Source organism: Xanthomonas sp. CPBF 426 (assembly GCF_903989465.1).
Lineage (GTDB): Bacteria > Pseudomonadota > Gammaproteobacteria > Xanthomonadales > Xanthomonadaceae > Xanthomonas > Xanthomonas euroxanthea.
In genome coordinates this window covers 401,648-515,683 of sequence record NZ_LR861805.1, presented here as the reverse complement: position 1 = coordinate 515,683, position 114,036 = coordinate 401,648, and the positions used below count along the sequence as shown (strand labels likewise).

Below are 114,036 nucleotides of genomic sequence, written 5' to 3'. Positions count from 1 at the left end.
GGATATTGCCGACACCATCCTGTTCGCAGCGCAGGCACCGGCGAACGTCAATATTGCCGAAGTGTATGTGGTGCCCACCGACCAGGTGTAACGGATGCTCGACCACTCCATGCAGCCGGCTCCCCGGCGGCATGGGGCACGCGACGCTTCGGAGCAGCTAGCAAACCCCCTGTGCGCACCGCCACCCGGGCGAGGTCGGTGCTCGAAATCGGTGCGTTGGTCATCGCTCGGCACGCGGTTGACCTAGCCGCCGCTGCCAAGCGTTGAGGGGTCGCCTCACATGGGTGGGGCGACACACGCAAGGCCGGCGATGGACAGGCAGTGCGTGGCGATTGCAGGCACCACCCGCATCTGCCCGGCGACGCGCAGTGCTTGTCGACGCGCAAGGTGTCACGCATCCACCCGCAGGCGCGCTAGGTGCGTCAGCTCAGCCCAAGCTGCTTGCGCAAACTGCCATCCACCGCACTGGCGGGCATGAACCGGCGCAATTTGCTCAGCAGCGATGCCTGGCCGGGCGGGGTGCGACGCATGCGCCACTTGCCCAGTGCGGCCTCCACCACGGTGGTGGCCACGTCCTGCGGTCCCGGCGCATTGTCGATGTAGCCGGTGACCGCACGGCCAACCATGTCACGTTCGCGGTCGTACTCGGCGATGGTGCTCTGCGCCACCGGCGAATTGCTGCCCAGGCTGGTCTTGGTGTACGCCGGCTCCACCAGCGTCACCCGGATGCCGAACTGGCGCAGCTCATGGTCCAGCGTTTCCGACAAGCCTTCCACCGCGTGCTTGGAAGCGGCATACACCCCCATGTACGGTGCCGGCAGGAAACCCAGCACCGAGCTGACATTGACGATGCGCCCCCGGCGCTTGTCACGCATGTGCGGTGCCACCGCCTGGACCGTGCGCAGGATGCCCAGCACGTTGGTATCGAACAGCACAGCAGCTTCTTCGGGGCTGGTTTCCTCCACTGCGCCGACAAGGCTGCTGCCTGCGTTGTTGACCAGCACATCGATGCGGCCGCTGCGGCCGACGATACCGTCGACGGCGCGCCGCACCGAGGCAGCGTCGCGGATATCCATCTCGACCAATTCCACATTGGCCAGCGGCGCGGCGCCGGAAAGCGCGCGCACGCTGCCGTAGACGGTGCAGCCGCGCTGGGCGAAGCGCTCTGCGGCAACGCGGCCGATGCCGGAGGACACACCGGTGATCAGCACAACGGACTGCTGTTGCATGGTAATTCCTTTATCTATGAGGGAAGAGCGCCGGCCAGGTGCGCAGCCGTTGGCGGCGCGCGGATCGAACGCGAGGATGACAAGCGCCCTATAGCCAAAGGCGACGGCAGCATGGCCGCCGTCGCCCATGGCACTCAGGCGTGCTGCGCAACCGCCGCGGTGCTGCTGCTGCCGTTGCCGTTGCCGGTATCGGGGCGGATCTTGAACCAGATCGAATACATCGCCGGCAGGAACACCAGCGTCAGGATCGTGCCGGCCAGGGTGCCGCCGATCAGCGTGTAGGCCAGCGTGCCCCAGAACACCGAGTGCGTGAGCGGGATGAACGCCAGGATCGCCGCCAGCGCGGTCAGGATCACCGGCCGGGCGCGCTGCACGGTGGCTTCCACCAGGGCTTGGAACGGGTCCAGACCCTCGGTCTCGTTGTGGTGGATCTGCCCGATCAGGATCAGCGTGTTGCGCATCAGGATGCCCGACAACGCGATCAGGCCCACCAGCGCATTGATGCCGAAGGGTTGCTGGAACAGGATCAAGGTCGGCACCACACCGATCAGGCCCAGCGGGCTGGTCAGGAACACCATCACCATCGCCGAGATCGAGCGTACCTGCAGGATGATGATCAGCAAGGTGGCCGCCAGCATGATCGGGAACAGCGGCAGCATCGCGGTGGTCGCCTTGCCGGATTCCTCGATGGAACCCGCCTCCTTGATCTGATACCCGCTGGGCAGTTTTTCGATGATCGGCTGCAATTGCTTGGTGATCACGGCCGAGACATCCGGCGGCTGCAGCTGGTCGTCGACATCGCCGCCCACCGTGATCGTCGGCACGCGATCGCGGCGCCGCATGATCGGCTCTTCCATCCGCACATCCACCTTGCCCACCTGCGCCAACGGCACGCGCTGGCCATTGGCGCCGGCCAGGGTGAAGTCGGCGATGCGCGCCGGATCGAAGCGCGTGTCGCCGGCCGAACGCGCCATCACCTGCACGCTGCGGATATCTTCGCGCACCAGCGTGACCGGCACGCCACTGAGCAGGAACTGCAGTTGCTGGGCCACGGCGGTCGAGGTCAGCCCCACTGCCTGCAGGCGGTCCTGGTCCAGGGTGAAATGCAGCGTGGGGGTGCGCGTGCCCCAGTCGGTGTTGACGGTGCGCAGCATCGGGCTGTCCTGCATCACCTGCCTGACCTGCGCAGCGATGCCACGCAACACCTGCGGGTCCGGCCCGCTGACCCGGTACGCCACCGGGAACTGCGAGTACGGGCCGAAGGTGAGCTGGGTGACACGCACGCGTGCTTCGGATGCGAGGCCTTCGGAAATGGCCTTGCGCAAACGCAGCTTCAATGCATCGCGCTGGTGCTGGTCATCGGTGCGGATCACGATCTTGGCAAACGAGGGGTCCGGCAACTCCGGGCCCATGGCCAGGAAGAAGCGCGGCGCGCCCTGCCCGATGTAGGCGGTGACGATCTTGGCTTCGTCCTGCCTGGCGAGCCAGGCTTCGACCTTGGCGGTGGCCGCGCTGGTCTGGTTGATCGAGGTTCCGTACGGCATCTGCACTTCGACCAGGACTTCGGGGCGATCGGAGATCGGGAAGAATTGCTTCTTGACGATGCCCATGCCAACGATCGCGAGCACGAACAGCCCCACCACCGAGCCGGCCACCAGCCATTTGCGCGCGATGACGCGCCCCAGCGCAGCGCGGAAGCGGTTGTAGCGCGGCGTGTCGTACATCGCGGCGTGGCCGCCTTCGATCTTCTTCAGGTCCGGCAGCATCTTGACGCCCAGATAGGGCGTGAACACCACCGCCACCACCCACGACACGATCAACGCAATGCCCACGATCCAGAACATGTTGCTGGTGTATTCGCCGGCGGTGGAGGCGGCAAAGCCGTTCGGCATGAAGCCGACCGCGGTCACCAGCGTGCCGGACAGCATCGGCGCGGCGGTATGGCTCCACGCATACGCCGATGCGGCGACGCGGCTGTAGCCTTCCTCCATCTTCACCACCATCATCTCGATGGCGATGATGGCATCGTCCACCAACAGGCCCAGCGCCAGGATCAACGACCCCAGCGTGATGCGGTCGAAGTTCTTGCCGGTGGCCAGCATCACCACGAACACCGCCGCCAGCGTCAACGGCACCGCCGCCGCCACCACGATCCCCACGCGCCAGCCCATACTGACGAAGCACACCAGCATCACCACCAGCAATGCGACGAAGAACTTGGTCATGAACTCGCCGACCGATGCGTCGATGTTGACCGCCTGGTCGGTGACCTTGCTCAGGGTCATGCCCAGCGGCAGCTCGGCATTGATCGCGCTGACTTCGCTGTCCAGCGACTTGCCCAGATCCAGCCCGTTCCAGCCATCGCGCATGATGATGCCCAGCAACAACGCCGGCTCGCCGCCGCTGCGGATCATGAAGGTGGACGGATCCTCGTAGCCGCGCTTGACCGTGGCGATATCCGACAGCTTCAGGGTGCGGCCCTGCACCACCAACGGGGTGTCGCGAATCTTCTGCAGGCTGTCGAGCGCACCATCCAGGCGGATGAACACCTGCGGCCCGCGCGTTTCCACCGAACCAGCCGCATTCAAGGCGTTCTGCGCATTGAGCGCGGCAAACACGTCCTGCGGGCTGATGCCCAACGTGGCCAGGCGCTCGTGCGAGAACTCGACAAAGATGCGCTCGGGCTGTTCGCCGATGATGTTGACCTTCTTGACGCCCGGCACGTGCAACATGCGTTGGCGCAGGGTCTCGGCATCGCGCGCGAGCAGGCGTTGCGGCTCGCCCTTGGCCTTGAGGGCGAACAACGCGAAGGTGACGTCCGCATATTCGTCGTTGACCATCGGCCCGATCACGCCGGCCGGCAGGTTGCCGACTTCGTCGCCCACCTTCTTGCGTGCCTGGTAGAACTGCTCCTGCACCTGGCTGGGCGGCGTGCTGTCCAGCAAGGTCAAGGTGGTGAACGCAAGGCCGGGGCGCGTATAGGTTTCGCTGCGGTCGTACCAGCGCAGTTCCTGCAGGCGCTTTTCGAGTTTCTCGGCCACCTGGTCCTGCATTTCCTGCGGCGTGGCACCCGGCCAGGCAGTCACGATGGTCATCACCTTGACGGTGAAGGCCGGGTCTTCGGCGCGGCCCAGCTTGAGAAATGCGACCAGGCCGGCCAACGAAATCAGGAAGATCAAAAACAGCGTGATCGAGCGCTCGCGTACCGCCAGTGCCGAGAGATTGAATCGGCCCTCGCTCACGGCTGCGCTCCTGCCGCGGACGCGGTTTTGGCGCCGGTCGCGCTGCCATTGGCAGGCGCGATCGTGTTGGCGACCCGCACCCGCTCGCCGTCGCGCAACAGGTGCGCGCCCAGCGCGACGATGCGCTCGCCACGCCCCAGCTTGCCGGCGACATTGGCATGGTCATCGTCCAGGCCCAGCACGGTCACCGGCCGCCAGCTCACCCGGGTCGGGTTGCCGGCGATGACCCACACGCCCGGCCCCTTGCCGGCATCGAACACCGCGGCCAGCGGCACCTGCAGGCCGGCCTGGGTTCCGGTGGCGGTGCCGGCAGGCACGCGGACGCTGACGGTGGTGCCCAGCGGCGCCTGCGCCAGCGCGCCGTTGAGCACGTACCGCGCCTCGAAGGTGCGGGTGAGCCGGTCTGCGCTCTCGGAGAGCTGGCGTAAGGTGGCCGGCACGCTGACCGCGGCGTTGCCGAACAAGGTGGCCTGGGCCACCGAGCCAACCTGCGGGCGCAGGGTTTCCGGCAACTGGATCACCGCCTCGCGCGGCCCGGCATGCGCCAGGCGCACCACCGGCTGCCCGGCAGCAACCACCTGGCCCGGCTCGACCAGGGTCTCCATCACCACGCCGTCGGCATCGGCCAGCAGGTCGGTGTAGCGATTGGCATTGCGCGCGACATCGGCCTGGGCCTGGGCGGCGCTCAGCTGCGCCCTGGCCGCATCGGCGGCCGCCTTGATCTGGTCGTAGGCCGAGGCGGAGATGGCGCCGGTGCCGCGCAGGTCGCGATAACGGGCTTCATCTTCGGCGGTCTGCAGGGCACGGGCGCGGGCAGCGGCCACCGCGTCCTGCTGCGCACGCGCGGCCAGTTGCAGGTCCACCGGGTCGATGCGCATCAGCGGCTGCCCACGCTTGACGCGCTGGCCGGCATCGACCAGCCGCTCGGACACCTTGCCGGCGACGCGGAAGCCCAGATCGCTCTGCACCCGCGCGGCGACGGTGCCGGAGAAACTGCGCGTGCCTGCGTCGGCGTACGCGACGCTGGCCACCCGGACCAGCGGCGCGGCGGTCCGCGGGTCAGCAGGAGCATTGCCTCCGCAGGCGCTCAGCGCCAGCGGCAGAACACACAGTAGGGCGAAGGGAATCGGGAGGCGCGGCAGCATGGTCGTCTCAAAGCGAGCTGTTGATGGCTCGCATCTTGAGACTTGTGACCAAATCAGTCAATAGTCACAAACGAACTATGGCGCCAGACTGCGCAGTACCAGACTCGACAACAGCGCCGGGACCTCTTCGGCGTACTCCAAGCTGTGCTGCAGTAGCAGCGGATTGATGTATGGCCGCATCACCAGGTAGATCGCCCGGCTCGCCTCGTCCAGCGGCGTCTTTCGCTCGAAGTCACCACTCAGACGCCCCTCCACCAGGATCTCCTGCAGCAGCGCCTGCAGCTGCGCTTCGTAGACGAGGACCGTGGGCCACCGCTCGATCGAGGCAGACGTGGCAATCTCGTACAGCTTCGGTCCGCGTGCGTGCAGGCGCAGGCTTTCGTTGACTACCACCTTGAAAAGACTGCGTAATTTTTCCTGCGGCGTCGTTGCCTGGGCAACGGCCGCGGCCGTCTCGAGCTTGATTTCCTGCAGGCACTGGCCACAGATGACTTCGCCGATGGCCTGCTTTGAGGCGAAGAACTTGTAGATGTAGGCCTTGGAGAATCCAATCTCCTTTGCCAGATCGGACACGGCGGTCTTTTCGTAGCCATAGCGACTGAAGTGGTCGGCTGCTGCGGCCACGATCTGGTCGCGCACGTCGTGATCGACCGGGCCCCGGCCCGCAACTGGGTAACTGGATGCTTTGTTCATTTGGACAGCTTAGCGCTGTCGTCCCCGACTTACAAAAGTGACCATTTCGTATTACAGTCACTCACCGTTTCGCCATTTTGGTCTCCTCATGCCACTCCGCACCCTTGCAGCGCTTATTGCCGCCAGCCTCGCCGCAGGTTGTGCGGTCGGCCCCGACTACGCCCGCCCGGACGCGCCCGTGCCGGATCGCTACCTTGGCCAGGCCGCCGTGGCTGAACGCCAGGCCACCGTGCAGGCCGACCTGGCCACCTGGTGGACCGGCTTCAACGACCCGGACCTGAGCCGCTACGTCACCCAGGCGCTGGCGCAGAACCTGGACCTGGCCCAGGCCACCGCACGCGTCACCCAGGCCCGCGCCGGGCTGACTGCCGCCACCGCCGCGCTGCTGCCGTCGGGCAACATCAGCGGCAACGCGGCCCGCGCCTACCAGTCGCTGGAAACGCCGCTTGGCCAGGTGCTCAGCAGCACGCCCAACTTCGACCGCTATGCCAGCACCTACGAAGCCAACCTGGGCGCGAGCTGGGAACTGGATCTGTTCGGCGGCCTGCGTCGCGGGCGCCAGGCCGCCCTGGCCGACTACCAGGCCAGCGAAGCCGGTGCCGCCGCCACCCGCCTGGCGGTGGCGGCGCAGACCGCCGATATCTACATCAGCATCCGCGGCCTGCAGGCCCGGCTGGAGGTGGCCCAGCGCCAGGTCGCCACCCAGCAGGGGCTGGTGTCGATGGTGACGCTGCTGCATGGCAAGGGACTGGCGCCCGAGCTGCAACTCCACCAGGCGCAAGGCGCGCTTGCGCAGGCGCAGGCGTCGGTGCCCGGCATCGAAAGTGGCCTGGTCGCGGCGATGAACGCCCTGGACGTGATGCTGGGTGTGCCGCCCGGCACGCACCGCGCGGAACTGGCCGCCACCAAGCCGATTCCGCTTGCACCGCAGATCGCCGACACAGGCACGCCCGGCGACCTGCTGCGCCGCCGCCCCGATCTGATCGCCGCCGAACGCAGGCTGGCAGCGTCGAACGCGCGCATCGGCGTGGCGATGAGCGAGTACTACCCCAAGTTCTCGCTCAGCGGCCTGCTCGGCAGCGCCACGGCCATCTCCGGCGGCAACCTGTTCACCGGCGATGCCGCGCAGTCGTCCGGTGTGCTGGGGCTGCGCTGGCGGCTGTTCGACTTCGGCCGCATCAATGCGCAGATCGCCCAGGCCAAGGGTCAGGAAGCCGAGCAACTGGCGGCGTATCGCCTGGCGGTCCTGCGCGCCACCGAGGACGTCGAAAATGCATTCACCGCGCTGGTCAAGCGCGAGCAGCAGGCCGCGGTGCTGTCGCAGGGAATGGAGGCGCTCGGCAAGGCGCGTGGCGCCTCGGCCCTGGCCTATGAGAAAGGCGCGGTCAGCCTGATCGAAGTGCTGAATGCCGACGACACGCTGCTGCGCGCGTCCGATGCGCAGGTGCAGGCGCGCACGGATGCAGCGCGCAGCGCAGTGGCCACCTTCAGGGCGCTGGGCGGAGGCTGGCAATCCAGCGCCGCCGAGGCGGTGGCAGTACAGCAGTCGTCACCGCGGTGACGTGACCCAGGCAAGACCCGAGCATGCAATCGCCAGCCGCGGCGATTGCATGGCATCGGCACGCGGCCCGACCGCTGCAGGCAGCAGGGCAACGCGATGGCGCTGCACTGCAGCCTGCAGCCGTCACGGTGCAGCGCGCTCAATCGGCGTGGAAGCGGATGCCTTGATTGATCGTGCATTGATACGCCAGCACCGGCCCACGTTGCTGCAGGCCCGGCAGGTCGTACATGTAGGTGGTGAAACGCACACTGCCATCCGGGCGCAGTTGGTAGCGCATGAACTGCTGGATCGGCTTGCCGTCGTTGGCCACGGTGAAGTGCGAGCCGGAGAACGCGGCGGTGCCGTCTTCGGTGATGCGGTACGCCTCGATATGGCGGCCGCCACGGGTCTGCGTGACGGGCGTGCCTTCTTCGGGTGTGCAGCGGCCAAGGTCGGTGGTCAGGCTGACGTCGTAGCCGGATTCCAGGGCTGCGAGCACTTCAGCACGGGTATTGAGCGATTCGCTGGCCCAGGCGGGCAGCGCACAGGCGCACAGCGTGGCGAGCAAGGTGGCGGGAGCAAGACGGGGCATGGCGAACTCCAGGCGGACGGGGGAATCAAACGCCCTGGACGGTCATCGGCCCAGGGCGATCACCATGACCTAGTCCTGTCTGCACCGTTGCGCTGCGCTACGCATCACGCGGCATGATTGCGCTGTTTGGCGAAGTGCGCACGCGATTGCCGGATGCGGGCTATGCCCGTGCGCGCAGAGGCTGCTTGCAGTGTGATCGGGCGTCTTCCGCGCCAGAAAAAATGACAGGGGAAAGACGGCACACGGCAGACGGTATGTGCATCACGCAAGTGTCCGATGCACGCGTAACGCGCTGCGCGGGGTGCCGGTCACGCCCCAGTCGCGGCCAGGTCCGCTCCTACGGCTGGCGCGTCGACCGGAATGACCGTTTTCAGAGAATCCTCTAACCACACGAGGCTGCGCGCGTACCCTCATCCGGCGCGGGCGCGTCACCTTCTCCCGATGGGAGAAGGGCTGGAACCCGCGATCGTCGAAGCTTCAACGCCCGGCCGTCCGTAAAAACGTCGGAATGAACGCACATCTCGCTACAAACGCCCATTGACCTCGCGCGGCACCTGTTCCGGCTCTGGCTGTAACGCCGGCATCGCCCCCAGCAACAGACGTTCTGCCAGGGCGCGCGTGGCCACGCGCAACTCCGGCACGGCGGTGATTTCCCAGTAACGCCCGCGCAACAGCGGGCCCACGCAATACAGCCCCGGCACGATCTGCCCGGCACCGTCGCGCACGCGCAGTTGCGCATCGGTGTCCACGCCCAGGCCCAGCGGCTCGGCACGCAGCAGCCCGGCTTCGCGCATGCCGGCGATCAGCGGGTCACTGGTGCGGTCGATATCGGTATCCAACCCTGTGGCGCGGATCACCGCATCGTAATGAGCGGTCTGCGCGTCGGCCGATCCACGCGGGCGGATCACCGCTTCCACGCCGTCGGGCACCCAACGCGCACGCAGCAGCCGCGCTGCAACGATCTGCAGCTGCCCCGATTCCTGCAATTGCGCCAGCTGTTCCGCCGCGCCCGGCGCAACCCGATGCCGCGCCACTTCCCAATACGGGCGCAGATGGCGCAGGAAGCGCGCACGCTGCGACAATTCCAGCCGCTGCCACAGCGGTTGCAGATGCGGGCGCAAGGCATCCACCACGCGTCGCCAGTCGTCGACCACGGCGCTCAGCTGGCGCACGCCGCGCAGCAGGCCGCGCAGGTCGGCATCCTTGAGTGCGCGCTGCAGATGCGGCGGCAACTCCAGCGCCGCGCCCGGCTGGCGCAGATGCGCCTGCGGCGCCAGGCCGCGCCGCGAAATCGCCAGCAGGCGACCGCGATGCCCGCGCGTGTGCAGGGTCAATGCCACGTCCACCATGGTCAGCCCGGTGCCGACGATCAGCACGTCGTCGTCCGGCGCCAGGCGCGCCAGGGCATCGCCCTGCCACGGCCAGCCGATATAGCGCGGATGCACGCTCAGCCGCGGGCCGATGCCGGCCAGCGCCTGCGGCTGCAATGCGCCCACCGCCAGCACCACCCGGTCGCTGTGGAAGGCGTCACCATTGGCCAGGAATACGCGGAAGCCCTGGCGCGCACGCTCCACTGCCACCGCTTCCTGCGACAGCCGCACGATCGACGCCTGCGCGCCACTGACCGCGGTATCCAGCTCGCTGCGCAGATAATCGCCATAGGCAAGCCGCGGCAGGAATTCCAGCCGCCCGCTGTCGCCCAGGTGCAAGGTATCGGCGAAGGCGCCTGGCGCCTGCGCGTCGATTCCCAGGTCCTTGGCGCGTACATTGAGCAAGTGCTCCGGCCGTGCGGCGCCATAGGCGATGCCGCTGCCGAAGGTGTCGGCCACGCCGACCAGGGTGATGCGCACCTGCGCATCGGCCGTCTGCGCCAGTGCACGGACCAGCGCGGTGCCGCAAAAGCCGGCACCGATGACGGTGATATGGGTTTCCATGTGCAACTCCCACTGAATGACCCGCACGTTTTGCCCGCAGCGCGATGCAAGCGTGTAAACAAATGGTTAGTAGCGAACAACCGAAAACGCATGAGCTGATCATGCTTGGTGATGAGGCTTGCGTCGCAAGCTGCACGCACCTCGTGTTGCACGCAGATGACAGCGCACGCGACCGCAGACAGGTGCCGGTGCATGGCTTCCAAGCTGGCGCGTAGCGCAGTGCTGCGCACCACCATTAGGGTGACTGACAAAACGTAGCGAGCAATCGCTCGGGACGTGTGGACGGCGCGCTCAGAACCTGAGTCCACGCGTGGCACATGGCAATTCCGGGCACCGGCCGCGCGCGCCTGGGGATGAGCGCAGTAGATCGCCAGCCCGCTACGCGCGCTGGCCAGCGCCTCGTTGGCAGAAGCGGTGGAAGAGTGGAACGGACAGCAGACATTGCAATGATGCGCTCAACACTGCAACGGCGGCACCGGGCACCGCGCCATGACCGAGCTGCTCGATAATGTCGGTTTCCGATCGAGTGTCCGCCATGTCCATTTCCGCAGCACCCACGCAAATCTCGCCGCGCAATCAACGCGTGCTGATCGCAGGCGGCAGCCGTGGCATCGGCCTGGCCATTGCCGACGCGTTCGTGCGCAACGGCGCGCAAGTCTCGCTGTGCGCACGCAATGCCGATGGCCTGGCACAGGCCGCACAGGTGTTGGCACCACATGGCAGGCCGGTCCATACCTTCGCCTGCGACCTGTCGGATGCTGCGCAGATCGAGGCCTATGTGCAGGCTGCAGCACAGGCGCTAGATGGCCTGGATGTGGTGATCAACAACGCCTCCGGCTATGGACACGGCAACGACGATGCCAGCTGGCAGGCCGGCCTGGATGTCGATCTGATGGCGGCCGTGCGTTGTAATCGCGCCGCGCTGCCGCATCTGCGCAACAGCGCCGCGGCGGTGATCCTCAATATCAGCTCGATCAATGCGCAACGCCCCACACCACGTGCGATCGCCTATTCCACCGCCAAGGCGGCGCTCAATTACTACACCACCACGCTGGCCGCCGAGCTCGCACGCGAGCGCATCCGCGTCAACGCGATCGCACCGGGTTCGATCGAGTTTCCCGACGGGCTATGGGCCCGGCGCCGCGATGAAGAACCGGAGCTGTATGCACGCATCCGCGACAGCATCCCGTTCGGGGGATTCGGTCAAGTGCAGCACATCGCCGATGCGGCGTTGTTTCTCGCATCGCCGCAGGCGCGCTGGATCACCGGGCAGGTGCTGGCGGTGGATGGCGGGCAGTCGCTGGGGGTGTGAGTGGGGATGTTTGCGCTGGCGAAGATGCCGATCCGCCGCGTGGACCCGTAGGAACGTGCCTGCGCGCAACGGAGCTTTATCGGTAACGCCGCGTCGCGCGCAGGCACGCTCCTACGACACAGCTGGCAGCCAGTCCTATTTCCGCGGCACCCTCGCAGCTATGGGCGAGCCCTGGCGGTGGACGGTTTGGCAGTCGCTGGGGTGTAGGCAAGGTATTTGTAATGGCGAAAACGCCGATCCGCTACGCGCGCATTTGTAGGAGCGCGGCGCGCAATGAGGCTTTACCGGTAACGCCTCATCGCACGCCAGCGCGCTCCTACCACACGGCGGACAGCCAGTCCTATGTCTCGGCACCCTCGCGACTATAGGCAGGTGCTGGCGGTGGATGGCGGGCAGTCATTGAGGGTGTGAGTGGGGATGTTCGCTGGCGAAGATGCCGATCCGCTGCATGGACCCGTAGGAGCGTGCCCGCGCGCGACGGAGCTTTATCGGTAATGCCCCGTCGCGCGCCAGCGCGCTCCTACGACACGGCGGCTTCTCACATCTATCCGACCGACTGCCTCGCGACGAGGCGTTGAGACAGCGTTAGTCAGCCAGCTCCGCCGCCTCGACACTGTGCTCCCCACGCGCCGGTGCCAGCGCGGCGCCCACCATGGCGGCGGCGATGCGTTCGGCCGGGTTGAGGCGGAAGCGGCGTGGCAGCAGCGGACCGAGCGCGCCCAGCACGAGGCTGCCGATGTGTTCGCCGGTGCGACGCTGCTCGCGTTCGCCGCCGATCAGCCCCGGGCGTACGAAGGTGAGCGAGGGGAAGCCGACCGCGCGCAGGTCGCGTTCCAGCTCGCCCTTGACGCGGTTGTAGAAGATGCGCGAGTGCGCATCGGCACCGGCGGCTGAATTCAGCACGAATACCGAGGTGCCCTGCGCGCAGACCGCGCGTGCCAGCGCCATCGGATAATCGTGGTCGATGCGGTAGAACGCCTCGCGCGAGCCGGCCTGTTTCATCGTGCTGCCCAGGGCGCAGATGGCCGCTTCCATGCGCGGTGCGGTCCAGTGGTCCAGGCGATCGAAATCGATCACCTGGTTGCGCAGCTTGGGGTGGATCTGGGACAACGGCCGGCGCGTGATCGCCACCACGCCGGTACAGCGCGCATCGGCCAGGAGTTGTTGCAGGACATGTCTACCGACCAGACCGGTGGCCCCTGCCAGCAACACATCCATCAGATCACCCCCGCCATCAGCGCGCGCCCTCGGAGACGATGCGCGCGCTGCTGGCGATGCGATCGCGCTCCACTGCGAGCAAGGTCAGCGAGTGCGCCGGGGCCTTCCATTCGCTGCCGCCGGCCACCACGCGGCCGCCGTGGCGCGCGGTGTCGACCAGCACGCGCCAGTGCTCGTCATGCATCGCCGGCAGCGTGAACGACACGCTGGTGGAGGCGGCATTGATCAGCATCAGCAAGGTCACGTTGGCGGCGATCTCGCGCAGGCCGGTGGTCGGCGAGCGGCCATCCAGCCGCAGCATCAGCGCACGCGCTTCCGGGTCGTGCCAGCTGGCTTCGTCCATCTCGTGGCCGTCCGGTGCCAGCCAGGTGAGATCCTTCAAGCCCAGCGCTTCGTCGAACTTGCCGTCGAAGAAGCGGGCGCGATGCAGCAGCGGATAACGCTGGCGGATACGGATCAACCGCCGCACGAATGCAGCCTGATCGGCAGCAGCGGCCTTGGTGGCAGCAGTCCAGTCGATCCAGGTCAGTTCGTTGTCCTGGCAATACGCGTTGTTGTTGCCGTTCTGGCTATGGCCGAACTCATCGCCGGCCAGCAGCATCGGCGTGCCTTGCGAAAGCAGCAACGTGGCCAGCAGGTTGCGCATCTGCTGACGGCGCAGCTGCTTGATGGCCGGGTCGTTGGTGTCGCCCTCGACACCGTAATTGGCCGAGATATTGTGGTCGCTGCCGTCCCTGCCCTCTTCGCCGTTGGCGAAGTTGTGCTTGCCTTCGTAGCTGACCAGATCGCGCAGGGTGAAGCCATCGTGCGCGGTGACGAAATTGACCGATGCAGTGGGGCGACGACCGCTGTGGTTGAACAGGTCCGCCGATCCGGTCAAGCGCGTGGCCAGTTCGGCCAGCTGGCCGCCGTCGCCACGCCAGAACGCGCGCACGTTGTCGCGGAACTTGTCGTTCCACTCCACCCAGCCCGGCGGGAAATTGCCCACCTGGTAACCGCCTGGACCGATATCCCAGGGCTCGGCGATCAGCTTGGTCTGGCTCAGCACCGGATCCTGGCGCACCGCATCGAGAAAGCTGCCCGATGGATCGAAGCCGTAGCGCTCGCGCCCAAGAATGGTGGCCAGGTCGAAGCGGAAACCATCGACATGCATTTCCTGCACCCAGTAACGCAGCGAGTCCATCACCATGCGCAGCGCGCCGACATTGGTCAGGTCGAAGGTGTTCCCGGTGCCGGTGTCGTTGATGTAGAAGCGGCGATCGTCGGCCAGGCGGTAGTAGCTGGCGTTGTCGATGCCCTTGAACGACAGCGTCGGCCCCAGCTCGTTGCCTTCGGCGGTGTGGTTGTAGACCACGTCCAGCAGCACTTCCAGCCCGGCGTGATGCAGCCGCGCCACCATCTGCTTGAACTCGGCCACGGTGCGCGTGGACATGTAGCGCGCCTGTGGGGCGAAGAACCCCAGGGTGTTGTAGCCCCAGTAGTTGCGCAGGCCTTTTTCCAGCAGGTATTGATCGTCGACGAAGGCGTGCACGGGCAGCAGTTCCACTGCGGTGACGCCGAGTGAGCTGATGTGGTCGATCAGCTCGTCGGTCTTCAGGGCCGAGAACGTGCCGCGATTTTCCGGCGGCACCGACGGGTGCAACATGCTCAGCCCACGCACGTGCGCCTCGTAGATCACCGTGCGGTTCCACGGCGTCTGCGGCGGGCGGTCCTGGCCCCAGGTGAAGGCCGGGTCGATCACCGCGGACTTGGGCATGAACGCGGCACTGTCGCGGCGATCGAAGCTCAGATCCTTGTCGCGGTGGCCAATGGTGTAGCCGAACAGGTGCGGCGCCCATTTGAGCTCGCCGACGATCTGCTTGGCATACGGGTCCAGCAGCAGCTTGTTGTGGTTGAAGCGATGCCCGGCATCGGGCGCATAGGGTCCATGCACGCGATAGCCGTACAGCTGGCCGGGGCGTGCGTCGGGCAGATAGCCGTGCCAGACCTCGTCGGTATATTCGGGCAGCGCCAGGCGCTCCTGCTCGCGGCCACGCTCGTCGAACAGGCACAGCTCCACCCGGGTGGCGTTGCGCGAATACAGCGCGAAATTGACCCCCAGGCCATCCCAGGTGGCGCCGAGCGGGTTGGGACGGCCTTCGCGGATGCGCGAGCGCTGAGTGAACTTGCGGGTGGCCATCGGTAACTCCTGAGAACGGTGAACTCAAAACGCTGAGCGAATGCGGCTGCCTGCGTGCGTGTGCACGCTCACCCTGACATGGCGCAGCCTGCAGGGTGAACCATGCAGGGTGACAGAGTGACCGTTACTGGCGTGCACTCGCCGGCGGGCCGGCCTGCTCGGCGGCGCGCTCTTCGGCATCCACCAGGCGCTCGGCCATGGCCCAGTGCCGATCTGCGTGGCCGTCCGGGCGGCCTTCGGCCTCCCAGATCTCCTGTGCCAACTGGCGAAGCCGCGCCTGCCGTTCCGTGTCGTTCATTGCGTACGTTCTCTTAGGGGGTCAACAACACTGCCACTGGCGCACGTGCAAACAGCGTGGATATCGTCACGCGGCCGCCTTGCGGCTGCACCGTGCTGCCATCGAGCACATTACGGTAACTGGCCTGCGGCAATGCCAACGCCGCCTGACCCCAGCTGGCCGGCGGCACCAGCAGCGGCAGATCGCCATCGCCCACGTCGCCGGCACCCAGCCGCGTGACTGCCACCACCAGCGACTGCCCGCGGTACTGGCGGCGGAACGCCAGCACCTGCGCATCGCCGCTGCCGGTCACGGTCAGGGGCTGGTAGTCGCCCTTGGCGAACAGCGCCGGATGTTCGGCCCGCAACTGCAGCAGCAGTGCGGTCAGACGTGCCTTGACCGCACCATCGCGCCAGCTGCGCAGCAGCGTGTTCCAGTCGCGTGCCTGCGCCAGCCACTGCTGGCGCTGCGCGTAGTCGACCGGGCGGCGGTTGTCCGGGTCCACCAGCGACAGATCCCAGCCTTCGGTGCCCTGGTACAGGTCGGGCACGCCCGGCACGGTCAGGCGCAACGTGGTCTGCACCAGCGCGTTGCGCGCACCGGCCGCGGCGATGTGGTTGCTGGCGCGCAGCAGCGCCCGCCGCAGCGGCAACCCGGCGCGGCTGCACAGCACCTGCTCCACGGTGGCCTGCACGGCCTGTTCGTAGGCCGGCGAGCCATCGGTCCAGCTGGTGTGCAGCTTGGCCTCGCGCACGGCCTTGAGCAGCCACTGCGCAATGCGCTCGGCGTACTCGGCCAGCGGCTCGGTCTGGTCGGCACCCAGGCCGATCGGCCAGGCGGCCACCAGGGTCTGCCAGAGCATCTGCTGGTCGCCGCCGGCCAGTGCCGGTGCCTCGAGCGTCTCTGCCAAGGCATCGAACCGGGTGCTCTGCTCGATCCACCAGCGCGGTTGCTCGGACAGCACCGCCAGCCGCATGCGCAGGTCTTCGCCGCGCTTGTGGTCGTGCGTGGCGGTGGCCAGCAACGCCCGCGGGAAGTGCTTGGCGCGTTCGAGATTCTGCGCGTGGAAGTCGGCCGCCTCGTTGGCGAAGTGGGTCGGATGGCTGCCGACCTCGTTGCGCGACAACAGCACGCCGTGCCGGTAGAACGCGGTGTCTTCCACCGACTTGGCATTGAGCGGTGCGGACAACTGCTCCACGCGACGACGCAGGATGCGCCGCAGGGCGACCTGCGCGCGGTCGGCGCCGGCATCGTCGAGCAGCCAGCGCTCGATCGCATCGACGGCCGCGACGATGGACTCCGGCATGCCCTCGCGCGCACGCGCGGCGGTGGCGCGCAGGCGCTCGGCTTCGCTGCCGGTCACGCCCTTGGCACCGGCATAGGTGCGGTACACCGGGAACCAGCGCAGCAACACGCACAGGCCGCGCGCCAGCATCTGCGGGCTGAACTCGCGCGTGGGCGGGTCCAGCCGCGCCAATGCCGACAACGCACCGACGGCGCGATTGAATTCGGTCTGCAGCGGGCCACGCAAGATCTCGTCGCGGGCGGCGCGTTCTTCCTGTGCGAAGTCGCCACTGCGCCCGCTCACCTTCTGCCAGGCACGCGCCAGCGGCTTGAAGCCGCCCGCGTCATGCAGCACGCCGCCGACCTGGTCCATGAAGTCGTAGCCGGTGGTGCCATCGCAGGGCCAGTCGGCCGGCAGGTGCTCGCCGGGCGCCAGGATCTTTTCCAGATACAGGCCCAGCGTGCCGGGCTTGAGGCCACGGGTGCGGCCAGCCGCATCCAGCCGGCTGCGCAGCTTGCGCACATAGCCGGTGGGATCGGTCAGCCCGTCCACATGGTCGATGCGCAGGCCGTCCAGATGGCCCTCGGCCACCAGCCGCAGCGGCAGGGCATGCACCGCGTCGAACACCGCCGGTAGCTCCACCCGCAATGCCACCAGCGAGGTGATGTCGAAGAAGCGACGGTAGTTGAGCATGTCGTTGCCCACGCGCCACCAGTTCAGGCGGTACGGCTGGCGCTCGATCAGCTTGTGCAGACGGCCATCGCCGCGCTTGGCGCCGTCGTTGTAGTCGCGCAGCCATTGCGCACGCGCGGCCTTTTCCGGCACCTCCAGCGTCTGCGGACGGATCGGGTACCGCTGGTCGTAGTGCGCCAGTGCCGCGCTGCCGTCGTCCTCGACCACCAGGGTGATCAGGCCTTCGGCCAGTGCGGTGGCATACGGGCGGTCCAGCACCGCCAGCCACAACTTGCCGTCGCGCCCGGGCGCGCGCCAGTCGATGTCGAACCAGTCGGCATGCTTGGCACTGCGGCCGTTGCGCAGCACATCCCACCACCACGCGTTGTCCGCATGCGTGGCCATGTGGTTGGGCACGATGTCGGCGATCAGGCCCATGCCGTGCTCGCGCGCGGCCTGCGACAGGGCGATGAGCGCGTCTTCGCCGCCGAGCTCGGGATTGACCACGGTCGGGTCGATATTGTCGTAGCCGTGCGTGGAGCCGGGCACTGCGGTGCCGATCGGCGACAGGTACAGATGGCTGATGCCCAGCCCGGCGTAGTACGGCACCTGGGCGAGCGCATCGTGCAGGGTGAAGCCGACATGCAGCTGCAGGCGGGCGGTGGCGCGAAGCTCGATCATGGATGCGGTTCCGAAACGGCCGCGACGCGACGCGCCTCGGCAAAGCCCTGCAGCGCCGTACTCAGGCGCGCATGCGGCAAGGGATCGGGCAGGCGTCGACGCCAGTTGGGATGGACCTCGACGGTACCCGGCAGATTGGGTTGTTCTTCCAGCGCCAGCGCATCTTCCACCGGCAGCAGGGCCAGTGGCGACACGCTGGTGGCGGTGAAGCGCAGCGCGCCCAGCAGCGGGTCGTCCGTAGCGCTGAGCCCGGTGTATTCGACCGCCGCATCCAGGCGTGCCACATCCTGGATGCGGGCCGCGGCATCGTCCTTGGCCTGCGCGGGCTGGATCAGGTCCAGCCTGCGCCGCCAGTCGATATCACGGCCTTCGCGCCAGCCGGTCAGCGTCGGCAGGTCGTGCGTGGTGGTGGTGGCCAACGCATCCGGCCGCCACAACGCCGGCGAGACGAAGGCGCCGTCGTCGTCGCGGGTGAACATCAACACATCGATGCCCATCACCCCGCGCCGCGACAGTTCCTCGCGGATGCCGGGCGGCACCACGCCGAGGTCTTCGCCGATCACGATCGCCCGGTGCCGCCAAGATTCCAGCGCGAGCAGATTGAGCAGGTCGTGCAGCGGATAGGCCAGATACGCGCCTTCGTTGGAGCTGGCCCCTTCGGGCACCACCCACAGCCGCATCAAGCCCAGAATATGGTCGATACGGATGCCGCCGCGATCGCGCAGCACCGCGCGCAGCAGCGCGATGTATGGCGCATAGCCGCTGCGCCGCAACGCGGTGGGCGAATATGCGCCGATGCCCCAGTGCTGGCCGTCGGCATTGAAGGCGTCCGGCGGCGCGCCCAGCACCAGGCCACGCAGCACGGTGTCGGCGGCCGCCGCGGCTTCGGCGCCATTGGGATCGAAGCCGACCGCCAGATCGGCGATCAACCCGATCTTCATGCCGCGCTCGTGTGCCTCGCGTTGCGCATCGGACCAGCTGCGCGCCGCCAACCATTGCATGAACACGTGCAGTTGCGGATCGCCATCGCCGAAATCCTGCGCGGCAAACCGCGCAAAGCCTTCCAGCGCCGCGCCGCCCTCGCTGCGGAAGGCGAGCAGATCGGGGTGATCGGCGGGCACGCGGGTGTACAGATGACGCAGCAACTGCCACTTGGCCTGCGCGGAGGCCGGCCAGTCGATCAGGGCGCCGTGGTGCAGCGTATCGAAGCGCTCGCGCAGGCCGGGCACCTCGTTGATGGCCTCCAGCGCGCGCTCGCCCAGCACGCGCACCGGCGCGGCATGCAGCGGATCCAGGAAGCGCCGGTCGCTGGGCGAATACGGGCTGTAGCCGCCAGTGACCGGGCGCGCGGCATGCACCGGGCTCAGCGCCAGCGCATCGGCACCGGCCAGTGCGGCATGCCGCACCCATTCCACCGTGCCCGCAGCATCGCCAATGCCGGCATCGTCGATGCTGCGCGCCGAATACACCTGCAACGCCATGCCCCAGGCACGCGGTGCCGGCAGGCCACAGGCATCGGCCACGCTGAAACAGCGTTGCGGGGCAACCGCGACCTGCTGGGTCAGGTTGCCGATCTGCAGCGTCCAATAACCGAAACGCTGCGGCGCACGCACCTGGCCCTGCGCATCGGCACGCGCCGGCTCGCTGGCGCCGCTGTCGTCAACCCAACGGCCGCTGGCGTTGGCGGCAACCGACACCGGCAACAGCTCGGCCACCTGCACGGTCAGCAGCGGCGCCGGCTCGGTGGCTTGCGCCTTGCAGCGACGCAGGCTGTCTTCGCGTTGCGTGGCGGTGCCGGCAGGCAATTCCAGCGCGGTGAGCACCGCATGCAGCGATGGCTCGGCCACCTGCCGCGGCTGGTCGCTGGCATCCACCCAGTCCACCATCACCCCGGCCGCGCCGGCCAGCGCATGCAGATCGCTTCTGCTCAGATCGCGCGTACTCATGCGCGCGCCTCATGCCAGGCGATGAAGCCATCGACCGGCAACTGCTGCGCGTCGGCGGCGACGTTTTCGGCATGCGCCACGCGTCCGCGCAGCGGCGGCATTGGCACCGCCGCGGCACCCACGTTGAAGGCGACATGCCACAGCCCGTCGGGCAATTCCCAGCTGGCGGTCACTGCACCGTCGGCCAGCACCTCGGCGCCCACCGCGCGCGCCTGTGCCAGCCCCGGGACCAGCCACTGGCGGCGTACGCCCAGCAGCGCGGTGAACCAGGCTGTCCACTGCACGCCATCGCCGCGGGCGGCGTCTTCGATCGGCGCGCGCGAGGCAGCAAAGGTGTCGTGGCTGTTCGGATCGGGAATGGTGGCGCGCTGCGCTTCGTCGGCGAATGCGGCGAAGTGCGCAAATTCACGGCGCCGCCCTTCGCGCACCGCATCGTCCAGCGGCGGGCCGAAATCGGTGAAGAACAGAAATGGCTGTTCGGCGCCCCACGGCTCGCCCATGAAGAACAGCGGAATCATCGGCGTCAGCGTCGTCAGCGCCAGCGCAGCGCGCAGGCGCTGCGGCGAGACCAGCACGCTCAGCCGCTCGCCGCGCGCCCGGTTGCCGATCTGGTCGTGGTTCTGCGCGAAGACCACGAACTTGTGCGGCGGCAGCGCCCCGCTCGGCTCGCCACGCACATGCCCGCGCGGGTCCGGCTCGCCCTGGTAGGCGAAGCCTTCGCCAAGCACGCGCGCCAGGTGCTCGGTGGGCTTGTCGGCGAAGGCGGCGTAATAGCCTTCGGCTTCGCCGGTCAGCAGCACATGCAGGGCGTTGTGGAAATCGTCGTCCCATTGCGCGGTGTAGCCGCGTTGCAGCTGCGAGGCCTGGTTGGCCTCGTTTTCCAGCACCAGGTGCACGTGGCGGCCGGCAGGCAGGCTGGCCTGCACGGTCTGCCGCAGGGTATCCAGGAACGCGTTCGGCGTGATCGCATGCACCGCGTCCAGGCGCAGGCCGTCAAAGCCGTATTCGTGCAGCCACATCAGCGCATTGTCGAGAAAGTAACGCTGCACCTGCGGCTTGCGGAAATCGATCGCCGCGCCCCACGGAGTGGGCTTGTCCTCGTTGAAGAACGGGGCGGCATAGCTGTGCAGATAATTGCCGTCCGGGCCGAAGTGGTTGTAGACCACATCCAGCAACACCATCAGGCCGTGTCCGTGCGCGGCGTCGATCAGCGCCTTCAACTGGTCCGGCGTGCCATAGGCTTCCACCGGCGCGTACGGCAACACGCCGTCGTAGCCCCAGTTGTGCGCGCCCGGGAATGCGCTCAGCGGCATCAGCTCGATCGCGGTGATGCCCATCGCCGCCAGCTGCGGCAATTGCGCCTGCACACCGGCATAGCCGCCGCAGGTGCCGACATGCAGTTCGTAGATCACCGCCTCGTCCCACGGCCGTCCCTGCCACTGGGTGTTCTGCCAGGCGTAGCCGTCGGTTGGCTGCACGGCGCTGGGGCCATGCACGCCCTCGGGCTGCCAGCGCGAGGCCGGATCCGGCACCGGTTCGCCACCATCGACGCTGTAGCGATAGCGCGCATCCGCCGCGCAGTCGATCGCCGCACTGAAGAAGCCGTCCTGCGCGGCCTGCAACGCGACGCGCGCGCCGTCGTCGAAGACCACCTCCACGCTCCTGGCATCCGGTGCCCAGAGCGTGAAGCGCACCTGTCCCTCACCCGCTGGCCATGCGCCCCATGCCGGCGTGGTGTCATTGCGCTCGTTCATTGCTATTTCTCCGCTTGCAGATAGATCGTGGCCAGCGGCGGTAGGGTCAGGCGCAGGCGTTGTGCGTGCCCGTGCATGCCCATCGGCTCGGTCGCCAGGCGACCGCTGTTGCCGAGGTTGCTGCCACCGTAATGGGCACTGTCGGTGTTGAGGATTTCGCGCCAGCCGCCGGCACGCGGCACGCCGACGCAATAGTCGTGGTGCGGTTGCGGAGTGAGGTTGCTCACCGCCAGCAAGGGTGCGCCGCCCTCGGGATCGTGGCGGATGAACGCCAGCACGCTGTTGCGCGCGTCGTCGGCCACGCTCCAGTCGAAGCCGTCGGCACGATGCGTGCCGCGATACAGCGCCGGCACCCGTCGCAATGCGGCATTAAGATCGCCGACCAGTTGCTGCACGCCGCGATGCGCGGCCCCGTCGAGCAGATGCCAGTCCAGCGACTGATCGTGATTCCAGTCGTTCCACTGGCCGAATTCGGCGCCCATGAACAGCAGTTTGTCGCCCGGATGCGCCCACATCATCGCCAGATACGCGCGCAGGTTGGCAAAGCGCCGCCAGTCGTCGCCGGGCATCTGCCCGAGCAGGCCACCGGTGCCGTGCACCACTTCGTCGTGCGAGATCGGCAGCACGAAACGCTCGGAGAACGCGTACACCAGACCGAAGGTGAGCTGGCTATGGTGCTGCGCGCGCTCGGCCGGATCGCGCTGCATATAGTGCAGCGTGTCGTGCATCCAGCCCATGTTCCATTTGTGGGTGAAGCCCAGCCCACCCTCGCTGATCGGCGCGGTCACGCCTGGCCAGGCGGTGGACTCTTCGGCGATGGTCAGTACACCGGGAAAGCGCGTGGCAATCTCGCTGTTGAGCTGGCGCAGGAAGGCAACGGCTTCCAGATTCTCGCGGCCGCCATGCGCGTTGGGCACCCACTCGCCTTCGGCACGGCCATAGTCGCGATACAGCATCGAGGCCACTGCATCCACGCGCAGGCCGTCCAGATGGTAGTGGTCGATCCACTCCAGCGCGCTGCCCAGCAGGTAGGCGGTCACTTCGGGCCGGCCGTAGTTGTAGATCAGCGTGTTCCAGTCGCGATGCATGCCCTCGCGCGGGTCGGCATGCTCGTACACCGCCGCGCCGTCGAACTGCGCCAGGCCGTGCGCGTCATCGGGAAAGTGCGCGCTGACCCAGTCCAGGATCACGCCGATGCCGGCGCGATGACAGGCGTCGACGAACTGGGCAAACCCGTCCGGGCTGCCGTGGCGGGCCGTCGGCGCATACAGCCCCAGCGGTTGGTAGCCCCAGGAGCCGCCGAATGGATGTTCGGTGATCGGCAGCAACTCGATATGGGTGAAGCCGAGCTGCTGCACATAGGGAATCAGCTGTGCGGCCAGCCCCGGCCAGTCCAGCGGCTGGTTGTGCCCATCGCGTCGCCAGGACGCGGCGTGCACTTCATAGATGGACAGCGGCGCCGGCGCGGCACTGGCATCGCGCGCAGCCATCCAGGCGGCATCGGTCCAGCCGAACGCTGCCGCGCCCGGCACCACCGAGGCGGTGGCCGGCGGCAATTCGCTCTGGCGCGCCACCGGGTCGGCCTTGAGCAAGACGCGCCCATCGGCAGCGGTGATGGCGTACTTGTAACGCGTGCCGGCTTCCACGCGCGGCAGGAACAGCTCCCAGAACCCACCGATGCGCTGGCGCATCGGATGCCGGCGTACGTCCCAGCCGTTGAAATCGCCCACCACCGCCACGCGCTGCGCATGCGGCGCCCACACCGCAAAGCGCACCCCCGGCACATCGTCGCAGCGCAGGTGCCGGGCGCCCAGGGCGCAACGCAAGGCCTGGCCGTCGCCGGCAGCGATCTGCAGCAGGATGGATTCGTCCAGCGTGGCAGCAAAGGCGTAAGGGTCTTCGATCTCCTGCACCACGTCCGGCCACACGATGCGCAGCCGATACGGCCCTTCGACCGCCAGCACGCCCTCGAACACGCCATCGACCGGGCCGGCCTGCATGCGCGCCAGCAACTTGCCGCGCGGATCGATCAGGCCCATGGCCTCGGCACCGGGTGCCAACACGCGCACCAGACGGCGGCCGTCGGCCTGGACATGCGGGCCCAGGACCGCGAATGCATCGGCAGGCAGGCCATCGGCCAGCGCCTGCACGCTCTGCGCTGAATCCGAGATCCCATCCATGGTCACCGCCGTCGTTTCCGTCTCCTGCCCCTGCACGCCCAGCCGTTCGCTCATGACACCGTCGCAAGCGCGGGAGCGGTTGCGGCGGTGCGTTCGTACAGCGAGAGGTACTTCTTGCCCGCCACATCCCAGCCACTGGGACGCAACATCGCCGCGCGGCGCATCGCCGACAGCAGGCTGGGCAGGCGGAAGGTACGGAATGCGCGCTCCAGGCAACGGCGCAAGGCCTCGGCGCTGGCGTGCTGGAACAGGAAACCGGTGACGCCGTCATCCACCGTGTCGATCAGGCCGCCGGTGGCGTGCGCGATCGGCAGGCAGCCAAAGCGCTGCGCGTACATCTGGCTCAGGCCGCACGGCTCGAAGCGCGACGGCATCAGCAGGAAGTCGGCACCGGCAAACATGCGCCGCGCCAGGCCTTCCTCGAACCCGATGAAGGCACCCACCTGGCCGGGATAGCGCCGGGTCAGCTCGGCGACCTGCTGCTCGATCTCCGGCTCGCCGCCGCCGATCACCGCGATCTGGCCGCCGGCGGCCACGATCTGCGGGGCGACTTCGCAAATCAGGTCCAGGCCCTTCTGGTGCACCAGCCGCGATACCACCGCAAACAGCGGGCCGGTGCTCTCGCGCAGCCCGAAGGCCTTGCGCACCTGCGCGGCGTTGGCCTGCCGGCCCTGCCACTGATTCACGCTGAAATGCGTGTCCAGATATTCGTCGGTGCGCGGGTCCCAGCTGGCGTCGATGCCGTTGACGATGCCGGTCAGCGCGCCCTTGGCGGCGCGACCGGCCAGCAAGCGGTCCAGGCCACAGCCCTGCGCCGGGCCGGTGATCTGCTGGGCATAGCTGACGCTGACCGTGTTGACGTGGTCGGCATGCACGATGCCGCCACGCAGGAACGACATCTGCCCGTAGAACTCCAGCTCGGCCACGCGCTCGGCGGGGATGCCCAGCGCAGCGGCCATCGAATACGGCACCAGGCCCTGGTAGGCCAGGTTATGGATGGTCAACAGGCACGGCGTGGTGCCGCCGGACCAGCGCACATAGGCGGCAGCCAGCGCGCACGGCCAGTCGTTGAGGTGCAGCAGGCGCGGCTTCCAGCCCAGCCCGGCGTGGCCGGCTGCGATCTGCGCGGCGGCATGCGACAAGGTGGCAAAGCGGATCGCGTTGTCTTCGAACTCCGACCCGCTGGTGCTCACATAAGGCGACCCGTCGCGCTCGAACAATTCCTTGGACAGCAGGATGTAGATCGGCAGGCCGTCCGATTGCACGATGCGGCCGATGTCGCAGGCCGGCAGTGCCGCATGCGCCAGTACCCGGCCGACGATCTCCACCTTGCCCGCGCGCGCCAGCACTGCGCGGTAGCCGGGGATCAGTACCCGCACGTCGTAGCGATGGCGCAGCGCGCGCGGCAGCGCCGCCGCCACATCGCCCAGGCCGCCAGCCTTGATGAAGTCCGCCATCTCCGACACCACGAACAAGGCGCCGCGGGTATCGGCCGGCGACACCGGCAGACGTTCGTGATGGCGAATGAAGCGCCCGCGTGCATCACGCGGCCGCCCGCTCTTCTTCAAAGTGGGGAGCAACGTACTGCGCTCAAAGCGTGCGGTAGTGGCGTGAAGCGGCATCATGGCAACCATCTAAACGTCCGTCGTAAAGTGGGTGGAGACGGAAAACAGCGAAGCGACAACCATCATCTGCCGATTCAGCCAGACGACCTGCTACGAATGAGGAGCGGGGCCAACGCGCGTACTCCACGTCGTCCTTGAGATGAATCTACACCCCGGGCAAATAAAATATGCGTGAATACGTGCTGACTTTTCTGCGACACCGACATTCCCTTGCGCATGGTTGCGTGTGCGTCCCGGCATAAGCGGCGCGTCGCCGTGTGATGACATCCCCGCCGTGGTGCGTGATTGTTGAAACGCACCGGAAGCAGGCGCTGGCAGCGGCGCCTGCCAGTCCCGCCTGACTTGTTCAGCCACAGGTCGTCATCGCCTTTCGACCATCTCCGGCCATCGTGCGCGCAGGCTGGAACTGCGCAGACCTGTCCGGACCGCTTAAGCAAGACGCTTGCACGCCGATAACCAGCGGTAGCATCACGACTTTCCGAGACCCCGGCGCATGGCAGACCAGCCTGAACTTCCAAGCCGCCCACGTGGCGGGCTGCGCCGCCTGTTGCCCTGGGGTGGCGCGGACAGCGCACGCCCGGCCGCCGCCCTGCCCAGCGTGGTCGGCGGTGGGCACGGCGGGCACGGCCTGGCCGCGCATCAGCTGGTGCCGGCCAAGAACAAGTCCGGCGCGCACGACCCGGCTGCCGCCACCGCCCTGCTGATGCGCCTGTTCTCGCATGCCGCGCACCCGGAGGCCTTGCTGCTGGCCTTTGCCGAGGGCATCACCAGCCTGCATGGCGAACTCGGCGATATGGGCGTGCGCCTGAGCGCGGCCTATGCGGCCGGCGACTGGCCCGGCTACGGCCGCGCCTTGCGGCAATTGATCGACAAGTACATCCGCACCATCGATACCGGCGACTCGCTGGCCGAAGGGCGCACCGAAGCCGAGCAGCTGCGCGACCTGCTGCGTCACGCACTGGGCAATGCCTTGGCCACGCTGCTGCAACGCAGCCCGGAGCTGGCCGAAGAAGCACAGACCCTGGCATCGGCGCTGCGCCATTGGCGCCCCGGCCATGAACTGATCACCCTGGACCAACGCTTGCGCGAACTGAGTCATCAGATCGGCCTGCGTGCCGAAGATGCCAGCGAGCAGCAGAACCTGTTGCTGGGCCTGTTCGACCTGTTGCTGGAGAACGTGGGCGAACTGCTCGACGATCGCAGCTGGCTGCAGGGGCAGATCTCGGTGGTGCGGCAGCTGATCTCCGGGCCGCTGGATGTCGGCTCGATCGAGCAGGCACGCGGCACCCTGCGCGAGGTCATCTACAAGCAGGGCCTGCTCAAGCAAGGCATTGCCGACTCCAAGACCGCCATGCGCGAGATGATGGTGTCCTTCGTCGACCGGCTCGATGGCATGGCCACCAGCACCGGCGAGTACCACGATCGCGTTGCCGGCTATTCGCAGGCGATCGGCGACGCTCGCAGCATTCCAGACCTCAATCGCCTGCTGCAGGACGTGTTGCAGGACACCGCCGGCGTGCAGGCGCAGGCGCTGGCCGCGCGCGACGAGCTGCTCGCCGCACGTCGCCAGGTCGAGGACGCCGAGCAGCGCATCGCCCTGCTGGAACAGGAACTCAAGGACGTGGCCGGCCTGGTGCGCGAAGACCAGCTGACCGGGGCGCTGAACCGCCGCGGCTTCGAAGAGCTGTTCCAGCGCGAAGCCGCCCGTACCCAGCGCGGCGGCCAACCCTTGTGCGTGGCGATGCTGGACCTGGACGACTTCCGCCGCCTCAACGAGACCCACGGCCATGCCGGCGGCGACGCCGCGCTACGCCATACGGTGGACGTGGCCAAGTCGGTGCTGCGCACCACCGATGCCATCGCCCGCTTCGGCGGCGAGGAGTTCGTGTTGCTGTTGCCGGACTCCACCATCTTCGAAGCCAGTGCGGCGGTGATCCGCCTGCAGCGCGCGCTGGCGCAACGTTCGCTGTTGCACGACGACGTGCGCCTGTTCGTCAGCTTCAGCGGCGGCGTGGCGCTGCGCCATCTCGACGAAACCCAGGACGATGTCATCCGCCGTGCCGACCGCGCCATGTACGAGGCCAAGTCGGCCGGCAAGAATCGCGTGGTCAGCGCCGACTGAGCGCAACCGTCGGCGGAACGCAGGGGGCATCTGCCCTGCCTGGAGCGGTGAAGGCCGCCGCCCGGTGCGCTCCTCGGCACAGGGTGGCGTGGCCGTGCAGGGCGGCGCCGTTGGCGCGGCGGCCCGAGCAGAGCCGTGTCGGCAGCGACTTCCGTCGGCCAGGCGTGCCGGCTGATCCAGCACGCGGGGCGATCACGGCGCGCCGGTGCGGGCGCCCGTCCCGCGCCCGGCCCGCCGCCGCGCGGATCAGTGCGCCGCCGGCTTGCCGCGCAGCTTCTGGAACAGCATCACCGCGCCCAGCACGACCGCACCAGCCACCACGCCCACCAGCATGTTGCCCAACGCATCGACCAGCCAGCCCATGCCACCGGCCGACTTGGTCAGGTCCTGCACGGTGTGGTGCAGCGCCGGAATGTTGTGCACCAGGATGCCGCCGCCGACCAGGAACATCGCCAGCGTGCCGGCCACCGACAGGAACTTCATCAGCCACGGAGCGGCCACCAGGATGCCGCGTCCCAGCGCAGCCAGGGCAGCGCCCTTGTTGGTCAGGTACAGGCCCAGGTCGTCCAGCTTGACGATGGCCGCGACCAGGCCGTACACGCCGATGGTCATCGCCAGCGCGATCGCCACCAGCACTGCAACCTGCTGGCCGAACGACACTCCCGCCACCACGCCCAGCGACAGCACGATGATCTCCGCCGACAGGATGAAGTCGGTGCGGATCGCGCCCTTGACCTTGTCCTTTTCCAGCGCCACCACGTCCACGCTCTCGTCGGCCAGCGCGCGGGTGCGTTCGGCATGCCGCTGCGCTTCGTCTTCCTCATTGTGCAGGAACTTGTGGGCCAGCTTCTCCACGCCCTCGAAGCACAGGTAGGCACCGCCGATCATCATCAGCGGCATCACCAGCGGCACGTTGTAACCGCGCCCGCGCAGCCAGGCCTCCAGGGCGCTGATCGCCAGCGCCGCCGGCACCAGGATCACCTTGTTCATCAGCGACCCCTTGGCCACTGCCCACACCACCGGCAGCTCGCGGTCGGCAGTGACGCCGGTGACCTGCTGTGCATTGAGCGCCAGGTCGTCGCCAAGCACGCCGGCGGTCTTCTTGGCCGCGACCTTGGTCAGGATGGAAACGTCGTCCAGCAATGTGGCGATGTCGTCGAGCAGGGTGAACAGGCTGGCACCGGCCATGCGGGGATCCTTCGTGAGTGGCGGTGAATTCTCGCCGATCCTGCGCCGGTATGGGGTGATGGCAGGCCGTTGCCGGCTGTTGGCGACCGTTGCCGCGCGATGCCGCCGCCCGCCAGCCGGACGATCCGGCCGTGCCCGCCGGCCCTGAGCCGCGCACCGCAGCGCCTTGGCCACGTGGCTGGATTCACCGCCTGACGACCCGCCGCTGGCCACACTCGCCCCCTTGCACGACCGCCGGAGATGGCCTTGAGTCCGAACGACCCGTACCGCACACCGGCCCAGGCCGCGATCCCCGCCGACACCGGCGTGGTGGGCGGCATGAGCCGTCGCACGCAGATCCTGCGCCTGTTGCTGCGGTATCGCGGGTCGGGCGTATTCGCCGGCATGAACCTGGATCCGGCCGCGATCAACGAGTACGAAGTGCCCGCCGAAGGCACGCCCGACCAGTTCGTCTCCGACCTGGAAGCGCTCGGCCCCACCTTCGTCAAGCTTGGCCAGATGCTGTCCACGCGGCCGGACATCGTGCCGCCGGAGTTCGCCACGGCGCTGGAGCGCATGCAGGAGAACACCAGCTCGGTGCCGGTGGAGCGCATCCGCCAGATCATCGAGGAAGAACTCGGCGTGTCGGTCAACAAGGCGTTCTCGTTCTTCGACCCGGTGCCGCTGGGCTGCGCCTCGCTGGCGCAGGTGCACCGCGCCGCCCTGCGCGACGGCACCCCGGTGGCGATCAAGGTGCAAAAACCCGAAGTCGCCGCCCAGGTCCGTTCGGACCTGGACGTGCTCAAGAGCTTTGCCACCGCCGCCGACCGCCTGACCGGCATCGGCCGGCGCGTGCGCTTTGCCGACTGGCTGGGCGAGTTCGGCAAGACCCTGCGTGCCGAGCTCAATTACGAAGACGAGGCCGAGACGCTGGCGCGCTTCGGCAAGCATCTGAAGCCATTTCCGCTGTTGTGGATTCCGCAACCGGTATGGGACCTGAGCAGCCGCAAGGTGCTGACCATGCAGCTGGCCGAAGGCGTGCGGGTGGACAAGATCTCCGGCCTGCGCCGCACCGAGCAGCCGATGGACAACCTGGCCGCAGAGCTGGTCAAGGGCTACCTGGACCAGATGTTCGTGCATGGCGAGATCCATGCCGACCCGCATCCGGGCAACCTGCGCGTGCTGCAGGACGGGCGCCTGGCCATCTTCGACCTGGGAATGGTCGCGCATGTTCCCCCGCGCCTGCGCGAGCGCTTGCTCAAGCTGCTGTTCGCCGCCGTCGACGGCCGTGGCGAAGAAGTCGCCGAAGAGACCATTGCGCTCAGCACGCGCCTGGAGGATTACGACGAGGACCGCTACCAGCGCGAAACCGGGCAGATGATCGCCCGGTATGCCGCCCACGACACCACCTCCGAAGGCCGCGTGGTGCTGGATCTGGTGCGCATCGCCACCTCCAACGGCTTGCGCACGCCACCGGAGCTGAGCCTGCTCGGCAAGACCTTGTTGAACCTGGAAGGCGTGTGCCGCGCGCTGTCGCCGCACCTGGACACGCGCCGCATCGTCGAACGTCATCTGCAGCATGTGATGCGCGCGCGGCTGAAAAAGTCCCTGTCCGCCGCCAATCTGGCCAGCGAGGCGATGGAACTGCAGCACCTGGTGCGCGAAGGACCGCGCCGCATGTCCGAGATCCTGTCGCTGGCGGCGGAAAACCGCCTGCAGATGCGCGTCACCGGGCTGGAAGAATCGCATCTGATGGAAAGCCTGCAGAAGATCGCCAACCGCGTGGCGGCCGGCATCGTGACCGCGGCATTGATCATGGCCTCGGCACAGATGATGCGCATCGAAACCGGCTTGAAGCTGTGGGGCTACCCGGCCATCGCAATGGTGCTGTTCCTGCTCGGCGTGGTGCTGGGCCTGGGCATCGTGCTCAGCGCGCTGCTGTTCGACCGCCGCGTGCGTGCGCGCGAAGAACGCGGGCATCGATAGCACTCCAACAGACCCCACCTCCGCGTAGGAGCGCACCCGGGCGCGACATCGCTTGCCAAGACAGCCGCGTCAAGCTGCCAAAGCGAAGCGGTGCGGGGTTATCGCAATGTCGCCTATATCTGCGAGAAGCGCGCCAAATGCGCAATGCAGATGCCGTCGATTTCTGGCGAACGCCACCGCGACCAGGGGAGCGTCAACGCGTGCAATCCGAAGCGCTGCGGCGATGGCTTAACGCGAACAAACATTTCAGTCAGCTTCGGCGCGGCATAGTCCGTCATCCGGGTGTCACATTGGGTGTGGCGCACAGGACATGGCGAGCAAGGCGTCCGGTACGCGCTCGCATCATTCCCCCACGGACGCTGCCGCATGCATTGGATGTTGTTGTTTTCGCTGTTGCTCCTGCTTTGGCTCTTGGTCGCCTCGCCGCGTCTGGCGTGGTTGAAGGCCGGTCTGTTGTCGTTGCTGCTGCTGTTGCTCAGTGCCTGGGGCCTGGTGGATCGGCTCAGCGGCGATGGCATCAACGCCGCCACGCTGTATCACCTGCGCGCAGACATGGACGGTGCCGGCGTCAGCGATTTTTCCGCCTATATCGCCGTGTTTATCGGCATGGTGCTGTTGTCGCTCAGCCCGCTGGTGTTGCTGAAGGTGCGGCGTTTCCGTCGCCCGCGCGGAGGCAACGCGGTGTTTGGCGCCTTCGTGATGATGTTGCTGGTCAGCATCGCGGTCAGCCCCTTGTACCGCGACGGCAAGCGCCTGTACTACCAGTTGCGCCCCGTGGATTACGCCACCGTGGTGCCGGAATACCTGGTGCCGCAGCAGCCCTTGCAGAAGCGCAAGAACATCGTGTGGATCTACGGCGAGAGCCTGGAACGCACCTACTTCGATGAAAAGGTGTTTCCCGGCCTGATGCCGAACCTGCGCGCCCTGGCCAGCGAGGCAGTGGACGTACGCAACCTCACCTCCACCGAAGGCAGCGGCTGGACCATCGCCGGCATGGTCGCTTCGATGTGCGGCGTGCCGCTGACCACCGCGCCCGGCGATGAAAACAGCATGGGCCGCATGGGCCTGTTCCTGCCCGAAGCACGCTGCCTGGGCGACTATCTCAAGGATCAGGGCTACCGCAATCACTATGTCGGCGGCGCCGATGCCAGCTTTGCCGGCAAGGGCAGCTTTCTGTCCAGCCATGGTTTCGATGTGGTGCACGACGTCAGCTACTTCCGCGACAAGGGCGTGGCGCCCAAGCACTTTTCCGCCTGGGGCGTGCACGACGATGTGCTGCTGGACGATGCCTGGGACAGCTTCCAGACGCTGTCGCGCGCCGGCCAGCCGTTCATGCTCACCACGCTGACCATGGACACCCACCACCCCGCCGGCCATCTGCCGCTGGCCTGCAAGGGCCAGCACTACGACAGCGCACTGGGCGACATCGGGCTGTTGCATGCGATCAAGTGCAGCGACCGGCTGATCGGCGAGCTGGTCACGCGCATTCGCAACAGCCGCTACGGCAAGAACACCATCATCGTGATCGCCTCCGATCACCTGGCGATGCCCAACGATCTCAGCGACGTGCTCGCCAAGCAGAAGCGCGAAAACCTGCTGCTGTTCCTCGGCAAGGACATCGCTCCGCAACAAGTGGTCACGCGCGCGGGCAGCACGCTGGATTCGGGTGCAACGCTGTTGCAGCTGCTGGAACCGGGCATGCGCACGCTGGGCTTTGGCCGCTCGCTGCTGGCCAGCGATGCGCCTCCCAGCGCCAGCGTGGCGGCCAGCCGCGACAGCGGCAAGGACTACCCGCGCTATCTCGCCTACGCGCGCACGCTGTGGACCGGGCGCAGCACACGCATGCTGCGCATCAACGGCAATGGCGATGTGGTGGTGGGCGTGCAACAGGTGCGCCCGCCGGTGCTGCTGGAATACGACGACGACACCAATCTCAAAACCGTCTATCTGGAAAACACCTCGCGCCAGTTCGATCGCACCCACACCGAGGGCACGCTGGCGTATGTGGATCGCTGCACGGCGTTCGAGGACGGTTCGGCCGATGGCGATTGGTGCGCATTGGTGGTCGACCGCCACCAGAGCATGAAGCTGTATCGCGATCCGGACCTGACCCGCGGCATCGCCGTGGACGCGCCGCTGGAGGCCAGCCAGCAAGGCCCGCGCCCCCGCGTGCGCCAACCGATCATGCTCACCCAGACTGCCCGCAAGACCGAGGCCGGTCGTTACATGCTGGAGCTGTACGCCAAGCGCCGGCCGACGCGGGCCTTCTGGGTGGAAGCCGTCTCGTCAGAGCGCAAGGTGGTGCTGGCCCAGCAGTGGGTGGTGCCCGATGCGGCCGGTCGCATCCGCATGCCGGTGGGCCTGGAACATGCGGTGGACGATCTGGAGATCCGTGCCTGGCTGGACTACACCGAAGATGTCAGCGTGGACGATCTGGCCCTGGTGAAACAGAGCCAGGTCGCGGATCGCTCTTGAGCCTGGCCATCGTCTCGGTCTCGGTCTCGGTCTCGGTCGAGGTATGTGGATGAGGTAAGGGCAAAGGCAAAGGCAAGGCCGAAGCCCAAGCCGAAGCCGAAGCCGAAGCATGCGATGTGCGGCCTGGCTGCAGGGCCCTTGCCCGCCCACCATCGCGGGACACGCCGCAAGTACGTCCATGTAGGCTCCGGCGCGGCATCCATGCCGCTCAGGGTCCCGCGACGGTGAGCGGGCAAGGGCCAGTCGAGACGGTCGGTGTGCACGGTAAGAGCGGCGCTGGATGCGTCGTACGCTCATGACGTATCGGCTCCATGTCTGATGCACACCGCACGACAGGCAGCTTTTCAAATGGGCGCAGACCAGCTCTCTGGTGCGGTGTCCTTGCCGGTTGCGGGACCGTGTGGCGGCATGGATGCCGCCACCAAACCTTCAGGGATGGGTTCACGGCATGTCCCGCAAGCGGTGAGGGCGCCGCGCCCTCGACCCTGCGAATTTTAGCTGCACCGCCAGCGCAGGACACGCCGCGCATCGTGCACGGGCCGGCTCAGTCTTCCGATGCCGGCGTGCCATCGCCCGGATCGCGCGCCACCGCAGCACCTGCGCGGCTGAAGCGGATTTCCTGCGGCGACTGCAGCGCAATCCCCGCCGTTTCCATCCGCTGCAGCAGCGCGAAGAACAGCTCGCTGCGCACCCCATACGAATCGCGCGGGCTGCGCACGTAGGCGAACGAATTGAAGTTGACGTGCCCGCCGGCCAGCGAATCGATGAACACCGAGGGTGCCGGGTCGGCCAGCACCTTGGTGTGCTCGGCGAACAGGTCCAGCAGCATGTTGCGCACCTTTGCCACGTCGGTTTCCAGCGGCACCGAGAACTGCAGTTGCACCCGGCCCATCGGGTTGGACAGCGTCATGTTGCGCACGCTCTTGGTGATCAATTCCGAGTTGGGCACGATCAGGGTGGAGCGGTCGCCGACCTGGATCTCGGTCGCACGCACGCTGATCTTGCGCACATCGCCCTCCTGATCGCCGATGCGTACCCAATCGCCGATCTTCACCGGCCGCTCGGCCAGCAGGATCAGACCCGACACGAAGTTCTGCGTGATCGCCTGCAGACCGAAACCGATACCCACCGACAACGCACTCAACACCAGCGCAAGCCGCTTCAGATCCAGGCCCAATGCGGTCAGGCCCCACACCACCACGATCAGCCAGCCCAGATAACGCGCCACGGTGCTGATGGAGTTACGCGCACCGTCATCGAGCTCGGTCTTGGGCAGATAGGTGTTGAGCAACCACTGCTGCACCACGTGCACCAGCCCCATGCCGAGCAGGAACACGCACAGCGCCCTGAACACGTCGCCCGGGGTGATCACCAGCTCCTTGCCGATGGTGATGCCGTGGGCGATGTTCTCCGCCCAGTCGGTGACCACGCTGATATTGGCGCCATACGGCGTCAGCAGCACCGCGATGCCCAGCAGCACCAGCAACACCCGTGTCGCGGCAGAGATCAGCAGCCCGAGCTGCACCAGGCGTCCACTGCCGATGCTGAGCGCATGCGACAACGCCCGGCTGAAACGGCCGTCCGGCTTGAACAGCCAGGTCATCAGATCGTCGGTAAAGACCACCAGCAGGCCGAGCAGACTGCACACCAGGGTGATCCAGATGATCTGCCGCTCCACGAACAAGGCCAGATTGAGATAGCCGAACAGGGCTGCGATCAACGCGAAGATCACCGCCAGGTGACCCAGCAGGCGGATCAGCACGATGAAGCCGCCACCGCGCGTGACCACCGGCGGCGGCGCATCGCTGTCCGGATCGGCCACGCCGGCATTTGCCGCGTGCGCGCGCAAGGACAGAGTCAGCCCGGCCAGGGCCGACAGGATCAACCCCGCATACAGCAGCGCCGCCACCGCATCGGTGGCGGCGGTCAACGCCGGACTGCTGCCGGCCACCTCGTTGATCTTGATCGCCATGCCACTGAACCAGATCACTGCCGCGGTGGCCAGGCAATGCACGCGCAGGCGGTCGACGGTGGCATCGTCCAGCGGGAACAGGCGCCAGCTGGGCTGGTGTTTCATCAACAGGCTGGCACTGAGCGAACCGACGAAGGCAGCCACCACGCTGATGGCGACAAACCCGGTCAGCAGCTGGTCCAGGTCATCGGGCAGCTCGCCGAGCGCGCGGATCCCTTCGACCAGCACGAATGCCGCAATCCCCAGGCTCAACGTGCCGACCAGCAGGAACCACAGGGCCAGCCCCGAGCGCCGCAGGCGTCCGCCGGGCGCACGCGAGGCCGCATAGCGACGCCCCAGGTGGCGCAGGAAGATGCGCAGCGGCAGTGCCAGCAACAACGCGACCACGGCAGCGGTGATCAGCCCGCCCACGCCATTGGCCGCCACACCTGCCTGCACCAGCTGCACCATCTTGTCGGACAAGGCCTGCAGGCGGGCACGATCGTCCGGCCACTGCTGCCCGATCTGATGCCATAACGTCGGCGACAACGGCGAGGCCACCCGTGTGGAGAGCTGCACGCTGAAGCGTTGCACGCGCTCGCGTTCGAGCCGGTCGGCCAGGTCCTTGGCGTTGGAGGCCAGCAGCGTGGCCCGGATGAACTCGGCATTGAGCTGATCGCGCTCCTTGGTCAGCGCCTTGCGCTGTTTGACCAGGTCGGCCGGTTCGTTTTGCGCCGCGACACCAAGCCCCTCCAAGCGCCCGTTGAGCTCCTTGAGCGGTTGCTCCAGCGTGCGCACCAGATCCTGCGCCTGCCGCTGCGCGCCGGCGACGTCCTCGGTCAGCTTGCCCAGCTGCTCGGTATCGGCCTTCTCCATGCCCGCGTCGGCCTGGGTCAGCACCTTCTGCATGCTGTCGAGCTGCGTCTGCGCGGTCTCCAGCAGGGTGTCGTCGTCCTGCGCGATGGCGGCACCCACGCACACCATCCACAACGCGACCAGCAACAGCACACGCTGCAACACGCCGCGACGGGCACCCAGGGCAACTCGGAATTCGGACACAGGCAGACATCGGACAGGCGCACACCAGCGCGGTGCCGGCATCTTAATCCACTGCCCGCAGCCGGGCAGTTCGCCGCTGCCGTGAGGGTTCAGCCTGGCAGAGCTCGCCAGGCGTGACGGGTGCTGCGCGATTGGAGGCGCGTTGGCGATCGCGGTTACGGCGCCGGCCGCCGCAGCGGGTGCACCGCCGGGCCATCCCAACCTGTGCATGAACGTGGTGCAGCTTGTCACCTTGCGGCAACGGTGCGCTGTCGCAGAATCGAGTCACCGCTACGGCAGACGCAGCGGATGACCGCGAAGGAGACACTCTATGCAGATTCAGATCCAGACCGACAAGCACGTGCCGCATGACCCCTCTGTCGTGCAGCATGTCGAGAAGACCTGCTCCGCCCAGCTGGCGCATTTCGCCAGCGACATCACCCGCGTCGACGTGCATTTGCGCGATGAAAACGGCCAACGCGGCGGCGCAGCGGATCGAACCTGCAGCATCGAGGCGCACGTCGCCGGCCTGCCACCCATCGCGGCCACCAATAGCGCCGAAACCACCGCCTCGGCCGTCACCGGCGCCGCGCGCAAGCTGCGCACCGCCATCGAACACGCACGTGGCAAGCAGCACGCCAAGGCCACCACACCGCCGCCGGACGTGATCTGACCCGAGCCTGCGCAGGGCGGCGCTCCTCGCCCCCTGCCAAGCGGCGCATCGCTGGCCTCACAGTGCAACGCCGCGTCGATACTCAGGCCGGCGCGCAACCCTGATCAGAAACGCCATCGGCCCGCTGCAGTGACACTGCAGCGGGCCGATGGCGTTTTGCTTTTGCGTTGGAGCTGCTCGCCACGCTGAGCCTGGACATGGCCGTGTTGCGACGTGGCTGTCAAACGTGCCGCGGCCCATGCAGCGCGCAACGCTCGAGGGCCACCTGATCGTCCTCTTCGCCTCGACAGTAATTAATTGACCCGTCATCTATATTTCCACACACTAGTTCGACTGGCGGCCGCGAGGCCACTCACTCGCAGGAGAAGGAAGAATGATGGGCAGACTGCAAGGCAAAGTCGCAATCGTCACCGGTGCCGCACAGGGCATGGGCGCGTCGCATGTGCGCAATTTCGTTGAAGAGGGTGCGCACGTTGTTTTCACTGACATCAATGCCGAGGGAGGGCGTGCACTGGCCTCCGAGCTGGGCAAGCGTGTTCGCTTCGTCCAGCAGGACGTCACGAGCTGGGACGCATGGCAGAACGTGGTGGCCGAAGCGGAAGCGGCATTCGGCAACGTCACGATTCTGGTCAACAATGCAGGGATCCTGGGCCCCATTGCCAAGACTGCGGACATCTCCGAAGAAGATTTCCTCAAGGTCTGTGCGATCAACCAGAATGCCGTTTACCTTGGCATGAAGGCGGTCATCCCCTCCATGCTGAAGGCGAAGGTGGGATCGATCGTCAATATTTCCTCGATCGCCGGAATGGCAGCCAATTACGGATTCCCGAGCCTGGCCTATGTCGGCAGCAAGTTCGCCGTGCGCGGAATGAGCAAGGCGACGGCAATCGAATATGGCGCAGACAACATCCGTGTGAACTCGGTCCACCCGGGCTTCATCCAGACCCCGATGATGGTGGAAGGGACGGACGAAAACGGCGGTGATGCCGTTGCCCAGATCCCACTGGGGCGCATCGCCAAGGCCAGCGAGGTCAGCAACCTGGTTCTGTTCCTGGCGTCCGACGAATCGTCCTACATCACCGGGCATGAGCATGTCGTCGATGGTGGATTGCTCGCCCAGTAAGCCTGCCCGTGTCAGGACGCGTGGGGACTTCGCTGCCACGCCTGGTTCAGCCGGCATCGTTCCCGGGCCCTGATCGGCGGGATGACGTTGCCAAGCAACGTGTGAGCAGTGAAGTGCACCAGCACATCAGGGGCGGCGACGTGGTGGCAGTGATGGAACGCTTGCGCCACCACCGTGACTGCCGCGCCGCCTCCGGTACGGCGTGGTAGCTGCACGGGTTTTGTTGGGCGGCGTCCAGCAATCGCGCGTCGAGACGCAAAATTTCAGAGCATCCACCGCCAATCTAGCGTTGGACTATACTCATTCGGCACGGTCCGGGCCGGTTCACAGGCCGTTGGTTCGCATTCGATGACAGGTGAAAAATCGCATGAAGAAAACGCTGATGTTCATGACATTTGCCACCTGCATCGGTGTCTTCGCAGGAATGAGTTCCGTCAACGTCGCACGTGCACAGCAGCGGGCCAGCCACGCCCCTGATTCGCTGCACGCCAAGGTGTTGGCACGTTACGAGGCGATTGACGCTAGCCTGGCCGAGGCGCGCAAGGCAGGCAAGCTGTCCAGTGCCCAGGCTGCGGAGATCGAGAAGAAGCTCAGCTGGGTCCGCACCGATTCCGCAACGAGAGCGAAGCAGCAGGGATTCGTCAGCGCGGGTGAGAGCGCCAGCTACAACAGGACCCTGGACGAGGCCGAGCAGGCAATCCGCCGTGGCACGAGTGGCAGCAAGGATTAGGTCCGCGGCGTCCTCAGCATCCGGGCGCCAGGGCAGTCAGTCGCCAGCAAGCGACGAAAGTACAGACGCGTGGACTGATCAGGTGGGTGTGGGCCGGTACGCGGAATCGGCACGCGTCAGTCGTGCACGCCGGTTTCCGTGTACCGTCCGCATCCACCCTGACGAGCGCTTGTTACCTCTTGTCAGTCGCTCATGGCGATAGGACTCGCACGCACATTTCATACCGACCTGCTTACAGTCTGCTTCCGTAACGGGGCCGCACTGGCCTTCCATCTATCCCGACGTCAGCGTCCGAATTGGAGTGGTCATGAAGCTAGGTCTCTTGTCAGCGCTTGCGCTTTCACTTACTGCGTGCACGGGCGCCCCCGTCGCCAAGGAACACAAGATCGACGATGGCGCCCTGCCCAGCGCAGAGGTCAAGGCATTCGAGCGTGCCCAGGCGCGTTATCACTACAAGGACGCGCGTTTTGAATGGGATGCCAGCAACTGCGCGGTGTATGAGGGGACTGCCCCGGACGGCAAGCGTCAGCAACAGCCGTTGACCAAGGAAGACGGCTCCCGTTTTTGTAGCGCCCCCTGACAGCCGAGTGCTTCCCGCCTCTCCGAGCGCCGCCGGTGACGCATCCAGCTCCACGGTCCTGCGCCTGCGCTTGTCCATCCTGCTCTTCACGACGGTCGCAGCACGCACGCACGACGAATCGATTGAACGGCGAGACGCGGATGGGATTTAATTGATGCATCGACAACGGACCAGCGCTTCAATGCCTCGGCGCAGATCAAGCTAAGGTATCGGGGAAACAGGCGAAACCCGGACGCGTCGTCCCGGCCGCATCAGCAATGGGACTTACGGGATATGTCATTTCACGAAGGCGAAGATTGGCGAACGACGCTGACCTGGACCGTGCTGCCTGCCGGGCGCGCCTGGCAACGCGCAGCAGGAATCGCCCTGGCGCAACTGGGCGTTTCCCTGTCCATCGCGGCGGTTCTTCTTGTGATCGCCCGGCTGGGCGATGGTATCCGGCAGAAAGACGTGGCCGAGGAATCGGCGCTTGATCCGGCCGCCATTGCGCGATCGGTCACCCAACTCGAACGGGACGGTTTGCTGAAGCGGCGCAGGGACCTGTCCGATGGCCGCGCCAAGACCCTGCACCTGACCGAACGGGGTCGTGCGGTGTCGCTCAAACTGGGCGAGGCGCTGGACGGCCTGCGAAACGAACTGATCGCCGGCATGGACGACACCGAAGGGCGCATTGCGGTGCGCGTACTCCGTAACCTGGAGAGCCAATGCCTGGCATTCTCCGCTGGAGACCTTCATGCCGGAACGTCCGAGGCCTGACCGACCGCATGACGTGCGGGTAAGGAGCGGTCTTTTGCGGGAAGCGGCCAGGTGCTTGCCAAGGAAGCGTCCCGAGGCAGCAGCTGATCAAGCGCTGCAGCGGCGCCTTACCGATGCGCCCGATGCACCGCTGCCCGAAGGTGTCGACCAGCGGTGATACGACTGGAGAAAGCGCCCCCGGCTCTCGTGAGCCCGCCAACCCGCGTTTGCTCGGTCGAATCCACCAGCTGCACCCGGACCGCCCGGGTACGCACTTAGCGCGAATGCACGACTATCTGATCCTTCGCCATGAAGATGGACATTGTTCTTGCATTGAAATCATTTCAATGGGCCTTCCCGGATTTCGGCGGACCAGCAACAATAAACCCCCGATTTCTCGAGGGTTTATTGGCATCCCGGGACAAGCCTGGAACGTGAATTGGTGCGCCCGGAGGGATTCGAACCCCCGACCAATGGCTTCGGAAGCCACTACTCTATCCGGCTGAGCTACGAGCGCCTGGTCGGGCATTATGCCAGAACCGCCGCCGCGCGCGTGACCCCGCAGCGCAGGCCTGCCGAGCGACCAGGCACCATTGCGTTGCCGACCTGGGCTCGCCCGGATGCCGCGCCCGCACCTGCCCGGCCTGGCGCGGCGTCGGGCAGCCGCCTGGGAGCCCGGACGATGCACTGCGCGATCACCGGCCAGCGCATGACCGCGGCCAGGCCGCACTGCTACCCTTTGCAGCATGAGCAAGCATGGTGTTGAACAGCTGCCGACAGCGCCCGCGCTGACCTGGCCGCAGCGACTGGGGCAGTACTGGAAGCTGGTCCGCGGCGATCGCCCGATCGGCAGCCTGTTGTTGCTGTGGCCCACCTGGTGGGCATTGTGGCTGGCTGCCGATGGCCTGCCGCCGCTGTGGACGCTGTTCGTGTTCACTGCCGGGGTCTGGCTGACCCGCTCGGCCGGCTGCGTGATCAACGACTACGCCGACCGCTGGCTGGACCCGCATGTAGAGCGCACCAAGTCGCGTCCGCTGGCCACCGGGGCGGTGTCCGGGCGCGAGGCGCTGTGGGTGTTCGTGGTGCTGATGCTGGTGGCGTTCGCGCTGGTGCTCACGCTCAACTGGCTAACAGTGGCGCTGAGCGTGCCGGGCGTGTTCCTGGCCGCCAGCTACCCCTATCTCAAACGCCATACCCACCTGCCCCAGGTCTATCTGGGCATGGCCTTCGGCTGGGGCATCCCGATGGCGTTCGCCGCGGTGCAGGGCAGCGTGCCATGGCTGGCCTGGCTGCTGTACGCGGCCAACATCCTGTGGGCGACGGCCTATGACACCTGGTACGCCATGGTCGACCGCGAGGACGACATCCTCATGGGCAGCAAGTCCACCGCCATCCTGTTCGGCAGGTTCGACCTGCTCGCGCAGGGCCTGCTGTATGCGTCGATGTTTGCGGCACTGGCACTGGTCGGCCTGCGTGCCGGTCTCGGCATCGCGTACCTGGCAGGGCTGGGCGTGGCCGCGCTGCTGGTGGCCTACGAATTCCGGCTTGCCCGCCACCGCGAACGCGGCCCCTGCTTCCGCGCCTTCCTGCACAACAACTGGGTGGGCCTGGCGATCTTCGTCGGCATCGCCGCCGCCCTGGCAATGCGCTGACCCGCAGACGGGCAAACCACCTCGGCTTAAGCCCCGCTCCCCGCGGGAGAGGGGTCGGGGTGAGGGTACGGGCGAAGCTCCATGGTGCAGCTCACAACCCGCAGCCCAGCCTCACGGCACCCGCGCGCACACCCACGCATCCACCCGCTGCACGCCGGCCCGATGCAAGGCCTGCGCGGCCGCATGCAGCGTCGCACCGGTGGTCATCACGTCATCCACCAATGCCACATGCGCCGGCAACGCGCCACCCGCGACGAAGGCGCCGCGCAGGTTGCGCTGGCGCTCGGCCGCATCCAGCTCCGACTGCGGCGCAGTCGCGCGGACCCGGCGCAGCAAGGGCAGGCAGGGCAACCGCAGCGCGCGCCCGAGCGGTCTGGCCAGCTCCAGCGCCTGGTCGTAACCGCGCTGGCGCAGGCGCTGCCGATGCAGACTCACCGGCACCAGTGCCTGCGGACGCGGCAGGCCCGCACACGCCTTGACCATCAACTCGCTGAGCAGACGCCCGGCGGCCAGATCCTGGCGAAACTTGAAACGCCGCAGCAGGCCATCCACCGGCCAGTGATAGGTGAAGCACGCATGCACGTGCTGCAGCGGCGGCCGATGCTGCAGGCATTGCCCGCACAGCAGCGCTTCATCGGAGGCGGACAATGGCGTTGCGCAGCACAGGCAGGCGCGCCCGTGAGCGGGCAAGGCCGCGCGGCACCACGGGCAGAGATCGCCATCGGCAGTGCCGGCCTCGGCGCATACCAGGCACACGTTCGGTAGCAGCAGCCGCAACACCCGTCGCGGCCAGCTGTAAACCGAATGCACCTCATCGAAGTTGACAGCCTCTCGCATGCTCACCAGACTGCCTGGCTTCCAAGCCGCTGACTGTCAGGAAACCCCGATGTCTGTTGTCGTACGCCATGACTGGGATCGCAGCGAGCTGCAGGCGCTGTTCGATCTGCCGTTTCCGGAGCTGCTGCACCGCGCCGCCAGCGTGCATCGCGAACACTTCGATCCGGCGGAAGTGCAGGTCTCCACGCTGCTGTCAGTCAAGACCGGCGGCTGCCCGGAAGACTGCGCGTACTGCCCGCAGGCGCAGCGCTACGACACCGGCGTGACCGCGCAGAAGCTGATGGAGACCGAAGAGGTCGTCGCCAAGGCGCGCCAGGCCAAGGCCGCCGGCGCCTCGCGCTTCTGCATGGGCGCGGCCTGGCGCTCGCCCAAGGAGCGCGACATCCCCAAGGTCGCGGCGATGATCCGCGAGGTCAAGGCGATGGGGCTGGAGACCTGCGCCACGCTCGGCATGCTCGACGCCGGCCAGGCGCGCGCGCTCAAGGATGCGGGGCTGGATTACTACAATCACAATCTGGACACCGCGCCGGATTACTACGACTCGATCATCCACACCCGCCAGTATCAGGACCGCCTGAACACGCTGGAGCATGTGCGCGACGTCGGCCTGAAGACCTGCTGCGGCGGCATCGTCGGCATGGGCGAAACCCGCGAGCACCGTATCGGCCTGCTGCTGGCGCTGGCCACGCTGCCGGCGCACCCGGACTCGGTGCCGATCAACCAGCTGGTGCAGGTTGCCGGCACGCCGTTGCACGGCACCCAGCAGCTGGATCCGTTCGAATTCGTGCGCATGATCGCCGTGGCCCGCATCACGATGCCGCATTCGATGGTGCGCCTGTCCGCCGGCCGCGAAGCAATGAGCGACGAGCTGCAGGCGCTGTGCTTCCTGGCCGGTGCCAACTCGATCTTCTACGGCGAAAAACTGCTGACCACCGGCAACCCGGACACCGAGCGCGACCAGGCCCTGTTCCAGCGCCTGGGCCTGCGCCCGATGCAGATCACCGTCGACGCCGCCGACCATGACCACCCGGGCACCGTGCATGCGGAGATCACCCGCAGCACGGCCTGCGAGCACGCTGCCTGACCGCGAAGCGAGCACCCGGCACCGATCGTCGGTGCCGGCTGGGCGCGCCGGGCGCGGCAGGCTACGCTAGCGCACCTTTCTGCCGCTGAATGCCCCCATGGCTCGCCCCGATCTGCACGAACGGATTTCGTCGCTGCGCACCTTGCGTGTGGCCCAGGAACGGGTGCGGGTACGGCGGCTGGTGAGCCGGCGCGATGGCGTGCGGCTGGAGATCGATGGCCGCTGGCTGACCGGCTTCTGCTCCAACGACTATCTGGGCCTGTCGCAGCAGTTCGAAGTGGTCGCTGCGTTGCAGGACGCCGCCGCGCGCGATGGCGCCGGCGCCACCGCCTCGCACCTGATCTGCGGCAACCACACCGCGCACGAAACGCTGGAACGCGAGATCGCGCAGTGGCTGGGCTATCCGTCGGCCCTGCTGTTCGGCAGCGGCTTTGTCGCCAATCTGGCGGTGCAGCAGGCCCTGCTCAGCGAGGACGACGATGTCTGCGTGCAGGACCGGCTCAACCACGCCAGCCTGCTCGATGCCACGCGCCTGGCCGGCTGCCGGCTGCGCCGCTATCCGCACCTGGATGTAGAAGGCGCGATGCGTCAGCTCAAGGGCGCGCCCGAGGGCGCGGCGATGCTGGCCAGCGATGGCGTCTTCAGCATGGATGGCGATGTGGCCCCGCTGCGCGCGTTGAGCCTGGTGGCGCGCATGCAGCAGGCGCTGTTCTATGTCGACGACGCACACGGCGTGGGCGTGCTCGGCCCGCAGGGGCGCGGCTGCGTGGCCGATGCCGGACTGGGCGTGGCCGAGGTGCCGCTGCAGTTGGTGACCCTGGGCAAGGCGCTCGGTGGCTATGGCGCGGTCGTCGTTGGCGATGAAGCGCTGGTACGCCATCTGGCCGAAACCGCGCGCCCCTACATCTACACCACCGCGTTGCCGCCGGCGCAGGTCGCTGCAACCCTGGCGGCGGTGCGCCTGGCGCGTCGCGACGATTGGCGGCGTGCCAAGCTGGTCGAGTCGATCGGCAGTTTCCGCGATGGCGCACGCCGGCACGGCTTCGAACTGATGGCCTCGGATACGCCGATCCAGCCCTTGCTGTGCGGCGAAGAAGCCACGGTGATGGCAATGTCCGCCGCGCTGGAACAGGCCGGCTTCCTGGTTGGCGCGATTCGCCCGCCCACCGTGCCCGAAGGCAAGGCGCGTCTGCGTGTGACCTTGTCCGCGCTGCATACGCCGCAGCAGGTGCAGGCCTTGATCGAGGCCATCGTGCAGGCGCGCGATGTGGTCAGTCGGCAGCCACTGCGCGCGTCGGCCTGAAGGCGACGATCAAGACGCTTGCCCAGCAGCCGGGCAGCGCCGCCGGTGCTCGGGGTGGCACGGATCGCTCGACTGAAACCGCAGCGCTGCGCACACAATCCACACCCAGCTGACACCTGATGGAGCACTGGCGTTGCCACTGCCGCGATCAGGGTCATGTGCGCACGCACGGAACTGCTTCGAATCCCGGGGTCAACGCGCCACGTACAGGCGCCATGCGCCGACTCGGCACGGATCTGCGCGCACCGACTGTCGCCAATCGGCGACAATCCCCGCATGCATATCGATGTCATCGGCCACGGGCCTGCGCTGGTTCTTCTGCATGGTTGGGCGTTGCACGGCGGCGTGTTCGCGCCGCTGGTGGAACGCCTGGCCGCGCACCATCAACTGCATCTGGTGGACCTGCCCGGGCACGGTTTCAGCCGCGAGGACAGCACGCCGCTGGCGCTGCCGGACGTGGTCGCCGGCATCGCTGCGGCCACCCCGCCGGCGGTGTGGGTCGGCTGGTCGCTGGGCGGGCTGTTCGCACTGCATGCCGCAGCCACCCAGCCCAAGGTGCGCGGGCTGGCGATGATCGCGGCCACGCCGCGTTTCGTGCGTGGCCCCGAGTGGCCCGACGCGGTCGAGCGCGAGGTGTTCGTGCAATTCGGCCAGGACCTGGCGCGCGATTATCGCGGCACGCTGGAGCGCTTTCTGGCGCTGGATACGCTGGGCTCGGCGCATGCCCGCGCCGAGTTGCGCAGCCTGCGCGAGACGCTGGTGGCGCGCGGCGAACCGGCGGCCGCAGCGTTGCAGCAGGGTCTTGGCCTGCTGGAACGCACCGACCTGCGCCGCGCGCTGCCGCAACTGACACGCCCCAGCCTGTGGATTGCCGGCCAGCGCGACCGGCTGGTGCCGGCCGCCGGCATGCAGGCGGCCGCGGCGCTGGCTCCGCACGCCCAGGCATTGACCATTGCCGGTGGCGGCCACGCACCGTTTCTTGGCCACGCCGACCAGGTCGCCGAGGCGCTGCAACGCTTCGTTGCGTCCGTGCCGTGAACCGATCGCCGATCATGCGCCATCGCTGATCGAGGACACACGCATGGATCTGGGAATCGCCGGACGCTGGGCATTGGTGTGCGCCGCCAGCAAGGGCCTGGGATTGGGCTGCGCGCGCGCGCTGGCCAGCGAAGGCGTCAACGTGGTGATCGTCGCGCGCGGCCGCGATGCCCTGGAGCAGTCCGCCGATGCGCTGCGCGCACTGCCGGGCGCCGGCGAAGTGCGCAGCGTGGTGGCCGATATCGCCACCCCGCAGGGACGCAGCGATGCCCTCGCCGCCTGCCCGCAGGTGGATATCCTCATCAACAACGCCGGTGGCCCGCCACCCGGCGATTTTCGCCAGTGGGAACGCGACGACTGGCTGCGCGCACTGGATGCCAACATGCTGGCGCCGATCGAGTTGATCCGCGCCAGCGTCGATGCGATGCGCGCACGGCGCTTCGGCCGCATCGTCAACATCACCTCCAGTGCGGTGAAGGCGCCGATCGACATCCTGGGCCTGTCCAATGGCGCGCGCGCCGGCCTTACCGGCTTCGTCGCCGGGCTGGCGCGCAGCACGGTCGCCGACAACGTCACCATCAACAATCTATTGCCCGGCCAGTTCGCCACCGATCGCCTGCGCGGCAACTTCGCGGCAATCGCCCGACAGCAAGGCCTCGGCGCCGAAGAGGTCGCCGAGCGCAAGCGTGCGGGCATTCCGGCCGCACGCTTCGGCGAGCCGGACGAATTCGGCGCGGCCTGCGCGTTCCTGTGCAGCGCGCAGGCCGGCTACATCACCGGGCAGAACCTGCTGATCGACGGCGGCAGCTATCCCGGCACGTTCTAGGACGCGCCGGCCATGCCGATGGGTGTGGCCAATGCGGTGGCCGACGCGCCCTAGGCGGACGTTGCGGGCCGATGGTTGCGGCAACTGCGGCGCACGTTCCGGTTGCCTCAGGCCACGACGCGCGCGTCGAGACACCTTGCCGGTCCATTGCGGTCGCCATGCTGTCGCTGGCGGACCGACCGCTTGCACTGCTCCGGGCCGATTGCCGGTCCGCGCCACACATCGATTCCCTCCGCCCCGGCCACAGGCGACAATAGCGCCGCTCATGAACAGTACTTTCGACCCCCGCCACGTCCGGCGCGCCTTTGCGCGTGCCGCCAGCAGCTATGCCGCCGCCGCCGCGCTACAGCGCGAAGCCGAAGCGCGCCTGCTCGAATCGCTCGACTACCTGGGCGACCAGGTGCCCAAGGTGGTGCTGGATATCGGCGCCGGCCCCGGCCATGCCAGTGCCGCGATCAAGAAGCGCTGGCCCAAGGCGCAGGTGATCGCGCTGGACCAGGCCATGCCGATGCTGCGCCAGGCGCGCAAGGCGGCGGGCTGGTGGAAGCCGTTCGCGCAGGTCTGCGCCGATGCGCGCGCCTTGCCGGTGGCCGACGGCAGCGTGGATGTGATCTTCAGCAACCTGTGCCTGCAGTGGGTGGAAGACCTGCCGGCAGTATTCGCCGGTTTCCGCCGCGCGCTGCGGCCGGGCGGCTTGTTGCTGTGCTCCACCTTCGGCCCGGAGACGCTGATCGAATTGCGCGAGGCCTTCGCCCAGGCCGACCCGGCCCCGCATGTCAGCCGCTTCCCGCCGATCGCCCAGTTCGGCGATGCCTTGCTGATGTCCGGCTTCCGCGACCCGGTGCTGGACCGCGACCTGTTCACGCTGACCTACAGCGACCTGCCCGCGCTGATGCGCGAGCTGCGCGCGATGGGCGCCACCAACGCGCTCAGCAATCGCCGCGCCACCCTGACCGGGCGCGGCCGCTTTGCCGCCGCCAGCGCCGCCTACGAGCCGCTGCGGCGGCCGGACGGCACCTTGCCCAGCTCCTGGGAAGTGATCTATGCCCATGCCTGGGCACCGGCACCGGGCGCGCCCATCCGCGAGCAGGGACACGATGTCGCCAGCGTCCCGGTGGCCTCGATTCCGATCCGCCGCCGCATCGACTAGCGGCGGTGCAGATCGCCGGCAGCACCGCAGCCGCTGCCGGCGAGACGCACAGTTTTGCGGCCACACCAATGCCGACCCGTCAGGCTCGGTCCCGACACCCGGTAGAATTCAGCAGTCAACGGCCGCAGGTTCCTGTTGCGGCTCACCTTGTTCAATGCCTCAACCAGCGTGGCTAGCACTACGTCGCAAGCGATCGCCAGGTGGCTGCAGACGGCGCGCAGGGACCGCCGTGTACGCGTGATACATGCAGGTTCCGAGCACCGCCAGCGCCCGCCCGGCCGTTTGTCGTTTTGATCGCCGCGCTGATGTTTGCGGCCCCCGCCCCCCAATTGGTCTTCCCAATGTTGAAATGGCTCATCATCGCGCTGTTCATCGCATCGGCGCTGTACATCCATTACCGCGGTCGCGTGCGGCACCGGCTCAGCCGGCAGCTGCTGGACCATTCCACCTTCATGGCGCCGATCAACACGCTGATGTATCTGTGTTCGCGGGTGCCGACCACACCGTTCATCGATCCCGGCAAGGAATTCCCGGAACTGGCGCCGCTGCGCGCCAACTGGCCGCTGATCCGCGATGAAGCGGTGGCGCTGCAGCAGATGCAGAAGATCCGCGCCGCCGACGGCTATACCGACATCGGCTTCAACTCGTTCTTCCGCCGCGGCTGGAAGCGCTTCTATCTGAAGTGGTACGGCACCGCGCACCCGTCGGCGTCCGAGCTGTGCCCGCAGACCACCGCGCTGCTGAAGTCCATCCCCACGGTCAAGGCCGCGATGTTCGCCGAGTTGCCGCCGGGCAGCGAACTGCGCCCGCACCGCGACCCGTTCGCCGGGTCCATGCGCCTGCACCTGGGCCTGGCCACGCCCAACGACGACCGCTGCTTCATCGACGTCGACGGGCAGCGCCACAGCTGGCGCGATGGCGAATGGACGATGTTCGACGAGACCTACATCCACTACGCGCGCAACGACACCGACCAGGACCGCATCATCCTGTTCTGCGACATCGAGCGCCCGATGCGCTGGCGCTGGGCCGCGGCGGTGAACCGCTTCGTCGGCCGCAGCCTGCTCTCGGCCGGTGCCTCGCCCAACCAGGAAGGCGACAAGACCGGCGGCATCAACCGCGTGTTCCGCTACTTCTATGCCGCGCGGCTGAAGGCCAAGGCGCTGAAGGAACGCAACAACCCGCTGTACCAGACGCTCAAGTGGGGCATCTTCATCCTGGTGGTGGTCGGGATCGTGCTGCTGTAACCAGGACCACCGCGCAGGAGCGCGCTTGCGCGCGATGGGGCGTTACCGGTATGCCCATCGCGCCCGGGTGCGCTCCTGCGCAGGTCTGGCTGCCCATGCCGATCGGCCCAGGCAGGGTATGCACCGCGTCATGCCGCAACGCCGGAGTCATGCCACAACACCGAACCCACCACGTAGGAGCGCACCCAGGCGCGATGAGGCATTACCGCAATGCCTGGTCGCGCCCGGGTGCGCTCCTACGCAGGGCTGGCCCGCGCCGATCGATGCACTCAGCGCGCCACCTGCGCGATCCATTCCTGCAGGTTGTAGTAGTTGGTGACACGGGTGATCCTGCCGTCGTGCACAGTGAAGAATGCACCGCCCGGCAGCACGTAGGTCTGCCCGTTGGCCTCCGGCAGGCCTTCGTCGGTGGTGTGGTAGACCCCGTGCACCACGTACTCGGCACCGACCCGCGTGCCGTCCTCGTTGGCGGTGACCACGACATCGCGCAGTTGCTCGCGGTAGCTGTCGTTCATGCGTTGCAGGAAGGCGGCAAATGCCGCCCGGCCGATCTCGCGCGGGCCCTGATTGAGGTCGTGCGCGACATCGTCGGCCAGGAACGCCAGCATGGCATCCCAATCGCCGCGGTTGAAGGCGTCGTAATAGGCCTGGACCAGGCCGATGGCGTGTTGCCGATTGCGCTCGCTCATGCTCGCACCTGCCGCTGGGAAAGCCGCATCATAGAGCGCGTGCTGCGCTTGGACACGCCTGCCATGCAGCACACCCGGCATCAGGCGCCCTGCACCACCAGATCGCGATGGAAGTAATAGACCTCCTGCAGCAGGAAGCGCCAGCTGGTGTGGAAGCTGCGAAAGCGCGTGCTGGGCGTGGAGGAGGCCAGCGCGTCCACCCCCAGCTCCTGGCTCAGCCGCAGCGCGCGCGCCATGTGCAAGGGGTCGCTGACGATGATCGCCCGGTGCATGCCGTGCCGGTCCATCAGCGCGCGCGCCTGTTGCAGGTTCTGCCGGGTGGTGCGCGAGACCGTCTCGATCACGATCGCTTCCGGCGGGACGCCGTGGCGTAGCGCATAGCGCCGCGCCACCTGCGATTCGGCAAAGCGCGCGCCGTTGCCGAAGCCGCCGGTGAACAGCAGCCGCGGCGCGTAGCCCTGCGTGTACAGGTCCAGCGCATGCCGGATGCGCTCCTCGAACACCGGCGAGGGGCGCGCGTCGTAGGCGGCCGCACCCAGCACGATGATCACGTCGGCCGGCGCGGCCTGGTCGCGATCGCCGACCCAGACGATCCAGCCGGCCACGCCCACCAGCCAGATCAGCGCCAGCATGCACAGGCGCCAGCACCAGCCCCACAGACCGATCCCACGCGAGCGCCTGCTCACGCCGCGGCCCAGGGCAGCGCGTCCAGGTCGACATTGCCGCCGGACAGGATCAGCCCGACCCGCCGCCCGGCGAAGCGTGCCGGGTCGGCCAGCACCGCCGCCAGCGCAATCGCCGAGGACGGCTCCACGACCTGTTTGAGAACCTGCCAGATCAGCCGCATCGCCTGCACCACCGCCGCATCGTCCACGGTGATCACCTGTGCGCCGGCGGCCTGCAACAGCGCGAAATTCGGCGCGCCCAGGGTGCCGCGCAGGCCGTCGCAGAGCGTGTCGGGCACGAAGTCGACCAGGCGCTCGCCAGCCGCCAGCGAGCGCGCGGTATCGGCCGCCCCGCTCGGCTCGGCCAGCACCAGCTTGCAGCCCGGCGCCGCTTGCAGCGCCAGCGCCGTGCCTGCCGCCAGCCCGCCGCCTCCGACCGGTGCCACCAGCACGTCCAGCCCGCCGCTCTGCCGCAGCAGCTCCAGCGCGGCGGTGCCCTGCCCGGCGATCACGGCCGGGTCGGTATACGGATGCACCAGCGTCGCGCCGCTGCCGGCCTGGACCTCGGCACACATCTGCTCACGCGCCGCGATGGTGGGCGCGCAACGCCACAGCGTGGCGCCGTGACGGGAAATATTGGCCAGCTTGGCGGCCACCGCGCCTTCGGGCACCACCACATGGCAGCCGATCCCGCGCGTGCGCGCGGCAAGCGCCAGTGCGGCGCCGTGATTGCCGGACGAATGGGTGACCACACCGCGTGCGGCAAGCCCGGACGGCAATGACCACACCGCGTTGCAGGCACCACGGAACTTGAATGCGCCGCTGCGCTGCAGGTGTTCGGCCTTGAAGAACAGCTGCGCGCCGCAGAGGGCGTCCAGGCTGTGCGCGGTCAGCAGCGGTGTCGGCGCGCACTGCGGCGCGATGCGCGCAGCGGCTTGCAGGACGTCGGAATGGGCAAGAGGGACCGTCTCGATCATGCCTGCAAGATTAACGTATCGTCCCCGCCTTCACGGCTGCAGGCGCGCTGCCCGCGCATGCTGGATCGATGAAGAAGCGCCACATTGCGGCACAGTTAAGGACCGATTCAATGCATCGGTTCGAAAGTGACACCATGGTTGCAGGAGGGCACCATCGATGAAATTCCGTCTGATCTTCGCCGCCGGGCTGTTGGCCCTGGGCGGCTGCGCAACGTACGACTACACCGGCGCTGGGTCGGGCGGCTATTACCGCGGCGCGCCCGCGGTGCAGTACCGCTACCCGCCGGGGTACTCACCGTATTCCTACGGCAGCCCGTACGGCTACCCCTATGGTGCCGGGTCGATCGGGCTGTACGACTACCCGGTGTATCCGGTCTACCGCGGCGGTGGCGGCTATTACTACCGCCAGAACGATCGACGCCCGCAGTACCGGCCGCCGCGTCCGAATGGCTCGTTCTACGGCCCGCGTCCGAACGGCCCCCGCCCCAACGGGCCGCGCCCGCAGCAACCCAATCGCCCACCGGCGACCGGTGCGCCGCCGTCGCGGCCGCCGCCACGCATCGGTGCACCGCCGCGGGTGATCCGTGAGATTCAACGGCAGACCGCACCCCGCAACACACGCCAGCAGATTCCCTGAGTGGCTGACTGCGACGTGGCCCACAAATGATGATGTTGGGGGCTTGCGTTCAGCCGGCACTTGGTCGCAAGCTAGGTGCTCTGTGTGACCCGCCACGTCATTTTTTGACCTGACTCGCTTCACTGACCGACTTATGTCGATGTCCGACAGGGAAATCTGGATCCCCCCTGTTCCGGCCCTGTCGGATATCGGCGCCTCCAATGCATAAAGCCCCGGCATGCCGGGGCTTTATGTTTTTGTCGTCCGCTCTGCCGTACCTGTGGGTATCCCAACCCGGCAGGCGGGCCTGCGGCCGGCATGGATTCCGGAAAAAAATAAGGGTCGGCAGTCCCCCGACTACCGACCCTTACGCGACCCCGTCGCACGCGTGGCTGGCCCCTGTTCCAATTCCAGCCTTGCGCCCATGTCGCAATGCCACGACGGGTGCAGTAGGGATATCCGCACGGAACATGCCAACTTGAGCACCACTGTTCGATAATGTGATTGAAATCACACTTTTAGTGATTTCGTGACCATCCCCGTCCTCCAGCCGATACTTTCGCGGCCGCCAACCTTCTTCTGCTCCTGGTCCACGCCCATGTCCGACTCCTTCTATCGCTACGACGTCATCGTGATCGGCGGCGGCCATGCCGGCACCGAGGCGGCGCTGGCGTCCGCGCGCGCCGGTGCCCGCACCTTGCTGCTGACCCACAACATCGAGACGGTGGGCGCGATGAGCTGCAACCCGGCCATCGGCGGGATCGGCAAGGGCCATCTGGTCAAGGAGATCGACGCGCTGGGCGGGGCGATGGCACGCGCGGCGGATCAGGCCGGCATCCAGTGGCGCACCCTCAATGCCTCCAAGGGGCCGGCGGTGCGCGCAACCCGCTGCCAGGCCGACCGCAACCTCTACCGCAATGCGATCCGCCGCATCGTCGAGACGCAGCCCAACCTGACCGTGTTCCAGGCAGCGGTGGACGATCTGATCATCCACCACGGCGCTGCCGAAGCCGACAGCGTGCGCGGCGTGGTCACCCAGACCGGGCTGCGTTTCGAAGCGCCGGCGGTGGTGCTGACCGCCGGCACCTTCCTGGCCGGCAAGATCCATGTCGGCGAAACCCAGTACGCGGCCGGGCGCATGGGCGACCCGCCGGCCACCACGCTGGCCGCGCGTCTGCGCGAGCGGCCGTTTGCGATCGACCGGCTCAAGACCGGCACCCCGCCGCGCATCGACGGGCGCACGCTCGACTACGGCGTGATGGCCGAACAACCCGGCGACGATCCGCTACCGGTGATGTCGTTCATGGGCCAGCTCGGCGATCACCCGCGCCAGGTCAGCTGCTGGATCACCCAGACCACCGAGCGGACCCACGACATCATCCGCAGCGCGCTGCATCGCTCGCCGCTGTATTCGGGGCAGATCGAAGGCATCGGCCCGCGTTACTGCCCGTCGATCGAAGACAAGGTGGTGCGCTTTGCCGAGAAGACCAGCCACCAGATCTTCGTCGAGCCCGAAGGCCTGGACGTGGCCGAGATCTATCCCAACGGCATCTCCACCTCGCTGCCGTTCGACGTGCAGCTGGCGCTGGTGCGCTCGATCCACGGGTTTGCGCAGGCGCACATCACCCGCCCCGGCTATGCGATCGAATACGACTTCTTCGACCCGCGCGGGCTCAAGGCCTCGCTGGAAACCAAGGCAGTGGGCGGGCTGTTCTTCGCCGGCCAGATCAACGGCACCACCGGCTACGAGGAGGCCGCCGCCCAGGGCCTGCTCGCCGGCCTCAATGCCGCGCGCCATGTGCAGGGATTACCGGCGTGGTCGCCGCGCCGCGACGAGGCCTACCTGGGTGTGCTGGTGGACGATCTGATCACCCACGGCACCACCGAGCCGTATCGCATGTTCACCAGCCGCGCCGAATACCGGCTGCAGCTGCGCGAGGACAATGCCGATGCGCGCCTGACCGGCGTCGGCCGTGCCATGGGCCTGGTCGACGATGCGCGCTGGGCGCGGTTTGCGGCCAAGCAGGAGGCGGTGCAGCGCGAAAGCACGCGCCTGTCGCTGCTGTGGGCGACCCCGGGCAATGCGCTGGGCCGCGAAGTGGCCCAGACCCTGGGCGTGGCAGTGAGCCGCGAAACCAACGTGCTGGACCTGATCAAGCGCCCCGAACTCAACTACGCCACGCTGATGCGCGTGCCGACCCTGGGGCCGGGCGTGGACGATGCGCAGGTGGCCGAGCAGGTGGAGATCAGCGTCAAGTACGCCGGTTACCTGGATCGCCAACGCGACGACATCGCGCGCCAGCAGCGCCACGAAACCACGCCGATTCCGGAAGGATTCGATTACGCTGGCGTGCGTGGGTTGTCGATCGAAGTGCAGCAGAAACTCGAACGCGTGCGCCCGCAGAACATCGGCCAGGCGCAACGCATTCCCGGCATGACACCAGCGGCGATCTCGCTGCTGCTGGTGCATCTGGAACGGGCGCGCCGCAGCCAGGTGGCGTGAGCGCCCGCCGATGCGCTGACACGTTGATGTCGGCGGCCTGATCGCCCCATCGCTTTACACGCCGAAAATGCGTGGATGCTTGTCAACCGATGTCATGGCGCGACTCCATGTCGCCGCATGCGAAGCAATGCGCCGGTATCGCACGGGCGATGCCGGGAAGCTTGATGGAGGTCGCGACCGAGTTGGTATGCTCCGGCACCACTGACGACGTCCTGACCATGAACCCACTGCGCGCGCTGCTGTCGGCTACCTACCGAATCGCCTGCCCCGCCCTGCTGCTGATGCTGGGCGGCACCTCGCAAGCGGCCGCGCAGACCGAGGAAGACGGGCGTTACTGGCTGAGCGTGTATGCCCAGGGCAAGCTGCCGGTCGAGAACCTGTACTGGAGCATGGATGTGCATCCGCGCTGGCGCGAAGAAGGCGAGCAGTTCGATCAATTGATCCTGCGTCCCGCGGTGTTTTACCGGCTCACTCCCAAGGCCAGTGTCTGGATGGGTTACGACACCATCATCAGCCACCCGGCCGGGCAATCCTCCAACCGCGAAAACCGCTGGTGGGGCCAGTTTCAATATCAGTTCGATCCGATTGCCAACATCACCATCACCAGCCGCACCCGCCTGGAGCAGCGTCACCGCGAAGGATTCAGCGATGAAGGGTATCGGGTGCGCCAGATGATCAGAGCGGTCCGGCCCAGTGCGTTGTCTGCACAACTGTCGTGGGTGGCGTTCAACGAACTGTTCGTCAATCTCGACCAGACCGAATGGGGTGCGCGACGCGGCCTGGACCAGAACCGCGTCTTCGTCGGCATCAACTGGAAGTTCAACGACGTTGCCAATGTCGATGTCGGCTATCTGAACCAGTTCGTCAATACCAGCACGGTGGACCGCGAAAACCACGTGCTGATGACCACCTTCCGCTTCAATTTCTGAAGCGTGATGGGCGGCCGCAAGACTTGCGCGGCCACCGGCTCGGCCGGGGCTTCCCGACGCCGGTGACCTGCATGCGCGAGTGGCTGCAGTGCCGCGGCAGCGCGCGCATGCACGCCTGCCGCATGCATGCCTTACGCCGCCCTGCGCTCGACGGCAGGCAGCAAGCGCTGGCGCAGTAGCAGCGCCGCCATCTCCAGCGTTTCGTCGGCGGCGCGCAGGACCCCGCCCATATTGATGAAGCCGTGGATCATGCCGGGAAAGCTGTGCAGGGTGACTTCCACGCCGGCTGCGCGCAGACGTTCGGCATAGCCGCGTCCTTCGTCGTAGAGCATGTCGCGGTCGCCCACGATGACCAGTGCGGGCGCAACGCCGGCCGCCTCCGGCACCAGCATCGGCGAGACGCGCCAGTCCTGTGCAATGGCGGGATCGGGCAACAGATGCCGGTTGAAGAAGCGCACCGCCTCGGTGGTCAATGGCGGCAGGCCGGCGTTGTGCGATCGCGATGGATACTGCCCGTTGTCCTCGCGCGCATCGGTCAGCGGATATACCAGCACCTGGCAGCGCAACGCGATCCCGGCGTCGCGCGCGGCCAGCGCCGCGACCGCGGCCATGGCCCCGCCGATACTGTCGCCAGCCACTGCCAGGCGCCGTGCATCGGCACCTACCGCATCGGGCTGGGCAACCAGCCAGTGCAGGGTCGCCAGCACGTCCTCCACGCCCGCCGGCGCGGGATGTTCCGGCGCCAGGCGATAGTCGACCGCCAGCAGCTGGCAGCCGGCACGCGCCGCCAGTTGCCGGCAGACGTCGTCATGGGAGTCCAGGTCGCCCACCACACCGCCGCCGCCGTGCACGAACAGGCAGGTCGGTGCGGGGCCGGCGGTTAGCCCTGGCGGGCGATACAGGCGCAGGCGCACCGGGCCGGCTGCGGTATAGGCCTGCAGATCGCGCACCTCGGCCATCTCCACGCGTGGAAAACCCATCTGCGCGCCGAGTGCACGCATCATTGCGCGGGCACCCTCGAGCGGCAGGGTCTCCATGGGTGGTTGAGCGGCGTGTTGAAGCTGGGCAAACAGGCGCACGACATCGGGATCAAACGACATGACGGACTCTCCAGGAGACGATGGCTGAGCCTGCCAGATACTTATGATCAATCACCATCGACCGTCATCAATCATTTCAATGGCGTTGCCGACTGTGCGCCACAGCGCCGCAAAATCCGGTGCTGCCGACGCATGCAGCCGCAGTGGCGGTGTCCAGCAACCGGTCGCCGCGATCGGGCGCCGCTGGTTTTTTGCTGCACTGCAACGCATCTACGCGCCTGCACCGGCGCGCACCTGTGCGATCTCCCTGCGCGCTGCATGCCGGCAGCGCTGTCGCTGTGCCGCCGCTGTGCCGCCGCTGTCGCGCCGACGCGCGCGCCAGGGCAGCGGCAGTCTAGTCGTCGTCCTCGGCAGCGGCCTCGCGGCCCTGCTGACGGATGAGGTTTTCCTGGCGCGCGTCTTCGATCGAGGCGCGGATGGCACGCACGTCGGCCCGGCGGGTGTCGAACTTGAAGCGTCCGGTCAGCACGCTGTCCGGGCGCAACTCACCCTTTTCGAACAACGCCCACATCTCTTCGCCGTAATGGGTTTCCAGCAGTTCCGGTGCAAACCGTCCCAGGCAGTCGCGCAGGTTGTGCACATCGCGCAGCAGCATGTCGCGGGCGGCGTTGTTGCCGGCAGCGCTGACCACCTGCGGGAAGTCGATCAACACCGGGCCCTCGGGCGAGACCAGCACGTTGTATTCGGACAGATCGCCGTGCACCAGGCCCAGCGACAGCATCTTGACCACGTCGCCGATCAGGCTGGCATGGAAGCTGCGCGCCTGTTCCGGTTCCAGGTCCACCTCGCCCAGCCGCGGTGCGCTGTGGCCGGCCTCGTCGGTGACCAGGTCCATCAGCAGTACGCCATGGAAATAGCCGCGCGGCCTGGGCACGTGCACGCTGGCATCCATCAGCTGATAGAGCACCTCGGCTTCGGTGTTCTTCCACGCGGTCTCGGCTTCGCGCCGGCCGAACTTGGTGGCCTTGCCCATCGCGCGCGCCTGGCGGCTGCCACGCACCTTGCGGCCTTCCTGGTACTGCACGCGCGCCTGGAAGCTGCGTTGCGCCATGTCCTTGTAGACCTTGGCGCACAGGATGTCGGCGCCTGTGCTGACCACGTAGACGGATGCTTCCTTGCCGCTCTTCAGTGGTCGCAACACTTCGTCGATGATGCCGTCGTCGATCAGCGGTTGCAGGCCCTTGGGGGTTTTCATGGACTAAGGGGACCGATCCGAAACAAACCAGCAACGATTATGCGGCAACCAGGGTGAAGCGCTTACATGTCCGGGCACAAGCTGCGACCGGGCGCATGCATCGGCGGGAGCGCTTACCATGCATGGACCCCTCCAGCCCGCGATCCGATGCCCGAGCCCGCCTCCAGCCGACGCAAACGCCCCACCGCCGTAGCCACCGCCGTAGCCACCGCCGGTAGCGAACGCGGCCTGCCGCATGAGTTGATGCAGCAGATCGCCGCGGCCCAGGGCGACCCGGACTTCATGACCTCGCTGGGCCGCGGGCTGGTGGTGCTGAGCGTGTTCGCCCAGCACGCGCGCGAGGTGACGATGTCGCAGATCAGCCTGGAGACCGGCATCTCGCGCGCGGCGGTGCGGCGGGTGCTGCACACCCTGGCCAAGCTGGGCTATGTCGGCGAGCAGGGCCGCGGCTACGTGCTGCTGCCACGCGTGCTGGGGATCGGCGGCGCCTATGCGGCGTCTTCGTCGATGACGGCGGCGGCGCAGCCGGTGCTGGACGGGCTGCGCGACCAGTTGCACGAATCCTGCTCGCTGGGCGTGCTGGACGGCGACGACCTGCTGTACGTGGCGCGCGCAGAAACGGTGCGCATCATGTCGATCGGGCTGCGCCCGGGCACACGCCTGCCGGCCTATTGCACCTCAATGGGCCGGGTATTGCTGGCCGCCCTGCCCGGCGACACCTTGCAGGCGTACCTGGAGCGCACCACGCTGCGCCCGCGCACCGACCGCACCGTGACCCAGGCATCGGCATTGCTGGAGGTGCTGGCACGTACGCGCCGCGAAGGCATGTGCCTGACCGACCAGGAACTGGAAATCGGCCTGCGCTCGATCGCGGTACCGGTGCGCAACCTGCGTGGCGAGGTGATCGCCGCGCTCAACATCGGCGCCCAGGCCGGGCGCGTGAGCCTGCAGACGATGCAGACGCTGCTGGAGCCGTTGAAGCAGGCGGCGCAGCGGCTGGGCGCGTTGTTGAGCTAGCGGGCTGCCGGCGCGCTCAGCGTGGCCGGCGCAGGAAACTCACCACCGCATCCACCCAGGCGGCATGGGTGTCCTCGACATGTGCCACGTGATCGGCGTGCGGCAACGTGACCCAGCTGCGGTCTTGGCTGCGCAGACGTGCGTATAGATGCGCGTTGTCCGCCTGGGTCGCGATGGGATCGTCGACGCCACGCAGCAGCAAGACCGGCAGCGTGGTCACCTGCTCCGGCTGGAAGGCGAACTGCTCCATGGCGCGCCAGTCGGTGCGCACCGGGTCGGCCGACACCGCCTGCGCCACATAGGCCGCACGCACGCCGGGCGGTGCGGCGTTGGCGGTGATGAAGTCCTCGCCGGCCGCCGCGGCCGTGGTGCGCGCACGCACTGGCTGCGCAGGCGCCGGGGTGGCGTCGGGGGCTGCGTCGACATCGTCCGGGAAGCCGTACAGCACCAGCGCCGACACTGCCTGCGGGTGTTGCTGGCCGATCAGCAGCGCCACCCGCGCGCCATTGGAATAACCGAGCAACGCCGGCGCCGGCAGCTGCGGGTGCTGACGGGCCACCCAGGCCAGCACCGCACTGACGTCGGCCACGGCGCGCGCGGGCGTGTTCCAGCCGCTGGGATCGCGCGCACTGCCGCCATAGCCGCGCAGGTCCACCGCGTAGGCGGCATAGCCGGCCTGCGCCAATGCCGCCAGCACCGAGCGCGCATCGCGCGGTTCGTCGGGAACCTGCAGGTCGAAATTGGGCAACGCACTCCAGGTGCGCCCATGCACCAGCAGGATCGTGCCGCGCGGCTGCGCTGGCACGCGCGACCACACCGCCAGCGTCTGGCCATCGTCGGTGCGCACCTGCGCCAGGCGGGTCCCGGGCCCGGGATGCGGTTGGGCCTGCAGCCCGGAAGCGGCGAGCAGCAGCAAGAGCAGGCAAACGGTACGCAGCAGCATCGGCAACCTCGTGGGGAATGTCCTGTGCGAACGGAAGCGGTTGTCCGTCGCCGCATGTCCATCATCCCGTCGTCGATGGGCGATGTCATCACCGGCCGGTGTGCTCACGGCGCCGCCAGCACGCAACCAGATGCATTGCATCTGCATTCTTGCCGCCACCTGCGCTGCTGGCCTAGCAGCGGCACGCCATACGAACCGATCGCGGTGCATCGCCGCCTGGCGTGTCAGCGACGCGTGCCTGCTGCACTCGCGCGTCGCCGTGGTTGTCAGCCTTCGCTTGCCGGCCCTGCGTCGCCCGCCTGCTCCTCGAGGATGGGCTTGGCCAGCGCAAAGGCATGGTTGGCGGCCGGCACGCCGCAATAGACCGCGGCCTGCAGCAACACTTCCTTGATCTGCTCGGGGGTGACGCCGTTGTTGCGCGCGGCGCGCACGTGCAGCTTGAATTCCTCGTCGTGGCCCAGCGCGACCATCATCGCCAGGGTCAGCAGCGAACGGGTGTGTGCGGGCAGGCCATCGCGGGTCCAGATGGTGCCCCAGGCATAGCGGGTGATCAGCGCCTGGAACTCGTCGGTGAACGCGGTGCGTGCGGCCAGCGAGCGCTCGACATGCGCATCGCCCAGGACGCGTCGGCGCTCGCGCAGACCTGCCTGGTAACGCTCGTCTTCGTGCATCGGAGTTCTCCTGCGTGGGAATGGGGAATGGGGAATGGGGAATGGGGATTCGGGATTCGGGATTCGGGATTTGGGATTCGGGATTTGGGATTCGGGAATGGGGAATCGGGAATCGGGACGTTGCAGATCACCTGCGGCCGCAGGGTAGGCGCTGACGCATCAGGTGCATGGGTCGCCGTCGACGTTGCCGACCCCCGGATCGGGGTGCCGGCTTCGCGTGTGGGGCAACTGCCGGGCTGGGCGTGCGAGGGTCACACGTGGTCGGCCTGCAGAAAGCCCAGCACGCTGTCGTTGAAGGCGGCCGGCGATTCGAGGTTGCAGATATGCCGGCCGGGCACCTGCGCGTAGTGGCCGCGTGGGGCGGCATAGGCGATCTCGCGCAGATCGGCCGGCGGACAGACCGGGTCGTCGTCGCCGGCCAGTGCGAGCAGTGGCAGTTCCAGGGTGTCGAGCGCGCCGCGGAAGTCGGCGTCGGCCACCGCCTGGCAACAGGCGATATAGCCCTGCGGCGAGGTCGACACGAAGGCGGCCACGATCATGTCCAGGCGCTGCGCATGGCGGGTGGCAAACGGCGGCGTGAACCAGCGCTGCAAGGTGGCATCGACCAGCCCCGGCAGGCCTTCGCTGCGCACCTGTTCGATGCGCGCGTTCCAGCTCTGGCTGCTGCCGATCTTCTGCGCGGTGGCGCACACCACCAGCCGGCGCAGGCGCTGCGGCGCATGCAGGCCCAGCCATTGCCCGGTGAGTCCGCCGATCGACAGGCCGCAGAAGTCGCTCTGCGCGATCTGCAACGCATCCCACAGCGCCAGCACGTCCTGGCCCAGGTCGGCAACGCGGTACGGGCCGGGCGGCGTGTCCGAATCGCCATGGCCGCGGCGGTCATAGCGCAGGATGCGGTAATACGGCGCAAACGCGGCGATCTGCGCGTCCCACATGTGCAGGTCGGTGCCCAGGGAATTGCAGAAGGTCAGGCAGGGGCGGCCTTCGGTGCCGTCGAGACGGTAATGCAGGCGATGCGTGGGCAACTGGAGATAAGCCATCGGAGCACCGTCAGCGGGATGAGGAACCGGCCAGCACGCGATCGATCCAGACCGAGGACATGCCGCGCCAGCTGTCCACATCGAACACCGCCTGCAGTTGCGCCTGCGTGAGCACCGCGCCCACCTGCGCGTCGTCACCGAGCACCTCGCGCAGATGGCGCTGCTGCGCCTGTGCACACGCCACCGCGCGCTCGACCAGCGCATGCGCCTGCGCCTTGCCGAGCCTTGGTGCCAGCGCGAACACCGCCGCCTCGGCATACAGCGCGCCGCCATGGCTGTGCAGGTGCGCGCGCATGGCGGCGCGATCCAGTTGCAGGTCGGCCAAGCAGGCCTGCATCTGCGCCAGGCTGCCGGCGGTCAGGCACACGACCTGCGGCAAGGTCTCCCATTCGGCATGCCATTGCCCGGCGGCGCGTTCGTGCGGCTGCGCCATCGCGCTGAACAGGGTCGCAATCAGGCCGGGCACGCGCGTGGCGGCGGCAACCGCGGCGACGCTGGAGACCGGGTTGCGCTTGTGCGGCATCGCCGAGGAGCCGCCCTTGCCGGCCGCGGCCGGCTCGAACACCTCGCCGACTTCCGACTGCATCAGCAGCACCACGTCGCCACCGATCTTGCCCAGGGTGCCGGCCAGCAGGCCGAACGCACAGCCAACCTCGACCAGGCGATCGCGGGCGGTATGCCACGGCAACGCGGGCAGCGGCAGCGCCAGCGTCGTTGCCAGCGCCTGGGCGACAGCGAGACCGCGCTCCTGCAACGACGCCAGCGTGCCGGCCGCACCGCCGAACTGAAGCACCAGGCCATCGTGTTGCAGGGCCTGCAGGCGGTGGTGCGCGCGCTGCAGCGCATCCAGCCAGCCGGCGACCTTGAGCCCGAGGGTGACCGGCACCGCCTGCTGCAATAAGGTACGACCAGGCAGGCCGGTGTTGCGTTCGCGGTCGGCCAGCGCAGCCAGCTCGGCGCACAGGCCTTGAAGGCGCGGCAGCAGCAGGTCGAGCGCGGCACGCAGCTGCAGCACGGTGCCGGTGTCGATGACGTCCTGGCTGGTGGCGCCCCAGTGCACCCAGCGCGCGGCCTGCGCATCGTGGGCGGCCACGCGTGCGGTCAGCGCCTTGACCAGCGGAATGGCGGGGTTGCCGGCAAGTGCGGTGGCCTGGGCCAGCGCGGCCAGATCGTAATGCTGCACGTCGCAGGCGGCCGCAATCGCCTGCGCGGCCTCGGCGGGAATCACGTCGCATTGCGCCTGCGCGCGGGCGAGCGCGGATTCGAAATGCAGCATCGCCTGCACGCGCGCCGCATCGTCGAACAACGCGTCGCAGGCAGGCTCGCCAAACAGGGATCCCAGCAGGGAAGACGTCGCAGTCATGCATGGCCTCTGGTGGCGTGCCGGCAGCATGGCACCGATGCGCGGGAGTGCCAACTGGCGTGCGCGGTGGGGCGTGGTGCAAACGCAGGTGTGCGTGGCGTGCACACGCGTTCGTCTGGCGTGGTCATGCGCGCGGCCTGCGTGTTTCGCCAATGCAACTGACCCTGCGGATCACGGCGCCGCGCGCCGGTCACGTGCCGATCGCGACGGGTCATCGACGGCATCGCGCGTTGCCACGTGGTTGCTTGCCGCGCTGCATCACCGCGCAGCGTCTGCACGCGGATGCAGGCGTCGTGCTCATGCGGACACATCGCAGCAGCCAACAGCGCGCCGACGATGCGATCAATAGTGGAAGAACACGGTTTCCGCATCGCCCTGCATATGAATGTCCCACACGTAGTCGCTGCCGCCACGCGACTGGGCCAGCAGCGTACCGCGACGTTCTGCCGGCACCAGGGCCAGGATGGAATCGCTGCCCAGCTGCGGGTCGTCGGCGAAGTACAGCCGCGTCGACACCCCACGCAACAGGCCGCGCATGAACACCAGCACGGTCAGATGCGCGGCCTGCGGCACGCCGCCGGGGCCAGCGACCCGGCCCGGCTTGATGGTGCTGAAGGAAAAACGCCCCTGCGCGTCGGTCGGCACGCGGCCCCAGCCATCGAAGCCGGGATCGTGCGCCTCGCAGCGTGCGTCGGCGGCATGCGCATAGATGCCGGCCGCATCGGCTTGCCACAGTTCCAGCACCGCATCGGCCACCGGGCTGCCGGCGCCGTCGAAGACGCAACCGCTGACCCGCACGTGCGTGCCTGCGACCTGCGCAGGCGCGAGCTGCTGGCGATACAGCGGCTCCAGCCCGAGCCGGTAATACGGGCCAACGGTTTGCGACGGGGTAGTGTGCAGGCTCATCGATTCACTCCCAGACCGTTTGCTTGCGGCCGCGCAACACGATGTCGAAGCGGTAGGCCAGCGCGTATTCGCTCACCGCGTTTTCCCAGTCGAAGCGGGACACCATGCGTTCGCGCGCCAGCGCATCGTCCACGCAGTTGTAGATCGGGTCGTGCGCCAGCAGCGGGTCGCCGGGGAAATACATCTGGGTGATCAGCCGCTGCCCGATGCCATCGCCATGCAGCGAAAAATGGATATGCGCCGGCCGCCAGGCGTTGTAGTGATTGCGCCACGGATACGCGCCCGGCTTGATGGTCTTGAATGCATAGCGGCCGTGGTCGTCGGTGAGCACCTGGCCGGTACCGCGGAAGTTGGGGTCCAGCGGTGCGTTGTGCCGATCCCCGGCATGTTGATAGCGGCCAGCGGCATTGCATTGCCACACCTCCACCACGCTGTTGCGCACCGGCTTGCCGTTTTCGTCGAGCACGCGGCCAGACACGATGATGCGCTCGCCCAGCGGCTCGCCCGCGAAGCCGGCAGTGAGGTCGGCCGCATGCGCGCCCAGGGTGAGCCGATTCAACTGCGGCCCGGTGACTTCCGACAGCGTGGCCGGGATCTCGATTGGCGCGCGCGTGGGCCCGCGCAATGCGGTGGATGCGTAGGGTGGATGCAGATAGGCCGGCTGCGTGCCGATCCGCGGCCGGCGATAGCCAAGCAGCGGATCGATCGGTGTGTCAGAGCTGGGGTCGCGCATGCGGGATCTCCATCGGTGGCGCTGCGGCAGGATCAAGACGTGGGTGTGCGGTCACGGCAGCGGCGGTTGCAATCGGCGCACTACACGCGCTCGATTGCCAGCGCCACGCCCTGCCCCACCCCGATGCACATGCTGGCCAGCCCGAGCCGCCCGTCGACCGCTTCCAGTTGCCGCAACAAGGTCAGTGCCAGCCGCGCGCCGCTCATGCCCAGGGGATGGCCCAGCGCGATGGCGCCGCCATTGGCGTTGACGTGCGCAGCATCGTCGGCCAGGCCGAATGCGCGCGTGCAGGCCAGCACCTGCGCGGCGAAGGCTTCGTTGAGTTCGATCGCATCGAACTGCGCGATGCCCAGGCCCAGGCGTGCCAGCAGGCGCTGCGTGGCCGGCACCGGGCCGATCCCCATGTAGGCCGGCTCCACACCCGCCGAGGCGAAGCCGAGCACGCGTGCGCGCGGGGTCAGCCCATGCGCGCGCACGGCCTGCTCGGATGCCAGCAACATGGCGGCAGCGCCATCGTTGAGACCGGACGCATTGCCGGCCGTCACCGTGCCGGGCTGGCGGAACACCGGCTTGAGCTTGGCCAGCATCTCGGCGGTGGTGTTCGGGCGTGGATGCTCGTCGCGATCGACAGCGGTCGCCTCGCCCCCTTTGCGTGCGGTCACGGACACCGGGGTGATCTCCCCCTCGAAAAATCCCGCTGCCTGTGCGGCGGCGGCGCGTTGCTGGCTACGCAGCGCGAACGCATCCTGGTCTTCGCGCGCGATGGCGTGGCGCTGGGCGACGTTTTCGGCGGTTTCGCCCATCAGCTCCACGCCATAGGCACCCTGCAGGCGCGGATTGACGAACCGCCAGCCCATCGTGGTGTCTTCCAGCTGTTGGGTGCGGGCGAACGCGCTCTCGGCCTTGCCCATGACCCAGGGCGCGCGCGTCATCGACTCGACCCCGCCGGCGATCGCCAGCCCCAGTTCGCCGGCACGGATGCCGCGCGCCACCGTGCCGACCGCGTCCAGCCCGGAGCCGCACAGGCGGTTGAGCGTGCTGCCCGGCACCGAACTGGGCAAGCCCGCCGGCAGCAGGCTCATACGCGCGACATTGCGATTGTCTTCGCCTGCCTGGTTGGCGCAGCCCAGATACACGTCATCGATCAGCGCCGGCTCCAGTTGCGGATTGCGTGCCATCAACGCGGCGATCGGGACCGCGCCCAGGTCGTCGGCGCGCACCCCGGCCAGTGCACCGCCGTAGCGCCCGATCGGCGTGCGGATGCCATCGATCAGATAGACCGCGCTCATGCCTCGGCTCCGGCTGCCTGCTTGCCGTGCGCCGCGTCGGTGCGTGCCTGCAGCGCGCGCAGCGCCTGCAATTCCGCGGCACTGGGCGGGGTGGTCTGCGCCAGAGCGTCGGCAAAGCGGATCGGCCAGCCGGTGGCCGCGCGTACCTGCTCGCGGGTGCTGCCGGGATGCAGCGCGGTGACGGTGAGTTCGCGGGTCACGGGGTCGGGCTCCATCACGCACAGGTCGGTGACGACCACGCTGGGGCCGGCGCCGGGCAGGCCTGCACGCTGCCGCGCATCGCCACCGTCCAGATGCCCGACCGTGGTGACGAAGTCCAGCGCGGGCACGAAGTTGCGTGTGGATTGGCGCATGATGATGAACACCTGCTTGGCGCTGGCCGCGATCTCCGGTGCCCCGCCTGCGCCGGGCAGCCGCGTCCTGGGCGCCGCGTACGGGCCGATCACCGTGGTGTTGAGGTTGGCATGGCGATCGATCTGCGCCGCGCCCAGGAAACCCACGTCCACGCGGCCACCCTGCAGCCAGTAGCGGAAGATCTCCGGCGTGGAGACCACGGTGTCGGCGGTGTCGGCCAGTTCGCCGTCGCCGATCGACAACGGCAGCACGTCCGGGCGGGCGCCGATCGGGCCAGATTCGTAGATCAGGGTGACATCCGGCGCATGCGTCAGCCGCGCCAGGTTGGCGGCGGTGGATGGCAGGCCGATGCCGACGAAGCACACCGCGCCATCGGGCAGGCGCCGCGCCGCCGCCACGGTCATCATCTCGTTGGTGCTGTAGTCGCTCATGCGGCCACCTGCAGCAGCGATTGCGCGTACACGCGCTGGAACGCTGCGAAATCGTCGGTGTCGAGAATGTGCGTCTGGATCCAGGCCTGGAAGCGTGCGCGGTCGCGCGCGATCGCATCCCAGGCCAGATAGAAGCGGTTGTCGCGGGCGTAATAGCCATGCGCGTACGAGGGCGCGGCGCCCCCGGGCACGTGGCAGACCGCATCGACCACCCAGCGCGGCAGGATGCAGGCGTTGGGCGGCGCCTCCAGCGTGTCGACGATCTCCTCCACCGTCACGATCACCTTGCGCGCGGCCAGCGCGGCCTCTTTCTGCACGCCCAGGATGCCCCACAGCAGCACATTGCCGCGGCGGTCGGCCTGCTGCGCATGGATCACGGTGACATCGGGGTTGACCGCCGGCGTGGTGGCCAGCGTCTCGCCGGTGTAGGGGCATTGCAGGAAGCGGATGCTGTCGTTGACGCGCGGCAGGTCCGAGCCGACGTACCCGCGCAGCACCGCAAACGGAAGGCCCGAGGCACCGGCCACGTAGGCATTGGCCATGTCGGCATGGCTGTGTTCGCGGATCTGCAGCGGCTGCGGCCAGCCGTGTTCGACCGCATCGCGCAGCCGGTGCAGCGAGCCGACGCCGGGATTGCCACCCCAGGAAAACCGCAATGCCGATGCGCAGCCGGCGCCGATCAGCTGGTCGTAGATCAGGTCCGGGGTCATGCGCACCAGGCGCAGGTCGCGCTTGCGCTGGCGGATCACCTCGTGGCCGGCCGCATGCGGAATCAGATGGGTGAAGCCTTCCATCGCCACGCAGTCGCCATCGGCGATCAGCTGGGACACCGCTTCTGAAAGGGGGACGATCTGGGCCATTGCCTGGGTCCTGCGCAGCGAGCGTGCGGTCACGTTAGGCGCAGCTGCACGGCCCGGTCAATGCGATTATCGGTGTACAAATTCGATAATCGCACAATTTCGCTGCGCGACTGACACTCCAGCATTGTCTCCGGTGTATACATAACTTCGCTTGCAAGCAGACGCCAGCGCTGGCATGGGCGTCAACTGGTTGCCAGCCGGCGCCCCACTGCCGATCCGCACCCCAGGTTGTATACAAACCCCAGGAGTCACGGTCATGTCCCAGTCCAAGCAGCTGTTTCCCCTCAACGCGTGGTATGCCGTCGCCTGGGACCACGAGATCAAGCACGCGCTGACCCCGCGCAAGGTCTGCAACCTGGATGTGGTGGTCTACCGCAGCACCGCCGGGGCGGTGATCGCGCTCGAAGATGCGTGCTGGCATCGCCTGGTGCCGCTGTCGATGGGCAAGCTGCGCGGCGACGATGTGGTGTGCGGGTATCACGGGCTGGTCTACAACAGGCAGGGCCGCTGCGTGCACATGCCCTCGCAGGAGACCATCAATCCCTCTGCGTGCGTGCGCAGTTTTCCGGTGGCCGAGAAGCATCGCTATGTGTGGATCTGGCCGGGCGACCCGGCGCAGGCCGACACCCGCCTGATTCCCGACCTGCACTGGGCGCACGACCCCGCCTGGGCCGGCGATGGCCGCACCATCTACGCCAAGTGCGACTACCGGCTGGTGCTGGACAACCTGATGGACCTGACCCACGAGACCTTTGTGCATGGCTCCAGCATCGGCCAGGACGAGATTGCCGAAGCGCCGTTCGAGGTGATGCATGGCGACCGCTCGGTGGTGGTGTCGCGCTGGATGCGCAATATCGACGCGCCACCGTTCTGGGCCAGCCAGATCGCGCGCCATCTGGATTACCGCGGCAAGGTCGACCGCTGGCAGATCATCCGCTTCGAAGCGCCCGGCACCATCGCCATCGATGTCGGCGTGGCCATCGCCGGCACCGGCGCGCCGGAGGGCGACCGCAGCCAGGGCGTCAACGGCTACGTGCTCAATACCATCACGCCCGAAACCGACACCACCTGCCACTACTTCTGGGCGTTCATGCGCAACTACGCGCTGCACGATCAATCCCTGACCACACTCACCCGTGCAGGCGTCACCGGCGTGTTCGGCGAGGACGAGGCAGTGCTGGAAGCGCAGCAACGCGCCATCGATGCGCATCCGGATCACACCTTCTACAACCTCAACGTCGATGCCGGCGGGATGTGGGCACGCCGCGTGATCGACCGGCTGATCGCCCAGGAGCAGCGCGCGCAGGAACTGTCGCTGCGCATGGTGGGCTGAGGCAGCGCGCCGGGAGCTCCGTATGTCGCCCACCACTCCGTTTCGCAGCAGTGCCGCGCAGACCACGCGTGCGCTGCTGTCGCTACGCGAACTGATCCTCGACGGCACCCTGCCCGCCGGAACGCGCCTGTCCGAGCTGGCGGTGGTGCAGCGGCTGGGCATGTCGCGCACCCCGGTACGCGCGGCGTTGCAGCGGCTGTGCGAGGAAGGCCTGGCCAGCGCACTGCCGGGCGGCGGCTATGCGGTGCAGGCCTTCAGCGAACGCGACGTGCACGATGCGATCGAACTGCGTGGCACGCTCGAAGGCCTGGCCGCGCGCATCGCGGCCGAACGCGGCGCGTCGGCCGCGGCACTGGTCCAGGCACGCCGGCTGCTGGACACGCTCGACGGCATCGTCGGCCCGCCGCTGCAGGCCATCGACTTCAGCGCGTACGTGCAGGCCAATGCGCAATTCCACGCGCTGCTGGTGGCCATGGCCGGCAGCGATGTGCTGGGCCGCGAACTCACCCGCGTGCTGCAGCTGCCGTTCGCCTCGCCCAACAGCCTGGTCATGGCGCAGACCACCAGCACCGAGGCGCGGCTGATCCTGACCCTGGCGCAGGACCAGCACCGCGAAATCATCGCCGCCATCGAGGACCGCCAGGGCGCGCGTGCCGAAGCGCTGATGCGCGAACACGCACGGCTGGCCCATCGCAATCTGCGTCACGTGCTGCAGACCCCGGCGGCAATCACCCGGGTGCGCGGTGGTGCATTGATCGGCCGCGCCCATCCCGCCACCGCTGGCAGCAGCCAGCCCGCCCTTCTGCCTGGAGTTCCCCATGCGTAAAGACACCCAGTGGCACCGCGCCCATGTCGTCAGCATCGCCGATGCCTGCGAGGGCGTGCGCGAGATCGTGCTCGACCCGGGCACCGCGGCACGCGGCTTCGAGGTCGGCAGCCATCTGGATTTTCGCCTGCAGCTGCATGGCCGCGCCGACGTGCGCTCGTACTCGCTGGTGGGCGAGCCGCGTGCCGACGGCTACTACCAGATCGCGGTACGGCAGATGCCCGACAGCCGTGGCGGCTCGCGGCACATGTGGACGCTGCAGCCCGGCGATGTGGTGGAGATCTCCCCGCCCAGCAACAACTTCGCGCTGGATGAAGGCGGCGAGGAGATCCTGCTGATCGCCGGCGGGATCGGCATCACCCCGATCATCGGCATGGCGCAGCGGCTGGCGCGCCGCCGCCGCGCGTTCCGCCTGCTCTATGTCGGACGTACGCGCCGTGCAATGGCCTATGTCGACGAACTGGAAGCGCTGCTTGGCGAGCGCCTGCAACTGCACTGCGACGACGATGCCGGCCGGCCGGAGCTTGCTGCCGAGCTGGCGCGGCTGTCGCCCGCTGCCGAGGTGTACGTGTGCGGCCCGCTCGGCATGCTCGAAGCGGTGCGCCAGCACTGGCACGCGGCCGGGCGTTCGCGCGCGCGGCTGCATTTCGAGACCTTCGGCAACAGCGGGCGGGTGCCGGCGCAGGCCTTCGTGGTCAAGCTGCCCGGGCTCGGGCTGGAAGTGCCGGTGGCCGAGAACGAATCGATGCTGGATGCGCTGGCCGACGCCGGGGTGGAGCTGATCGCCGAATGCCGGCGTGGCGAATGCGGGCTGTGCGCGGTCGAGGTGCTGGACAGCGCGGCCGATATCGATCACCGCGATGTGTTCTTCAGCGACGAACAGCGCCGCGAGAACCGCAAGCTGTGCGCCTGCGTCTCGCGCGCGGTGGGCGGCAGCATCACCATCGATACCGGCTACCGGGGCGAGCTGGGCTGAGCGCGGCCATCGACACGCCGGCGCTCACGCGGCGCGTGTTTGCATCCTCACGCGCATGCGCGATCATCTGCGCATGGAGTCGACTCACTACAGGACGGTCCCGGCGCCGGCACTCAACCCGCGCCAGGAACAATTGGTGGCATTGGTGCGGCAGCAGGGCTTTGCCGAGGTGGAAGGGCTGGCGACGCGCTTTGAGGTGACGCCGCAGACCATCCGGCGCGACCTGACCCTGCTGTGCGATGCCGGCGTGCTGCGCCGCTATCACGGTGGCGTCAGCATGCCCTCGAGCGTGGAAAACCTGGCCTACACCGCGCGCAAGGCGCTGCAGGCGCGCGAGAAACAGCACATCGCCGCGCAGGTCGCCCGCTTCATCCCCGACGATGCCTCGCTGTTCATCAACCTGGGCACCACCAACGAAGAGGTCGCGCGCGCCTTGCTGCAGCACCGCGGCCTGCGCGTGATCACCAATAACCTCAACGTGGCGGTGATGCTCAGCGCCAATCCCAGCTTCGAGGTGATCGTGGCCGGCGGCGTGGTGCGCGGGCGCGACCAGGGCGTGACCGGCGAGGCGACGGTAGAGCTGATCCGGCAGTTCAAGGTGGACTTCGGGGTGATCGGCATTTCCGGCATCGACCTGGATGGCACCTTGCTGGACTTCGACTACCAGGAAGTACGCGTGGCCCAGGCCATCATCGAACACTCGCGGCAGGTGTTGCTGGCCGCCGACCACAGCAAGTTCGGCCGCAACGCCATGGTGCGACTGGGCGCGATCGCCCAGGTGCACGACTGGTTCACCGACCGGCCGCCGCCGCAGGAACTGGCCGCCGTGCTGGCCGAGGCCGGCACCCGCGTGCACCTGGCCGCGCCCGACAACGCCGGCTGAGCCAATTGTTCGTTTGTGTGCGTTTGCGGAACGCATACCCCGATTGAATCGCCCGATCGATCCGCCCTGGCGATCGAATTTGAGTTCCCGATAGGCTCAAACATTGCAACGTCGCCCGCAGCCCGGGCCGTGCAGCTCTTCACGCTCCAAAAAGGTTTGATGTTCGAATATGTTCGAACATGACAACTTGGGTTCGCTCCTGCGCGCCCGGACGGAGACACCGATGGGCGAGACATACGATCTTCTGGTGATAGGCGGCGGCATCAACGGGGTCGGCATCGCCCGCGATGCGGCCGGGCGTGGCCTGTCGGTGTGCCTGTGCGAGCAGGACGACCTGGCCGCGCATACCAGCAGCGCCAGCACCAAGCTCATTCACGGCGGCCTGCGTTACCTGGAGCAGTACGAGTTCGCGCTGGTCGGCAAGGCGCTGGCCGAGCGCGAAGTGCTGCTGCGGCTGGCCCCGCACATCATCTGGCCGCTGCGCTTCCTGCTGCCGCATCAACCGCATCTGCGCCCGGCCTGGATGATTCGCGCCGGTCTGTTCCTGTACGACCATCTCGGCGGCAGCAAGCGCAGCCTGCCGCGCTCGCGCCGGCTGTCGCTGCGCACGCACCCGGTCGGCCAGCCGCTGCAGGAATCGCTGCGCACCGGCTTTGTCTATTCCGATGCCTGGGTGCAGGACGCGCGGCTGGTGGTGCTCAATGCGATGGACGCCGCCAGGCGCGGTGCCCAGATCCGCACGCGCACGCGCTGTGTCGGTGCCTGGCGCGATGCGGGCTTCTGGTACGCCGAACTAGAAGACCGCGACGGCCGCCGCCGCAACGTGCAGGCGCGCGCGCTCGCCAATGCGGCCGGGCCGTGGGCGGTGTCGTTCCTGGACAAGGTCGCCGCGGTGCCGCACAAGCACGCACTGCGCCTGGTCAAGGGCAGCCATATCGTGGTGCCAAAACTGTTCGACCACGACCATGCGTACATCTTCCAGCAACCGGATCGGCGCATCGTGTTCGCCATTCCGTACGAGCACGACTTCACCCTGATCGGCACCACCGACGTGGATTACCAGGCCGACCCCGCCGCGCCCAGCATCGATGCGGCCGAGGTGCAGTACCTGTGCGAGGCGGTGAACCTGTATTTCCAGCAGCAGATCAGCCCTGCCGACGTGGTGTGGAGCTATAGCGGCGTGCGCCCGCTGCTCGACGATGCCGAAGACAACGCCGCCGAAGTCACCCGCGATTACCAGCTGGAAGTGCTGACCGACGGCGCACCGTTGCTCAACGTCTTTGGCGGCAAGCTGACCACCTATCGCAAGCTGGCCGAAGAAGCGGTCGACCGCCTGACCCAGGCACTGGGTGCCCGCAAGCCGGCATGGACCGCGCGCGGCGATGCATTGCCCGGCGGCGAACAGCGCGATATCGCCAGCCTGCTCGAACGCGTGCGCACGGCACGCCCGTGGCTGCCGGCACCCACCGCGCAGCGGCTGGTGCGCAACTACGGCACCTGCGCGGAGCAGCTGCTGGGCGATGCGCAGGATATCGCGGCATTGGGCACGCACTTCGGTGCCGATCTGTACCAGGCCGAGGTGGACTACCTGTGCGCCCACGAGTGGGCCGTGACCGCCGACGACATCCTGTGGCGCCGCAGCAAACTCGGTCTGCGCATCGACGCGGCTGGGCGCGCGCGCCTGGAAGCGTACCTGCAGACGCAATCGGTCCGGCAGGCGGACGTCGTGCCGGCCTGATCGAACCGCGTTGCCGGCGAGGACGGGTCGTTCGGCAACGTATCCTGGCGCATTCGCCGGCATCATCCTGAGTCACGTGGAGGGCACCCCCAGATGAGCATTACCCAGCACCCCTGCGCGCCGATGCGCGCATCGCACCACCCTGCCTGCGTCGCCGCCATCGGCACGGGGTCGCGCGCATGAGCCGCCAACTGGTGGGTGAGTTGATTTCCGAAGCGGTGGCGATGTTCATCATCATCGCGCTCGGCGATTCGGTCGCGGCCATGTACGTCCTCTACGATCCCAGCCCGTACCAGAACGCCTATTGGGGCGTCTGCATCGCCTGGGGCCTGGCGGTGACGCTGGCGATCTATGTCACCGGCTCGGTGTCCGGCACGCATGCCAATCCGGCAGTGACGCTGGCGCTGGCACTGTTCCGCGGGTTCTCCTGGAAGAAGGTGCTGCCGTACTGGGGCGCGCAGGTGATCGGTGCGTTCCTGGGCGCGGCCATCGTCTACCAGTTGTATGGCCCGGTGATCGACCACTACAACCAGGTGCAGCAGCTCACCCGCGAAGCCGGTGGCGCCGCCGGGGTGTTCTTCACCGCGCCCGGCCTTGCGGTCACGCCGATGCATGCGCTGGTCGACCAGATCATCATCACCGCGTTCCTGATCTTCGGCATCTTCGCCATCACCGAGCAGTTCAACGAAGCTGCGCCGACCGCCAATTCCGGCGCGCTGATGATCGGCCTGCTGGTGGCCACGCTGGGCGCATCGATGGGCTATCTGGAAGCCTGGGCGATGAATCCGGCGCGCGACTTCGGCCCGCGCCTGTTCGCCTATCTTGCCGGTTGGGGCGAAGCCGCCTTGCCGGCCAAGGACAACTACTGGTGGATCCCCATCGTCGGCCCGTTGATCGGCGGGCCGATCGGCGCACTCGCCTACCAGTGGCTGATCCTGCCGTTCCTGCCGGCACGCGTGCGCCATCTGCAAGGCGGCAAAGCGCCGCTCGATCCGCGCTGACCGCGTTGCTGCACGACTGACAGCACCGCGCCGCTGTCGAGCAGGCCCCGGTTTCCTTGGCCTCTCGAACAGCGGCGTGCATTGCCCACTTTCTCGCCGTGCGCCAACGCCGGCATTGTTCGAGGAATCTCCGATGGAAAAGCAATACGTCCTTGCGATCGATCAAGGCACCACCAGCTCGCGCGCGATGCTGTTCGATCGCAACGGCAAGGTGGCCGGCGTGGCGCAGCGCGAGTTCGGCCAGATCTTTCCGCAGCCGGGCTGGGTGGAACACAACCCGCGCGAGATCATGACCAGCGTCTACACCACGATCACCGAGCTGCTCAACAATGCGCAGATCGATGCGCGCTCGATCGCCGGCATCGGCATCACCAACCAGCGCGAGACCGCGGTGGTGTGGGACAAGGCCACCGGCCAGCCGATCTACAACGCCATCGTCTGGCAATCGCGGCAGACCAAGGACATCTGTACGCAACTCAAGGAGGCCGGGCACGAGCAGATGGTGCGCGACAAGACCGGCCTGCTGATCGATGCGTATTTTTCCGGCACCAAGGTCAAGTGGATCCTGGATCACGTCGACGGCGCCCGCGAACGCGCGCGCAACGGCGAACTGGCCTTCGGCACCATCGACAGCTGGCTGATCTGGAATCTCACCGGCGGCAAGGTGCACGTCACCGACTACACCAATGCATCGCGCACCTTGATGTACAACATCCACACGCTGGAGTGGGATGCCGAGCTGCTGGCCATGCTCGACGTGCCGAAGGAGATGCTGCCGGAGGTGCGCTCGTCCAGCGAAATCTACGGCATGACCCAGACCCAGTATTTCTATGGCGAGCAGGTGCCGATCGCGGGCATCGCCGGCGACCAGCAGGCGGCGTTGTTCGGCCAGGCCTGCTTCGAACCGGGCATGGCCAAGAACACCTACGGCACCGGTTGCTTTGCGCTGATGAACACCGGCGACAAGGCGGTCGCGTCCAAGGCCGGCCTGTTGACCACGATTGCCTGGGGCATCGACGGCAAGGTCGAATATGCGCTGGAAGGCTCGATCTTCGTCGCAGGGTCGGTGGTGCAATGGCTGCGCGACGGCCTGCGCATGCTCGGCAAGGCCAGCGACTCGCAGGCCTATGCCGAACGCGCCGGCGACAACGACGGGGTCTATCTGGTGCCGGCCTTCGTCGGCCTGGGCGCGCCGTACTGGCGCAGTGATATCCGCGGCGCGGTGTTCGGGCTGACCCGCGGCACCACCAAGGAACATTTCGTGCGCGCGGCGGTGGAATCGATGGCGTACCAGACCCGCGACGTGTTGACCGCGATGCAGGCCGATTCGGGCATCGAACTGAAGGAACTGCGCGCCGACGGCGGCGCAATCGCCAACGATTTCATGGCGCAGTTCCAGAGCGACATGCTCAACGTGCCGGTGCTGCGCCCGGAAGTGGCCGAAACCACTGCGCTCGGCGCGGCCTATCTGGCCGGCTTGGCAACCGGGTTCTGGAGCAGCCGCGAAGAGATCGCCAAGCAGTGGGCGGTGGATCGCCGCTTCGAGCCGACCATGGCCGAGGACAAGCGCGAACAACTGTATGCCGGCTGGCAGCAGGCGGTGGAAGCGACGATGGGCTTCCGTATCAGCTGACCGTTGCCATCGAGACGACGACGCCCGCCATCAGGCGGGCGTTGTCGTTTTCGTCAACCACGTGCATGGTTGTTACGCCCTGCACGGATCACGCATTGCAGAGCTGCACGCTGCAGTCCTGCAACGCAGCAGCGATTACTGCCCGCCGGTATTGGCGCGGCCGGCAATGGTGTCCGGATCCCAGTGCTCCTTGATCAGGCCCTTTTCGATGCGGAACATGTCGAACCAGGTGGTGGTGTAGGTCTTGCTCGGATCGCGCGGATCCGGCAGCGTGCGCACCGACACCAGCGTGACCAGGTCACGGTCGGCGGTGATGGCCACCAGCGGCAGCTGCACGCGTTCCTGCACCGGTGTCGGCGGCACGAACGCGGTCAGGAACGCGATGAAGGCATCGCGGCCGTTCGCCACGTTCGGGTTGTGCTGGATGTAGTTCTTGTCCATGTATTTCGGCGCTTCCTGCACCTGCCCGGCCTCGAACACGATGCGCCAGAAGTCGTAAACCAGCCGCTTGTTGACAGTCTCGGACCAGGTGGAGCCGAGCAGCATCTTCTGGTGGTTGGGATTTTCGGTCACCGCGGTCTGCGCGAACGCAGCCACCGGCGCTACCAGCATGACCAGTAGCAAGGCGCGGGAGAACAGCTTATTCATGGAAGACTCCTTATGTGGAGACGGGCGCTACGCTGGCTGGAACGCCAGCACGGTGCGCCGCTGATTGGGGGAATGACGCGCCTTGGCAGACAGGGTTTCTACGCGTCGCCGCCAGCCTAACGGCCGCGTCTGCTCGCCCGCTAGCCGCCCTGGAGTGCACCAGGGCACTTCCGGCATTGGTGGTAATCCATAGGTAACCACTGCGGCCGAATTCTCAGGCGCACACGGGGAATCTCCGGCAGCGGTCATGGCCACACTTACTCCGGCAGTTCCACCAGTGGCAGGCCGGCGTAGTTTTCAGCCACCGTGGTGCGCCCTGCCTCGCTGCCCAGCAGATACTCCAGCTCCGCGGCATGAATGCGTGCGGTGAACGCGTCCTGGTCGGCGAAGGTATGCAGCAAGGTGGTCATCCACCATGAAAACCGTTCGGCCTTCCAGACGCGTTGCAGCGCCAGCGCCGAGTACCGTTGCAGCACCTCGGCATCGCCACGCGCGTTCCAGCGCTCGAACAATTGCGCAAGCAGGCCGACATCGGCCAGCGCCAGATTCAAGCCCTTGGCGCCGGTGGGCGGCACGATATGCGCCGCGTCGCCGGCCAGGAACAGGCGCCCGCACTGCATCGGCTCGGCGACGAAGCTACGCAACGGCGCAATGCTCTTCTCGATCGATGGCCCGGTGATCAGTTGCGCAGCCAGCGTCTCGGGCAACCGCGCACGCAATGCATCCCAAAACGCCTGGTCGCTCCATGCCTCTACCCGCGCATCGGCCGGTACCTGTACGTAGTAGCGCGAACGCGTCGGCGAGCGCATCGAACACAACGCGAAGCCGCGCGGGTGCTGCGCGTAGACCAACTCGTCGTGGACCGGCGGGGTGTCGGCAAGCACCCCAAGCCACCCGAACGGATACACCCGCTCGAACAGGCGCAGTCGCTCGGGCGGAATGCTGGCGCGGCTGATGCCATGGAAGCCGTCGCAGCCGACGATGTAGTCGCAGTCGATGCGCTGGCGCCGGCCCTCATGGGTGAACTCCACCGCGGGTGCGTCGCTTTCCACCCCGCACAGCGTCACGTCCTGCGCGCTGTAGTACGTCGGCGCAGCGCTGCGTGCACGTGCCTGCATCAGATCGGCAGTGACCTCGGTCTGGCCGTAGACGGTGACGCTACGTCCGCAACCGCGCAGCAGGTCGATCCGCTCCCGGCGGCCATCCAGCGACAGTTCGAAGCCGTGATGCGGCAGGCCCTCGCGCTGCACGCGTTCGCCAACCCCTGCCCGCTGCAACAGCGCCACACTGCCCTGTTCCAGCACGCCGGCACGAATCCGCCCCAGCACGTGGTCCGGCGTCTGCCGCTCGATCACCACGGTGTCGATGCCGGCCCGCAGCAACAGCTCGCCCAGCAACAGGCCGGACGGGCCGGCGCCGATGATCGCGATTTGGGTTCGCATGCAATGCTCCTGCCCCAGCTGACGGATGCAGGCCAGTGTGGGTAGCCAAGCGCGTGCAGTGAAGGGATGATTGCGCGCAGTGCTTGGACTTTTCGACGATGCCCAGACGCGCGCACGCCATTGCTGCAGCCACCGCGGTGCCCGCCTTCGGCCTGTACGGCGAGCAGCACGCCGACACACCCGAGTTGTTGCACTGGGAGTCGATTGCCGCACGCAGCCGGCTACATGACTGGCACATCGCTCCGCACCGGCACGAGGACCTGGCACAGTTGCTGTACGTGCAACGCGGGCCGGCGACGCTGCAGCTGGATGGCCGCAGCCAGCGCCTGCGTGGCGCGCGCGTGATCTGGCTGCCGCCGCTGTGCGTGCATGGCTTCGGGTTCGATCCGCGGGTGCGCGGCCACATCATCACCTTGTGCATGCCGCTGGTGCGCGACGCCTTGAGTGCTGCACCGCTGTTGCAGGCTGCCCTGACCATCCCGCAGGTCCTGCGCGCACAGCGCGCACGCGGGCTGCTCGACGTGCTGTTCGCCAGCATTGCCGACGACCATGCCTGCCGACGCGTCGGCCATGAGGCCGCATTGCACGCCGCCGCAGCGCAGTTGTTGATCTGGACCGCCCGCACGGCGCTGGAACACGCGCAGGATGCCGCTGCGGTGAGTCCGTATGCCGACCCGGCACTACGCCATCTCCGCGGCTATCAGGCCTTGATCGACCAGTACTACCGTGCGCATTGGCCGGTCTCCCGCTATGCCCAGCAATTGGGCCTGACGCCGGGCCATCTCAATGCGTTGTGCCAGCGACTGGCCGGCGCCTCGGCACTGCAATTACTGCAGCGCCGCATCATGCTCGAAGCCCGCCGCAGCCTGCGCTACACCAGCCTGAGCGTGCAGCAGATCGCCGCGGACCTTGGATTTTTCGACGCTGCGTACTTCAGCCGCTATTTCGTACGTCACACCGGCTGTTCGCCGACGCGCTTTCGCGCTGGCGATTAAGAGCGGCTTATCTGCGGCCTGGTTGCAGGGTTTTCAACAAAGTAACCAGCGGACTGTCCGGTGCGGTGTCCTCGCCGATTGCCGGACCGTGTGGCGGCATGGATGCCGCCACCGAGCTCCCGGGGATGGGTTCACGGCGTGTCCCGCGAGCGGTGAAGGCAGCGCGCACTCGATGCTGTCAGTTTGCTGCAGGGCCCTTGCCCGCCCACCATCGCGGGACACGCCGCAAGTACGTCCTTGTAGGCTCCGGCGCGGCATCCATGCCGCTCAGGGTCCCGCGACGGTGAGCGGGCAAGGACCCAGGCGAGATGGTCGGTGTGCAAGGCTAAGAGCCGTGCTGGATGCGCCTTGTTCGACCATGGAGCATCGGCTCCACGTCTGATGCACACCGCACGAGAGACAGCTTTTCAGATGAGTGCCGGCCAACTGTCTGGTGCGGTGTCCTCGCCGGTTGCGGGACCGTGTGGCGGCATGGATGCCGCCACCGAGCCCCCCAGGGACGGGTTCACGGTGTGTCCCGCAAGCGGTGAGGGCACCGCGCCCTCGACGCCGCGAGTGTGCTGCTTGGCCCTTGGCGCAGTCGGTCGCCCACGCCGGTCAGAACGGGTATTGCGGCACTTCGTTCTTGATCGTCAGCCACTGCCAGTGGGTGTACTGCTCCCAGTCGGCCGGCCCGCCGACACTGGTGCCGTTGCCCGAGGCACCGGTACCGCCGAAGGGGTTGATGACTTCGTCGGACACGGTCTGATCGTTGATGTGCAACAGGCCGGTATGGAGCTTGTCGCCCAGGTTCATCGCGCGCGACACCGATGCCGACAGGATGCCGGCGGCCAGGCCGTACTCGCCATGGTTGGCCAGTTCCGCGGCTTCTTCGTCGGTGTCGAACACGGTGATGTTGATCACCGGCCCGAAGACTTCCTCGTCGAATGCACGCATGCCCGGACGCACGTTGGACAGCACCGTCGGCGCATAGAACAGGCCTTCGTTGCTGGCACCGGCTTCCACCACCGCACCGGCGGCGACGCTGTCGTCCACGATATCGATCACACGCTGCAGCTGGCGCTGGTCGATGATCGGGCCCAGTGCCACGGTGCCGCTGACCGGATCGCCAACCGGCAGATGCCTGGCCTTTTCAGCCAGCCGCTGGGTCAGCGCATCGGCAATACCGCGCTGGACCAGCACGCGGCCGGTGGCCATGCAGATCTGCCCTTGATGCATGTAGGCGCCGAACGCCACGGCAGAGGCCGCCCTGTCCAGATCGGCGTCGTCGAGCACGATCACCGCGTTGTTGCCGCCCAGCTCCAGCGATACCTTCTTCAGGTGCCGGCCCGCGATCTCGCCGATGCGTCGCCCGGCAGCGGTGGAGCCGGTAAAGGCAATCATCGGGACATCCGGCGATTCGACCAGCGCCTGGCCGATGGCGGCATCGCCGTGCAGCACGTGCAACAAGCCCTTCGGCAGGCCCGCTTCCTCCAGCACCTGCGCGATGACCACGCCACCGGTGTACGGCGTGCGCGGGTCGGGCTTGAGCACCACCGCATTGCCCATCGCCAGCGCCGGAGCCACCGACCGCAGCGACAGGATCAACGGGAAATTGAACGGGGAAATCACCGCGATCACGCCCAGCGGCAGATGCCGGGCCAGGCTGAGCTGGCCGGCGCCGGTGGGCAGCACCTGGCCGACGGCCTGCAGCGGCAGCGCCGCCGCCTGCTGATAGAACACCACCGACTCGTTCACTTCGCGCTGGGCCTTGGGCAGGATGCCGCCGGTCTCGCGCGCGATCAGCAGCGCCGCTTCCGCACTGCGTGCTTCCATCAGCTGCGCGGCACGGTGAAACACGGCAGCGCGCTCACGCGGCGTCGTGGCTGCCCAGGCACGTTGCGCTTTTTTCGCCAGCGCCACGGCAGCGGCGACATCGGCCAGATCGGCCTTGCCGACTTCGTGCAGCAGCTTGCCGGTGGCCGGTTCGATGATCTGCGCGGTGCCGCCGTTGCCGGGCACCCAGTCGCCATTGAAGATACAGCCATGCCACGCCGGGACGGACGACGCGGCAATCGCGGTGTTGGGGAGAGCGTTCATGGTCTAGCCTCCTGCTGAGGGGGTGGTGTTACAGGGTGGTGGACGCCAGCCCGCCATCGACCGGCAAGGTGATGCCGTTGATCCAGCGCGCAGCATCGGAGGCGAGAAACACGATGGCCTCGGCCACCTCGTCGGCGTACGCCGGACGCGTCATGCGCTTGGCGTCTTCCTTGACGCGCTCCTCGCCGAGCATGGTGACGAAATCGCCGAGAATCGGCGTAAACACCGGTCCGGGCGCGACGTTGTTGACGCGCACGCCATGCTCGGCGAACCAGGGCCGCGACTGCAGCAGGGTCCAGACGATCAGCGCTTCCTTGAAGTACTGGTAGCAGGTGTCGTGGCTCACCGGATGCGCCTGCAACCACGCAGTGCCGGACGCAAAGCTGTCGGTGGCGGCCAGCTGCTTGTGCAGCTCCAGGCGTTGCGGCCATTCGGCGCCCAGGATGGAGGCCACGTTGATGATGGAACCGCCAGGCGTCATGCGCGGCAGCAGCGCCTGGCTCAAATGGCGCAGACCCAGGTAGTTGACGCGCGCCACGACATCCAGCGGTGCGGTGCCGGGCACGCCGGCCACGTTGGCCAGCGCGTCGATGCGCTCCGGCAAGGCCTGCACCAGCGCATCGATGGACGCCGGATCGCCAAGATCGGCCTGGTGGAACCCGTGCAGCGACATCTGCACCGGCGTGCGATCGACGCCGATCACCCTGGCACCATGGAAACGGGCCAGGCGCGCCACTTCGGCACCAATGCCCGATGCCACGCCGGTGACCACGATCGTCTTGTACTGCAAATTCATTGCCACTCTCCGAAGAGGCCGGCCGTACCGGCGCTAGAACACATGGACGTACTGCAGGTTGACGTTGTTGCCGGAGGCAGCGTTCTTGACCTCCACCGGCAGATACACATTGGCAAACAGCATGTTGTTGGCATCCATCCGCCACACGCCGCCGGGGCCGGCATAGAACACGCGTTGACGGGTGTCGGCCACGCGCTGCCCGTTGGTGCGGTTATCGCGGAACTGGGTGAGGTAATAGGCATTCACGCCAAGCCGGATGTCGGGCACCACTTCCCAGGACGTGGCGAAGTTGATCCAGCCCGCATCGCCGGCCTGGCCGTTGCGGAACGCAAAGCCTGGCGGCAGGTTCGGACGCCGCTCGCTGCGGAAGTTGTAGATGTAGTTGATGCGTGCGCTGACTTCCCAGTTGGGCGTCGGGAACACGGTGAACGCATATTGCGGCACCAGCGACCAGTAGCCGGCGTCCTGATTGAGATCTCGGTCGCGGTCGAACTTGCCGGTCGGCGCGATCGCATTGATTTCGAAACGCTGCGAGAACACCGGCCTGCCATTGCGGATCACCGGCAGCATCTGCAGATAGGGGCCAAAGGTCAGGTCACCCACACCGGCGCCGTTGTCGCGCAAGCTGGCAATGCTGTTGCGCCCGAACGAGGCATCCAGGTTGATCAGCGGCAGCAACGTATTGATGCCCACTGCGCCGCCAAAGAGCTTGTACGGCGTGACATAGGCGACCTGGGTCAGCAGCAGGGTCGAATCGATGCGCGGGCGATCGAATACCGGCACATCGTTGCCGCGGGAATCCTTGATCGCATCCAGTGAGCTCCGACGCAGATAGGTAATCACCGCCCAGCCGGGCGTGGTGCGGGTGAAGCCGTCCAGGTAGCTGGTACCGCCGGTATTGATGCCATTGGTCAGCGTCGTACTCTGCGGCAGGTTTTGCGCCCCGGCCGTGCCGGCAGCAAGCAGCGCCACCATGGCAAGCGCTGCGCGGCGCAGCGGCGACACGCGGGAAGACAACCCAGACAGGACCGATCGATAGTTCACTGCAAACATCTCCAACACGGGGAGGGACAGCGGACACTGCGGCGGGACAACGGTCAGGCAGGCGCGATCGACACGCCGGCGACAGCGCGTGCAAAGCTCAGGTGGAAAGCGGGCCGTGCGCCTGCACGGCAGTTGCGGATTACGCGGTGTCCAGACGGTCCAGCCGGTCGAGTGCGCGCAGCAACGGCGCCTCGCTGCTGCCAAGCACCACGCTGAGTTGCTGTTCCATGCGCAGCACTTCGGCCTCGGCGGCGCTCAGCAGGGTCACACCGGCGGTGGTCAGCGACAGGTGCTGCATGCGTCGGTCCTGGCGTCCCCGCACCTGCCGCAGCAGGCGGCGCTTGACCAGGCGTGCCACCACGATCGCCAGGTTGGGCGCCGACACGTGCAGCACATCGCCGATCTGGCGTTGGTTGATGCCCGGGTTTCCGTCCACCAGCATCAGCAGCGAGAAGTCCACCGGCTTGAGATCGAACGCTGCCACGCAGTCCTGAAACATCCGCCGCACCAGCAACTCGGTGCGGGTGATGCGGTAGCCCAGCAGCCGCAGCAGGCGCGCCTGATCCACCGTGGTGACGGCATCCGGCGGCAGGGCGGCATTGGCAGTGACGGACATGACGGTTCTCGCAGCGAAGACGACGGGCGGACCGGTGCGCGCAACGCACACTGCCCGCAACGCCGGTCCGCGGCGTGAGCTGCATTGTAGACGCGCTCAGGCATGCCGAGGGGGGCGTGGCCCCGTCGTGCAGGCAGGCCACAGCATGCAGGTGCCGGTCCAGCGCCAGCACAGGGCGGCCGTCTGCGGCGGCAGGCAGGTGTGGGAAGCGACGGTCATCCAGGCACGGCTGAGACATGGGTTCCAGGTCGGCAAGTGATTGCGTTCCGGAATAGTTATGGATCATAACTACATTGCCAAGCTGCAGCGCAGCATGGTCGCGCTCGCCAGGCTGACCAATGCGCCTGGTGGTGGTGCGGCAACCGGCTTGCGGCCGGCGCGCCGGGCACGGGTGCGTGCGGTGTGCCGGGCCTGGCAGCGGTAGCGGCAAGCACGAGGACAACGCTGCGGTTGTCACCACGCGACGCTTGCGCATCCAGCCCAATCACCCAGCGGGATTCCTCAACTGGCGTGGCGCTCGCTCGATGCATCTGCGTGCCAGCTAGGCCAACTGCTAACTGGTGGCCTACGGGTTACGAATTACCGATTACGGCAACCACAGCTTCTCGAGATCGCGGAAGCCCCAGTCGGTGGGGCTTTCCATCTGTGCGATGCGGTCCTGGCAATCCGGCCGCGACAGATCGATATCCTGCACCAGCACATGGCTGCGCAACTTGGCCGAATAGAACACGCGGACCTTGGGCTTGAGCAGCGCATCGGCGGTCTGCTCGATCACCACCGCCAGTCTCTGCGACTCCAGCCGCACCAGCGAGCCGACCGGATAAATCCCCAGCCGGCGCACGAAGGCCTGGAACACCACCGGGTCGAAATGCCCCTGCCACGACGCCATGCGCTTGAGCGATTCGGCCGGATCCCAACCGCGCTTGTAGGGGCGGTCGGAGCTGATGGCGTCGTACACATCGCACACCGCGCCCATCCGCGACATCAGTGAGATGTCCTCGCCCACCAGGCGGTTCGGGTAGCCGCTGCCGTCCATTTTCTCGTGATGGTGCAGCGCGATCTCCAGCACCACCGCGTTCTGCACGCCGCCGGCCACCAGCAGGCGATGACCATCCAGCGGATGCTGGCGCATGACCTCCATTTCGTCGTCGGTGAGCTTGCCCGGCTTGTTGAGGATGTCCAGCGGCGTCACCGCCTTGCCCATGTCGTGCAGCAGGCCGCCCATGGCCGCCTCGACGACCTGCCCTTCGGGCAAGCCGAGCTGGCGCGCCAGCCCGCTCATCAGGCCGGCCACCGCCATCGAATGCAGATAGGTGTAGTCGTCGGCGGTCTTGAGCCTTGCCACGCTGATCAGGGCCTGCGGATGCCGCAGGACCGACTCGTTGATGGCTTCCACCAGCGGCATCGCCGCCTCGGTGTCGACGGTACGTCCAAGCCGCACGTCGCGGAACATCGCCTCGACCGTGTCGCGCCCGTCTTCGAAGATCTTGCGTGCGCGCACCACTTCGGACTCGATGCCGACCTGCGCGGTGACGCTGTTGGTGCGTGCGGTGCGCGTGGCGGTGGGCGGCTCGGGCGTCGGTGATGGTGGCGGTACCGCCGGCTCGGGCTCCGGGTCCGGTGCGTCCGGCGCCGCCGTTTCCAGATCCAGGCCACGCGCGGTATCGATCACCAGTTGCTCGATCCGGCTGCCATGGATCTTCTCCACGTCATCCGAATCGACCAGGAACGAGGTCTTCCAGAACGGATGGTGCACCCACGCGCCCAGCAGCTTGTAGACATACATGCCGGGGCGGAGTTGATCGGAGTCGATGGTTCTGAGCATGCCGGCGCTGATCTGCAAATGGTCCGCGGAAGAGCCCGCCACAACGATGGAGGGTCTGTCGGGGTATCGGCAGTGCGCAGCATTTCTTTGGCCCGGTCGACCTCGCTCGGCTGCGCGACAACCGCCAGCCGGGCAGTTCAGCGCGCCGGCAGGCGCATGCCCAGCACGGCGATGGCCGCAAGCAGCAGCGGCACGCTGCAGGCCAGGTACAGGGCCGCCGGCGACCAGCCCGCGTCCACCAGCAGGCCCACGCACAGCGGCGAGGCGATCGCGCCGAAGCGGCCCACCCCGATCGCCCAGCCCATGCCGGTGGAACGCACCGCCGCCGTGAAGACCACCGGCGCCACCGCATACAGCCCGGCGATGGCGGCAAACAGCGCCGCGCCGCTCAGCACCGCGATGACGAACGCCCAACTCAGCACGGTGTTGTAGAGGCCAAAGGCCAGCAGCGCCAGCGCCGAGATCCCCAGCGCGCCGGCGGTCAGCCGCGACAGGCGCGCACGTGCGGCCAATGCGCTGAAGACCGCCCCGCCGGCAATGCCGCCCAGATTCAACAAGACGCCACCGGTCACGCCCTGCGCCGCCGACAAGCCGGCCACGACCAGCAGCTTCGGGGTCCAGCTGAGTACGAAATAGAACGCGAACATCAGCAGAAAGAACGCCAGCGCGATCAACAGCGACTGCCGCCGCAGTGCCGGCACGAACAGGGCCGCATAGCCCTGCGCCCGATTGGGAATCTGCGGCGGTGACGGCAGTACCGCATGCGGCAGCATGCCCATGCGTGCGAGCACCGCGTTGAAGCGTGCAGCTGCATCGGGCGGGCGCCGCGCGATCAAGAAATCCAGCGACTCGGGCAAAAACGCCAGCACCAAGGGCACGCACAGCAGTGACCCGAGCGCACCGAGCACAAACACCGCGTGCCAGGACCATTGCTGCAACAGCAACGCCGCGATTGCGCCGCCCAGCGTTGCGCCGATCGGGTAACCGGTGGCCTGCAGCGCCAATGCCGTGCTGCGCCACCGGGCGGTGGAATACTCGGCAGCGATGACCGCAACGCAGGCCAGCATGCCGCCGATGCCGATGCCGGTGAACGCACGCAACGCGCCGAGTTGCCACACGCCGGTGGCCAGCGCCGAGGCGCCCATGCCCACGGTCAGTATCGCCAGGCAGGCCAGGATCGTCGCGCGCCGCCCGATGCGGTCGGCCAGCGGCGCCAGCAGCAACGAACCCGCCGCCATGCCAACCAATCCGGCACTGAATAAGGCCCCGAGCAGCTTGCCCGACAACTGCCATTGCGCCGACACATGTGGGGCGGTGAAGGCCATCGCCATCACATCGAAACCATCGAGCATGGTCAGCAACACGCACACCGCCACCGCCCTCCACTGGAACGGCGTCATGCGTTCCAGTACGAAGGGTGCAGGTGTCACGGCGCTCTGGGTCATCGGGTGATCCTGGTGTAGGAATGGCAGGTGCGTTGGCAGCTGCATGCGTGGCCATGCGAGCGTGCAGGGGCAGCACGACGAAGATGCGGGCAAGCCTCGAAGCAGCAGCGGCACTCGACAATGCATCGGCACTGCAACGCAGCACGAGCGCCGCGTTGCAAAACGTCATCGGCACGCTAGGCCGATCGCAGGGGACGTTCAATACAACCGCACGCACTGGTGTGCGCTTATCGAACAGGCTGGCAGAGCGCTTCGCCTGGCTCGCCATGCATTCGTTGAGGTGTCTGCATGGCGGCACCCGGGGTATGCGGATTGCTTGCACGGACACGATCGACCTCGCGCCTACTGCTGCAGCGCGTGACCTGGCGTGCGATCGGACCGGGTAACCGCCACGTTCGTCTGGTCCGGAGTGCGAAGCGCATTGCTGCACTCGTCGCGCAGGCATGGCATGCAAGATTTCGCGGTAGCGAACTTGAACGACGCTAGATGCGCATGACTGCAAACCTCCACACGCAGTGCAACTCGATCCCTTCGGAGCTCCAGCAAACATTCAGGCGTAGCCCCACCGGTTCTGGCGTCGGTCGTTTCAACACGCCGCGCCGCTGCGTCATCCACGGCCACAGCCAGACAGGTCATTTGCCACGCCAGCGCTTGCCGCATGCGACAGTCGCCCCGCTATCATGCCGGCAGTGCCCGCACCGGGCGGCACGCCGACATGCTGGAGATCATCGTGACCCCGATTCGCTCGTTCCTGGACCACACCCCGCAACTGGGCGCACGCGTCTATGTCGACCCTGCCTGCACCATCATCGGCAAGGTGAGCCTGGGCGATGATGTATCGGTGTGGCCGGGCACGGTGATTCGCGGCGACGTCAATCATGTGCAGATCGGCGCACGTACCAACGTGCAGGACGGCACCATCATCCACGTCAGTCACCATAGCCCGTTCAACAAGGCCGGCTACCCGACGCTGATCGGCGCCGACGTCACGGTTGGCCACGGCACCATCCTGCATGCCTGCACCATTGAAGACCTGTGCCTGATCGGCATGGGTGCCTGCGTGCTCGACGGTGCCACCGTCAAGCGCTACGGCTTTGTCGGTGCCGGGGCGGTGGTCGGCCCGGGCAAGATCGTCGGCGAAGGCGAATTGTGGCTGGGCAATCCCGCGCGCCTGGCCCGCACCCTCAGCGACAAGGAAATCGAAAGCCTGCATTACTCCGCTCAGCATTACGTGCGGCTCAAGGATCAGTATCTGGGCGGCGCCAGCGCGGGCTGAATCCGGGTCCCCGCCCTGCGGCTGCAGGCCAGCATCGGCCCTCTGCGACACGGGTACACCGCCTTCGAGCTGGATGCACCTGCCGCAGACGCCCGTGGCCTGCTGCTGGCAGGCCGACGCGCAGAGAGATGACGGCAGCAACGCGCCGCGCGCGCGTATCCCCTGGCCGCCCGGGATGCGGCGCAGCTGCAGCCAGCCGCGGGTTGCATGGCGGCGGGGTTGCATGGCGGCAAGGACGCCGGTGACCTGGCGCCGCTTACGGCCGCGTGGCCTGCTCCAGTGCCGTCAACGTGGCCAGCGCCTGGGCGCGCGAAGCGCCGCACATGTCCTCGGACGGGCGCAGGCTGGCGCACACCGCCGGCCGCGTCGGCAAGCCGAACAGGCGGCACCGGCCCCGGCCATCGAGCTGCACGCAGGGCACGCCCGCCGGCTTGCCCTGCGGCATGCCGGGGATCGCCGAACTGATCGACGGGGCAATACAACAGGCCGCGCAGCCGGCGCGGCACGGGAAGTCCATGCGCATGCCATCAGTGTAAACCGCCGCGTCCTCCGGGCCGCGGCGGCGCCGGGGTTAGAGAGGTGGCGGCACGTAGCCGGACAGGCGCACGTCGAAGAAGGCCTGCACCGCAGCGAGATTGCTCTTGGCCTGGATGTCCGCGCCCACGTCGTAGCTCATGCCCAGCACATCGTCATCCGGCCAGCCGGGGCCGAAGCACCACTGCGTGCTGGGGATATTGTTGGCCTGCAGATGGGCCAGCATCCGGGTGGTGGCGACCTCCGCGCTGTGGTTGTCGGCCGGATAGCCATGCTCACCCAGATAGCCGCGTTTGCCGGCATGCTGCAGGGCTTCGATGAAGGGCGCCACCATCTCGATGCCGGTGTCCGGCTTGACCACCTCGTTGCGCCCGCCGGGCCCGACCCAGTTGCCGCCGCCAGCTCCGTCGCTATCCAGGTAGTTGTGCGCTTCGTAGACGATGCGGTTGTAGGGATCGGGGATGTCGAACAGGCCCATCGAGTCCTGCTGCCAGAGCCGGGCACTGGCATAGCCGTTGCCGCACACGAACACGAAGTGGTCGCGGTCGCGATCGATGATGGTCTTGCAGCACGCGGTGGCGGTGTTCTGCCAGTGCGCCGCCATCGACAACACGCTGCCATCGGCGTTGCGCTCCTTTCCCTGGTATGGCTCGTTCATCACGCCCCAGCCGAACACCGCCGGGTGTTGCCTGAAGCGGTTGACGATGCGTGCCCACAGGTCGGGCAGGCCGGCCTCGTTGTAGAGCGTGCACCCCGGCGTGCCGATCACGCGGTATTCGTAGAGCTTGAGCAACTGGTCGCGGCGATCGAAATAGCCCTGGTAGCCGAAGCTGCGCAGCGGATAGGTGTCGGCCCAGACCTCGGCTGCGGCCGGGTTGTCGACGCGGTTGCCGCGTGCATCGACAAGCGTGCCGCTGGCGTCGCGCCGGTAGCCGGACTTGGCGGCCACCCGCTGCGGCAGGCGCATGTAGTCGTGCAGCTCCACGATGGCGCGCTTGCCGCGTGCAGCGATGTGGTCCAGTGCGTCCTGGACCTGGCGGCAGTAGGTCTCGTTCAAGGCCACGCCCTGCCCACGCGTGAAGCGCGCGGCGGTGGTCGGCAGCCGGAACAGCGGGCAGGCCCCGGCGGCAGCCACGTGCTGCGCGGTGATGGCGCGGTAATGCGTGCCGATCTCGGCATTCTCCACATAGCTGTTGGAGGCCAGGCCCGACAGGTTCAGGCCCGCGAACGGCAGGGTGGCGCTCTGCGCGGCCGCGCGGCCGCCCCACCCGAGGCCCGCCAGCGCCGCCGCCCCGGCTGCACCCTGCAGCACGCGACGGCGGGTGATGCCGGCCGTTGCCGCCGGCGTCTGGTCGATGGGATGCGACGTTGCCGCCGTGCGGCGTGAATGAGGATGGTCGGACATGGGCGCCTCCTGCGGTGCCGTTGGTGAAGATCCTTGGCGGTGCTGCTCCCCCCATTGGCCGCACCGGTCTAGGGACAATCCTGCCGATGTCCCGGCGGCGCGATCTGCGCTCCGGTTCGCACTCCGGGCACTGCATGCGCGCCCGCATACGTTTACATCGCATTACATGCCGGGTCGACGACGTGATGCAGCGGGAGCCGGGGCGCGTGTTCACGTGCAGTGCCGGCCGGCGCTGCTGCATTTCCGCGTGCGCTGCGCACGATGCCCTCGCCCGCCCGCCAGCACGGCGTGCATGCGCCCGCGTGCTACCGTGCCAGATCACCGGAACGCGCCGCGACCGTTGCAGCAGCAACAGTTGCGACGCGGTCTAATTGCCAGCCACCGCTCGCCAATCAGCCGTCGACTTCGCCATGCCCGAGTACCGCTCCAAGACCTCCACCCACGGCCGCAACATGGCCGGCGCCCGCGCACTGTGGCGCGCCACCGGCATGCGCGATGGCGACTTCCACAAGCCCATCATCGCCATCGCCAACTCGTTCACCCAGTTCGTGCCCGGGCACGTGCACCTGAAGGATCTCGGCCAGCTGGTCGCGCGCGAGATCGAACGCGTCGGCGGCGTGGCCAAGGAGTTCGACACCATCGCCGTGGACGACGGCATCGCCATGGGCCACGACGGCATGCTGTATTCGCTGCCCAGCCGCGAGATCATCGCCGACTCGGTCGAGTACATGGTCAACGCGCATTGCGCCGACGCGCTGGTGTGCATTTCCAACTGCGACAAGATCACCCCCGGCATGTTGATGGCCGCGCTGCGGCTCAACATCCCCACCGTGTTCGTCTCCGGCGGGCCGATGGAAGCCGGCAAGACCAAGCTGGCCGAGCACAAGCTCGACCTGATCGACGCGATGGTGATCGCCGCCGACGACAGCGCCTCCGACGAAAAGGTGGCCGAGTTCGAGCGCAGCGCCTGCCCCACCTGCGGCTCGTGCTCGGGCATGTTCACCGCCAACTCGATGAACTGCCTGACCGAAGCGCTGGGCCTGTCGTTGCCCGGCAACGGCACCGTGGTGGCCACGCACGCCGACCGCGAGCAGCTGTTCCTGCGCGCCGGACGCGTGGCGGTGGAGCTGTGCCATCGCTGGTACGGCGGCGAAGATCCCACCGCCCTGCCGCGCGGCATCGCCACCTTCGAAGCGTTCGAGAATGCGATGACGCTGGACATCGCCATGGGTGGTTCGACCAACACCATCCTGCATCTGCTTGCAGCGGCGCAGGAAGGCGAGGTGCCATTCGGCATGCGCGACATCGACCGCCTGTCCAAACGCGTGCCGCAGCTGTGCAAGGTGGCGCCGAACACGCCCAAGTACCACATCGAGGACGTGCATCGCGCCGGCGGCATCATGGCCATCCTCGGCGAGCTGGCACGCGGCGGTTTGCTGCATACCAACGCCGCTACAGTGCACGCACGCACGCTGGCCGATGCCATCGCGCAGTGGGACGTCACCCAGACCGACACGGAAACGGTGCACACGTTCTACAAGGCCGGCCCGGCCGGCATCCCCACGCAGATTGCCTTCAGCCAGGCCACACGCTGGGACAGCCTGGATACCGACCGCAGCGAAGGCTGCATCCGCGATGTCGCCCACGCCTTCTCGCAGGAAGGCGGCCTGGCCGTGCTGTACGGCAATATCGCCCGCGACGGCTGCGTGGTGAAGACCGCAGGCGTGGACGAATCCATCCACGTGTTCGAAGGCAATGTGCGTGTCTTTGAGAGCCAGGATTCGGCGGTCAAGGGCATCCTCGCCGACGAAGTGAAGGCCGGCGATATCGTGGTGATCCGCTACGAAGGCCCCAAGGGCGGCCCCGGCATGCAGGAAATGCTCTACCCCACCAGCTATCTCAAGTCCAAGGGCCTGGGCAAGCAATGCGCCCTGCTCACTGACGGCCGCTTCTCCGGCGGCACCTCGGGCCTGTCGATCGGCCACGCCTCGCCGGAAGCCGCCGCAGGCGGCGCGATCGGGCTGGTACGCGACGGCGACAAGATCCTGATCGATATCCCGAATCGTTCGATCAACCTACTGATCTCGGACGAGGAACTTGCCCTGCGTCGCACCGAGCAGGATGCCAAGGGCTGGAAGCCGGTGGAGGTGCGCCCACGCAAGGTCACCACGGCGCTGAAGGCGTATGCGTTGCTGGCGACCAGCGCGGACAAGGGTGCGGTGCGGGATAAGGCGCTGTTGGACGGGTAAGCGATAGCAGCGATAGCACCAGCGCCGGCTCTTCGGACGCATGCGTCCAGCGCACCGGCAACGGGCCGACCCTACCCCCCAAGGCAGCAAGCGCCCACTGCAGGTATCGCTGCCTCACATAGTTGGGTAGCACCACCAGCATCGACCTTGGGCGTGGTCCAAGCCATCAGGTAAGCGATTGATATTCATTAGGAAGAGCCTATTCCCACGCGTCCGTAGATTGCGGATACTGGGTGGACCACCGCGTTTAGGCGGTCCAGTAGACGTTAGGCTGCAAATCAAGATCAGGGGAAACTGATGGCAAAGCGGGAAGATCTACAAGACTGGGTCATTGCAGCGCTGAAAGCCCACGCTGGGTCAGCTAGCATCGTGCAGGTTGCAGAGCATATCTGGACGCACTACGAGAAAGATCTACGCGCATCAGGCGAACTTTTCTTTACATGGCAGTACGACATGCGCTGGGCGTGCACCCGCTTGCGAGAGCGCAAAGTTGTTCAAGCCGCTGAGGTTTCAAAGCGCGGGGAATGGTGCCTTGCAGCCTAATAATTCATTCAAGCCGAACCCGCTTCGCGGCACGGCTTAATTCAGGCGACAGGCACCGCATGAAAGTTCGATGGCTATTTGTTGCATGGGGAATTTTTGCAGCTCTGGTTCTTTTCCTGCGTTTCGGTGTGGTCGGTCCACGAGAGTGGCTGACCACGCTCTATATCGTGGGTAGTCTTGCACTTGCCGGCGGAGCTGGCACCCTACTCAACATCCGCTTTCGTCGAGATCTTCTGGCTGTTGATCGAGCCACCTGGGAACACCTCACGCAATTTCCTGGGCTTGGTCCTGGCTGCCACAACAATTTTCGTGAGCTGGGCTGGATCGCACGACCGTCGTCTACTATCCCGCCCCACCTCAAACCGCTGTGGCTTCGGGCACGTAAGCTCGTCTGGCTACCAGTTGTTTGGTTCCTAACCACACCGGCAATCTGCATTATTGTAGGCGTCGGCGGTACCTAGCAATTCATTCAAGTCAGACCCGCTTTGCGGGCCAGCTTAATTCAGGCGTTAAATGCAATGAAAAGAGAACTTCCACTTCCAGATGGGGCTGCCGAGGACTTGGATGCCTTTGAGGTGGCACGGATTTGGGTAACACGGCAAGATCTTTTGGTATCCCTCAATATTGGCCTTTATCCACCAGAGGAGAGTGCTGGAGAGACGACTGCTTGGGGAGACATTCTGGCTGATACGGTCAAGCATTTGGCCAAAGCTCTCTCACTCCGCTACGACCAAAATCCGGCGGTGCTAGAGCAAGAGATCATTGCCAGGTGTAATCTGTCGCTCGGACAGTTCCGCAAAGACATCTCGGGCAGCCTTAAAGATTGCAGCTAACAAGTCATTTAAGCCGAACCCTCTTCGCGGGTCGGCTCAACCAGGCGTTAGGCGGCAGAGCAGACATGATCGCAACTCTATTTATCGCACTTCTCGCTGCTAGCTCGTCGACTGTGCCTGCCACTGAGTAACCCGCGCTTCAATGCAACATTGGACCGGCCTTGAAGCAGTTCGGAGGCAATGACTGGCTGGTGTATGGCTGCACCGATGGCCGTTCCGTAGTGATCACTGCCGACACGCCCAATCCCGCTACTCCGTTCTTCTTTATCCTCGCGCCGGACGGTAACGGTGGCATTAGGCTGTACGGCGAAGGTACTGGGACCGAGTCCGCCACCAAACCCGCGTATGACAGTCTCAGCAAGATGTCCAGCTCGGACCTGGCCGTGCTTTTTCAGGGGGCTAGTCGTGCCAGTCGGCGGTAAGCTGCCGCTGAACACTTCATTCAAGCCGAACACGCTTCGCGGGTCGGCTTAATTCCAACGCTACACCCCACAGGAGGGATTCTTGAGCCCCAAGCAACGCCATCGCCGCATCCCACAAGCTTTACTGTTGGCGATAGCCCTGATCTCGGGTACTTTGGCGACCCTCTTTGGCTTCTTCTACTTTTCGTTCTATTGGCCATATCGCTGCCTTTTCAACGAGGAGGGGCGCTATTTCGACGGGCGTAACTTAGTTGTCTATCACGAGCAGAACGGCCTGCTCATAGTTCCCGCTCTTGCATTCTTGGCGTCTGCGTTATTCTTTGCTGTCGTATGGTGGGTTCGCCGTCGGCCCGTCGGGAGCATCACGGATGGGCCCTAATAATTCATTCAAGCCGAATCCGCTCAGCGACGCGGCTTAATTCAGGCGTTAGGTCGCAAGGGAGACCGCGTGGAAGGCCCAACCAACAAGCTCCTCATCGTCGGCGGCGCATTGAGTGGCGCTGCAACACTGATACATCTTGCGTGCTTAGTAGTGGGCGCGCCACTGTTTCGCCTCTTGGGCGCCGGAGAGCAGATGGCGCATCTTCACGCTGAAGGCAGCTGGTATCCCACAGTGGTCACGCTCGCAATCGCCGCCGTCTTGACCACTTGGGGAGCGTACGCGCTCTCGGCCGCGGGCGTATTCCGGCCGTTTCCGCTACGTCGAACAGTCCTTACGGCGGTCACAGGCATTTACATCGTTCGCGGTGTAGCGTTCGTCCCGGTCATGGCCTACTTCCCTGGCAACAGCCTCACCGTCTGGGTCGTGAGCTCGGCGATCTGTCTCGCCATCGGTCTGGTGCACCTCGCGGGGCTTTGCCAGTCGTGGGGCAGACTGCGTCAGCTTGCGGCCTAACAATTCATCCAAGCCGAACCCGCTTCGCGGGTCGGCTTAATTCAGGCATTAGGTAACCCAGATGAACTTAATCGTGCCGCTTACCGAAGACCTGTCTGTCGGCGTTTTCACCCTAGACGTAGAAGACAACCAGTGAGATATCATCGGCACATTCGAATCTACACGCGCAGACCTTTCCGAGCGCGTGACAAGCCACGTGATACTAAACCAGGGAGCACCAGCCGGCTTCTTCATAATAGATCTCGACTATCCGACACGTTATGCATTTGCGGATGCCGGGTCGGTCGGACTAAGGTCATTTCTTTATTGCTAGCAACTACCAGGGTAAAGGCTTGGCGAGGCGCGAACTCCATAATCTTTCCACATATCTCCAGGCCCAACGAGTAAAGGCAAGACTGATATTCTTAATGGTAAGCTTTCGGAACACGGCAGCAGCGTCCCTGTATCGCAAGTGTGGCTTTGTCGATAATGGCAAGCTGCGCTTGGGTGGTTCGCGCGGGCCGCAGCACATTATGGCTCTACCGCTCACTTAACTATTCATCCAATCCGACGCCGCTTCGCGGCGCGGCTTAACTTAGGTGCTAGGCATAATGAAGATCAGTGCCCACGGCCTTGACCTGGAACTCAAACCACGGAGCGCCGCATCCGATGAGGGCTGGTTCCGCGTGAACGTCTCCGCTCGGACCACCGGTTTCGAGGGAAGTTTTGATGCGTGGCTCCAAACCGACGATATAGTGGCGTTCGAATCAGAACTCAGCTTGCTGTACAAGAATTTTGGCCAACCTGGCACCGCTGCTCTGGCGTCAGCTGAGCCCGACATTAAGATCGTTCTCACGATCGATCGTCTGGGAAGCATCGTTGGAAATTACTGGCTAGAGAGCGAACGCCCTGGTGGAGTGCCAACCCAACTGTCTGGTCGCTTCGAGGCAGATCAGAGCTACATTCCAGGCCTCCTAAGCGATCTTGAGACGCTCCTCACCAACGTCGGCGGCATTCGTGAGGCCTAACAGGTCGTTTGACCCGGGCAGGCAACGGCATTGCGCCACAAGGCCTGCTGGCGAGCGTGCGCTTTGTGGCGCAATGCCGTTGCCTGCCGGCCAGCTCCGATGCTAGAGGGCTATGGACAGTTCTGATGTCATCGCAGGTCTTTCACTAATTGTCAGTGTGGCATCTGCCTATATTAGCTACAGAGCCTACGCACTCCGTCGGGGTGCATGAGTTTGAGTCAACTCTCGTCGCATTTGAGAGAGATAAGTCTGAGCTGCTCATGCACGTGGAGCAGAGCCGTAACCTCTTCCCCTCAGCCGAGAGATTGAGCAACTACAGCTTATGTTGTCTCATGAGCCTCCCCAGGTGCAAAGCACCTTGAAGAGCTGCGACAATCTGTTCACTGAGTCCCTGCTTAGGCTTGTTGGCTCTGAGCGACAAGCCGGCCTGTTCTGGGATGAGATCTATAAGTGGCGTGACAAATCGGGCAGGAGTGCTTTCGCTCACCACACGCCAAGATTCAGGTTGCTAATTGAGAACGACTGCGCGGCGCACGCTCTGCTTTATTCTGCACACAGAAGGTAAGGGCGCAGCTGACACGCGCGCAGGAGCTTTTCAACAGAGGATTGCTTGGTTAGCCCTCTAACAGTTCATTCAAGCCGAAACCGCTTCGCAGCTCGGCTCAATCCAAACGTCAGGGCTTACCAGCATGTCTCGCGTCGCTAGATACAGAACAGTTTATGTTCTCATATTTGGGGGGCTGGGCGCGCTAACCTATGTTGCGGTCCGTGCGGCAGGCGGATCCAGCTCTGCATTACTTGCGGCCGGCCTCCTCCTTTTCATGCCTGGCAGGCTTCAGGGCTTGCTATTGCGGCCGCTGTTTCGAGGACAGCGCGCACTCGCCCACGGCAAGCCTGAGGAAGCGTTCCGCCACTTTCATTACCAGCTCAGTCAGCTCCAGGCCCAGCCGTGGCGGCGTCTCGCGCTATGGCTGGGTTGGTCTACGTACACTCCAAGCCTCGCTGCCATGGTCACCAACAACCTCGGAGCAGCTCACGCGGCGCTAGGTGAGCTTGAGCAGGCGCAAGCTGCGTGGAGACACTCATTGGCGCTAGACCATCTGTACCCGATTCCGTATGCCAACTTGGCGGCCGCGGCTGCCGCCCGTGGTGCATCCGACGAGGCCCACTCGCTATTGGGCCAAGCACAGGAACTTGGCTACAGCGGCGGTCCTTTGGATCAGGCCACGCATCGAGTGATGCAACTACTCGCCGCGGTGGAGTCTCGAGGGCCAGCGGCGTGAGGCCCTAGCAGGTCATTCAAGCTGATGCCGCTTTGCGGTGCGCCTTGGCTCAAGCTCTAGCCGATGGTGCAGCACATCAGTTGGTGACTTCGGCCTCGGTAGATTCGCTGGCAGCGGCCGGCAACGGTGCTTAGTCGCCACCATTGCTGGTTGCGATAAATTCGGCGATTTGCCCGCGCCCTTATCGCCACACTCCACTCATTGCTCTTGGATTAGGTGGCATCAGGTGCCGCCGTACCGCTGGGCAGGCTCCGTCTCGCAAACTATGGCAGACTCCGTCCAGGCGGCAGTGCTGGGGAGCATAGTCGTACCATCCAAACTTTGCGGCACTTTACTTCAACCGTTAGGCCGCAGGAGGCAACATGCGCGCGCTTATGACGAGTTTTGGCAGATTTGTTCAGCCGTCACGTCGACCCGCAACTATTTCCCTGCTCCTGATCACGACGCAGCAAGGGATATCGCTCTTTACGTCGAGGCCATCGCAGGCAGAGGCCCTTTCGCGAGACAACAATTTCAGTACTCTTGTATCGGGGCTTGCTCTGACAATCAAACGGAGCTGTCCTGGTTGCGGCTGGATGAGATCCAGTCGGCCCGGAGAAGTGACTGCGGCCCAATGACTCTGAAGCATCCGGACTGTTGTGAAATCGAGGTTGGCTCAGGCGTCGGACAGTTCCCTAAGGTGTTCCGGGTGTACGGCAGCAACTACATGAACAAGACAATCTTCGTTCGCGTATCCGTTGATGTAGGCATGACACTGGCGGGTCAGCGGATTAACAACTCCATCAAGCCGATGCCGCTCTGCGGTGCGGCTTGACTCAAGGGTCAAACTCGGGGAAAGCATGCGACGCATACTGCTAGTTCTACTTGCCACACTCATTCCAGCAACTTCCTTCGCAGGAGTTCCCTTCGAGGCCACGCTTGAGGAAATGGCGCAAGGGGCTGATCACATCTTGATTGGCCGCGTTACCGGCGTTGACATGATCGACGGCCGGGGCAGACCCATTCGGGACAGGAAAGCAATGACTGGCCCTGGGCTCAAGAACACCATCAGGCTACTCGTTGCGGTTGACGAGGTTCTTATCACGAATGCGGCTTCTGTACCGAAAGTTCTGGCGGTTCCGCTGGCCAGTCATCTGCACTACAATCTTGGGCAAATTACTGATGCACACGCCGGCGATACGACGGCGCGACTTGCGCTCCTTCAAAAAAACTTTGTTGGCATAAAGCCCGGCGTTTTCATGCGTCCTGTTAGCGACAAGGATGAAGCTCTTCGCATCTACCACGCTACGCATCCATAGGCCCCCGGCCCGGTGATTCATTCAAGTCGAACCCACTCCCAGGCTTGGCATATTCAAGTGTCAGGCGCCGCACCTCAGTGATTGCAGCATGAGGGGCGAAAGCGAACAACGATCAGTCCCAAATCATTGGCGGCAGGTATTTCGGGATGTCGTAGCTGCCTTCGCCACTGCCGACTATCGTCTCGGAGGAATTCCAGGAGTCGAGCCAATCTCAAGTCAGACGGCCACTCAGATTCAACGCAGCATCCATAGCTATGGCGCCACATTGACGGCGCTCCCGGATGAGACTTGGGGTTCTTCTGTTTGTATCTGGACCGGTAGCAACTGGGACGTGCTTGTCGACCTGTGGACCCAAGAAGAGGGTCGGGGTGACCTAGTGCTCCATGCCCAGGTTACCGACGCTGCTTTCTCGGTTAAAGTTCATCTGGTCTATGTGCCGTAAGTGGGTGGCACCTACCACTTCATTCAAACAGACGCAGCTTCGCGTCGCGGCTTAATTCAGGTATAAGGCGCATGACCGATCTTACTCGCAAGCTTCAGTTTGCGCTTCAGACAGATGGCGATTGGCCACCTGTCTCTAGCGAGGCAGTCTGGTGTAAAAGCGTTGGGACTGCATTCCAGTTGAAAAATGCGCCATTTTTTATCAAAGGCGTGGCAGTTGGCGATATCTTTAAGGCTGAGCCTGATCCAGTCAACAACCACATCTTTGAGTTTGAGGTCACTCAGTCCTCCGGACATTCCCTCATCTGGCTTCTCAACAGCATTCAAGAAGACGCTGGCCCAGTACTGTCACAGCTTGGGCGGCTTGGCTGTTCAATCGAAAGCCTGCAGAGATTCTCGATTCATGCGATTGATGTCCCACCTCACGTTCCAGAGGCAGAATTGAGTGCTCTTTTGGACCTCGCCGATAACACAGGATTTGATCTTGCATTTCCGGTTTGGAGGCGCCAGTGAGACCCGTTCCATGAGGGGCCACCCACGCGCCCCGCAACGCTGCACCGTCGGCTACGGCTACTACCCCGACAGCCACCAACGCATCCCAACGCTGCGCCTACGCGTCCGCTGGCTGGAACAACTGGGCTTCACCATCGGCAGCAAGCTCGACATCCGCATGCGCAACGGTGAGCTGGTCGTGACCGTGGCGCCCAAGGACTAGGCGGGTGAGCCATGCAGCACACATGCCCAAGCCCGCATCGAGTGCAATGCATTTTATTACCACGCCCGGCGTGCTCGCCGCTCCTCGTGCAGGACAAAGATGGAGCACCAAACCGTCGTCCTGCATCTCACGTTGGAACAACTCGACTACGGCATAGCACACGGTCATGGGCAGCCGCGCTGGCATAACGAACGTTTGCCGCAAACGCTGCAGCAATTGACGGCCATGGACGACTCGGCGAGGATTGTTTTCACACCGCACACGGGCAGCCCCAGTAATGGTCAGGCGACTTTGGAGGTTGGGATGGAGTTGATGCTTCTATTGGGTGCGGTACTTGCTCTTGGCAATATCGTCGCATCGGTTGCAGTGCTTCGCGTTTCGACGCTGTCGCCATCACAACGCGCATTGCAAGTTGCTGTCATCTGGCTTGTTCCAGTCATTGGCGCGGTGGTTTGTGCGGCATTTGCTTCTTCTCAGGCAGCTGGCTCCACATCGTCCGATACAAGTGACCCGTTCTATCTGTCATCCGATGGTGGCGCATCGGGTGGTCAGGACATTGGTTTTCCCGGTTGCGATGCGGGGGACTCTGGCTGCGCTGGGAGCAGTGACTAGTGGCGACACCCGGCAATTCATTCAAGCCGGATCCACTTCGCGGGCTGGCTTAATCCAGTTGTTAGACCAACTAGAGATATTTCGAGAGAGACAGATGATTCTTTGGGGATGGGGCGAGCGGGTGCTGACCTTCGACCTGGCAGAACATGAGTACTGCCAGAGGTGCGAGCAGAAGCAGGACTTCACACTGCGTCTCAAGTACAAGTACGGACACTTCTACCATCTCTTCGGGTGGGTCATCTCCAAGCAGTACCAGCTCAGTTGTCCTGTTTGCTCCCACGGCTGGGTTGTTAACGCTTCGGCGGCAGAAGCGCAGATCGGGTGCAACCCAGTGCCGTTCCATCAAAGATCAGGATGGGTCGTCATGCTTGCGCTTGCAGCAATCATTTGGTTTGCAGCCGTGACGTATCGGCATGCGGCCTGAGAATTCACTCAAGCCGGAACCACGTCGCGGGTCGGCTTGACCTGGCGATCAGGCTCTATGAGAAAGATCATTGCAGCCCTTGCTTCTCTCCTCTTCGCATCAGGCGTAGCCTGCTCGGCATCCACTCCGACAATTGATGTCTCTGGTCTCTCTGAGGCTTCCATGAGCTTCGATCAGGATGGAGTTGGACCATTCCTGCATGAGTTGTCTGGCTCTGTCAGTACCAATCTAGACGCCGACGCACTCAAAGAATCAATCGATGCGTTGCCGGTTGAGACAATGAGCAGCTGGGAGTTCTCGGCCACCTTAAATGGTAAACGCCAGCGCTTGGTGGTGGTTGCGTTCAAGGATGATGTGGACGCCCCTGACCTTGCGTTCTACACCTCACCGGAGCTAGCTGCCAAGGTTCAGCAACAACTTGAATCATTTGCGCAGGCTCAGGGGTGGTAGGGCCCAACACCTCATTTAGGCGTTAGGCCGCTCTGCACATGTGCACACATCCGAAATCAACAAAGACGTCAGTTGGATATCGCGCGCTTCGGCGATTGGCTGCGCTACTGGTGGTCTTCGGTGCTTCCGTTACGCTCACCTGGTGGCATCACACCAAAACTCTTTCGCCCTGCGCCACTTTTGCCTCCACCGCAAGAGACCCGGTCGCGTGTCATTCTGGCCTTTGGCTGTTCGGCATGTCCTGGGCGGGGCTTGCCGCTTTTCTGCTTACGCTCTTCGGCGTCTGCTTGCTCTTCTCATGGGCATGGTCCTTGACTCGCCGCAGGCGAAGCTAAAGCCTTAAAATCTGTCCAGTCGCCCAGCGATCCGATCTCCTAGTCACGCCTTACCGCCAAGGAAAGCATGTTCTCCATCTTCAAGAAGAAAGCTGCTCCATTACTGATCGTTCGCGCCGATGGGCGAGAGTTGTGCCGCGTTACCGAGAGCAATGTTCCGTGCGAGATCAAGCCTTCTGCGTGGTTGAAGGCCAATAGCATCCTGGAGTTTGCCGACTCGGCGGGGGAGGTGCACCGGCATGAACTTGGTACTGCGACCGGGTGGTTCCACTTCTCGGTTCGCGTACATCCCAACCTCGGGTGCCAGGCGGACTGCGTCATTTCGCAGACCGAGCAGCTCGATCCGGACGCATTTGCGACCGGCAAGGCATCCGGGATCAGGTTTCAGCCGTTCTTCCTGCCGGGTGCCAGCGTCAACAGTTCCGCCCTTGCAGGCAAGGGGCTGTTTGCCAGGGGGCTGCACTTCAACGGCTTGGTCACAAATAGCAACGTGGTGCTTTCCTGCGAATGCGACCATTGCAAGCGTTCGTTCCTGATCCGCTCCTACCACGCCGGCTTTAGCAACGCGGGATACTTCTACTCGGGGTCTGGCAACTACACCATCACGGTCGGCAGCCATCTGCCTGGCAGCCCTGCAGCGCTGTCCGATCCGGATACCGAAGCGCTTGCTGCGCTGGAAGATGCACTGCCGTTGGCGCCGGATGGGTCGCGCTACGCCTACCTCAATCCCTTCCGCTGCCCGCATTGCTCCGAGCCTTACATCGATTTTGAGGCGAACCCGGGTTTGCGGGCGGGCGAGTATTACGGGAATTACTTCGAGGGTTCGACGCTGTTGCGATACGCGCCGGCGGATGTCTAGCATCCTTCCTGATAACTCCATTGTTGCGTTGCTGCTGGTCTGGCCTTGCTCGCTAGATAACGCTTCCCTAACAGTTCTGCACCCGCTTGAGCGGGCGTCTAATGACGCGTCGCTTGCTGTAAAACATCGGCCTTTTGGATGTCGTGACGTCACGCTGCCGCTGACCCAGCGCGCAGGCTCCTGTGTTGCAACGCGAGTCCAAGGCATTAAAATCAAGGCCGTGGTGTGTGTCAGTGACCGCCTGCGCAGTGCAGGGCCATCGCCAGGCGGATCGGTTCAACCATCAACGAAGGAATGCTCATGTTGAAACCAGCAGATACCAAGCTCTATTCCAAATTGGTCGGCGCCAGCATTGCCATCGGCGCAGGCCTTGGGGCGGCCCTCGGGGGAGCAATGGGCAACCTAGCTCAAGGCATCGGCCTGGGTCTCTCGCTTGGCTCCGTGTTCGGCATTGCCTTGGCGCGCCGGCGTGGGGCCATCTGACGCCTGCATGAGTTGACAGGGGCATGTCGCTAGGCCGATGGCGCTGTGCCGCTGGGGCCGACCTTGATACCGTCTGGTAACCGCTGTGAAATGCGGCCTTGGCAGCGGATCCGCAGCTGTTTCGATACCGCCCCTCGATGCCGGTCGGCAAGGCACTTTCATGCGCTACCATTCGCCGATGAATATTAGATCGTGTCTTGCAGTGTTCCTGCTCGGTGTCTGTGCATCGGTTTCAGCCCAAGGGATTTCGCCCGCCACCACGCGCGAGGTCGGTCAGCTTTTCAGGGTCCTTGAACAATCCAACTGCGAATTTTCGCGCAATGGGTCGTGGTACGCGGCGCCGAAAGCCAGCGAACATCTGCAGCGCAAGTACGACTACTTGCAGAAGAAGGGGCTGGTGACGTCCACCGAGTCCTTTATCGAACTTGCCGCCACCAAGAGCAGCATGTCGGGCAAGCCGTATCAGGTGCGTTGCGGCAATGCTACGCCGGTATCGAGCCAATCCTGGTTCACCGGCAAGCTGCGGGAGCTGCGCAAGTAGTCGGCAGGCGTCAGCATCAGGCCCTGCGCTGCGGCATCTGCCTTGCAGCGCCGCCTGTTGTAGGCGCTGGCAACGCCGCTGGACAGTTTCTGTGGACCGGCAGGCCGAAGGCGATGGTTGCACCATCGGCCTTGGAAAAACCCGGCGTCAGCTCAGGCGATCAGGCAAGATGACGCGTGGTGCTATCGCGCGCCGAAGATATGCTGATGTAGATCAGGCAACGCGCAGCCGCTGCACTGCACCAGCGCTGCCATCGCGCTCGTCGGCCACAAACGCACTCACTGCATCCTGCAGCTGCGCGGCATGGTCGCCCATGGCGCGTGCGGCGGCGCTGGCGTCCTGCATGCGGGTGACGCCGTCGCGCATGTCCGTATCCACACCGGCGAGGGTGTGATGCACCTGCGCGATGCTGCCCGCCTCTTGTTGTGAGGCGGTGGCGATCCTGCTGAGCGTGCTGCTGACCTGGCCGATGGTGGCGACGATGTGCTGCATGCCTTCGCCTGCGTGGCGCACCTGTTGCACGCCGGCCTGCATATGCGTGACCGATTCGCCGATCAGGGTCTTGATCTGGCTGGCGGCGGTGGACGAGCGCAATGCCAGCGCGCGCACCTCGCCGGCGACCACGGCAAAGCCGCGGCCTTCTTCGCCGGCGCGTGCGGCTTCGACCGCGGCATTGAGGGCGAGGATATTGGTCTGGAAGGCGATGCCGTCGATGACCGAGACGATGTCCTGGATGCGGCGCGAGGCCTGTTCCATCTGCTGCATGGTGCCCATCGCCTGGTGCATGGTGTCGCCGCCACTGCGTGCGGCCTCGGAGGCGGCGGCGGTGAGCTTGTCGGCGTCGGCCGCCTGCGCGGTGTGCTGCTGCATGGTGCCGAGCACGGCCTGCATCTGGGTGGCGGTACGGCCCAGGGTGGCCGACTGCCGCTGCACCTGCTGCTCCAGCGCATCGTTGCGGGTGAGGATCTGGCCGGCGGCGTGATTGATCGCGGTGCTGGAGCTGCGGATCTGCGCAATGATGCGCGCCAGCTCGTCGGCGGTGGCATTGGCGTCGCGCTTCATCTGCTCGAACACGCCTTCGCAGTGACGGTCGATGCGCTGCGACAAATCACCACGCGACATCGCCGCCAGCATGCGGCGCATGTCCCGCAGGCTGTCGTCGGTGATGGCGAGGAACTGGTTGACGCCCTCGGCCAGCTGCCCGAGCGTGCCGCTGCTGGCGTGCCCCTGCAGACGGGCGCCGAGCTCGCCACGCGTCGCCTGTGCAATGACGGTGGCCAGCTGTTCTTCCAATGCCAGGTCCTGCGTGCGGTCCTGCCACTCCACCACCACGCCCAGCGAGGCGCCGTCGTGATCGCGAACGGGGGTGATGTTTTCCTGCAGCTGCAGCGCCGCCAGCGCGCGCGTCCTGCTGGTGCCGGCGTCATGCCCGGCCTGCACCGCATCGGCCAGTGCGCTGTGCAGCACCTGTGGGTCGACCTGCGTGCTCAGTTGCTGGAACGACTGGTTGCGATAGATGGCAGCGCCCTGCCCGTCGACGATGGCCACGGCCATTGCCGATGCATCCAGCGCCAGGCGGATACGGCGATTTTCCAGCAGCAGTTGCTGCTGTTGGGCGATGCGCTCTTCCACCTGCACGCTCATGCGCACCAGCGCCTGCGCCAGCGAGCCGCTGCGGAAGGGCTGCTGCAGGATGGCTGGCGGCAAGGTCGCGCCGGTGGCCAGGGTGTCGGCCAGTTCGACCAGTGCCTCGGCCTCGTGGTCGAGGGCGTCGACCTGGCGGCGCAGTTGAATCGCCATCACGCAGACGAAGGCGGTTTCGACGATTACATAGCCGGCATGCAGCACCACGATGCCGAAGCCGCTGCCGACGGTGAACGCCTGCACCGGCATGCCGCGCGATTGCAGCCAGTAGAACGCCAGGTGATGCACGGCGATGGCGCCTGCGGCGACCACCACCGGCAGCCAGTCGCGGTAGTACAGCAGCAGCGCCAGGATCACGAATACACCGAAGTGCATTTCCACCAGGCCATGCGCCTGCTGGATGGTGGCCGCGACCAGGGCCATCAGCACCAGCGCATTGGTGATGCGGGTCAGGCGCGTACCGGGGTTGGCCTGCACTTGCCAGGCCATCAGCAACAGGCTGGGCAGCGTGACGGCGACAAACGTGGTCCATTGGCCCTGGTACCAGGCCAGGCCCAGCGAGCCGATGCCCTGCAGCACGGCCAGCCACAGAAACAAGCGGTCGGCCTTGATCGCCAGGCGAGTGGCGTAGGTGGAGGTCGGCGGTGCCGATGCGGACAGTTCCATCATGACAGCGACTCCACGGCACAAGGACAAGGGGACACCAGCGCGGCACCGGGGGTGCGCGCCAGGACATCGGGTAACCAGCGCGACCACTCCGCCGCGCCGGCCGTGCCGCACACGGCGCCACCGTCTGCAGGGCCGGCATAGCGCGGTTGGCCGTCGGCGCCGAGCAGCCACACGGCATAGCCGCTGCCACGCAATGCAGGGGTGTCGAGCATGCGCACCTGCCCGCCACGCGCGCGCACCGCGCTGCTGAGCACGGCCCAGGCGCGATCGGCGGCCAGATCGCTACACGCACAGGCGCCTGCGACGCCGATCAGCATCGGCGTCTGCTGCGCGGCCGGCAGGCTGGCCTGGACCTGCGTCCACGCACTTGCCACGTCGTTGGCGTGCGCAGGTGGCGTGGTCCAGGCCACGGCGATCCAGCCGCACCATAGCGCGAGCAGGGCAGCGCCCAGGGTGCGTCGCGTTGAGGCGGACAAGGTGCCGAAGACAGGCATGGCGGGGCGGATTCACGAGATCAGGTGAGCCCTTATCGGATACCGGTGCATGCGCTTGAGCAGGCGTGCGATTGAAATTTGCGATGGCGGTGATAGCGCGCGGCCGGCCCATGATGCCGCAAGGGTTTGCGGGCTGCGGCCCTGATAGTGGCGCCATCGGGCGTTTATCCGGCGCGGGATTTTGTGAGCACCATTTCACAGTGCCATTGGTACACCGGCGTGCCGGCGGTGCCGCAGAGACGGCGGCGGCAACGTGCGCGGCGGCCAACGCGGCAGCTCGCTGTTGGCGTAAGGCGGCCGTGATGCCCTCACCCGTGGTGTGGATCACGCGCCGGACTGCGCCTGTCGACAGCAGCGGCGCACGACACGCCCTCGCCGGGGCTGACCCGCGCTTGAGGGACCGAAGACCGATGCGCCACCAATGCACGGCAGCCCTTGGCAAACGTGGCATCGGCCCACTGCTGCATCCCTGTCCCGCACACCGACGATCAAGCAGCGCGCCGACTGGCCCACCCGGCAGTCAGCGCCACCAGCTTCCTCTTCATTACGGCAGGCGGATGCCTATGCCATCGCTTCGTCGGCATCCAGCGTAACCGCCGCCTGCTGGGCACGATCGAAGCGTTCGCGTGCGGAGCGGATGGCGGCATGGTTTTCGCCTGCCCAGTTGAGCAGCTGCGAGATCGGGTCGAGCAGCGCCACGCCTAGCTTGGACAAGGCATATTCCACGCTGGGCGGCTTGGTTGCGTAGACCTTGCGGGTGATCATGCCGTTGCGCTCGAGGTTGCGCAGGGTCTGGGTCAGCATCCGCTTGGAGATGTCCGGCACGGCGCGCTGGATGGCGCTGAAGCGGGAGGGACCGGGAATCAGCGTCAGCAGGATCAACATGGTCCATTTGTCGCCGATCTGATCGAGCACGTCGCGCACCGGGCACTTGGTCGCATCGAACGGCATGCCTTGCAGGGACGGCGGCGGTGGAAACAGAGCAATCGCGTTCACTGGGATATCTCACGGTAACCAGGGGGTGGAAAACTGCCTCCTTGCGGAGGTTCGAACGGCCCTGACAATAGGTGCGCGGACCAAGAGTCTAGATAGTAGACCACACCTCTTATCAATACCTACTGGAGTTCACCATGGCACACACCTCCCCCCTGATCCTCGTCACCGGCGCCAGCGGGCAGCTGGGCGCATTGGTGGTCGAAGCACTGCTGGCGCGTGTCCCGGCTGGTCGGATCGTAGCAACGGCCCGCGATACAGCGTCACTCGCGCAGTTCGCAAAACGCGACATCAACGTGCGTCGCGCCGACTATGCGGACCCGCAGAGCCTGGACCAGGCCTTCGCGGGCGTGGGCCGGGTGCTGCTGGTGTCGTCCAACGCGGTGGGCGAGCGCGTGCCGCAGCACCGCAACGTGATCGAGGCGGCCAAGCGCGCCGGCGTGGACCTGCTGGCCTACACCAGCGTGCTGCACGCCGATACCAGCACGCTGTCGCTGGCACCCGAGCATGTCACCACCGAAGCGCTGCTGCGCGACAGCGGCGTGCCGCATGTGCTGCTGCGCAATGGCTGGTACACCGAGAACTACACCGGTTCGATCGCGGCCGAAGTGGCGCATGGCGCGGTGATCGGCAGCGCCGGCGAGGGCCGGATCAGCGCGGCCACGCGCGCCGACTATGCCGAGGCCGCCGCAGCGGTGCTGGCCGCCGACACGCCGCAGGCCGGCAAGGTCTACGAGCTGGCCGGCGATACCGCCTTCACGATGGCCGAGTACGCCGCCGAGGTGGCGCGGCAGTCCGGCAAGCCGGTGGCCTACCACGACCTGCCCGAAGCCGACTACGCGGCGGCGTTGGTGCAGATCGGCCTGCCGGCCGCCTTCGCACAGGTGCTGGCGCAGTGCTCGGCGTCCTCCCGTGGCGGCAGCCTGTTCGACGACAGCCACACGCTGAGCCAGCTGATCGGCCGCCCGACCACGTCGCTGCCCGATGCGGTGGCGGCGGCGTTGCAGGCGGCGCCGGCCGGCTGAGGCGAGCCCTGGCATCGCGCTGCTCGACACCCTGCAGCAGCACTGGCCCGGCAACCTGCCAGGCATTGAGTGATCCGGCGAAGGCGGGCGACGACCCGCCTTCGCCCCGCTCTGATTCACCGCCCCCTCGCCCGCTCGCGAGAGAAGGCAACCGCCGCGCCGCGGCCCTGTACGGCGTGCGGCTACGGCCTTGCACGGGCACGCGCATCCTGCTTCACCGTCTCCGCGTGGCCCTGCGTGGCCTGATGCCAGCATGGCGTCACAGGTCCCCGGCGCCCGACCTGCGCGCCGATGGGCCCGCCTTCGGTGCGTCGCACAACTGACACGCGCCGGACACGCAGCTGACACAGCCTTGCGCTGTGCAGGCCGCCAATGTCACCAAACTGACATCAAATCTAAATATAACTGCACGCATTGCCGCACCGTCAGGACGACCGGTCGCCCTGGTGGCGTGCCGGTGCCGTGTTCGCCGCCCCGCCGGGCAGCGCCGGCCTGATGCTGCCGCCGACCCGTTTCCCTTGCACGAGCCGGACCCATGAAAAAACGCAATCTCGCCACCGTCCTGTGCGCCCTCAGCGCGACCGCCAGTGGCAGCACGCTGGCTGCCGAGCTGGAGCTGTACGTGGACCGCAAGACCAAGCAGATCTTCGCCGAGCCGGCCCCGGGCCGCGACAAGCTGGGCAAGTTCGTGCAGGTGGACGAGAACGGCAAGCTGCCGGCGTCGGCGATGCCGGCCGCCCCGGCATTGCCGCCCGCCCCTGCAGCGCCGGTGCCAGCCGATACCGCCATCGCCCAGGCCGCACCTGTGCCCGCACCAGCGCCGGCCAAGGCCAGCGAAGCCGGCAAGAAGTGGTACGACAAACTGAGCCTGCGCGGCTACACGCAGATCCGCTACAACCAGGGCATCGGCGGCGACGCGCAGGATCTGCGCGCACCCGGCGACCGCTTTATCGGCAACGACCAGAGCCTGGGCATCCGCCGCGCGCGCCTGGTGCTCAGCGGCGATCTCAACGAGCACGTGTCGCTGTACTTCCAGCCGGACTTTGCGAGCACGCCGACCGGGTCGACCACCTCCAACTTCGCGCAGCTGCGCGATGCGTATGCCGACATCTACTTCGACAAGAAGCGCGAGTACCGCGTGCGCGTGGGCCAGTCGAAGATGCCGTATGGCTGGGAGAACCTGCAGTCCAGCCAGAACCGTCTCACGCTGGACCGCGCCGACGCGCTCAACTCCGGCCTGCGCGACGAACGCGATATCGGTGCGGTGTTCTATTACAGCCCCACCGTGGCCAAGGGCCGCTTCCAGGACCTGGTCAAGTCAGGCTTGAAGGGCTCGGGCGACTACGGCGTGATCGGTGCCGGCGTGTACAACGGCCAGGGCGCCAACCGCGCCGAGCGCAACGACAGCATGCATGCGGTGGTGCACGCCACCTACCCGTTCAAGTTCGCCAACGGCCAGTACCTGGAAGTGGGTGCCGACGCCTACAGCGGCCGCTTCGTGCCGACCGCGGCGGCGGTCAACATCGGTGGACGCAGTTTCACCCCGGCCATCACCGACCCGAACGGCTACACCGACCAGCGCGTGGCCGCGCACATCATCTACTACCCACAGCCGTTCGGCCTGCAGGCCGAGTGGACGGTGGGCCGTGGCCCGGAGCTGGATGTGGAACAGCGGCGCATCCGCACCCGCTCGCTGAGCGGCGGCTATGTGCAGGCGATGTACAAGCACGATGGCAGCTACGGCACCTTGCTGCCGTACCTGAAGTGGCAGACCTACCGCGGCGGCTCCAAGTTCGATACCAATGCGCCGCGCATGCGCCTGGACGAAGTGGAAGCCGGCGTCGAGTGGCAGCCGATGGATGCGCTGGAACTGGTGTTCGCCTATTCCAAGATGAAGCGCACCGACGTCACCACCGCGCCGTATCCGGTGGTGGAAGGCGACCTGCTGCGGCTGCAGCTGCAGGTCAATTACTGACCCCTGCCCGCCGATGGAAAACGAACAAGCCCCCGCATGCGGCGGCTTGTTCGTTGTTGCTTCACCGGTCGTGGCTAGCCGTTACGCTGGCAGGATGGTACTCGCCTCGACCCTGGTGCCTTGACCGCCGATCCAGTGCCGGCACCGGCGTGCTAGCGGGCTGCCAGCTCTCCACGAATGATCTCTGCGCCCGCACTGAGCGCCTTGAGCTTGCCCCTTGCGACGTCCCGGGCAAGCGGCGCCATCCCGCAGTTGGTGGACGGGTAGAGTTTGTCGGCATCGACAAAGCGAAGCGCCTTGCGCAGCGTCTCGGCCACCTCCTGCGGTGTTTCGACGGTATTGCTCGCCACGTCGATGGCCCCGACCATCACCTTCTTGCCGCGCACCAGTTCGATCAAATCGATCGGCACGTGCGAGTTGTGGCACTCCAGCGAGATGATGTCGATCGACGATGTCTGCAGCTTTGGAAACGACTCTTCATACTGGCGCCACTCCGAGCCCAGGGTCTGTTTCCAGTCGGTATTGGCCTTGATGCCGTAGCCATAGCAGATATGGACGGCGGTCTCGCACTTGAGCCCTTCGACCGCGCGTTCGAGGGTGGCCACCCCCCAGTCGTTGACCTCGTCGAAGAAGACATTGAAGGCCGGCTCATCGAACTGGATGATATCCACGCCGGCCGCTTCGAGCTCCCTGGCTTCCTCATTGAGGATCTTGGCAAATTCCCATGCCAGCTTTTCGCGGCTTTTGTAGTGCGCATCAAACAGGGTGTCGATCATCGTCATGGGACCGGGCAGCGCCCATTTGATCGGCTGCCGGGTCTGCTGGCGCAGGAACCTGGCATCGTCCACGAAGACGGGCTTGGGGCGGCTGACCGCGCCAACCACGGTCGGCACGCTGGCGTCGTAGCGATCGCGAATCCTGACGGTTTCGCGCTTTTCGAAATCGACGCCACTGAGGTGTTCGATGAAGGTGGTGACGAAATGCTGGCGGGTCTGCTCGCCATCACTGACGATATCGATGCCGGCATGCTGCTGTTCCTGCAGCGACAGGCGCAATGCGTCCTGCTTGCCTTCGATCAGTTCGGCGTCCTGCAGCTTCCAGGGAGACCAGAGTTTTTCCGGCTGCGCGAGCCAGGAAGGCTTGGGCAGGCTACCGGCGGTAGATGTGGGGAGCAGCTTTTTCATGATGAGTGGTGTCTTGCGTTCCTGTTGGTTAGACAGCGTGGCTGGAGGCCCACTGCGCGAGCATCGTCCCGTAGGGCCTGATGAAGTGCTCTTCGGTGAATTTCCCCTGCGTCACCGCGAGCTGGCTGCGCTCTTCACGGTCGTAGACGATCTGGGTAGCGGAATAATCCTGGTGCTTCAGGCTCGGCTGGTAGATGGCCCCTGCCGCGGAATTGGCGTTGTAGATCTCTGGCCGGTAGATCTTCTGGAACGTTTCCATGGTGCTGATGGTGCCGATCAGCTCGAGGTTGGTGTAGTCGTTGAGCAGGTCGCCGATAAAGTAAAAAGCCAGCGGGGCAACGCTGTTCGGCGGCATGAAATAGCGCACCTGCAGGCCCATCTTGGCGAAATACCGATCGGTCAAGGAGAAGTCGTCCTGCCGGTATTCGATGCCCAGGATGGGATGCCGGTTTCCGGTTCGATGATAGAGCCTGCTGGTGGAGACGCTGATGCAGATGACCGGCGGTTTGGTGAAACGCGCCGTGTAGGCGTCCGAGTCCACGAAGTGCTTGAACAGCGTTCCGTGCAGGCTGCCGAAATCGTCCGGGATGCTGAAGCCGGACGCATCCTGATTGTGCGCTGGCAGCAGCACGCTGAAATCGTAGTCGCGCACGTAGGAGGAGAAGTTGTTCCCTGCAATGCCCTCGATGCGCGCGCCGGTGGTCTTGTCGAGGATGCTGGGCTTCAGGATCTCGATCAGCGGAAAGGCATCGCTGCGTTCGCGCGCATCGATGTGCATCTGGACCGAGATGATGTCCAGTTCGACAGCGTAGCGGTCGCGCCCGGGGTTATCCCAATGCGCCAGGTCGTTGCAGCGGTTGTCGATCATCGCAAGCGTGTTGCGCAGGTTTTCCTGCCGACGCTGCCCTCTGGCCAGGTTGGCAAAGTTGGTCGTGTTGCGCGTATTGGCCGCGGGACGGTAGTCCTCGTCAAACCGGACGCTGTTGATGCTGAAGGTGAATTCTTGAGTCATTGCAAGCTGACGCCTTGTTTCCGAGTTGAATACGAGCGCAGGTCTCGGCGCAGGTATGGATACCCGCCGGGTGGATGCCGCCACTCCGGACCGGCGGACAATCACCCACCGATCCTGTGGCCGGCGACGGGTGTGGCGGCCCGCCGAGCAGCCGTGGGCTGGATGGCCTCAGGCCGCAGCCACGTCTTCTGCAGCGATGGCACGTGCCTGCCGCGTCAATGCGATCAGCGGCAGTGCCCGCTGCACCGCCAGCCTGGCCCGCTCGGCCAGGGCCTCGTTGTGCACGCGGTAGTCCAGGAAGTCGCGGTCGGTGGCGTAGACGCCCAGTGGCAACGTGCGTGCCTGGAAGAAGCTGAAAAGTGGCCGCAACTGGTGGTCGATCACCAATGCATGGCGCTCGCTGCCACCGGTTGCCGCCAGCAGCACCGGCGTGTCGATCAAGGCATCCTGATGGATGAAGTCGAAGAAGTGCTTGAACAGCCCGGTGAAGGAGCCGCGATAGACCGGCGTGGTCACCACCACGACGTCGGCCTGCTCCACCGCCGACAGTGCCTGCTCCACCGTTGCCGGCAGCTGCGAGCGCCACACTGCACCGGCAAACTGCGGTGCCAGCGCCCCGAGTTCGACCAGCTGTTGCTCGCACGGCACGGCCTCGGCGATCAGGCCCAGCAGGTGCTCGGCCAGGGCGACGGCCTTGGAGGGGCGCTGCAGCCCGCCGGAGACCGCGACGACGCGGAGGGGATGTGGCACGTTGACAGTCATGCGGGGTTGACCTGAAACGACGAACCCCGATGCTAGGGCCCGCATTCAATGAAGTAAAATGGTGTTATTTCAACAATCCATGAATTCGGATCATCTGAATGCTTGAGCGCATCCATCTCACCATCGTCCAGCAGGTCGAGCAGCAAGGCTCGCTGACCGCCGCCGCAGGCGTGCTGAACCTGACCCAGTCGGCGCTGAGCCACAGCATGAAGAAGCTGGAGCAGCAGTTGGGCACCGACGTGTGGCTGCGCGAAGGTCGCACCCTGCGCCTGACCCAGGCGGGCCAGTACCTGCTGGCGGTGGCCAACCGGGTACTGCCGCAACTGGACCTGGCCGAAGAGCGCCTGGGGCAGTTCGCGCAGGGCGAACGCGGCGCCCTGCGCATCGGCATGGAGTGCCATCCCTGCTACCAGTGGCTGCTCAAGCTGGTGGCGCCCTACCTGGCCACCTGGCCGGACGTGGATGTGGACGTCAAGCAGAAGTTCCAGTTCGGCGGCATCGGCGCGCTGTTCGGCTACGAGATCGACCTGCTGGTCACGCCCGACCCGCTGTACAAGCCCGGGCTGCGGTTCGAGCCGGTGTTCGACTACGAGCAGGTGCTGGTCGTGGCCAAGGGCCATGCGCTGGCGTCGGCGGCCTACGTCAAGCCCCAGCAGCTGACCCGGGAAGTGCTGATCAGCTATCCGGTGGACCTGGAGCGCCTGGACATCTACAGCCAGTTCCTGCTGCCAGCCGGGGTCACGCCCCGGCGCCACAAGGCCATCGAGACCACCGACATCATGATGCAGATGGTCGCCAGCGGCCGCGGCGTGGCCGCGATGCCACGCTGGCTTGTGGAGGAATATGCGTCCAGGATGGACGTGGTGCCGGTGCGGCTGGGCGCGCGCGGCA

Annotated in this window: 95 protein-coding genes, 1 tRNA gene, 2 other RNA genes and 1 pseudogene (2 of these 99 only partly in view); 49 read left to right on the top strand and 50 right to left on the bottom strand. The window is 66.4% G+C overall.

Annotation, left to right across the window (positions count from 1 at the left end; translation table 11 throughout):
• Positions 1-91: the 3' portion of an SDR family oxidoreductase gene (locus H7A87_RS02185; protein WP_164739689.1), read on the top strand. Its footprint begins 665 nt before the window's first position; the window shows 91 of its 756 coding nt (coding positions 666-756); its start codon lies beyond the left edge, outside the window; the stop codon is at positions 89-91.
• Between the two features lie 331 nt (positions 92-422).
• Here the strand turns inward: H7A87_RS02185 and H7A87_RS02180 are convergent, their stop codons facing one another.
• The 4 genes from H7A87_RS02180 to H7A87_RS02165 form a co-directional block, all read right to left on the bottom strand.
• A complete protein-coding gene (locus tag H7A87_RS02180) occupies positions 423-1,229 on the bottom strand; it encodes an oxidoreductase (RefSeq protein ID WP_119129405.1) in 807 nt (268 codons plus the stop codon).
• Positions 1,230-1,363: 134 nt separating this feature from the next.
• On the bottom strand, positions 1,364-4,471 hold the full coding sequence (locus tag H7A87_RS02175; RefSeq protein WP_104586298.1) for an efflux RND transporter permease subunit: 3,108 nt from the start codon (positions 4,469-4,471) through the stop codon (positions 1,364-1,366).
• On the bottom strand, positions 4,468-5,616 hold the full coding sequence (locus H7A87_RS02170) for an efflux RND transporter periplasmic adaptor subunit (RefSeq protein ID WP_119129404.1): 1,149 nt from the start codon (positions 5,614-5,616) through the stop codon (positions 4,468-4,470). The genes H7A87_RS02175 and H7A87_RS02170 overlap by 4 nt, the downstream gene beginning before the upstream one ends.
• A gap of 75 nt (positions 5,617-5,691) precedes the next feature.
• Positions 5,692-6,309 (bottom strand): TetR/AcrR family transcriptional regulator, encoded by a 618-nt coding sequence (locus H7A87_RS02165; RefSeq protein WP_119129403.1) that lies wholly within the window; start codon positions 6,307-6,309, stop codon positions 5,692-5,694.
• Between the two features lie 88 nt (positions 6,310-6,397).
• On the opposite strand from H7A87_RS02165, the gene H7A87_RS02160 reads away from it, so the two are divergent.
• Positions 6,398-7,870 (top strand): TolC family protein, encoded by a 1,473-nt coding sequence (locus H7A87_RS02160; protein WP_119129402.1) that lies wholly within the window; start codon positions 6,398-6,400, stop codon positions 7,868-7,870.
• Positions 7,871-8,009: 139 nt separating this feature from the next.
• Here H7A87_RS02160 and H7A87_RS02155 read toward each other — a convergent pair whose 3' ends face one another.
• The 3 genes from H7A87_RS02155 to H7A87_RS02145 all read right to left on the bottom strand — a co-directional run bounded on the left by H7A87_RS02155 (position 8,010) and on the right by H7A87_RS02145 (position 10,694).
• The gene (locus tag H7A87_RS02155; protein WP_115675762.1) at positions 8,010-8,441 is read right to left on the bottom strand and encodes a VirK family protein; all 432 of its coding nucleotides are present in this window, start codon (positions 8,439-8,441) and stop codon (positions 8,010-8,012) included.
• A 524-nt stretch (positions 8,442-8,965) separates the two neighbouring features.
• On the bottom strand, positions 8,966-10,375 hold the full coding sequence (locus H7A87_RS02150; protein WP_180496865.1) for an FAD/NAD(P)-binding protein: 1,410 nt from the start codon (positions 10,373-10,375) through the stop codon (positions 8,966-8,968).
• Between the two features lie 242 nt (positions 10,376-10,617).
• A non-coding RNA gene (locus H7A87_RS02145) (sX9 sRNA) lies at positions 10,618-10,694 on the bottom strand.
• 216 nt (positions 10,695-10,910) lie between these two features.
• Here H7A87_RS02145 and H7A87_RS02140 point away from each other — a divergent pair.
• On the top strand, positions 10,911-11,687 hold the full coding sequence (locus H7A87_RS02140; protein WP_119129400.1) for an SDR family NAD(P)-dependent oxidoreductase: 777 nt from the start codon (positions 10,911-10,913) through the stop codon (positions 11,685-11,687).
• A 585-nt stretch (positions 11,688-12,272) separates the two neighbouring features.
• On the opposite strand, the gene H7A87_RS02135 is transcribed toward H7A87_RS02140, so the two are convergent.
• From H7A87_RS02135 to glgA, 8 genes are all read right to left on the bottom strand, one after another.
• A complete protein-coding gene (locus H7A87_RS02135; RefSeq protein WP_119129399.1) occupies positions 12,273-12,905 on the bottom strand; it encodes an NAD(P)H-binding protein in 633 nt (210 codons plus the stop codon).
• Positions 12,906-12,921: 16 nt separating this feature from the next.
• Positions 12,922-15,084 carry a glycogen debranching protein GlgX gene (gene glgX, locus H7A87_RS02130; RefSeq protein ID WP_115675758.1) on the bottom strand — a complete coding sequence of 721 codons (2,163 nt, stop codon included), beginning with the start codon at positions 15,082-15,084 and terminating at the stop codon, positions 12,922-12,924.
• Between the two features lie 124 nt (positions 15,085-15,208).
• Complete coding sequence (locus H7A87_RS02125; protein ID WP_104649120.1) at positions 15,209-15,382, bottom strand: DUF2934 domain-containing protein; 174 nt, start codon at positions 15,380-15,382, stop codon at positions 15,209-15,211.
• A gap of 13 nt (positions 15,383-15,395) precedes the next feature.
• The gene (gene treY, locus H7A87_RS02120) at positions 15,396-17,999 is read right to left on the bottom strand and encodes a malto-oligosyltrehalose synthase (RefSeq protein ID WP_119129398.1); all 2,604 of its coding nucleotides are present in this window, start codon (positions 17,997-17,999) and stop codon (positions 15,396-15,398) included.
• The gene (malQ, locus tag H7A87_RS02115; RefSeq protein WP_180496864.1) at positions 17,996-19,945 is read right to left on the bottom strand and encodes a 4-alpha-glucanotransferase; all 1,950 of its coding nucleotides are present in this window, start codon (positions 19,943-19,945) and stop codon (positions 17,996-17,998) included. Before malQ ends, treY begins: the two co-directional genes overlap by 4 nt.
• Positions 19,942-21,699: a malto-oligosyltrehalose trehalohydrolase gene (treZ, locus tag H7A87_RS02110; RefSeq protein WP_119129397.1), complete on the bottom strand. Its 1,758-nt coding sequence runs from the start codon at positions 21,697-21,699 to the stop codon at positions 19,942-19,944. The genes malQ and treZ overlap by 4 nt, the downstream gene beginning before the upstream one ends.
• 2 nt (positions 21,700-21,701) lie before the next feature.
• Entirely contained in the window at positions 21,702-23,933 is a 2,232-nt protein-coding gene (locus H7A87_RS02105) for a 1,4-alpha-glucan branching enzyme (RefSeq protein WP_119129396.1), read from the bottom strand.
• Positions 23,930-25,513, bottom strand: coding sequence for a glycogen synthase GlgA (glgA, locus tag H7A87_RS02100; RefSeq protein ID WP_164739275.1), 1,584 nt, complete (start codon positions 25,511-25,513; stop codon positions 23,930-23,932). Before glgA ends, H7A87_RS02105 begins: the two co-directional genes overlap by 4 nt.
• A gap of 484 nt (positions 25,514-25,997) precedes the next feature.
• Here glgA and H7A87_RS02095 point away from each other — a divergent pair, with 484 nt between their 5' ends.
• A complete protein-coding gene (locus H7A87_RS02095; RefSeq protein WP_119129395.1) occupies positions 25,998-27,626 on the top strand; it encodes a GGDEF domain-containing protein in 1,629 nt (542 codons plus the stop codon).
• Positions 27,627-27,872: 246 nt separating this feature from the next.
• Here the strand turns inward: H7A87_RS02095 and H7A87_RS02090 are convergent, their stop codons facing one another.
• On the bottom strand, positions 27,873-28,814 hold the full coding sequence (locus H7A87_RS02090) for a DUF808 domain-containing protein (protein WP_104585681.1): 942 nt from the start codon (positions 28,812-28,814) through the stop codon (positions 27,873-27,875).
• A 240-nt stretch (positions 28,815-29,054) separates the two neighbouring features.
• Between H7A87_RS02090 and H7A87_RS02085 the strand changes: the two genes are divergently transcribed.
• Both H7A87_RS02085 and H7A87_RS02080 read left to right on the top strand, forming a co-directional pair.
• Entirely contained in the window at positions 29,055-30,779 is a 1,725-nt protein-coding gene (locus tag H7A87_RS02085; RefSeq protein ID WP_104585679.1) for an AarF/UbiB family protein, read from the top strand.
• 366 nt (positions 30,780-31,145) lie between these two features.
• Positions 31,146-33,254: a phosphoglycerol transferase I gene (locus tag H7A87_RS02080; protein WP_104649114.1), complete on the top strand. Its 2,109-nt coding sequence runs from the start codon at positions 31,146-31,148 to the stop codon at positions 33,252-33,254.
• Between the two features lie 544 nt (positions 33,255-33,798).
• On the opposite strand, the gene H7A87_RS02075 is transcribed toward H7A87_RS02080, so the two are convergent.
• Positions 33,799-36,222, bottom strand: a complete 2,424-nt coding sequence (locus H7A87_RS02075; protein WP_180496979.1) for a DUF3772 domain-containing protein — start codon at positions 36,220-36,222, stop codon at positions 33,799-33,801.
• A 352-nt stretch (positions 36,223-36,574) separates the two neighbouring features.
• On the opposite strand from H7A87_RS02075, the gene H7A87_RS02070 reads away from it, so the two are divergent.
• The 5 genes from H7A87_RS02070 (at position 36,575) to H7A87_RS02050 (ending at position 40,105) form a co-directional block, all read left to right on the top strand.
• Positions 36,575-36,916, top strand: a complete 342-nt coding sequence (locus H7A87_RS02070; protein ID WP_119129392.1) for an HPF/RaiA family ribosome-associated protein — start codon at positions 36,575-36,577, stop codon at positions 36,914-36,916.
• Positions 36,917-37,289: 373 nt separating this feature from the next.
• Positions 37,290-38,039, top strand: coding sequence for a glucose 1-dehydrogenase (locus H7A87_RS02065; protein ID WP_197942526.1), 750 nt, complete (start codon positions 37,290-37,292; stop codon positions 38,037-38,039).
• 367 nt (positions 38,040-38,406) lie between these two features.
• Positions 38,407-38,769 carry a hypothetical protein gene (locus tag H7A87_RS02060; protein WP_119129390.1) on the top strand — a complete coding sequence of 121 codons (363 nt, stop codon included), beginning with the start codon at positions 38,407-38,409 and terminating at the stop codon, positions 38,767-38,769.
• 307 nt (positions 38,770-39,076) lie between these two features.
• Positions 39,077-39,349 (top strand): hypothetical protein, encoded by a 273-nt coding sequence (locus H7A87_RS02055; protein WP_126945059.1) that lies wholly within the window; start codon positions 39,077-39,079, stop codon positions 39,347-39,349.
• 273 nt (positions 39,350-39,622) lie between these two features.
• Positions 39,623-40,105, top strand: a complete 483-nt coding sequence (locus H7A87_RS02050) for a MarR family winged helix-turn-helix transcriptional regulator (RefSeq protein ID WP_104585666.1) — start codon at positions 39,623-39,625, stop codon at positions 40,103-40,105.
• Between the two features lie 419 nt (positions 40,106-40,524).
• Here H7A87_RS02050 and H7A87_RS02045 read toward each other — a convergent pair.
• Positions 40,525-40,601: transfer RNA gene (locus tag H7A87_RS02045), tRNA-Arg, on the bottom strand.
• Between the two features lie 229 nt (positions 40,602-40,830).
• Here H7A87_RS02045 and ubiA point away from each other — a divergent pair.
• Positions 40,831-41,736, top strand: coding sequence for a 4-hydroxybenzoate octaprenyltransferase (gene ubiA, locus H7A87_RS02040; RefSeq protein ID WP_119129389.1), 906 nt, complete (start codon positions 40,831-40,833; stop codon positions 41,734-41,736).
• 111 nt (positions 41,737-41,847) lie between these two features.
• Here ubiA and H7A87_RS02035 read toward each other — a convergent pair whose 3' ends face one another.
• Entirely contained in the window at positions 41,848-42,573 is a 726-nt protein-coding gene (locus H7A87_RS02035) for a ComF family protein (protein ID WP_180496863.1), read from the bottom strand.
• A 49-nt stretch (positions 42,574-42,622) separates the two neighbouring features.
• Between H7A87_RS02035 and bioB the strand changes: the two genes are divergently transcribed.
• The 5 genes from bioB to bioC all read left to right on the top strand — a co-directional run bounded on the left by bioB (position 42,623) and on the right by bioC (position 47,974).
• Positions 42,623-43,657 (top strand): biotin synthase BioB, encoded by a 1,035-nt coding sequence (bioB, locus tag H7A87_RS02030; protein ID WP_119129387.1) that lies wholly within the window; start codon positions 42,623-42,625, stop codon positions 43,655-43,657.
• Positions 43,658-43,754: 97 nt separating this feature from the next.
• Positions 43,755-44,960: an 8-amino-7-oxononanoate synthase gene (gene bioF / locus H7A87_RS02025; protein ID WP_119129386.1), complete on the top strand. Its 1,206-nt coding sequence runs from the start codon at positions 43,755-43,757 to the stop codon at positions 44,958-44,960.
• A 276-nt stretch (positions 44,961-45,236) separates the two neighbouring features.
• A complete protein-coding gene (bioH, locus tag H7A87_RS02020; RefSeq protein ID WP_104585657.1) occupies positions 45,237-45,998 on the top strand; it encodes a pimeloyl-ACP methyl ester esterase BioH in 762 nt (253 codons plus the stop codon).
• Positions 45,999-46,041: 43 nt separating this feature from the next.
• Positions 46,042-46,824, top strand: a complete 783-nt coding sequence (locus tag H7A87_RS02015; RefSeq protein ID WP_119129472.1) for an SDR family oxidoreductase — start codon at positions 46,042-46,044, stop codon at positions 46,822-46,824.
• Positions 46,825-47,089: 265 nt separating this feature from the next.
• Complete coding sequence (gene bioC / locus H7A87_RS02010) at positions 47,090-47,974, top strand: malonyl-ACP O-methyltransferase BioC (protein ID WP_115675734.1); 885 nt, start codon at positions 47,090-47,092, stop codon at positions 47,972-47,974.
• A 170-nt stretch (positions 47,975-48,144) separates the two neighbouring features.
• Here bioC and H7A87_RS02005 read toward each other — a convergent pair.
• A non-coding RNA gene (locus H7A87_RS02005) (sX9 sRNA) lies at positions 48,145-48,220 on the bottom strand.
• Between the two features lie 95 nt (positions 48,221-48,315).
• Here H7A87_RS02005 and lpxO point away from each other — a divergent pair.
• Positions 48,316-49,221, top strand: a complete 906-nt coding sequence (gene lpxO / locus H7A87_RS02000) for a lipid A hydroxylase LpxO (RefSeq protein ID WP_016903250.1) — start codon at positions 48,316-48,318, stop codon at positions 49,219-49,221.
• A 269-nt stretch (positions 49,222-49,490) separates the two neighbouring features.
• Here lpxO and H7A87_RS01995 read toward each other — a convergent pair whose 3' ends face one another.
• The 3 genes from H7A87_RS01995 to H7A87_RS01985 all read right to left on the bottom strand — a co-directional run bounded on the left by H7A87_RS01995 (position 49,491) and on the right by H7A87_RS01985 (position 51,552).
• The gene (locus tag H7A87_RS01995) at positions 49,491-49,910 is read right to left on the bottom strand and encodes a nuclear transport factor 2 family protein (RefSeq protein ID WP_115675733.1); all 420 of its coding nucleotides are present in this window, start codon (positions 49,908-49,910) and stop codon (positions 49,491-49,493) included.
• 80 nt (positions 49,911-49,990) lie between these two features.
• The gene (locus H7A87_RS01990; RefSeq protein WP_104649188.1) at positions 49,991-50,608 is read right to left on the bottom strand and encodes a YdcF family protein; all 618 of its coding nucleotides are present in this window, start codon (positions 50,606-50,608) and stop codon (positions 49,991-49,993) included.
• Positions 50,593-51,552 carry a pyridoxal-phosphate dependent enzyme gene (locus H7A87_RS01985; protein WP_119129385.1) on the bottom strand — a complete coding sequence of 320 codons (960 nt, stop codon included), beginning with the start codon at positions 51,550-51,552 and terminating at the stop codon, positions 50,593-50,595. The genes H7A87_RS01990 and H7A87_RS01985 overlap by 16 nt, the downstream gene beginning before the upstream one ends.
• 157 nt (positions 51,553-51,709) lie before the next feature.
• Here H7A87_RS01985 and H7A87_RS01980 point away from each other — a divergent pair, with 157 nt between their 5' ends.
• From H7A87_RS01980 to H7A87_RS01970, 3 genes are all read left to right on the top strand, one after another.
• Positions 51,710-52,189: a hypothetical protein gene (locus H7A87_RS01980; protein WP_047124571.1), complete on the top strand. Its 480-nt coding sequence runs from the start codon at positions 51,710-51,712 to the stop codon at positions 52,187-52,189.
• Between the two features lie 577 nt (positions 52,190-52,766).
• The gene (gene mnmG, locus H7A87_RS01975) at positions 52,767-54,671 is read left to right on the top strand and encodes a tRNA uridine-5-carboxymethylaminomethyl(34) synthesis enzyme MnmG (RefSeq protein ID WP_119129384.1); all 1,905 of its coding nucleotides are present in this window, start codon (positions 52,767-52,769) and stop codon (positions 54,669-54,671) included.
• A gap of 281 nt (positions 54,672-54,952) precedes the next feature.
• Positions 54,953-55,600: a DUF2490 domain-containing protein gene (locus tag H7A87_RS01970; RefSeq protein WP_166766813.1), complete on the top strand. Its 648-nt coding sequence runs from the start codon at positions 54,953-54,955 to the stop codon at positions 55,598-55,600.
• A gap of 131 nt (positions 55,601-55,731) precedes the next feature.
• Here H7A87_RS01970 and H7A87_RS01965 read toward each other — a convergent pair whose 3' ends face one another.
• Positions 55,732-56,700, bottom strand: a complete 969-nt coding sequence (locus H7A87_RS01965; protein ID WP_119129383.1) for an alpha/beta hydrolase — start codon at positions 56,698-56,700, stop codon at positions 55,732-55,734.
• 334 nt (positions 56,701-57,034) lie between these two features.
• A complete protein-coding gene (locus H7A87_RS01960; protein WP_115675730.1) occupies positions 57,035-57,895 on the bottom strand; it encodes a PA4780 family RIO1-like protein kinase in 861 nt (286 codons plus the stop codon).
• 147 nt (positions 57,896-58,042) lie between these two features.
• Between H7A87_RS01960 and H7A87_RS01955 the strand changes: the two genes are divergently transcribed.
• Positions 58,043-58,912: an IclR family transcriptional regulator C-terminal domain-containing protein gene (locus H7A87_RS01955; RefSeq protein ID WP_119129382.1), complete on the top strand. Its 870-nt coding sequence runs from the start codon at positions 58,043-58,045 to the stop codon at positions 58,910-58,912.
• A 16-nt stretch (positions 58,913-58,928) separates the two neighbouring features.
• On the opposite strand, the gene H7A87_RS01950 is transcribed toward H7A87_RS01955, so the two are convergent.
• The 9 genes from H7A87_RS01950 to H7A87_RS01910 form a co-directional block, all read right to left on the bottom strand.
• Positions 58,929-59,855 (bottom strand): alpha/beta fold hydrolase, encoded by a 927-nt coding sequence (locus tag H7A87_RS01950; RefSeq protein WP_104649096.1) that lies wholly within the window; start codon positions 59,853-59,855, stop codon positions 58,929-58,931.
• Between the two features lie 266 nt (positions 59,856-60,121).
• On the bottom strand, positions 60,122-60,526 hold the full coding sequence (gene pcaC, locus H7A87_RS01945; protein ID WP_104583844.1) for a 4-carboxymuconolactone decarboxylase: 405 nt from the start codon (positions 60,524-60,526) through the stop codon (positions 60,122-60,124).
• A 251-nt stretch (positions 60,527-60,777) separates the two neighbouring features.
• Positions 60,778-61,566, bottom strand: a complete 789-nt coding sequence (gene pcaD, locus H7A87_RS01940; RefSeq protein WP_119129381.1) for a 3-oxoadipate enol-lactonase — start codon at positions 61,564-61,566, stop codon at positions 60,778-60,780.
• A 10-nt stretch (positions 61,567-61,576) separates the two neighbouring features.
• Complete coding sequence (locus tag H7A87_RS01935; RefSeq protein WP_180496862.1) at positions 61,577-62,959, bottom strand: 3-carboxy-cis,cis-muconate cycloisomerase; 1,383 nt, start codon at positions 62,957-62,959, stop codon at positions 61,577-61,579.
• Between the two features lie 312 nt (positions 62,960-63,271).
• The gene (gene pcaG, locus H7A87_RS01930) at positions 63,272-63,835 is read right to left on the bottom strand and encodes a protocatechuate 3,4-dioxygenase subunit alpha (RefSeq protein WP_119129379.1); all 564 of its coding nucleotides are present in this window, start codon (positions 63,833-63,835) and stop codon (positions 63,272-63,274) included.
• A gap of 4 nt (positions 63,836-63,839) precedes the next feature.
• On the bottom strand, positions 63,840-64,568 hold the full coding sequence (gene pcaH / locus H7A87_RS01925) for a protocatechuate 3,4-dioxygenase subunit beta (RefSeq protein ID WP_119129378.1): 729 nt from the start codon (positions 64,566-64,568) through the stop codon (positions 63,840-63,842).
• Positions 64,569-64,648: 80 nt separating this feature from the next.
• Entirely contained in the window at positions 64,649-65,857 is a 1,209-nt protein-coding gene (gene pcaF / locus H7A87_RS01920; RefSeq protein WP_119129377.1) for a 3-oxoadipyl-CoA thiolase, read from the bottom strand.
• Positions 65,854-66,642, bottom strand: coding sequence for a CoA-transferase subunit beta (locus tag H7A87_RS01915; RefSeq protein ID WP_119129376.1), 789 nt, complete (start codon positions 66,640-66,642; stop codon positions 65,854-65,856). The genes pcaF and H7A87_RS01915 overlap by 4 nt, the downstream gene beginning before the upstream one ends.
• A complete protein-coding gene (locus H7A87_RS01910; RefSeq protein ID WP_119129375.1) occupies positions 66,639-67,502 on the bottom strand; it encodes a CoA-transferase in 864 nt (287 codons plus the stop codon). Before H7A87_RS01910 ends, H7A87_RS01915 begins: the two co-directional genes overlap by 4 nt.
• A gap of 256 nt (positions 67,503-67,758) precedes the next feature.
• On the opposite strand from H7A87_RS01910, the gene H7A87_RS01905 reads away from it, so the two are divergent.
• The 7 genes from H7A87_RS01905 (at position 67,759) to glpK (ending at position 75,892) form a co-directional block, all read left to right on the top strand.
• Entirely contained in the window at positions 67,759-68,835 is a 1,077-nt protein-coding gene (locus H7A87_RS01905; protein ID WP_119129374.1) for an aromatic ring-hydroxylating dioxygenase subunit alpha, read from the top strand.
• Positions 68,836-68,857: 22 nt separating this feature from the next.
• Positions 68,858-69,661, top strand: a complete 804-nt coding sequence (locus H7A87_RS01900; protein WP_119129373.1) for a GntR family transcriptional regulator — start codon at positions 68,858-68,860, stop codon at positions 69,659-69,661.
• Positions 69,654-70,637, top strand: coding sequence for a PDR/VanB family oxidoreductase (locus H7A87_RS01895; RefSeq protein ID WP_119129372.1), 984 nt, complete (start codon positions 69,654-69,656; stop codon positions 70,635-70,637). The genes H7A87_RS01900 and H7A87_RS01895 overlap by 8 nt, the downstream gene beginning before the upstream one ends.
• Positions 70,638-70,692: 55 nt before the next feature.
• Entirely contained in the window at positions 70,693-71,520 is an 828-nt protein-coding gene (locus tag H7A87_RS01890; protein ID WP_119129371.1) for a DeoR family transcriptional regulator, read from the top strand.
• A 223-nt stretch (positions 71,521-71,743) separates the two neighbouring features.
• Entirely contained in the window at positions 71,744-73,258 is a 1,515-nt protein-coding gene (gene glpD, locus H7A87_RS01885; protein ID WP_119129470.1) for a glycerol-3-phosphate dehydrogenase, read from the top strand.
• 179 nt (positions 73,259-73,437) lie between these two features.
• On the top strand, positions 73,438-74,259 hold the full coding sequence (locus tag H7A87_RS01880; RefSeq protein WP_104650579.1) for an MIP/aquaporin family protein: 822 nt from the start codon (positions 73,438-73,440) through the stop codon (positions 74,257-74,259).
• Positions 74,260-74,392: 133 nt separating this feature from the next.
• Positions 74,393-75,892: a glycerol kinase GlpK gene (gene glpK / locus H7A87_RS01875; protein ID WP_104583856.1), complete on the top strand. Its 1,500-nt coding sequence runs from the start codon at positions 74,393-74,395 to the stop codon at positions 75,890-75,892.
• Positions 75,893-76,027: 135 nt separating this feature from the next.
• Here the strand turns inward: glpK and H7A87_RS01870 are convergent, their stop codons facing one another.
• Entirely contained in the window at positions 76,028-76,540 is a 513-nt protein-coding gene (locus H7A87_RS01870; protein ID WP_119129370.1) for a nuclear transport factor 2 family protein, read from the bottom strand.
• A 257-nt stretch (positions 76,541-76,797) separates the two neighbouring features.
• On the bottom strand, positions 76,798-77,982 hold the full coding sequence (gene pobA / locus H7A87_RS01865) for a 4-hydroxybenzoate 3-monooxygenase (RefSeq protein ID WP_119129369.1): 1,185 nt from the start codon (positions 77,980-77,982) through the stop codon (positions 76,798-76,800).
• A 98-nt stretch (positions 77,983-78,080) separates the two neighbouring features.
• On the opposite strand from pobA, the gene H7A87_RS01860 reads away from it, so the two are divergent.
• Positions 78,081-78,977, top strand: coding sequence for a helix-turn-helix domain-containing protein (locus H7A87_RS01860; protein ID WP_119129368.1), 897 nt, complete (start codon positions 78,081-78,083; stop codon positions 78,975-78,977).
• A gap of 597 nt (positions 78,978-79,574) precedes the next feature.
• Here the strand turns inward: H7A87_RS01860 and H7A87_RS01855 are convergent.
• The 6 genes from H7A87_RS01855 to H7A87_RS01830 form a co-directional block, all read right to left on the bottom strand.
• Positions 79,575-81,056 carry a benzaldehyde dehydrogenase gene (locus tag H7A87_RS01855; RefSeq protein ID WP_104650575.1) on the bottom strand — a complete coding sequence of 494 codons (1,482 nt, stop codon included), beginning with the start codon at positions 81,054-81,056 and terminating at the stop codon, positions 79,575-79,577.
• A gap of 28 nt (positions 81,057-81,084) precedes the next feature.
• Complete coding sequence (locus H7A87_RS01850) at positions 81,085-81,852, bottom strand: coniferyl-alcohol dehydrogenase (protein ID WP_119129367.1); 768 nt, start codon at positions 81,850-81,852, stop codon at positions 81,085-81,087.
• 33 nt (positions 81,853-81,885) lie between these two features.
• Positions 81,886-82,827, bottom strand: a complete 942-nt coding sequence (locus tag H7A87_RS01845) for a transporter (protein WP_119129469.1) — start codon at positions 82,825-82,827, stop codon at positions 81,886-81,888.
• A 208-nt stretch (positions 82,828-83,035) separates the two neighbouring features.
• Positions 83,036-83,512 carry a MarR family transcriptional regulator gene (locus tag H7A87_RS01840; protein WP_104583863.1) on the bottom strand — a complete coding sequence of 159 codons (477 nt, stop codon included), beginning with the start codon at positions 83,510-83,512 and terminating at the stop codon, positions 83,036-83,038.
• 586 nt (positions 83,513-84,098) lie between these two features.
• Positions 84,099-85,337: an HD-GYP domain-containing protein gene (locus tag H7A87_RS01835; RefSeq protein ID WP_119129468.1), complete on the bottom strand. Its 1,239-nt coding sequence runs from the start codon at positions 85,335-85,337 to the stop codon at positions 84,099-84,101.
• A gap of 137 nt (positions 85,338-85,474) precedes the next feature.
• Positions 85,475-86,782, bottom strand: coding sequence for an MFS transporter (locus H7A87_RS01830; protein ID WP_119129366.1), 1,308 nt, complete (start codon positions 86,780-86,782; stop codon positions 85,475-85,477).
• A 730-nt stretch (positions 86,783-87,512) separates the two neighbouring features.
• Between H7A87_RS01830 and H7A87_RS01825 the strand changes: the two genes are divergently transcribed.
• Complete coding sequence (locus H7A87_RS01825) at positions 87,513-88,058, top strand: gamma carbonic anhydrase family protein (protein WP_026064577.1); 546 nt, start codon at positions 87,513-87,515, stop codon at positions 88,056-88,058.
• A gap of 256 nt (positions 88,059-88,314) precedes the next feature.
• Here the strand turns inward: H7A87_RS01825 and H7A87_RS01820 are convergent, their stop codons facing one another.
• Together H7A87_RS01820 and H7A87_RS01815 are read right to left on the bottom strand one after the other, a co-directional pair.
• Complete coding sequence (locus H7A87_RS01820) at positions 88,315-88,581, bottom strand: YkgJ family cysteine cluster protein (protein ID WP_104650573.1); 267 nt, start codon at positions 88,579-88,581, stop codon at positions 88,315-88,317.
• A 48-nt stretch (positions 88,582-88,629) separates the two neighbouring features.
• Entirely contained in the window at positions 88,630-89,997 is a 1,368-nt protein-coding gene (locus H7A87_RS01815; RefSeq protein ID WP_119129365.1) for a cellulase family glycosylhydrolase, read from the bottom strand.
• Between the two features lie 410 nt (positions 89,998-90,407).
• Here H7A87_RS01815 and ilvD point away from each other — a divergent pair, with 410 nt between their 5' ends.
• The 15 genes and pseudogenes from ilvD to H7A87_RS01735 all read left to right on the top strand — a co-directional run bounded on the left by ilvD (position 90,408) and on the right by H7A87_RS01735 (position 103,387).
• On the top strand, positions 90,408-92,246 hold the full coding sequence (gene ilvD / locus H7A87_RS01810) for a dihydroxy-acid dehydratase (protein WP_119129364.1): 1,839 nt from the start codon (positions 90,408-90,410) through the stop codon (positions 92,244-92,246).
• A 602-nt stretch (positions 92,247-92,848) separates the two neighbouring features.
• Positions 92,849-93,250 carry a hypothetical protein gene (locus tag H7A87_RS01805; protein ID WP_119129362.1) on the top strand — a complete coding sequence of 134 codons (402 nt, stop codon included), beginning with the start codon at positions 92,849-92,851 and terminating at the stop codon, positions 93,248-93,250.
• Between the two features lie 57 nt (positions 93,251-93,307).
• Positions 93,308-93,622 (top strand): DUF5076 domain-containing protein, encoded by a 315-nt coding sequence (locus H7A87_RS01800; protein ID WP_119129361.1) that lies wholly within the window; start codon positions 93,308-93,310, stop codon positions 93,620-93,622.
• Positions 93,623-94,126: 504 nt separating this feature from the next.
• The gene (locus H7A87_RS01795; protein WP_147421118.1) at positions 94,127-94,423 is read left to right on the top strand and encodes a hypothetical protein; all 297 of its coding nucleotides are present in this window, start codon (positions 94,127-94,129) and stop codon (positions 94,421-94,423) included.
• Positions 94,424-94,492: 69 nt separating this feature from the next.
• Positions 94,493-94,939, top strand: coding sequence for a hypothetical protein (locus tag H7A87_RS01790; RefSeq protein WP_119129358.1), 447 nt, complete (start codon positions 94,493-94,495; stop codon positions 94,937-94,939).
• Between the two features lie 590 nt (positions 94,940-95,529).
• Positions 95,530-95,946, top strand: coding sequence for a hypothetical protein (locus H7A87_RS01780; RefSeq protein WP_119129356.1), 417 nt, complete (start codon positions 95,530-95,532; stop codon positions 95,944-95,946).
• A 2,122-nt stretch (positions 95,947-98,068) separates the two neighbouring features.
• Positions 98,069-98,527: a hypothetical protein gene (locus tag H7A87_RS01775; protein ID WP_147421116.1), complete on the top strand. Its 459-nt coding sequence runs from the start codon at positions 98,069-98,071 to the stop codon at positions 98,525-98,527.
• A 513-nt stretch (positions 98,528-99,040) separates the two neighbouring features.
• Positions 99,041-99,481, top strand: coding sequence for a DUF4265 domain-containing protein (locus H7A87_RS01770; RefSeq protein ID WP_119129352.1), 441 nt, complete (start codon positions 99,041-99,043; stop codon positions 99,479-99,481).
• 22 nt (positions 99,482-99,503) lie between these two features.
• Positions 99,504-99,683 (top strand): annotated as a pseudogene (locus H7A87_RS01765) (SymE family type I addiction module toxin); the annotation flags it as partial.
• A 99-nt stretch (positions 99,684-99,782) separates the two neighbouring features.
• Complete coding sequence (locus H7A87_RS01760) at positions 99,783-100,295, top strand: hypothetical protein (protein ID WP_147421115.1); 513 nt, start codon at positions 99,783-99,785, stop codon at positions 100,293-100,295.
• 94 nt (positions 100,296-100,389) lie between these two features.
• Positions 100,390-100,719: a hypothetical protein gene (locus tag H7A87_RS01755; protein ID WP_119130262.1), complete on the top strand. Its 330-nt coding sequence runs from the start codon at positions 100,390-100,392 to the stop codon at positions 100,717-100,719.
• Positions 100,720-100,776: 57 nt separating this feature from the next.
• On the top strand, positions 100,777-101,169 hold the full coding sequence (locus H7A87_RS01750; protein ID WP_147421114.1) for a hypothetical protein: 393 nt from the start codon (positions 100,777-100,779) through the stop codon (positions 101,167-101,169).
• A gap of 402 nt (positions 101,170-101,571) precedes the next feature.
• The gene (locus H7A87_RS01745; RefSeq protein WP_119129348.1) at positions 101,572-102,363 is read left to right on the top strand and encodes a hypothetical protein; all 792 of its coding nucleotides are present in this window, start codon (positions 101,572-101,574) and stop codon (positions 102,361-102,363) included.
• A gap of 300 nt (positions 102,364-102,663) precedes the next feature.
• Complete coding sequence (locus tag H7A87_RS01740) at positions 102,664-102,846, top strand: hypothetical protein (protein ID WP_180496860.1); 183 nt, start codon at positions 102,664-102,666, stop codon at positions 102,844-102,846.
• A gap of 202 nt (positions 102,847-103,048) precedes the next feature.
• Positions 103,049-103,387 carry a YfeK family protein gene (locus tag H7A87_RS01735; RefSeq protein ID WP_232087909.1) on the top strand — a complete coding sequence of 113 codons (339 nt, stop codon included), beginning with the start codon at positions 103,049-103,051 and terminating at the stop codon, positions 103,385-103,387.
• A gap of 213 nt (positions 103,388-103,600) precedes the next feature.
• Here H7A87_RS01735 and H7A87_RS01730 read toward each other — a convergent pair whose 3' ends face one another.
• The 3 genes from H7A87_RS01730 to H7A87_RS01720 all read right to left on the bottom strand — a co-directional run bounded on the left by H7A87_RS01730 (position 103,601) and on the right by H7A87_RS01720 (position 107,190).
• Positions 103,601-105,700: a methyl-accepting chemotaxis protein gene (locus H7A87_RS01730; protein WP_232087908.1), complete on the bottom strand. Its 2,100-nt coding sequence runs from the start codon at positions 105,698-105,700 to the stop codon at positions 103,601-103,603.
• Positions 105,697-106,194, bottom strand: coding sequence for a hypothetical protein (locus H7A87_RS01725; protein ID WP_115675703.1), 498 nt, complete (start codon positions 106,192-106,194; stop codon positions 105,697-105,699). Before H7A87_RS01725 ends, H7A87_RS01730 begins: the two co-directional genes overlap by 4 nt.
• A gap of 561 nt (positions 106,195-106,755) precedes the next feature.
• Entirely contained in the window at positions 106,756-107,190 is a 435-nt protein-coding gene (locus H7A87_RS01720) for a helix-turn-helix domain-containing protein (RefSeq protein WP_119129347.1), read from the bottom strand.
• Positions 107,191-107,324: 134 nt separating this feature from the next.
• Here H7A87_RS01720 and H7A87_RS01715 point away from each other — a divergent pair, with 134 nt between their 5' ends.
• On the top strand, positions 107,325-108,212 hold the full coding sequence (locus H7A87_RS01715) for an SDR family oxidoreductase (RefSeq protein WP_119129346.1): 888 nt from the start codon (positions 107,325-107,327) through the stop codon (positions 108,210-108,212).
• A gap of 535 nt (positions 108,213-108,747) precedes the next feature.
• Positions 108,748-110,187 (top strand): OprO/OprP family phosphate-selective porin, encoded by a 1,440-nt coding sequence (locus tag H7A87_RS01710; protein WP_119129345.1) that lies wholly within the window; start codon positions 108,748-108,750, stop codon positions 110,185-110,187.
• A gap of 152 nt (positions 110,188-110,339) precedes the next feature.
• Here the strand turns inward: H7A87_RS01710 and H7A87_RS01705 are convergent, their stop codons facing one another.
• The 3 genes from H7A87_RS01705 to msuE all read right to left on the bottom strand — a co-directional run bounded on the left by H7A87_RS01705 (position 110,340) and on the right by msuE (position 113,145).
• Complete coding sequence (locus tag H7A87_RS01705; protein WP_119129344.1) at positions 110,340-111,371, bottom strand: methionine synthase; 1,032 nt, start codon at positions 111,369-111,371, stop codon at positions 110,340-110,342.
• Positions 111,372-111,399: 28 nt separating this feature from the next.
• Entirely contained in the window at positions 111,400-112,383 is a 984-nt protein-coding gene (locus H7A87_RS01700; protein ID WP_119129343.1) for a DUF1852 domain-containing protein, read from the bottom strand.
• Positions 112,384-112,551: 168 nt separating this feature from the next.
• The gene (gene msuE, locus H7A87_RS01695; protein WP_164739280.1) at positions 112,552-113,145 is read right to left on the bottom strand and encodes an FMN reductase; all 594 of its coding nucleotides are present in this window, start codon (positions 113,143-113,145) and stop codon (positions 112,552-112,554) included.
• A 98-nt stretch (positions 113,146-113,243) separates the two neighbouring features.
• On the opposite strand from msuE, the gene H7A87_RS01690 reads away from it, so the two are divergent.
• Positions 113,244-114,036: the 5' portion of a LysR family transcriptional regulator gene (locus H7A87_RS01690; protein WP_104649551.1), read on the top strand. Its footprint extends 146 nt past the window's final position; only the first 793 of its 939 coding nucleotides appear in the window; the start codon lies at positions 113,244-113,246; its stop codon lies beyond the right edge, outside the window.

What these genes read in the sequence shown, in the direction of transcription:
- ubiA (WP_119129389.1), top strand. Translation starts at nt 40,831, where the DNA reads ATGAGCAAGCATGGTGTTGAACAGCTGCCGACAGCGCCCGCGCTGACC.
- H7A87_RS01900 (WP_119129373.1), top strand. Translation starts at nt 68,858, where the DNA reads ATGTCGCCCACCACTCCGTTTCGCAGCAGTGCCGCGCAGACCACGCGT.
- H7A87_RS01755 (WP_119130262.1), top strand. Translation starts at nt 100,390, where the DNA reads ATGATTCTTTGGGGATGGGGCGAGCGGGTGCTGACCTTCGACCTGGCA.
- H7A87_RS02085 (WP_104585679.1), top strand. Translation starts at nt 29,055, where the DNA reads ATGGCCTTGAGTCCGAACGACCCGTACCGCACACCGGCCCAGGCCGCG.
- H7A87_RS01935 (WP_180496862.1), bottom strand. Translation starts at nt 62,959, where the DNA reads ATGCTGCCGGCACGCCACCAGAGGCCATGCATGACTGCGACGTCTTCC.
- bioF (WP_119129386.1), top strand. Translation starts at nt 43,755, where the DNA reads ATGGCTCGCCCCGATCTGCACGAACGGATTTCGTCGCTGCGCACCTTG.
- H7A87_RS01890 (WP_119129371.1), top strand. Translation starts at nt 70,693, where the DNA reads ATGCGCGATCATCTGCGCATGGAGTCGACTCACTACAGGACGGTCCCG.
- H7A87_RS02150 (WP_180496865.1), bottom strand. Translation starts at nt 10,375, where the DNA reads ATGGAAACCCATATCACCGTCATCGGTGCCGGCTTTTGCGGCACCGCG.
- H7A87_RS02135 (WP_119129399.1), bottom strand. Translation starts at nt 12,905, where the DNA reads ATGGATGTGTTGCTGGCAGGGGCCACCGGTCTGGTCGGTAGACATGTC.
- H7A87_RS02140 (WP_119129400.1), top strand. Translation starts at nt 10,911, where the DNA reads ATGTCCATTTCCGCAGCACCCACGCAAATCTCGCCGCGCAATCAACGC.
- treY (WP_119129398.1), bottom strand. Translation starts at nt 17,999, where the DNA reads ATGATCGAGCTTCGCGCCACCGCCCGCCTGCAGCTGCATGTCGGCTTC.
- H7A87_RS02070 (WP_119129392.1), top strand. Translation starts at nt 36,575, where the DNA reads ATGCAGATTCAGATCCAGACCGACAAGCACGTGCCGCATGACCCCTCT.
- H7A87_RS01700 (WP_119129343.1), bottom strand. Translation starts at nt 112,383, where the DNA reads ATGACTCAAGAATTCACCTTCAGCATCAACAGCGTCCGGTTTGACGAG.
- H7A87_RS02155 (WP_115675762.1), bottom strand. Translation starts at nt 8,441, where the DNA reads ATGCCCCGTCTTGCTCCCGCCACCTTGCTCGCCACGCTGTGCGCCTGT.
- H7A87_RS01820 (WP_104650573.1), bottom strand. Translation starts at nt 88,581, where the DNA reads ATGCGCATGGACTTCCCGTGCCGCGCCGGCTGCGCGGCCTGTTGTATT.
- H7A87_RS01845 (WP_119129469.1), bottom strand. Translation starts at nt 82,827, where the DNA reads ATGGTGGCGCTGCTTGCTGCCGGCACGGCCGGGGCGCAAAACCTGCCG.
- H7A87_RS01750 (WP_147421114.1), top strand. Translation starts at nt 100,777, where the DNA reads ATGAGAAAGATCATTGCAGCCCTTGCTTCTCTCCTCTTCGCATCAGGC.
- H7A87_RS01835 (WP_119129468.1), bottom strand. Translation starts at nt 85,337, where the DNA reads ATGCTCAGAACCATCGACTCCGATCAACTCCGCCCCGGCATGTATGTC.
- malQ (WP_180496864.1), bottom strand. Translation starts at nt 19,945, where the DNA reads ATGAGTACGCGCGATCTGAGCAGAAGCGATCTGCATGCGCTGGCCGGC.
- treZ (WP_119129397.1), bottom strand. Translation starts at nt 21,699, where the DNA reads ATGAACGAGCGCAATGACACCACGCCGGCATGGGGCGCATGGCCAGCG.
- bioC (WP_115675734.1), top strand. Translation starts at nt 47,090, where the DNA reads ATGAACAGTACTTTCGACCCCCGCCACGTCCGGCGCGCCTTTGCGCGT.
- H7A87_RS01815 (WP_119129365.1), bottom strand. Translation starts at nt 89,997, where the DNA reads ATGTCCGACCATCCTCATTCACGCCGCACGGCGGCAACGTCGCATCCC.
- H7A87_RS01740 (WP_180496860.1), top strand. Translation starts at nt 102,664, where the DNA reads ATGTTGAAACCAGCAGATACCAAGCTCTATTCCAAATTGGTCGGCGCC.
- H7A87_RS02080 (WP_104649114.1), top strand. Translation starts at nt 31,146, where the DNA reads ATGCATTGGATGTTGTTGTTTTCGCTGTTGCTCCTGCTTTGGCTCTTG.
- H7A87_RS01870 (WP_119129370.1), bottom strand. Translation starts at nt 76,540, where the DNA reads ATGAATAAGCTGTTCTCCCGCGCCTTGCTACTGGTCATGCTGGTAGCG.
- H7A87_RS01880 (WP_104650579.1), top strand. Translation starts at nt 73,438, where the DNA reads ATGAGCCGCCAACTGGTGGGTGAGTTGATTTCCGAAGCGGTGGCGATG.
- H7A87_RS01725 (WP_115675703.1), bottom strand. Translation starts at nt 106,194, where the DNA reads ATGCCTGTCTTCGGCACCTTGTCCGCCTCAACGCGACGCACCCTGGGC.
- glpD (WP_119129470.1), top strand. Translation starts at nt 71,744, where the DNA reads ATGGGCGAGACATACGATCTTCTGGTGATAGGCGGCGGCATCAACGGG.
- pobA (WP_119129369.1), bottom strand. Translation starts at nt 77,982, where the DNA reads ATGCGAACCCAAATCGCGATCATCGGCGCCGGCCCGTCCGGCCTGTTG.
- mnmG (WP_119129384.1), top strand. Translation starts at nt 52,767, where the DNA reads ATGTCCGACTCCTTCTATCGCTACGACGTCATCGTGATCGGCGGCGGC.
- pcaH (WP_119129378.1), bottom strand. Translation starts at nt 64,568, where the DNA reads ATGCGCGACCCCAGCTCTGACACACCGATCGATCCGCTGCTTGGCTAT.
- H7A87_RS01905 (WP_119129374.1), top strand. Translation starts at nt 67,759, where the DNA reads ATGTCCCAGTCCAAGCAGCTGTTTCCCCTCAACGCGTGGTATGCCGTC.
- H7A87_RS02160 (WP_119129402.1), top strand. Translation starts at nt 6,398, where the DNA reads ATGCCACTCCGCACCCTTGCAGCGCTTATTGCCGCCAGCCTCGCCGCA.
- H7A87_RS01760 (WP_147421115.1), top strand. Translation starts at nt 99,783, where the DNA reads ATGGAGCACCAAACCGTCGTCCTGCATCTCACGTTGGAACAACTCGAC.
- H7A87_RS01770 (WP_119129352.1), top strand. Translation starts at nt 99,041, where the DNA reads ATGACCGATCTTACTCGCAAGCTTCAGTTTGCGCTTCAGACAGATGGC.
- H7A87_RS02165 (WP_119129403.1), bottom strand. Translation starts at nt 6,309, where the DNA reads ATGAACAAAGCATCCAGTTACCCAGTTGCGGGCCGGGGCCCGGTCGAT.
- pcaD (WP_119129381.1), bottom strand. Translation starts at nt 61,566, where the DNA reads ATGGCTTATCTCCAGTTGCCCACGCATCGCCTGCATTACCGTCTCGAC.
- ilvD (WP_119129364.1), top strand. Translation starts at nt 90,408, where the DNA reads ATGCCCGAGTACCGCTCCAAGACCTCCACCCACGGCCGCAACATGGCC.
- H7A87_RS01850 (WP_119129367.1), bottom strand. Translation starts at nt 81,852, where the DNA reads ATGAATTTGCAGTACAAGACGATCGTGGTCACCGGCGTGGCATCGGGC.
- H7A87_RS02170 (WP_119129404.1), bottom strand. Translation starts at nt 5,616, where the DNA reads ATGCTGCCGCGCCTCCCGATTCCCTTCGCCCTACTGTGTGTTCTGCCG.
- H7A87_RS01950 (WP_104649096.1), bottom strand. Translation starts at nt 59,855, where the DNA reads ATGCTGCTGCGTACCGTTTGCCTGCTCTTGCTGCTGCTCGCCGCTTCC.
- H7A87_RS01840 (WP_104583863.1), bottom strand. Translation starts at nt 83,512, where the DNA reads ATGTCCGTCACTGCCAATGCCGCCCTGCCGCCGGATGCCGTCACCACG.
- H7A87_RS01830 (WP_119129366.1), bottom strand. Translation starts at nt 86,782, where the DNA reads ATGACCCAGAGCGCCGTGACACCTGCACCCTTCGTACTGGAACGCATG.
- H7A87_RS01710 (WP_119129345.1), top strand. Translation starts at nt 108,748, where the DNA reads ATGAAAAAACGCAATCTCGCCACCGTCCTGTGCGCCCTCAGCGCGACC.
- glpK (WP_104583856.1), top strand. Translation starts at nt 74,393, where the DNA reads ATGGAAAAGCAATACGTCCTTGCGATCGATCAAGGCACCACCAGCTCG.
- pcaF (WP_119129377.1), bottom strand. Translation starts at nt 65,857, where the DNA reads ATGAGCGCGGTCTATCTGATCGATGGCATCCGCACGCCGATCGGGCGC.
- H7A87_RS02125 (WP_104649120.1), bottom strand. Translation starts at nt 15,382, where the DNA reads ATGAACGACACGGAACGGCAGGCGCGGCTTCGCCAGTTGGCACAGGAG.
- bioH (WP_104585657.1), top strand. Translation starts at nt 45,237, where the DNA reads ATGCATATCGATGTCATCGGCCACGGGCCTGCGCTGGTTCTTCTGCAT.
- H7A87_RS02180 (WP_119129405.1), bottom strand. Translation starts at nt 1,229, where the DNA reads ATGCAACAGCAGTCCGTTGTGCTGATCACCGGTGTGTCCTCCGGCATC.
- pcaG (WP_119129379.1), bottom strand. Translation starts at nt 63,835, where the DNA reads ATGAGCCTGCACACTACCCCGTCGCAAACCGTTGGCCCGTATTACCGG.
- H7A87_RS02050 (WP_104585666.1), top strand. Translation starts at nt 39,623, where the DNA reads ATGTCATTTCACGAAGGCGAAGATTGGCGAACGACGCTGACCTGGACC.
- H7A87_RS01910 (WP_119129375.1), bottom strand. Translation starts at nt 67,502, where the DNA reads ATGGCCCAGATCGTCCCCCTTTCAGAAGCGGTGTCCCAGCTGATCGCC.
- H7A87_RS01985 (WP_119129385.1), bottom strand. Translation starts at nt 51,552, where the DNA reads ATGATCGAGACGGTCCCTCTTGCCCATTCCGACGTCCTGCAAGCCGCT.
- glgA (WP_164739275.1), bottom strand. Translation starts at nt 25,513, where the DNA reads ATGGTTGCCATGATGCCGCTTCACGCCACTACCGCACGCTTTGAGCGC.
- H7A87_RS01780 (WP_119129356.1), top strand. Translation starts at nt 95,530, where the DNA reads ATGAAGATCAGTGCCCACGGCCTTGACCTGGAACTCAAACCACGGAGC.
- bioB (WP_119129387.1), top strand. Translation starts at nt 42,623, where the DNA reads ATGTCTGTTGTCGTACGCCATGACTGGGATCGCAGCGAGCTGCAGGCG.
- H7A87_RS01965 (WP_119129383.1), bottom strand. Translation starts at nt 56,700, where the DNA reads ATGTCGTTTGATCCCGATGTCGTGCGCCTGTTTGCCCAGCTTCAACAC.
- pcaC (WP_104583844.1), bottom strand. Translation starts at nt 60,526, where the DNA reads ATGCACGAAGACGAGCGTTACCAGGCAGGTCTGCGCGAGCGCCGACGC.
- H7A87_RS02060 (WP_119129390.1), top strand. Translation starts at nt 38,407, where the DNA reads ATGAAGAAAACGCTGATGTTCATGACATTTGCCACCTGCATCGGTGTC.
- H7A87_RS02090 (WP_104585681.1), bottom strand. Translation starts at nt 28,814, where the DNA reads ATGGCCGGTGCCAGCCTGTTCACCCTGCTCGACGACATCGCCACATTG.
- H7A87_RS01955 (WP_119129382.1), top strand. Translation starts at nt 58,043, where the DNA reads ATGCCCGAGCCCGCCTCCAGCCGACGCAAACGCCCCACCGCCGTAGCC.
- H7A87_RS01805 (WP_119129362.1), top strand. Translation starts at nt 92,849, where the DNA reads ATGAAAGTTCGATGGCTATTTGTTGCATGGGGAATTTTTGCAGCTCTG.
- H7A87_RS01705 (WP_119129344.1), bottom strand. Translation starts at nt 111,371, where the DNA reads ATGAAAAAGCTGCTCCCCACATCTACCGCCGGTAGCCTGCCCAAGCCT.
- H7A87_RS02015 (WP_119129472.1), top strand. Translation starts at nt 46,042, where the DNA reads ATGGATCTGGGAATCGCCGGACGCTGGGCATTGGTGTGCGCCGCCAGC.
- H7A87_RS01970 (WP_166766813.1), top strand. Translation starts at nt 54,953, where the DNA reads ATGCTGGGCGGCACCTCGCAAGCGGCCGCGCAGACCGAGGAAGACGGG.
- msuE (WP_164739280.1), bottom strand. Translation starts at nt 113,145, where the DNA reads ATGACTGTCAACGTGCCACATCCCCTCCGCGTCGTCGCGGTCTCCGGC.
- H7A87_RS01800 (WP_119129361.1), top strand. Translation starts at nt 93,308, where the DNA reads ATGAAAAGAGAACTTCCACTTCCAGATGGGGCTGCCGAGGACTTGGAT.
- H7A87_RS01915 (WP_119129376.1), bottom strand. Translation starts at nt 66,642, where the DNA reads ATGAGCGACTACAGCACCAACGAGATGATGACCGTGGCGGCGGCGCGG.
- H7A87_RS01980 (WP_047124571.1), top strand. Translation starts at nt 51,710, where the DNA reads ATGAAATTCCGTCTGATCTTCGCCGCCGGGCTGTTGGCCCTGGGCGGC.
- H7A87_RS01895 (WP_119129372.1), top strand. Translation starts at nt 69,654, where the DNA reads ATGCGTAAAGACACCCAGTGGCACCGCGCCCATGTCGTCAGCATCGCC.
- H7A87_RS01715 (WP_119129346.1), top strand. Translation starts at nt 107,325, where the DNA reads ATGGCACACACCTCCCCCCTGATCCTCGTCACCGGCGCCAGCGGGCAG.
- H7A87_RS01730 (WP_232087908.1), bottom strand. Translation starts at nt 105,700, where the DNA reads ATGATGGAACTGTCCGCATCGGCACCGCCGACCTCCACCTACGCCACT.
- H7A87_RS01775 (WP_147421116.1), top strand. Translation starts at nt 98,069, where the DNA reads ATGCGACGCATACTGCTAGTTCTACTTGCCACACTCATTCCAGCAACT.
- lpxO (WP_016903250.1), top strand. Translation starts at nt 48,316, where the DNA reads ATGTTGAAATGGCTCATCATCGCGCTGTTCATCGCATCGGCGCTGTAC.
- H7A87_RS01860 (WP_119129368.1), top strand. Translation starts at nt 78,081, where the DNA reads ATGCCCAGACGCGCGCACGCCATTGCTGCAGCCACCGCGGTGCCCGCC.
- H7A87_RS02065 (WP_197942526.1), top strand. Translation starts at nt 37,290, where the DNA reads ATGATGGGCAGACTGCAAGGCAAAGTCGCAATCGTCACCGGTGCCGCA.
- H7A87_RS01960 (WP_115675730.1), bottom strand. Translation starts at nt 57,895, where the DNA reads ATGAAAACCCCCAAGGGCCTGCAACCGCTGATCGACGACGGCATCATC.
- H7A87_RS02105 (WP_119129396.1), bottom strand. Translation starts at nt 23,933, where the DNA reads ATGAGCGAACGGCTGGGCGTGCAGGGGCAGGAGACGGAAACGACGGCG.
- H7A87_RS01855 (WP_104650575.1), bottom strand. Translation starts at nt 81,056, where the DNA reads ATGAACGCTCTCCCCAACACCGCGATTGCCGCGTCGTCCGTCCCGGCG.
- H7A87_RS02055 (WP_126945059.1), top strand. Translation starts at nt 39,077, where the DNA reads ATGAAGCTAGGTCTCTTGTCAGCGCTTGCGCTTTCACTTACTGCGTGC.
- H7A87_RS01745 (WP_119129348.1), top strand. Translation starts at nt 101,572, where the DNA reads ATGTTCTCCATCTTCAAGAAGAAAGCTGCTCCATTACTGATCGTTCGC.
- H7A87_RS02095 (WP_119129395.1), top strand. Translation starts at nt 25,998, where the DNA reads ATGGCAGACCAGCCTGAACTTCCAAGCCGCCCACGTGGCGGGCTGCGC.
- H7A87_RS01995 (WP_115675733.1), bottom strand. Translation starts at nt 49,910, where the DNA reads ATGAGCGAGCGCAATCGGCAACACGCCATCGGCCTGGTCCAGGCCTAT.
- H7A87_RS02035 (WP_180496863.1), bottom strand. Translation starts at nt 42,573, where the DNA reads ATGCGAGAGGCTGTCAACTTCGATGAGGTGCATTCGGTTTACAGCTGG.
- glgX (WP_115675758.1), bottom strand. Translation starts at nt 15,084, where the DNA reads ATGGCCACCCGCAAGTTCACTCAGCGCTCGCGCATCCGCGAAGGCCGT.